The 115,343-nt window shown below is 58.2% G+C and carries 86 protein-coding genes, 3 tRNA genes, 2 rRNA genes, 1 other RNA gene and 3 pseudogenes (2 of these 95 running past the window's edge); 62 read left to right on the forward strand and 33 right to left on the reverse strand.

Features of this window, described 5'->3' with window-relative positions; genetic code table 11:
* The 8 genes from ACA063_RS03260 to yfiB all read left to right on the forward strand — a co-directional run.
* Positions 1–2,888, forward strand: a 23S ribosomal RNA gene (locus tag ACA063_RS03260); it begins 4 nt to the left of the window's first position.
* A 172-nt stretch (positions 2,889–3,060) separates the two neighbouring features.
* Positions 3,061–3,176 (forward strand): 5S ribosomal RNA (gene rrf, locus ACA063_RS03265).
* 157 nt (positions 3,177–3,333) lie between these two features.
* On the forward strand, positions 3,334–6,786 hold the full coding sequence (gene recC / locus ACA063_RS03270; protein ID WP_497664771.1) for an exodeoxyribonuclease V subunit gamma: 3,453 nt from the start codon (positions 3,334–3,336) through the stop codon (positions 6,784–6,786).
* Positions 6,783–10,472 (forward strand): exodeoxyribonuclease V subunit beta, encoded by a 3,690-nt coding sequence (gene recB / locus ACA063_RS03275; protein ID WP_497664772.1) that lies wholly within the window; start codon positions 6,783–6,785, stop codon positions 10,470–10,472. The genes recC and recB overlap by 4 nt, the downstream gene beginning before the upstream one ends.
* Positions 10,469–12,583 (forward strand): exodeoxyribonuclease V subunit alpha, encoded by a 2,115-nt coding sequence (gene recD / locus ACA063_RS03280; protein ID WP_497664773.1) that lies wholly within the window; start codon positions 10,469–10,471, stop codon positions 12,581–12,583. The genes recB and recD overlap by 4 nt, the downstream gene beginning before the upstream one ends.
* 101 nt (positions 12,584–12,684) lie before the next feature.
* The gene (gene yfiR, locus ACA063_RS03285) at positions 12,685–13,260 is read left to right on the forward strand and encodes a regulatory sequestration protein YfiR (RefSeq protein WP_497664774.1); all 576 of its coding nucleotides are present in this window, start codon (positions 12,685–12,687) and stop codon (positions 13,258–13,260) included.
* Positions 13,257–14,525 carry a diguanylate cyclase DgcN/YfiN gene (dgcN, locus tag ACA063_RS03290; protein ID WP_497664775.1) on the forward strand — a complete coding sequence of 423 codons (1,269 nt, stop codon included), beginning with the start codon at positions 13,257–13,259 and terminating at the stop codon, positions 14,523–14,525. Before yfiR ends, dgcN begins: the two co-directional genes overlap by 4 nt.
* A gap of 14 nt (positions 14,526–14,539) precedes the next feature.
* The gene (gene yfiB, locus ACA063_RS03295) at positions 14,540–15,034 is read left to right on the forward strand and encodes an outer membrane lipoprotein YfiB (RefSeq protein WP_497664776.1); all 495 of its coding nucleotides are present in this window, start codon (positions 14,540–14,542) and stop codon (positions 15,032–15,034) included.
* On the opposite strand, the gene ACA063_RS03300 is transcribed toward yfiB, so the two are convergent.
* On the reverse strand, positions 15,031–15,978 hold the full coding sequence (locus ACA063_RS03300) for a LysR family transcriptional regulator (RefSeq protein ID WP_497666466.1): 948 nt from the start codon (positions 15,976–15,978) through the stop codon (positions 15,031–15,033). The genes yfiB and ACA063_RS03300 overlap by 4 nt on opposite strands.
* Before the next feature lie 149 nt (positions 15,979–16,127).
* Between ACA063_RS03300 and ACA063_RS03305 the strand changes: the two genes are divergently transcribed.
* A complete protein-coding gene (locus ACA063_RS03305) occupies positions 16,128–17,654 on the forward strand; it encodes a CoA-acylating methylmalonate-semialdehyde dehydrogenase (protein WP_497664777.1) in 1,527 nt (508 codons plus the stop codon).
* A 10-nt stretch (positions 17,655–17,664) separates the two neighbouring features.
* Complete coding sequence (gene mmsB / locus ACA063_RS03310; RefSeq protein ID WP_162437852.1) at positions 17,665–18,552, forward strand: 3-hydroxyisobutyrate dehydrogenase; 888 nt, start codon at positions 17,665–17,667, stop codon at positions 18,550–18,552.
* 221 nt (positions 18,553–18,773) lie between these two features.
* Here mmsB and ACA063_RS03315 read toward each other — a convergent pair whose 3' ends face one another.
* The 4 genes from ACA063_RS03315 to ACA063_RS03330 form a co-directional block, all read right to left on the reverse strand.
* Positions 18,774–19,118 (reverse strand): cupin domain-containing protein, encoded by a 345-nt coding sequence (locus ACA063_RS03315; protein ID WP_007988984.1) that lies wholly within the window; start codon positions 19,116–19,118, stop codon positions 18,774–18,776.
* A 106-nt stretch (positions 19,119–19,224) separates the two neighbouring features.
* Complete coding sequence (locus ACA063_RS03320; RefSeq protein WP_497664778.1) at positions 19,225–19,596, reverse strand: MerR family transcriptional regulator; 372 nt, start codon at positions 19,594–19,596, stop codon at positions 19,225–19,227.
* A 41-nt stretch (positions 19,597–19,637) separates the two neighbouring features.
* Positions 19,638–20,213 (reverse strand): NAD(P)H-dependent oxidoreductase, encoded by a 576-nt coding sequence (locus ACA063_RS03325; protein WP_497664779.1) that lies wholly within the window; start codon positions 20,211–20,213, stop codon positions 19,638–19,640.
* A 45-nt stretch (positions 20,214–20,258) separates the two neighbouring features.
* Positions 20,259–21,143, reverse strand: coding sequence for a LysR family transcriptional regulator (locus ACA063_RS03330; protein ID WP_497664780.1), 885 nt, complete (start codon positions 21,141–21,143; stop codon positions 20,259–20,261).
* A gap of 204 nt (positions 21,144–21,347) precedes the next feature.
* On the opposite strand from ACA063_RS03330, the gene ACA063_RS03335 reads away from it, so the two are divergent.
* The gene (locus ACA063_RS03335) at positions 21,348–22,112 is read left to right on the forward strand and encodes a sulfite exporter TauE/SafE family protein (protein ID WP_497664781.1); all 765 of its coding nucleotides are present in this window, start codon (positions 21,348–21,350) and stop codon (positions 22,110–22,112) included.
* Here the strand turns inward: ACA063_RS03335 and ACA063_RS03340 are convergent.
* Positions 22,102–22,416, reverse strand: coding sequence for a putative quinol monooxygenase (locus tag ACA063_RS03340; protein ID WP_497664782.1), 315 nt, complete (start codon positions 22,414–22,416; stop codon positions 22,102–22,104). The genes ACA063_RS03335 and ACA063_RS03340 overlap by 11 nt on opposite strands.
* Positions 22,417–22,575: 159 nt before the next feature.
* On the opposite strand from ACA063_RS03340, the gene mdaB reads away from it, so the two are divergent.
* The 7 genes from mdaB (at position 22,576) to ACA063_RS03375 (ending at position 30,926) form a co-directional block, all read left to right on the forward strand.
* Complete coding sequence (gene mdaB, locus ACA063_RS03345) at positions 22,576–23,166, forward strand: NADPH:quinone oxidoreductase MdaB (protein ID WP_497664783.1); 591 nt, start codon at positions 22,576–22,578, stop codon at positions 23,164–23,166.
* Positions 23,167–23,364: 198 nt separating this feature from the next.
* On the forward strand, positions 23,365–24,276 hold the full coding sequence (locus ACA063_RS03350; protein WP_497664784.1) for a LysR substrate-binding domain-containing protein: 912 nt from the start codon (positions 23,365–23,367) through the stop codon (positions 24,274–24,276).
* Positions 24,277–24,379: 103 nt separating this feature from the next.
* Entirely contained in the window at positions 24,380–25,273 is an 894-nt protein-coding gene (locus ACA063_RS03355) for an NAD-dependent epimerase/dehydratase family protein (RefSeq protein ID WP_497664785.1), read from the forward strand.
* 334 nt (positions 25,274–25,607) lie between these two features.
* Positions 25,608–27,053, forward strand: coding sequence for a SulP family inorganic anion transporter (locus ACA063_RS03360; protein WP_497664786.1), 1,446 nt, complete (start codon positions 25,608–25,610; stop codon positions 27,051–27,053).
* Positions 27,054–27,241: 188 nt separating this feature from the next.
* A complete protein-coding gene (locus tag ACA063_RS03365; protein ID WP_497664787.1) occupies positions 27,242–28,591 on the forward strand; it encodes a GntP family permease in 1,350 nt (449 codons plus the stop codon).
* A gap of 15 nt (positions 28,592–28,606) precedes the next feature.
* Positions 28,607–29,467 carry a MurR/RpiR family transcriptional regulator gene (locus tag ACA063_RS03370; RefSeq protein ID WP_497664788.1) on the forward strand — a complete coding sequence of 287 codons (861 nt, stop codon included), beginning with the start codon at positions 28,607–28,609 and terminating at the stop codon, positions 29,465–29,467.
* 1 nt (position 29,468) lies between these two features.
* Entirely contained in the window at positions 29,469–30,926 is a 1,458-nt protein-coding gene (locus tag ACA063_RS03375) for an N-acyl-D-amino-acid deacylase family protein (RefSeq protein ID WP_497664789.1), read from the forward strand.
* A 138-nt stretch (positions 30,927–31,064) separates the two neighbouring features.
* Here the strand turns inward: ACA063_RS03375 and ACA063_RS03380 are convergent, their stop codons facing one another.
* The 6 genes from ACA063_RS03380 to gliR all read right to left on the reverse strand — a co-directional run bounded on the left by ACA063_RS03380 (position 31,065) and on the right by gliR (position 46,830).
* Positions 31,065–31,409: a DUF6124 family protein gene (locus ACA063_RS03380; protein ID WP_497664790.1), complete on the reverse strand. Its 345-nt coding sequence runs from the start codon at positions 31,407–31,409 to the stop codon at positions 31,065–31,067.
* A gap of 419 nt (positions 31,410–31,828) precedes the next feature.
* Entirely contained in the window at positions 31,829–34,690 is a 2,862-nt protein-coding gene (locus tag ACA063_RS03385; RefSeq protein ID WP_497664791.1) for an RHS repeat-associated core domain-containing protein, read from the reverse strand.
* Positions 34,687–39,168, reverse strand: coding sequence for a SpvB/TcaC N-terminal domain-containing protein (locus tag ACA063_RS03390; RefSeq protein ID WP_497664792.1), 4,482 nt, complete (start codon positions 39,166–39,168; stop codon positions 34,687–34,689). The genes ACA063_RS03385 and ACA063_RS03390 overlap by 4 nt, the downstream gene beginning before the upstream one ends.
* A complete protein-coding gene (locus tag ACA063_RS03395) occupies positions 39,165–43,034 on the reverse strand; it encodes a Tc toxin subunit A-related protein (RefSeq protein ID WP_497664793.1) in 3,870 nt (1,289 codons plus the stop codon). Before ACA063_RS03395 ends, ACA063_RS03390 begins: the two co-directional genes overlap by 4 nt.
* Before the next feature lie 33 nt (positions 43,035–43,067).
* The gene (locus ACA063_RS03400; RefSeq protein ID WP_497664794.1) at positions 43,068–45,611 is read right to left on the reverse strand and encodes a Tc toxin subunit A; all 2,544 of its coding nucleotides are present in this window, start codon (positions 45,609–45,611) and stop codon (positions 43,068–43,070) included.
* Positions 45,612–45,801: 190 nt separating this feature from the next.
* Positions 45,802–46,830, reverse strand: coding sequence for an AraC family transcriptional regulator GliR (gene gliR, locus ACA063_RS03405; RefSeq protein WP_497664795.1), 1,029 nt, complete (start codon positions 46,828–46,830; stop codon positions 45,802–45,804).
* Between the two features lie 209 nt (positions 46,831–47,039).
* Here gliR and ACA063_RS03410 point away from each other — a divergent pair, with 209 nt between their 5' ends.
* The 8 genes from ACA063_RS03410 (at position 47,040) to ACA063_RS03445 (ending at position 57,718) form a co-directional block, all read left to right on the forward strand.
* Positions 47,040–48,635 (forward strand): FAD-binding oxidoreductase, encoded by a 1,596-nt coding sequence (locus ACA063_RS03410; protein WP_497664796.1) that lies wholly within the window; start codon positions 47,040–47,042, stop codon positions 48,633–48,635.
* 4 nt (positions 48,636–48,639) lie between these two features.
* Positions 48,640–50,244, forward strand: coding sequence for a glycerol-3-phosphate dehydrogenase/oxidase (locus ACA063_RS03415; protein WP_497664797.1), 1,605 nt, complete (start codon positions 48,640–48,642; stop codon positions 50,242–50,244).
* A gap of 248 nt (positions 50,245–50,492) precedes the next feature.
* Entirely contained in the window at positions 50,493–52,061 is a 1,569-nt protein-coding gene (locus ACA063_RS03420) for an FGGY-family carbohydrate kinase (RefSeq protein ID WP_497664798.1), read from the forward strand.
* 186 nt (positions 52,062–52,247) lie between these two features.
* Positions 52,248–53,537, forward strand: coding sequence for a phospholipase (locus tag ACA063_RS03425; RefSeq protein WP_497664799.1), 1,290 nt, complete (start codon positions 52,248–52,250; stop codon positions 53,535–53,537).
* Between the two features lie 55 nt (positions 53,538–53,592).
* Complete coding sequence (locus ACA063_RS03430) at positions 53,593–55,551, forward strand: DUF1302 domain-containing protein (protein WP_497664800.1); 1,959 nt, start codon at positions 53,593–53,595, stop codon at positions 55,549–55,551.
* A gap of 39 nt (positions 55,552–55,590) precedes the next feature.
* On the forward strand, positions 55,591–56,964 hold the full coding sequence (locus ACA063_RS03435; RefSeq protein ID WP_497664801.1) for a DUF1329 domain-containing protein: 1,374 nt from the start codon (positions 55,591–55,593) through the stop codon (positions 56,962–56,964).
* A 92-nt stretch (positions 56,965–57,056) separates the two neighbouring features.
* Positions 57,057–57,302 carry a FitA-like ribbon-helix-helix domain-containing protein gene (locus ACA063_RS03440; RefSeq protein WP_497664802.1) on the forward strand — a complete coding sequence of 82 codons (246 nt, stop codon included), beginning with the start codon at positions 57,057–57,059 and terminating at the stop codon, positions 57,300–57,302.
* Positions 57,299–57,718 (forward strand): type II toxin-antitoxin system VapC family toxin, encoded by a 420-nt coding sequence (locus ACA063_RS03445; RefSeq protein ID WP_497664803.1) that lies wholly within the window; start codon positions 57,299–57,301, stop codon positions 57,716–57,718. Before ACA063_RS03440 ends, ACA063_RS03445 begins: the two co-directional genes overlap by 4 nt.
* A 248-nt stretch (positions 57,719–57,966) precedes the next feature.
* Here ACA063_RS03445 and ACA063_RS03450 read toward each other — a convergent pair whose 3' ends face one another.
* A complete protein-coding gene (locus ACA063_RS03450) occupies positions 57,967–58,830 on the reverse strand; it encodes a methyl-accepting chemotaxis protein (protein WP_497666467.1) in 864 nt (287 codons plus the stop codon).
* Positions 58,825–59,886: pseudogene (locus ACA063_RS03455) on the reverse strand (methyl-accepting chemotaxis protein); the annotation flags it as partial. The gene ACA063_RS03450 and the pseudogene ACA063_RS03455, both read right to left, overlap by 6 nt.
* Before the next feature lie 353 nt (positions 59,887–60,239).
* On the opposite strand from ACA063_RS03455, the gene pmrG reads away from it, so the two are divergent.
* Together pmrG and ACA063_RS03465 are read left to right on the forward strand one after the other, a co-directional pair.
* A complete protein-coding gene (gene pmrG, locus ACA063_RS03460; RefSeq protein ID WP_497664804.1) occupies positions 60,240–60,911 on the forward strand; it encodes a lipopolysaccharide core heptose(II)-phosphate phosphatase PmrG in 672 nt (223 codons plus the stop codon).
* Positions 60,908–61,744, forward strand: coding sequence for a phosphatase PAP2 family protein (locus tag ACA063_RS03465; protein WP_497664805.1), 837 nt, complete (start codon positions 60,908–60,910; stop codon positions 61,742–61,744). Before pmrG ends, ACA063_RS03465 begins: the two co-directional genes overlap by 4 nt.
* On the opposite strand, the gene rimJ is transcribed toward ACA063_RS03465, so the two are convergent.
* The 12 genes and pseudogenes from rimJ to ACA063_RS03525 all read right to left on the reverse strand — a co-directional run bounded on the left by rimJ (position 61,736) and on the right by ACA063_RS03525 (position 73,015).
* On the reverse strand, positions 61,736–62,347 hold the full coding sequence (rimJ, locus tag ACA063_RS03470; RefSeq protein WP_497664806.1) for a ribosomal protein S5-alanine N-acetyltransferase: 612 nt from the start codon (positions 62,345–62,347) through the stop codon (positions 61,736–61,738). The two genes, ACA063_RS03465 and rimJ, sit on opposite strands and share 9 nt — an antisense overlap.
* Before the next feature lie 233 nt (positions 62,348–62,580).
* Positions 62,581–63,318: pseudogene (locus ACA063_RS03475) on the reverse strand (TonB-dependent siderophore receptor); the annotation flags it as partial.
* Positions 63,318–63,620, reverse strand: a pseudogene (locus tag ACA063_RS03480) (sigma factor); the annotation flags it as partial. The pseudogenes ACA063_RS03480 and ACA063_RS03475, both read right to left, overlap by 1 nt.
* Positions 63,621–63,768: 148 nt before the next feature.
* Positions 63,769–63,972: a hypothetical protein gene (locus ACA063_RS03485; RefSeq protein ID WP_497664807.1), complete on the reverse strand. Its 204-nt coding sequence runs from the start codon at positions 63,970–63,972 to the stop codon at positions 63,769–63,771.
* Positions 63,973–64,103: 131 nt separating this feature from the next.
* Positions 64,104–64,500, reverse strand: a transfer-messenger RNA (tmRNA) gene (ssrA, locus tag ACA063_RS03490).
* Positions 64,501–64,614: 114 nt separating this feature from the next.
* A complete protein-coding gene (locus tag ACA063_RS03495; protein WP_497664808.1) occupies positions 64,615–64,869 on the reverse strand; it encodes a PA2433 domain-containing protein in 255 nt (84 codons plus the stop codon).
* A gap of 140 nt (positions 64,870–65,009) precedes the next feature.
* Positions 65,010–65,288, reverse strand: a complete 279-nt coding sequence (locus ACA063_RS03500) for a PA2433 domain-containing protein (protein WP_497664809.1) — start codon at positions 65,286–65,288, stop codon at positions 65,010–65,012.
* A gap of 118 nt (positions 65,289–65,406) precedes the next feature.
* On the reverse strand, positions 65,407–68,226 hold the full coding sequence (locus tag ACA063_RS03505; protein WP_497664810.1) for an FAD-binding and (Fe-S)-binding domain-containing protein: 2,820 nt from the start codon (positions 68,224–68,226) through the stop codon (positions 65,407–65,409).
* On the reverse strand, positions 68,223–68,894 hold the full coding sequence (locus ACA063_RS03510; protein WP_497664811.1) for a LutC/YkgG family protein: 672 nt from the start codon (positions 68,892–68,894) through the stop codon (positions 68,223–68,225). Before ACA063_RS03510 ends, ACA063_RS03505 begins: the two co-directional genes overlap by 4 nt.
* Positions 68,894–70,348: a LutB/LldF family L-lactate oxidation iron-sulfur protein gene (locus ACA063_RS03515; protein ID WP_497664812.1), complete on the reverse strand. Its 1,455-nt coding sequence runs from the start codon at positions 70,346–70,348 to the stop codon at positions 68,894–68,896. The genes ACA063_RS03510 and ACA063_RS03515 overlap by 1 nt, the downstream gene beginning before the upstream one ends.
* Positions 70,345–71,169, reverse strand: a complete 825-nt coding sequence (locus tag ACA063_RS03520; protein ID WP_194691442.1) for a (Fe-S)-binding protein — start codon at positions 71,167–71,169, stop codon at positions 70,345–70,347. The genes ACA063_RS03515 and ACA063_RS03520 overlap by 4 nt, the downstream gene beginning before the upstream one ends.
* A 151-nt stretch (positions 71,170–71,320) precedes the next feature.
* Positions 71,321–73,015 carry a lactate permease LctP family transporter gene (locus ACA063_RS03525; protein ID WP_162437888.1) on the reverse strand — a complete coding sequence of 565 codons (1,695 nt, stop codon included), beginning with the start codon at positions 73,013–73,015 and terminating at the stop codon, positions 71,321–71,323.
* Between the two features lie 262 nt (positions 73,016–73,277).
* Between ACA063_RS03525 and ACA063_RS03530 the strand changes: the two genes are divergently transcribed.
* Positions 73,278–74,045, forward strand: coding sequence for a GntR family transcriptional regulator (locus tag ACA063_RS03530; RefSeq protein WP_162437889.1), 768 nt, complete (start codon positions 73,278–73,280; stop codon positions 74,043–74,045).
* 119 nt (positions 74,046–74,164) lie between these two features.
* Here ACA063_RS03530 and smpB read toward each other — a convergent pair whose 3' ends face one another.
* On the reverse strand, positions 74,165–74,647 hold the full coding sequence (smpB, locus tag ACA063_RS03535; RefSeq protein ID WP_497664813.1) for an SsrA-binding protein SmpB: 483 nt from the start codon (positions 74,645–74,647) through the stop codon (positions 74,165–74,167).
* Positions 74,648–74,765: 118 nt separating this feature from the next.
* On the opposite strand from smpB, the gene ACA063_RS03540 reads away from it, so the two are divergent.
* From ACA063_RS03540 to ACA063_RS03550, 3 genes are read left to right on the forward strand one after another with little or no spacing between them, the layout of a single operon-like run.
* Positions 74,766–76,169 carry a sodium-dependent transporter gene (locus ACA063_RS03540; protein ID WP_162437890.1) on the forward strand — a complete coding sequence of 468 codons (1,404 nt, stop codon included), beginning with the start codon at positions 74,766–74,768 and terminating at the stop codon, positions 76,167–76,169.
* 7 nt (positions 76,170–76,176) lie between these two features.
* Complete coding sequence (locus ACA063_RS03545) at positions 76,177–76,611, forward strand: type II toxin-antitoxin system RatA family toxin (RefSeq protein WP_497664814.1); 435 nt, start codon at positions 76,177–76,179, stop codon at positions 76,609–76,611.
* Positions 76,604–76,918: an RnfH family protein gene (locus ACA063_RS03550; RefSeq protein WP_497664815.1), complete on the forward strand. Its 315-nt coding sequence runs from the start codon at positions 76,604–76,606 to the stop codon at positions 76,916–76,918. Before ACA063_RS03545 ends, ACA063_RS03550 begins: the two co-directional genes overlap by 8 nt.
* Before the next feature lie 60 nt (positions 76,919–76,978).
* On the opposite strand, the gene ACA063_RS03555 is transcribed toward ACA063_RS03550, so the two are convergent.
* Positions 76,979–77,506, reverse strand: coding sequence for an outer membrane protein assembly factor BamE (locus tag ACA063_RS03555; RefSeq protein WP_162437893.1), 528 nt, complete (start codon positions 77,504–77,506; stop codon positions 76,979–76,981).
* A gap of 97 nt (positions 77,507–77,603) precedes the next feature.
* Here ACA063_RS03555 and fur point away from each other — a divergent pair, with 97 nt between their 5' ends.
* On the forward strand, positions 77,604–78,008 hold the full coding sequence (gene fur / locus ACA063_RS03560; RefSeq protein ID WP_003197684.1) for a ferric iron uptake transcriptional regulator: 405 nt from the start codon (positions 77,604–77,606) through the stop codon (positions 78,006–78,008).
* Between the two features lie 75 nt (positions 78,009–78,083).
* Here fur and recN read toward each other — a convergent pair whose 3' ends face one another.
* Positions 78,084–79,757: a DNA repair protein RecN gene (recN, locus tag ACA063_RS03565; protein ID WP_194691439.1), complete on the reverse strand. Its 1,674-nt coding sequence runs from the start codon at positions 79,755–79,757 to the stop codon at positions 78,084–78,086.
* Positions 79,758–79,997: 240 nt separating this feature from the next.
* Between recN and grpE the strand changes: the two genes are divergently transcribed.
* The 8 genes from grpE to ACA063_RS03605 all read left to right on the forward strand — a co-directional run bounded on the left by grpE (position 79,998) and on the right by ACA063_RS03605 (position 90,459).
* A complete protein-coding gene (gene grpE, locus ACA063_RS03570) occupies positions 79,998–80,564 on the forward strand; it encodes a nucleotide exchange factor GrpE (protein WP_162437895.1) in 567 nt (188 codons plus the stop codon).
* Positions 80,565–80,666: 102 nt separating this feature from the next.
* Entirely contained in the window at positions 80,667–82,583 is a 1,917-nt protein-coding gene (dnaK, locus tag ACA063_RS03575) for a molecular chaperone DnaK (RefSeq protein ID WP_162437896.1), read from the forward strand.
* Between the two features lie 297 nt (positions 82,584–82,880).
* Complete coding sequence (gene dnaJ, locus ACA063_RS03580; RefSeq protein ID WP_194691438.1) at positions 82,881–84,005, forward strand: molecular chaperone DnaJ; 1,125 nt, start codon at positions 82,881–82,883, stop codon at positions 84,003–84,005.
* A gap of 10 nt (positions 84,006–84,015) precedes the next feature.
* A complete protein-coding gene (dapB, locus tag ACA063_RS03585; RefSeq protein WP_162437898.1) occupies positions 84,016–84,819 on the forward strand; it encodes a 4-hydroxy-tetrahydrodipicolinate reductase in 804 nt (267 codons plus the stop codon).
* A 258-nt stretch (positions 84,820–85,077) separates the two neighbouring features.
* Positions 85,078–86,214: a glutamine-hydrolyzing carbamoyl-phosphate synthase small subunit gene (gene carA, locus ACA063_RS03590; protein WP_497664816.1), complete on the forward strand. Its 1,137-nt coding sequence runs from the start codon at positions 85,078–85,080 to the stop codon at positions 86,212–86,214.
* A gap of 117 nt (positions 86,215–86,331) precedes the next feature.
* Complete coding sequence (gene carB / locus ACA063_RS03595; protein WP_162437900.1) at positions 86,332–89,553, forward strand: carbamoyl-phosphate synthase large subunit; 3,222 nt, start codon at positions 86,332–86,334, stop codon at positions 89,551–89,553.
* Entirely contained in the window at positions 89,550–90,026 is a 477-nt protein-coding gene (greA, locus tag ACA063_RS03600; RefSeq protein ID WP_010463507.1) for a transcription elongation factor GreA, read from the forward strand. Before carB ends, greA begins: the two co-directional genes overlap by 4 nt.
* A 49-nt stretch (positions 90,027–90,075) precedes the next feature.
* Positions 90,076–90,459 (forward strand): MFS transporter, encoded by a 384-nt coding sequence (locus tag ACA063_RS03605; protein ID WP_497666468.1) that lies wholly within the window; start codon positions 90,076–90,078, stop codon positions 90,457–90,459.
* Positions 90,460–90,468: 9 nt separating this feature from the next.
* On the opposite strand, the gene ACA063_RS03610 is transcribed toward ACA063_RS03605, so the two are convergent.
* Positions 90,469–90,777 (reverse strand): YhbY family RNA-binding protein, encoded by a 309-nt coding sequence (locus tag ACA063_RS03610; protein WP_162437901.1) that lies wholly within the window; start codon positions 90,775–90,777, stop codon positions 90,469–90,471.
* 105 nt (positions 90,778–90,882) lie between these two features.
* Between ACA063_RS03610 and rlmE the strand changes: the two genes are divergently transcribed.
* The 17 genes from rlmE (at position 90,883) to ACA063_RS03695 (ending at position 106,899) form a co-directional block, all read left to right on the forward strand.
* The gene (gene rlmE / locus ACA063_RS03615; protein ID WP_497664817.1) at positions 90,883–91,512 is read left to right on the forward strand and encodes a 23S rRNA (uridine(2552)-2'-O)-methyltransferase RlmE; all 630 of its coding nucleotides are present in this window, start codon (positions 90,883–90,885) and stop codon (positions 91,510–91,512) included.
* A gap of 202 nt (positions 91,513–91,714) precedes the next feature.
* The gene (gene ftsH / locus ACA063_RS03620; protein WP_162437902.1) at positions 91,715–93,625 is read left to right on the forward strand and encodes an ATP-dependent zinc metalloprotease FtsH; all 1,911 of its coding nucleotides are present in this window, start codon (positions 91,715–91,717) and stop codon (positions 93,623–93,625) included.
* 8 nt (positions 93,626–93,633) lie between these two features.
* Positions 93,634–94,485, forward strand: coding sequence for a dihydropteroate synthase (gene folP, locus ACA063_RS03625; RefSeq protein ID WP_497664818.1), 852 nt, complete (start codon positions 93,634–93,636; stop codon positions 94,483–94,485).
* A gap of 16 nt (positions 94,486–94,501) precedes the next feature.
* The gene (gene glmM, locus ACA063_RS03630) at positions 94,502–95,839 is read left to right on the forward strand and encodes a phosphoglucosamine mutase (RefSeq protein ID WP_497664819.1); all 1,338 of its coding nucleotides are present in this window, start codon (positions 94,502–94,504) and stop codon (positions 95,837–95,839) included.
* Between the two features lie 66 nt (positions 95,840–95,905).
* Positions 95,906–96,661, forward strand: a complete 756-nt coding sequence (gene tpiA / locus ACA063_RS03635; protein ID WP_497664820.1) for a triose-phosphate isomerase — start codon at positions 95,906–95,908, stop codon at positions 96,659–96,661.
* Positions 96,662–96,665: 4 nt separating this feature from the next.
* Positions 96,666–97,049, forward strand: a complete 384-nt coding sequence (gene secG, locus ACA063_RS03640; protein WP_017336473.1) for a preprotein translocase subunit SecG — start codon at positions 96,666–96,668, stop codon at positions 97,047–97,049.
* Positions 97,050–97,071: 22 nt separating this feature from the next.
* A tRNA-Leu gene (locus tag ACA063_RS03645) sits at positions 97,072–97,157 on the forward strand.
* A gap of 96 nt (positions 97,158–97,253) precedes the next feature.
* Positions 97,254–97,330, forward strand: a tRNA-Met gene (locus tag ACA063_RS03650).
* A gap of 139 nt (positions 97,331–97,469) precedes the next feature.
* Positions 97,470–97,928: a ribosome maturation factor RimP gene (rimP, locus tag ACA063_RS03655; protein WP_010463487.1), complete on the forward strand. Its 459-nt coding sequence runs from the start codon at positions 97,470–97,472 to the stop codon at positions 97,926–97,928.
* A 47-nt stretch (positions 97,929–97,975) separates the two neighbouring features.
* On the forward strand, positions 97,976–99,457 hold the full coding sequence (gene nusA / locus ACA063_RS03660; RefSeq protein ID WP_008024459.1) for a transcription termination factor NusA: 1,482 nt from the start codon (positions 97,976–97,978) through the stop codon (positions 99,455–99,457).
* Positions 99,458–99,484: 27 nt separating this feature from the next.
* Positions 99,485–102,013, forward strand: coding sequence for a translation initiation factor IF-2 (gene infB / locus ACA063_RS03665; RefSeq protein ID WP_497664821.1), 2,529 nt, complete (start codon positions 99,485–99,487; stop codon positions 102,011–102,013).
* Positions 102,014–102,172: 159 nt separating this feature from the next.
* Positions 102,173–102,574, forward strand: a complete 402-nt coding sequence (gene rbfA, locus ACA063_RS03670) for a 30S ribosome-binding factor RbfA (RefSeq protein ID WP_162437908.1) — start codon at positions 102,173–102,175, stop codon at positions 102,572–102,574.
* Positions 102,575–102,577: 3 nt separating this feature from the next.
* The gene (gene truB / locus ACA063_RS03675) at positions 102,578–103,495 is read left to right on the forward strand and encodes a tRNA pseudouridine(55) synthase TruB (protein WP_497664822.1); all 918 of its coding nucleotides are present in this window, start codon (positions 102,578–102,580) and stop codon (positions 103,493–103,495) included.
* Positions 103,496–103,612: 117 nt separating this feature from the next.
* On the forward strand, positions 103,613–103,882 hold the full coding sequence (gene rpsO, locus ACA063_RS03680) for a 30S ribosomal protein S15 (RefSeq protein ID WP_003176135.1): 270 nt from the start codon (positions 103,613–103,615) through the stop codon (positions 103,880–103,882).
* A 195-nt stretch (positions 103,883–104,077) separates the two neighbouring features.
* Positions 104,078–106,183 (forward strand): polyribonucleotide nucleotidyltransferase, encoded by a 2,106-nt coding sequence (gene pnp, locus ACA063_RS03685; protein ID WP_059403190.1) that lies wholly within the window; start codon positions 104,078–104,080, stop codon positions 106,181–106,183.
* A gap of 202 nt (positions 106,184–106,385) precedes the next feature.
* Positions 106,386–106,461, forward strand: a tRNA-Thr gene (locus ACA063_RS03690).
* A gap of 132 nt (positions 106,462–106,593) precedes the next feature.
* Positions 106,594–106,899 (forward strand): DUF6388 family protein, encoded by a 306-nt coding sequence (locus tag ACA063_RS03695; protein ID WP_497664823.1) that lies wholly within the window; start codon positions 106,594–106,596, stop codon positions 106,897–106,899.
* Between the two features lie 123 nt (positions 106,900–107,022).
* Here the strand turns inward: ACA063_RS03695 and nadC are convergent, their stop codons facing one another.
* Entirely contained in the window at positions 107,023–107,871 is an 849-nt protein-coding gene (gene nadC, locus ACA063_RS03700; protein ID WP_497664824.1) for a carboxylating nicotinate-nucleotide diphosphorylase, read from the reverse strand.
* 196 nt (positions 107,872–108,067) lie between these two features.
* Here nadC and ampD point away from each other — a divergent pair, with 196 nt between their 5' ends.
* From ampD to ACA063_RS03715, 3 genes are all read left to right on the forward strand, one after another.
* Positions 108,068–108,628 carry a 1,6-anhydro-N-acetylmuramyl-L-alanine amidase AmpD gene (ampD, locus tag ACA063_RS03705; protein WP_497666469.1) on the forward strand — a complete coding sequence of 187 codons (561 nt, stop codon included), beginning with the start codon at positions 108,068–108,070 and terminating at the stop codon, positions 108,626–108,628.
* Complete coding sequence (gene ampE / locus ACA063_RS03710) at positions 108,625–109,461, forward strand: regulatory signaling modulator protein AmpE (protein ID WP_194691433.1); 837 nt, start codon at positions 108,625–108,627, stop codon at positions 109,459–109,461. The genes ampD and ampE overlap by 4 nt, the downstream gene beginning before the upstream one ends.
* A 178-nt stretch (positions 109,462–109,639) precedes the next feature.
* On the forward strand, positions 109,640–111,670 hold the full coding sequence (locus ACA063_RS03715) for a methyl-accepting chemotaxis protein (protein WP_497664825.1): 2,031 nt from the start codon (positions 109,640–109,642) through the stop codon (positions 111,668–111,670).
* 34 nt (positions 111,671–111,704) lie between these two features.
* On the opposite strand, the gene ACA063_RS03720 is transcribed toward ACA063_RS03715, so the two are convergent.
* Together ACA063_RS03720 and cra are read right to left on the reverse strand one after the other, a co-directional pair.
* Positions 111,705–112,481: a TatD family hydrolase gene (locus ACA063_RS03720; protein ID WP_497664826.1), complete on the reverse strand. Its 777-nt coding sequence runs from the start codon at positions 112,479–112,481 to the stop codon at positions 111,705–111,707.
* 3 nt (positions 112,482–112,484) lie between these two features.
* Positions 112,485–113,480 carry a catabolite repressor/activator gene (cra, locus tag ACA063_RS03725; RefSeq protein ID WP_490146614.1) on the reverse strand — a complete coding sequence of 332 codons (996 nt, stop codon included), beginning with the start codon at positions 113,478–113,480 and terminating at the stop codon, positions 112,485–112,487.
* Positions 113,481–113,771: 291 nt separating this feature from the next.
* On the opposite strand from cra, the gene ptsP reads away from it, so the two are divergent.
* A protein-coding gene (ptsP, locus tag ACA063_RS03730; protein ID WP_497664827.1) for a phosphoenolpyruvate--protein phosphotransferase crosses the window boundary here: on the forward strand, positions 113,772–115,343 show its 5' portion. 1,290 nt of this gene lie beyond the right edge of the window; only the first 1,572 of its 2,862 coding nucleotides appear in the window; its start codon is at positions 113,772–113,774; its stop codon lies beyond the right edge, outside the window.

Below are 115,343 nucleotides of genomic sequence, written 5' to 3' on the forward strand. Positions count from 1 at the left end.
AAGTGAAGAAGCGCATACGGTGGATGCCTTGGCAGTCAGAGGCGATGAAAGACGTGGTAGCCTGCGAAAAGCTTCGGGGAGTCGGCAAACAGACTTTGATCCGGAGATGTCTGAATGGGGGAACCCACCTAACATAAGTTAGGTATCTTAAGCTGAATACATAGGCTTAAGAAGCGAACCAGGGGAACTGAAACATCTAAGTACCCTGAGGAAAAGAAATCAACCGAGATTCCCTTAGTAGTGGCGAGCGAACGGGGACTAGCCCTTAAGTGGCTTTGAGATTAGCGGAACGTTCTGGAAAGTACGGCCATAGTGGGTGATAGCCCTGTACGCGAAAATCTCTTAGTCATGAAATCGAGTAGGACGGAGCACGAGAAACTTTGTCTGAATATGGGGGGACCATCCTCCAAGGCTAAATACTACTGACTGACCGATAGTGAACTAGTACCGTGAGGGAAAGGCGAAAAGAACCCCGGAGAGGGGAGTGAAATAGATCCTGAAACCGTATGCGTACAAGCAGTGGGAGCCCACTTTGTTGGGTGACTGCGTACCTTTTGTATAATGGGTCAGCGACTTATTTTCAGTGGCGAGCTTAACCGAATAGGGGAGGCGTAGCGAAAGCGAGTCTTAATAGGGCGTCTAGTCGCTGGGAATAGACCCGAAACCGGGCGATCTATCCATGGGCAGGTTGAAGGTTGGGTAACACTAACTGGAGGACCGAACCGACTACCGTTGAAAAGTTAGCGGATGACCTGTGGATCGGAGTGAAAGGCTAATCAAGCTCGGAGATAGCTGGTTCTCCTCGAAAGCTATTTAGGTAGCGCCTCATGTATCACTGTAGGGGGTAGAGCACTGTTTCGGCTAGGGGGTCATCCCGACTTACCAAACCGATGCAAACTCCGAATACCTACAAGTGCCGAGCATGGGAGACACACGGCGGGTGCTAACGTCCGTCGTGAAAAGGGAAACAACCCAGACCGTCAGCTAAGGTCCCAAAGTTATGGTTAAGTGGGAAACGATGTGGGAAGGCTTAGACAGCTAGGAGGTTGGCTTAGAAGCAGCCACCCTTTAAAGAAAGCGTAATAGCTCACTAGTCGAGTCGGCCTGCGCGGAAGATGTAACGGGGCTCAAACCATACACCGAAGCTACGGGTATCACTTAGGTGATGCGGTAGAGGAGCGTTCTGTAAGCCTGTGAAGGTGAGTTGAGAAGCTTGCTGGAGGTATCAGAAGTGCGAATGCTGACATGAGTAACGACAATGGGTGTGAAAAACACCCACGCCGAAAGACCAAGGTTTCCTGCGCAACGTTAATCGACGCAGGGTTAGTCGGTCCCTAAGGCGAGGCTGAAAAGCGTAGTCGATGGAAAACAGGTTAATATTCCTGTACTTCTGGTTATTGCGATGGAGGGACGGAGAAGGCTAGGCCAGCTTGGCGTTGGTTGTCCAAGTTTAAGGTGGTAGGCTGGAATCTTAGGTAAATCCGGGATTCTAAGGCCGAGAGCTGATGACGAGTGTTCTTTTAGAACACGAAGTGGTTGATGCCATGCTTCCAAGAAAAGCTTCTAAGCTTCAGGTAACCAGGAACCGTACCCCAAACCGACACAGGTGGTTGGGTAGAGAATACCAAGGCGCTTGAGAGAACTCGGGTGAAGGAACTAGGCAAAATGGCACCGTAACTTCGGGAGAAGGTGCGCCGGTGAGGGTGAAGGACTTGCTCCGTAAGCTCATGCCGGTCGAAGATACCAGGCCGCTGCGACTGTTTATTAAAAACACAGCACTCTGCAAACACGAAAGTGGACGTATAGGGTGTGACGCCTGCCCGGTGCCGGAAGGTTAATTGATGGGGTTAGCTAACGCGAAGCTCTTGATCGAAGCCCCGGTAAACGGCGGCCGTAACTATAACGGTCCTAAGGTAGCGAAATTCCTTGTCGGGTAAGTTCCGACCTGCACGAATGGCGTAACGATGGCGGCGCTGTCTCCACCCGAGACTCAGTGAAATTGAAATCGCTGTGAAGATGCAGTGTATCCGCGGCTAGACGGAAAGACCCCGTGAACCTTTACTATAGCTTTGCACTGGACTTTGAATTTGCTTGTGTAGGATAGGTGGGAGGCTTTGAAGCGTGGACGCTAGTTCGCGTGGAGCCAACCTTGAAATACCACCCTGGCAACTTTGAGGTTCTAACTCAGGTCCGTTATCCGGATCGAGGACAGTGTATGGTGGGTAGTTTGACTGGGGCGGTCTCCTCCTAAAGAGTAACGGAGGAGTACGAAGGTGCGCTCAGACCGGTCGGAAATCGGTCGTAGAGTATAAAGGCAAAAGCGCGCTTGACTGCGAGACAGACACGTCGAGCAGGTACGAAAGTAGGTCTTAGTGATCCGGTGGTTCTGTATGGAAGGGCCATCGCTCAACGGATAAAAGGTACTCCGGGGATAACAGGCTGATACCGCCCAAGAGTTCATATCGACGGCGGTGTTTGGCACCTCGATGTCGGCTCATCACATCCTGGGGCTGAAGCCGGTCCCAAGGGTATGGCTGTTCGCCATTTAAAGTGGTACGCGAGCTGGGTTTAGAACGTCGTGAGACAGTTCGGTCCCTATCTGCCGTGGACGTTTGAGATTTGAGAGGGGCTGCTCCTAGTACGAGAGGACCGGAGTGGACGAACCTCTGGTGTTCCGGTTGTCACGCCAGTGGCATTGCCGGGTAGCTATGTTCGGAATAGATAACCGCTGAAAGCATCTAAGCGGGAAACTAGCCTCAAGATGAGATCTCACTGGGACCTTGAGTCCCCTGAAGGGCCGTCGAAGACTACGACGTTGATAGGTTGGGTGTGTAAGCGCTGTGAGGCGTTGAGCTAACCAATACTAATTGCCCGTGAGGCTTGACCATATAACACCCAAGCAATTTGACTACTCCTGACTTGGAAACAAGTAGAAGCATCAGATTGCGGTGTGTGAAGACGAAACGAACCGAAAGTTCGAGATCTTGCAAACACCGAAAGCTGTCACATACCCGATTTGCTGAAGCGCGGCCACCCGGCCACGACTCGGTACCCGAATTTCTTGACGACCATAGAGCGTTGGAACCACCTGATCCCATCCCGAACTCAGCAGTGAAACGATGCATCGCCGATGGTAGTGTGGGGTTTCCCCATGTGAGAGTAGGTCATCGTCAAGATTAAATTCCGAAACCCCTGTTTGCTAACGCGAACAGGGGTTTTGTTTTGCCCGCAGGAAAGTGGCTGCAGCATCACCTTATAGCCTCCAAGCTGTCACCGCCTCCCGACAATGCTAAGGTCTGCCCCTAGCATTTGTATTTTTCCAAGGAAGCCTTTATGCCGGACGCGACGTCCCTCAATGCTGGTTTTATGGTGGTTCATGGGAACCGCCTGGACGAGTTGCGCAGCTTGGTTGTGAGCTGGATGCGCCGTTACCCGTTGGCTCCCTTGGAAAACGAAATAGCCCTGGTACAAAGCAACGGCATCGCCCAATGGCTGAAGCTGGCACTTGCTGAAGACCCTGAAGAAGATGACATGGGTGGTTGCGGGATTGCCGCTGCCATTGACGTGCAGCTCCCCGGCAGCTTTATGTGGCAGCTCTACCGCATGGTCCTTGGGCGCGATGAAATTCCCGCCAAGTCCTTGCTTGATAAAGCCCCGCTGACCTGGCGGTTGATGCGTCTGCTTCCACAGGTGATCAATCAGCCACATTTCGAGCCCCTTCAACGCTTCCTGACCTATGACACCGACTTGCGCAAACGCTATCAACTGGCCGAGCGTTTGGCGGACCTGTTCGACCAATACCAGGTCTACCGGGCCGATTGGCTTGAAGATTGGGCAGAGGGCCGTCACCAGCTGCGAAATGTCAGGGGCGAAGCCAAACCGCTGGTCCCTGCCAACTGTTGGCAAGCAGAGTTGTGGCGCGCACTGTTGCTCGATGTGGGTGAGCAAGGCATGGCGCAGAGCCGGGCAGGCGTCCACCAACGGTTTATTGAGCGCATCAACAGCCTCGAAGCAGCGCCCCTCGGATTACCTTCACGGGTGATCGTTTTCGGGATTTCCTCGCTTCCGGCCCAAGCCCTGGAAGCACTCGCCGGACTGGCTCGCTTCAGCCAGGTTCTGCTGTGCGTCCATAATCCATGTCGTCATCATTGGGCAGACATCGTCGCCGATAAAGACCTCTTGCGGCACCAATACAAACGTCAGGCTCGTAAAAGTGGCATGCCGGTTGTGCTCGATCCCCAGACACTCCATCAACACGCTCATCCGCTGCTGGCTGCGTGGGGCAAGCAGGGTCGTGACTACATCAACCTCCTCGACAGCTACGACGATCCCGGCAGTTATCGATCTGCATTCCGTGAAGGCCGGATTGACCTGTTTAGTGACATTCAACCCCTGAACATGCTCAATCAGTTGCAGGACGATATTCTCGAATTACGCCCTCTAAACGAAACGCGCGAGCGCTGGCCAGCTGTCGATCTTGATGATGACAAGTCGATCCGTTTTCACATTGCTCATAGCGCCCAGCGTGAAGTGGAAATCCTCCACGACCAATTGCTCGCACGCTTCAGTGCTGATCCCGATTTGAGACCGCGGGACGTCATCGTGATGGTGCCGGACATCGACAGCTACGCGCCGCATATCCGCGCCGTGTTTGCTCAACTTGATCATAAAGACCAGCGCTTCATCCCGTTCACGCTCGCAGACCAGGGACAGCGCGGCCGTGATCCGCTGCTGATCGCTGTCGAGCATCTGCTCAAACTCCCCGACAGCCGTTTCCCCGTCAGCGAAATTCTTGATCTGCTCGACGTTCCCGCGCTACGCGCGCGATTCGGCGTTGAAGAGCGCGACTTGCCGACCCTGCATCGCTGGATCGAAGGCGCCGGTATCCGCTGGGGCATGAATGCCGAACAGAGAGCAGGCCTCGGTCTGCCCTCGGAACTGGAACAGAACAGCTGGCGTTTCGGCCTGCGACGTATGTTGCTCGGTTATGCCGTGGGAAGCGCCAGTGCCTATGAAACCATCGAGCCCTATGACGAAATTGGCGGACTGGACGCCGCGCTCATCGGTCCCTTGGTCGCACTGCTGGATGCGCTTGAAATCGCTCATCATGAACTCACCCAACCCGTCGCACCTCAGCAATGGGCTGTTCGTTTGCAAGCGCTGCTGCAACTGTTTTTCCAGGCCAGCAACGAGCATGACGACTACCTGCTGGGCCAGCTTGAAGAGTTGCGTGAAACCTGGCTGGAGACGTGTGAGTCCGTCGACCTGCATGACGAATTGCCGTTGACCGTCGTTCGTGAAGCCTGGCTGGCCGGTCTTGATCAAGGCCGTTTATCCCAGCGATTTTTGGCGGGTGCGGTCAATTTCTGCACGCTGATGCCCATGCGTGCGATCCCGTTCAAACTGGTCTGTCTGCTTGGAATGAATGACGGGGATTACCCGCGCGCCCAACCGCCCCTGGACTTCGACCTCATGGGCAGTGATTACCGCCCTGGCGATCGGTCCCGGCGCGAAGACGATCGCTATCTTCTTCTCGAGGCGCTGTTGTCGGCGCGTGATCAGCTCTATATCAGCTGGGTCGGCCGCAGCATTCGCGATAACAGCGAACGCCCCGCTTCGGTGCTGATTGGCCAACTGCGTGATCATCTTGCCAGTGGATGGCGACTGAAAGATGACCAGGAAAACCTGCTCGAGGCCTTGACCCAGGAACACCCGCTGCAACCCTTCAGCGCCCGTTACTTCCTGGAAGGCGATGAGCTATACAGCTACGCCAACGAATGGCAGGCGCTCCATCAAGTCCGTGAACAAGCGCCTGATGTCGAAGTGCTTGAAGCGTATTCATTGGAAGAACCGCTTAGCCTTGGCCAGCTGCAGGATTTCCTGCGAAATCCCGTGCGACATTTCTTCAGTCAGCGCCTGAAAGTATTCTTCGAAAGCGCCGAAGTGCCCTTGGCGGATGAAGAGCCGTTCGTGCTCGACGCTTTGCAGCGCTACAGCCTAAGCAGCAGTTTGCTCGATGCCGCGCTCAGCCAGCCCGATCAGTCTGATCAGACACTGGTGTCGCACGCTATTCGCCTGCAAAACAGTGGGCTGCTGCCGATGGCTGGCTTTGGCGAATACTTGCAACGAGAGCTGATCGAACCGCTGCCGGATCTGCTGCTGCGCTATCAGCAACTTCTGACGTTATGGCCAACCCCGCTCACCAGTGCGCTACCGGTCAATCTGGAGTTGCAAGGTCTGCGGCTGGAAGGTTGGCTCGGTGGTCTTCATCAGCGCGCAGACGGTGGGCTGCTTTCAGTCACCACCATTCCCAACAGCATCGGCGCGATCAAGTCGCGAAAATGGCATCGCCTGATACGGCCTTGGGTTAATCATCTGGTCGCCTGCGCCAGTGGCCTGCCGATGACCACCGCTCTGGTAGCCAGTGATGACAGCCTGCTACTCGCCCCCTTGGAGGCGACGCAAGCCGTGCGAATGCTGGAAGACCTGCTGCTCGCCTGGAAAAACGGTATGCGCCAACCTCTGCCGATTGCCGTAAAAACCGCCTTCGCCTGGCTCGGGCAAACCGATCCCGCAAAGGCTGACGCTGCCGCTCGAAAAGCCTATGAAGGTGACGGCCTGACGACAGATGGCGAGCGCCGTGAGAGCCCGGCGTTGGCTCGTCAGTTTGCCGACTACGACGCCTTGATCGGCGACGAGTCATTCCCCGGATGGTGCGAAGCGCTATATCGGCCGCTGCTGCAAGCTCCATGGCGATCATTGACCAGCGAGGAGGCTCGCTCATGAGCACAAAACCACCCCTCGCCCTGGCGTTCCCGTTGCGCGGCAGTCAACTGATCGAGGCCAGCGCCGGGACCGGAAAGACCTTCACTATTTCTGCCCTTTACCTGCGCCTGGTCCTTGGTCACGGTGGCGAGGCCAGCGGTTTCGGCCGCGAATTGCTGCCGCCGCAACTACTCGTGGTGACCTTTACCGACGCTGCCACCAAGGAGCTGCGCGAACGTATCCGTACGCGTCTGGCGGAAGCGGCAAGGTTTTTCCGTGACGAAATAACCGCTCCCGATGCGCTCATTGCCGAGCTTCGTGATGAGTACCCGGAACAACAGTGGGCTGGTTGTGCAAATCGTCTGGACATCGCCGCACAGTGGATGGACGAAGCGGCTGTCTCGACCATCCACAGCTGGTGCCAGCGGATGTTGCGCGAGCATGCCTTTGATAGTGGCAGCCTGTTTACCCAGACCCTGGAAACGGATCACAGCGATTTGCTCGGCGAAGTCCTGCGCGATTACTGGCGGCTGTTCTGCTATCCGATGCAGGGCGATGCATTGAGTTGGGTGCGCGGCAATTGGGGAGGACCAGCCGCCCTTCTGCCTCGATTAAGAGGTTTGTTCGCCAGCGAGCGAGAAAGCGCTGAAGGCAAGGAGCCTGCCGAGCTGATCATCGAGTGTTTGCAGGAACGTCGTGCTGCACTGCTCGAACTCAAGATGCCATGGCAACAATGGGCGGACGAGTTGCTCGCGATCTGTCACCAAGGCGTTGCAAGCAAGAGCGTCGACGGTCGCAAGATGCAGGCTCGTTACTTCGAGCCCTGGTTTGAAAAAATCAAAACGTGGGCCGAAGACGAACTGGCTGAACAGCTGGACATTGGCACCGGCTTCACGCGGCTGACGCCCGACGGTATGGCCGAAGCGTGGAAGGGCGAAGTGCCCCGTCACCCGGGGCTGGACGCCATGCCCGGTTTGAAGGCCAGCCTCGATGGATTGCCAACACCTGACGCTGCTGTGCTGCAACACGCCGCCCGTTGGGTCGGTGCACGGTTCGAGGAAGAAAAGCGTCGCCGGGCAGAGATGGGTTTCGACGACATGCTGCTGCGTCTGGATGCAGCCTTGCAAGCCGAAGGCGGCGAGCGTCTTGCCACGTTGATCCGCGAACAGTTTCCGGTGGCCTTGATCGACGAGTTTCAGGACACCGATCCGGTGCAGTATCGAATCTTCGAAACCATTTATCGCATCGAAGACAACAACCCTGAGTGCGGCCTGTTCCTGATCGGCGACCCGAAGCAGGCGATTTATGCTTTCCGGGGCGCCGACATTCATACCTATCTGCGCGCCCGCCAGGCCACGACTGGCCGCCTGCATACCCTGGGTACCAACTTCCGTTCCAGCCATGGCATGGTCGGCGCAGTGAATCACGTGTTCGAGCGTGCGGAGTCGCGCGCGACCGGGCGCGGCGCGTTCCTGTTCCGTGAAAAAGATGGCACGAATCCGGTGCCATTCCTGCCGGTTGAATCCCAGGGACGTAAAGAGACCCTGTTCGTCGATGGCCAGGTCGTCCCGGCCTTGAACATTTGGCACCTTCCTGCCGAACAACCATTGTCCGGTGCAGTTTACCGGCAGCATCTGGCCTCGGCTTGCGCGAGTCAGATCACTGCGTTGCTCAACGGCGGGCAGCAGGGACAGGCGGGTTTTGTCCAGGAAAGTAAAAACTTCAGAGGTCTGCTGCCCGCCGACATCGCAATCCTGGTGCGCGACGGCAAAGAAGCCCAGGCCGTGCGTGCTGAACTCTCGGCTCGTGGCGTGCGCAGCGTTTACCTGTCAGACAAGGACTCGGTGTTCGCCGCCCAGGAAGCGCACGACGTGTTGGCCTGGCTAAAGGCCTGTGCCGAACCGGACGTCGAGCGGCCACTGCGGGCCGCGCTGGCTTGCATCACCCTGAACCTGTCTCTGGCAGAACTCGAACGATTGAATCAGGATGAGTTGGCCTGGGAAGCGCGGGTCATGCAGTTTCGCGGTTATCGCGAGCTGTGGCGCAAACAAGGTGTGCTGCCGATGCTGCGTCGATTGCTGCACGACTTCGAATTGCCTCAGGCGTTGATCGCCCGCAGTGACGGCGAGCGGGTTTTGACCAATCTGCTGCACCTGTCGGAACTGTTGCAACAAGCCGCCGCCGAACTCGATGGCGAGCAGGCGCTTATCCGTCATTTATCCGAGCATCTGGCATTGTCCGGCCAAGCGGGGGAGGAACAGATCCTGCGCCTGGAAAGCGATGAACAGTTGGTCAAGGTTGTGACCATCCACAAATCCAAGGGCCTTGAATATCCCCTGGTGTTCCTGCCGTTCATTTGCTCGGCCAAACCGGTGGACGGCAGTCGTCTGCCGTTGCACTACCACGACGCCAACGGCAAGGCTCAGGTGACGTTGAAGCCTACCGCCGAATTGATTGCGCTGGCGGATGATGAGCGTCTGGCCGAAGACTTGCGGTTGCTCTACGTGGCGCTCACCCGGGCGCAACATGCTTGCTGGCTTGGCGTGACCGATCTCAAACGCGGCAATAACAACAGCTCGGTGCTGCACTTGTCGGCACTGGGTTATCTGCTGGGTGGCGGCGCTGTACTGGCCGAGTCCGCCGGCTTGAAACGCTGGCTGGAAGACCTTCAGCAAGATTGCCCGGCACTTCGTTACGCAGAAGTGCCCGAAGCCACTGCCGAGCATTATCATCCGCCGCGCAATGATGCACGCTTGCTCGCTCCGCTGATTCCCAAGCGTAAGGCCAGTGAAAACTGGTGGATTGCCTCCTACAGCGCCTTGCGCATCGGCGACAGCCTGAGCATCGGCACTGACGAAGCGCCCGAAAACCCGCAAGCGCAAAAACTCTTCGACGATGAACGCCTGGATCCGAACGCACCACGAGAAGTGGCGGCCGGTGGCGCGGACATCCATCGATTCCCCCGTGGTCCAGGCCCCGGCACCTTTCTCCATGGTTTGCTGGAATGGGCCGGTGACGAAGGTTTTTCTGTCAGCCCGCAAGCGGTCGAGGATGCGATTGGGCGCCGCTGCAATCGACGAGGCTGGGAAGGCTGGATCACCACGTTGAGCGACTGGCTGCAACACCTGCTCAAATCGCCGCTGCACCTTGGCGCCGGGCAAGCGCCGGTGGTGTTCGAGCGGTTGACGCAGTATCGCGTCGAGATGGAGTTCTGGTTTGCCAGTCATAAAGTCGACGTGCTTAAACTCGATGAACTGGTGCGCCAATACACCCACAACGGTGTTGCGCGGGTGGCGGCTGAACCGGTGATGCTCAACGGGATGTTCAAAGGGTTCATCGACCTGACGTTCGAACACGACGGTCGCTATTACGTGGCCGATTACAAGTCCAACTGGCTCGGCGTCGATGACACGGCCTACACCGATGCGGCCATGGAGCAGTCAATTCTCGACAACCGATATGACCTGCAATACGTGCTGTATCTGCTGGCCCTGCATCGCCAACTCAAGGCGCGGCTTGCCGATTACGACTACGACCGGCATGTCGGTGGTGCGTTGTACCTTTTCCTGCGCGGCACGCGTGCGTCCAGCCAAGGTGTATTTTTCGCACGACCGCCCCGTGAGCTGATTGAACGACTGGATCGTCTGTTCCAGGGCAAACCAGAGCCCAAGGCCGAGCCCGCTTGGGAACAGGGAGTATTGCTATGAGCCGCACCTTCGCCGATCTGCTGCCCACTTCACTGGCAGCAGACAGCCTCGCGGAACTTGATCCGCTTCGTCGTGCCGATGACTTGCTCCTGTTGCTCACGCGCTGGGTCGAACGTGGCTGGTTGCGCGCACTCGACAAAGCGTTTGTGGCCTTTCTGCATGAGCTGGCGCCCGCCGACGATCCCTTGGTGCTACTGGCTGCCGCGTTGACCAGCCACCAGTTGGGCCACGGTCATGTGTGCCTTGATTTGTTCGAAACCTTGAAAGAGCCGGATTTTGCCCTGTCGCTGCCGCCGGAAGGTGATCTGCAGGGCGGTGCGATGGTCTTGCCCTCGCAGTTGCTCGAGGCGCTGGACGGTGCGCATTGGTGCAAGGTGCTGGCTGCCAGTCAACTGGTCGCACTGGCGGCCGATGGTAGTAAAACGGCGCAGCAAAGACCTCTGGTGCTGTCGGGCAAACGCTTGTACCTGCGCCGTTACTGGGCTTATGAAAGACGCATCGACCAGTCGCTGCGCCAGCGTCTGGCCGAGCACGAAACAACGCCGAGCGATTTGTCCGAGCGTCTCACGGGGCTGTTCGGTCCCGCCAGGCCCAGTGACGTCATTGACTGGCAGAAGCTCGCCTGTGCGCTGGCCACTCGCAGCGCGTTCAGCATCGTCACCGGCGGTCCCGGAACCGGCAAGACCACCACGGTCGTGCGGTTGCTGGCATTGTTGCAGGCACCTGCGGTCGAGGCGGGAAAACCGCTGCGCATCCGTCTCGCCGCACCCACGGGCAAAGCCGCTGCACGGTTGACCGAGTCCATCAGCCAGCAGGTTCGTACCCTCAAAGTCAGCGAAGCCGTCAGGGAAAAAATCCCCTCGGACGTCACCACCGTGCACCGACTCCTGGGGAGCCGTCCCGGTACCCGGCACTTCCGTCACCACGCTGGCAACCGCTTGCCCCTGGATGTGTTGGTGGTGGATGAAGCGTCGATGATCGACCTGGAAATGATGGCCAATCTGCTCGATGCCATGCCAGACCATGCACGCCTGGTGCTGCTCGGCGACAAGGATCAACTGGCGTCGGTAGAGGCCGGTGCCGTGCTCGGCGATTTGTGCCGCGATGCAGAGGCCGGCTGGTACAGCCCGCAGACTCGTCAATGGCTGGAAGCGGTCAGTGGTGAAAGCCTGGAGGGCAGCGGCTTGCACGAAGACGCCCACGGTACTCACCCACTGGCCCAGCAGGTGGTGATGCTGCGCCACTCCCGACGGTTCGGCGAGGGCAGCGGCATCGGTCAATTGGCGCGCTGGGTCAATCAGCAACAGCCTGAAGAGGCGCGCAAGCTGTTGACGGCGCATAGCCATGACGACGTGTTCTCCCTGTCGCTCAAAGGTGAGCAGGACCGTGCACTGGAACGCCTGCTGCTCGAAGGCCATGGCGATGGTCCATTAGGTTATCGCCATTACCTGAGTCTTCTGCGCAACCAACGCCCGGCAGTTGGCCGGCCACTTGATGATCCGTGCTGGACCGAATGGGCTCGCCAGGTCCTGGAAGCCTTCGACGCATTCCAGTTGCTGTGTGCTGTGCGTAAAGGCCCTTGGGGCGTGGAGGGTTTGAATCAGCGAGTGACGTCAGCGCTGCTCAAGGCTCGACTGATCGACAGTGATCACCAATGGTACGAAGGCCGCCCCGTGCTGATGACGCGCAACGACTACGGTTTGGGGTTGATGAACGGCGACATCGGCATCGCCCTCAAGCTGCCGGAGCGTGACGGACCCGAAGCCGGAACACAGGTGTTGCGCGTGGCGTTCCCGCGCAATGACGGTCAGGGCGGTGTGCGATTCGTACTGCCGAGCCGGCTCAATGATGTCGAAACCGTTTACGCCATGACCGTGCACAAATCCCAAGGCTCGGAGTTCGCTCACACCGCGTTGATCTTGCCGGACGCCCTCAATCCCGTGCTCACCAAAGAGCTCATCTACACCGGGATCACCCGGGCCAAAAACTGGTTCACGTTGATCGAGCCCCGTACCGGCGTGTTCGAAGAAGCGGTTCGGCGCAAGGTCAAGCGCTTGAGCGGTTTGATGCTGGAGCTGGAAGAGGGGCCAACCCAAGCGCTTGACCTGTAACGGAATCTGTCCGATGTGGAGCAGCGCTTGGCCTCGCTGGCAACGGGGCACTGTGCTATCGTTGCGGCATCATTTCGCTACATCACGAGAATCCCCGCATCATGAAGCTGGCTGTCTGGACGACAGGACGCGTCGCTGTCTGCAAGCATCTGTTGCTCGCCGGGGTTCTCTGTTTCTTGGCCAATCTCGCTTTCGCACAGCCGCAAGCACCGGTAAGCATGGCAGATCAACGGGCCAGCGCCGTTACTCAAGTCGTGCTGGGCATCCTCAGCTACGCCCGCTGGCCGGTTGAACCTGCGCAACTGCGCCTGTGCATCGTAGGCCCCACCGAGTACACCGACGACCTGGTCAAGGGCACCACTCAAGCCACTGGCCGTCCCGTTGCCGTGCGCCGGTTACTGGCCGCCAACCCTTCCATCGCCACTGAATGCGATGCCGTCTACATCGGCAAACTGACCAACGACGAACGCAGTCGGCTGTTTGCTTCGCTGGCCGGGCTTGCGGTGTTGAGCATCAGCGAAGCCGACGATCCATGCACCGTTGGCAGTCTGTTCTGTCTGCGGGTTAGCGATGATCAGGTGTCTTTCGAGATCAACCTCGACTCCGTCGCGCGAAGCGGTGTACGCATTCACCCGAGCGTGCTGCAACTGTCGCGCCGCAAATCGGCGGCGTCATGAGCCTGTTTAAATCTGACACCCGTCCCACGTTGCGCTCGGTCATTGGCCGCGGTCATTTGGTTGTCGCGCTGGTGGCCCTGGCCATGGCCAGCGTCTCCCTGACCCTGCTCGGCGTATTGGCCTTGCGGGTCTATGCCGACCACAACCTGCACCTGATTGCACGCTCCATCAATTACACCGTGGAAGCTGCCGTCGTGTTCAACGACAAGGCCGCGGCCACCGAAGCCCTGGCGTTGATCGCGTCCACCGAAGAAGTCGCCGATGCTCAGGTAATTAACAATAAGGGCCAATTGCTGGCTCGCTGGCAGCGGCCGGAGAAGGGGCTCTTTTCCGAGCTGGAAGTACAGATCGCGAAGACCTTCCTGGAAAAACCGATCAGCATGCCGATCCTCCATCAAGGTCGGGAAGTCGGCAGCATCGAACTCACCGGTCATGGCGGCAGCTTGTTGCGGTTCCTGCTCAGCGGTCTGATGGGCATTATGTTGTGCACCGCAGTCAGTGCGTGGGTGGCGCTCTATCTCGCCCGCCGGCAACTGCGCGGGATCACCGGTCCATTGCGCAGCCTGGCGTCCGTGGCGCACGCCGCTCGCAGCGAACGTGCCTTCGGCCAGCGCGTCCCCCCGGCCGACATTGCCGAACTCGACGACCTGGGCAACGACTTCAATGCCTTGCTCGATGAACTCGAATCCTGGCAAACCCATTTGCAAAGCGAGAACGAAACCCTCGCCCATCAGGCCAGTCATGACAGCCTCACCGGATTACCCAACCGGGCCTTTTTCGAAGGTCGCTTGATGCGTGCACTGCGTAATGCCAGCAAGCTCAATGAGCGCGTCGCCGTACTGTTCCTCGACAGTGACCGGTTCAAGGAAATCAACGACAACTTCGGCCACGCCGCGGGCGATGCGGTGCTGGTGGCCGTCGCCAACCGGGTGCGTGCACAGCTACGCGAAGACGATCTGGTCGCGCGCCTGGGCGGTGACGAGTTTGCCGTTCTGCTGACGCCGTTGCACAAAACCGCAGACGCCGAAAGGATCGCCGACAATATCCTCGCCAGCATGGAAGAGCCGATCCTGATTTCGGGCGATTTCCACGTGTTGACGTCCCTCAGTATTGGCGTCGCCGTTTTCCCCGATCATGGCGTCTCGCCGGGTGCGCTACTGAATGCCGCCGATGCCGCCATGTATCAAGCCAAGCGCCTTTCCCGAGGCGCGCAACACACCGCAGAGTCGGAGCACTCTGCCGTCGATGTTCAAACCAGGAGCTGACCCCCGTGTTCTCAATGACCCAACGATCCCTTCGTTTTTTCACCTTTACGCTGTTCATGGCGGTATTGGCGTTGACCGGTTGCCAGACGGCACCCCAGAAAGGCCTGACACCTGCGCAGCTTGCGGTACTGAAACAACAAGGGTTCGAATTGACCGACGAAGGTTGGGCTTTTGGTCTGTCCGGCAAAGTACTGTTTGGCAGTGACGACGACAGCCTGAATCGCGCCAGCACCGACATCGTCGAGCGCATCGGCAAGGCGCTTCTAGGTGTCGGCATCAACCGGGTGCGAGTTGATGGCCACACCGACGCGTCGGGCAAAGAGGCCTATAACGAACAGCTTTCCGTGCGTCGCGCGAACAGCGTCGCCAAGGTCCTGAACACCGTCGGCATGAAAGAAGAAAACATTCAATTGCGCGGCTTGGGCAGCAGCATCCCGGTCGCCACCAACACCACCACCGCTGGCCGAACCGAGAACCGCCGCGTAGCGATCGTCGTGTCGGCGGACTAATCGGCGAACAACGTCTCCCGACTCTCACCCATCAACAAGCCCTGATTCTGCTCGGTCACCGCGCGGATGTAATCCCACAGCAGGGTGATCCGCTTGAGCTTGCGCAGGTCCTCCCGGCAGTACATCCAGAACTGCCGGGTGATGTTGATCTCTTCCGGCAACACCGGCAGTAATCGCGGGTCCTGGGCTGCGAGGAAGCACGGCAGGATCGCCAGCGACCGTCCTTGCTGCGCTGCCACGAACTGCGCGATCACGCTGGTGCTGCGCAGGTTGGCGCTGGCGCCAGGCAGCACGTTCGCCAGATACAACAGCTCCGAACTGAATGCCAGATCGTCCACATAACTGATGAACGCATGCTTGCTCAGGTCCGCCGGGCGGCGGATCGGTGGGTGTTTGTCGAGATAGTCCTGGGTCGCGTAAAGCTGCAATCGATAGTCGCAGAGTTTGCAGCACACATAAGGACCGTGCTCCGGTCGCTCCAGGGCGATGACGATGTCTGCTTCGCGCTTGGACAAGCTGATGAAGTGCGGCAGCGGCAGGATGTCCACCGAGATCGCCGGGTAGGCATCGACGAAGTGGCTGAGCTGCGGGGTAATGAAAAAGCTGCCGAACCCTTCGGTGCAACCCATGCGCACGTGACCGGACAACGCCACGCCCGACCCCGACACCTGCTCGCACGCCATGTGCAGGGTGCTTTCAATCGATTCGGCGTAACCCAGCAGGCGTTGGCCTTCCGCCGTCAGGACGAAACCGCTGGTCCGGGATTTTTCGAACAGCAACGTACCCAATGCCGATTCCAGCGAACTGATGCGCCGCGAGACAGTGGTGTAGTCCACCGCCAGGCGCTTGGCAGCGGTGCTGGCCTTGCGGGTGCGGGCGACCTCTAGGAAAAACTTGAGGTCATCCCAGTTCAGCGAACCTAAAGACGTGATGTTTTTTTGCATGATGGACCGGCTTTTATGTGCGTTCTTATTAGAAGTTTGCACATCTATACTCCAAAAACCGTCCGATCACCAATTCGCGACACACGCCTCATCGCAAGGCGACTTTCTCGCCTTGGCTCCCTGATAAAAACAAGTCCAGGAGACCCAACATGAACGCATCGCTCACGCCAAACGAAACCACCGTGCAGAAGGTCAAGCTGTTGATCAACGGCGAGTGGGTCGAATCCCAGACCACCGAATGGCACGACATCGTCAACCCGGCGACCCAGCAAGTGCTGGCCAAGGTTCCGTTTGCCACCGCCTCCGAAGTCGACGCCGCCATCGCTGCCGCTCATCGCGCCTTCCAGACCTGGAAGCTGACGCCGATCGGCGCACGCATGCGCATCATGCTCAAGCTCCAGGCTTTGATCCGCGAACACTCCAAGCGCATCGCCGTGGTGCTGAGCAGTGAACAGGGCAAAACCATCGCCGACGCTGAAGGCGATATCTTCCGCGGCCTGGAAGTGGTCGAACATGCCTGCTCCATTGGCACCCTGCAAATGGGCGAGTTCGCCGAAAACGTTGCCAGCGGCGTCGATACCTACACCTTGCGCCAGCCAATCGGCGTGTGCGCCGGCATCACCCCGTTCAACTTCCCTGCGATGATTCCGCTGTGGATGTTCCCGATGGCCATTGCCTGCGGCAACACCTTTGTCCTGAAACCTTCCGAGCAAGATCCACTGTCGACCATGCTCCTGGTAGAGCTGGCCCTCGAGGCCGGCGTTCCGGCGGGCGTCCTCAACGTCGTGCATGGCGGCAAGGACGTGGTGGATGCGCTGTGCACCCATCAGGATATCAAGGCTGTTTCCTTCGTCGGCTCGACGGCGGTGGGCACTCACGTCTACGACCTTGCCGGCAAACACGGCAAGCGCGTGCAATCGATGATGGGCGCGAAGAACCACGCGGTGGTACTGCCGGACGCCAATCGCGAGCAGACCCTCAACGCCCTGGTCGGTGCCGGTTTCGGCGCGGCCGGTCAACGTTGCATGGCGACCTCTGTGGTGGTGTTGGTCGGCGCGGCCAAGCAATGGCTGCCGGACCTCAAAGCACTGGCTCAGAAACTCACGGTGAATGCCGGCAGCGAGCCAGGCACTGATGTGGGGCCTGTGATTTCCAAGCGTGCCAAGGCGCGCATTCTTGATCTGATCGAAAGCGGGATCAAGGAAGGCGCCAAACTGGAACTGGACGGTCGTGACATCAGCGTCAAGGGATACGAGCAAGGCAACTTTGTCGGCCCGACCCTGTTCTCCGGTGTGACCACCGACATGCAGATCTACACCCAGGAAATCTTCGGCCCGGTGCTGGTGGTGCTGGAAGTCGACACCCTCGACCAGGCCATTGCGATGGTCAACGCCAACCCGTTCGGTAACGGCACGGGCCTGTTCACCCAAAGCGGTGCGGCGGCGCGTAAATTCCAGAACGAAATCGACGTTGGCCAGGTGGGTATCAACATCCCGATTCCAGTGCCGGTCCCGTTCTTCAGCTTCACCGGTTCGCGCGGTTCCAAACTCGGCGACCTCGGTCCGTATGGCAAGCAAGTGGTGCAGTTCTACACTCAGACCAAGACTGTCACCAGCCGCTGGTTCGATGACAACAGCGTCAACGACGGTGTGAACACCACCATCAACTTGCGTTAAGGAGCCGGACATGAAAATTGCTTTTATCGGTCTCGGCAACATGGGCGCGCCGATGGCGCGCAACCTGATCAAGGCCGGCCACTCGCTGAACCTGGTCGACCTGAACAAAACCGTGCTGGCTGAGCTGGAGCAACTGGGCGGCAGCATCAGCGCTTCGGCCCGTGAGGCCGCGCAAGGTGCAGAACTGGTGATCACCATGCTGCCGGCCGCTGTGCATGTGCGCAGCGTGTGGCTGGGTGAGGACGGCGTGTTGGCGGGGATCGCCAAAGGCGTGCCAGCGGTGGATTGCAGCACCATCGATCCGCAGACCGCGCGTGAAGTTGCCACCGCCGCAGCCAAGCAAGGCGTGGCGATGGCCGATGCGCCGGTGTCCGGCGGAACGGGTGGTGCGGCTGCCGGAACGTTGACCTTCATGGTCGGTGCCACACCTGAGCTGTTCGCCACCTTGCAACCGGTGCTGGCGCAAATGGGCCGCAACATCGTCCATTGCGGTGAAGTCGGCACCGGTCAGATCGCCAAGATCTGCAATAACCTGCTGCTCGGCATTTCCATGGTCGGCGTCAGCGAAGCCATGGCCCTGGGGGATGCGCTGGGTATCGACACGGGCGTCCTGGCCGGCATCATCAACAGCTCCACTGGGCGTTGCTGGAGTTCGGAGATGTACAACCCGTGGCCAGGCGTGGTCGAAACCGCACCCGCCTCACGCGGGTATACCGGCGGATTCGGTGCCGAATTGATGCTCAAGGATCTTGGGCTGGCCACTGAAGCGGCACGTCAGGCGCACCAACCGGTGGTACTCGGCGCGGTGGCCCAGCAGTTGTATCAGGCGATGAGCCTGCGCGGGGAAGGTGGCCAGGACTTCTCGGCGATCATCAACAGCTATCGCAAGCCGCAATAAGGCAGCCGCTGTTTTAATCAGGGCTGTTGTGGCAAGGGAGCTTTTGTGGCGAGGGAGTTTGCTCCCGCTCGAGTGCGCAGCACTCGCAAATGCCAGGTCCGCTTCGCGCCCCAGCGGGACGGTGCGGCGATCCGACAAGCTCCCTCGCCACAGGGTTATTCATCGATCCTGAAAAACATTTACCGGGACATCACGTCGGGTGATCTCCCGGTTTTTTTGCATCAAGCAAACACGAAATATTTGCGCACAGTCTCAACCACTTCCCACGTGCCTTTCATGCCCGGCTCAATCACGAAAATATCACCCGCGCGCAGATGGATCGGTGCCATGCCTTCCGGGGTGATCACGCAGTAGCCTTCCTGGAAATGGCAATACTCCCACTTCACGTATTCCACATACCATTTGCCCGGCGTGCAGATCCAGGTGCCCATGATCTTGCTGCCGTCTTCGCTGGTGTAGGCGTTGAGGTTGACGGTGTGCGGATCGCCTTCGAGTTTTTCCCATTTGCAGGCGTCGAGTACCGGCAATGGGTGAGTGTCGCGAAGAACGGTGATAGGTGCGGTCATGTGGACTCCAGGCAATAGATGCAAGAACGAAGTCGCACCCTATAGCGCCCTTCGCACGATCAGTTGTCTGTGCTCGACATCGGGGTGTCCAGAAACGCGCATCAGCCTAAAGGTTCTCCAGCGGGCAATCGGCTCTGGCCTGTTCGATGCTGTGTTCGAACGCGACCAATTGAGCATGTTGTCGCGCTAACACCTCGATCCGTTCGCTGATTTCGAGCTTCTTGCTCGCGATGGCCTGGTGCGCCAATGCCCAAGGCACTTCCTGCCCTTGATGGCCGCTGAAGACCGCTTGCAACTCCTTTAACTTGAAGCCCAGTTGCTGAGCGCATTTGATAAAGATCAGAAGGTCGACACTTTGCTGGTCATACACTCGGTACTTCCCCTGACGCTGGGGAGCAGGCAGCAGGCCGATTGCTTCGTAGTGACGGATGCTTTTGATCGTGGTGCCGGAACGTTGCGCCGCTTGGCCGATGTACATGAAAAATCCCTTTTATCGAGTCGCCTGCATTATCGGCAGACTCAGCCGCAGGCGATAGCCTCGGCTTGCTTGAGCCATCGCTCGCGCTGCGTCGGCTTGGAACCGAGGATCGGGCCGAAGGTGAGGGTTTTGGTGGGTTTGATGCCACAGAGTTCCAGGGTGGTCTTGCGCATTTGATGCAGGCCGGGCATGCGATAGAACCAGCGGTAATACCAGGGTGGTGTGTCCATGGTCACCAGCAAGTGCGCGCTACGGCCGCGCAGAAGCTTGTCGGGAAATGCTTTGCCTTCGCGGTACTTGAACGCGAAACCTGGCAGGAACACCCGATCGAGAAAACCCTTGAGCAGAGCCGGAATCCCGCCCCACCAGATGGGATAAACCAGCGTCAGTTGTTCAGCCCACAGGATATCCGCCTGGGCCTGGCGCAAACCGGCTTCCAGCGGTTGGACCTGTTGATAGCCTTCACGCAGTACCGGATCGAAATCCAGTTGACCCAGAAACAGCTGGCGCACTTCATGTCCGGCGCGCAACGCCGATTGGGTGTAGCGCTCGACCAGTCCCGCGCAGAAGCTGTTGCTGGAAGGATGGCCGAGAATCACCAGAATACGCTTGCCCATTGTCACCGTCCTTGAAGAGGAAAGCGCAAGGGTAAAGTCTGCCCCTCAGGGGAGAGTCAAGGCGTTCAGCAGCGCCTTCGCGTATCCGGGCAGCAGCGCAAAATCCCGGGCGCACAGCAGCAGTTTGCGCTGGGCCCAGGGTTCTTGCAGCGGGACGCTTTTGAAGGGGCGTTCACCTGTCCAGCGGGTGACAGCAGCACGAGGCACGACCGCCAACCCCACGCCGCGAGCCACCATGCGCAGCACACCGTCGAAGCCATCGGCGCGGATGCGGATCTGCAGGCGTGAACCGCTATGCAGCGCTTGTTCTTCCAGGTAAATCGCCAAGGCGCTGCCGGCATTCAGGCCGACATAGTCGTGCTGCAAGGTGTCGCTGAAGCTCAATGTTTCGAGGTCGGCCAAGGGGTGGGCGAGGGGCATGATGAGTACCAGCGGATCGTCACGAAACGCGCGGGTCTGCAAGTCGTGAGTGTCGACGGCATCGGAGATGATTCCGAGCTCCGCCGCGCCCTGGCGCAAGGCGTGGGTAATGCGGGCGCTGGGCAGCTCTTGCAGGTCAATGTCGAGATTGGGGTGAGTGCACAGAAAATCCGCGAGCAATTCCGGCAGGTACTCGGTGATGGCCGTGGTGTTGCACAACAGTCGTACCTGGCCTTTGACGCCCTTGGCGTACTCCGCCAGATCTTGCTGCAGGCGCTCGGCCTGTTGCAGCAGGAGCCGGGAGTGATGCGCCAGTGCTTTACCGGCGGCGGTCGGCGTGACACCCCGGCGACCGCGTTGCAGGAAATCAATCCCCAGTGACGCCTCCATGGCGCGAATCCGTGCACTCGCCGCCGCCAGGGACAAATGACTGCGCGCGGCCCCGGCGGTGATGTTGCCGGTGTCGAGGACGTTCAGGTAGAGGCGCAGGTCGGTGAGGTCGAAGTGCATGGTTTTTCCATGAATTTATTTTGCCTGGGCTGCCGCCATCGCGAGCAGGCTCGCTCCCACAGTGGAATGCGATCGAATGTGGGAGCGAGCCTGCTCGCGATGGCGTCATCAGCCATACAGAAAATCCAAGCCTCAATCTCAGCAAGAGGCAACCTCAGTATAAGCCAGCTTTTCAACTCCCCCATCCAGCCCCACGATAACCCCATGAATACTCTCGTCGCGTTCTACCAGAATCTCGGCCTGGCCTTGTCAGTGATGGTCATCGCCACCTTCCTTCTGGCCGGCATGATCAAAGGCGTGATCGGCCTCGGCCTCCCGACCATCGCCATGGGTTTGCTCGGTCTGGCTATGGCTCCCTCGCAGGCTGCTGCACTGCTGATCATTCCTGCGACACTGACCAACGTCTGGCAACTGGCCTTCGGTGGTCACTTGCATCCACTGATCAAACGGTTGTGGCCGATGTTGTTGGCGATTTTCATCGGCACGGGCGCCGGCACGTTGTGGATCGGCATGGCCGGCGGGCATTGGGTCGTTCGAGGATTGGGCGCGGCGTTGCTGCTGTATGCGTTGAGCGGCTTGTTCTTGCCGACCTTGCATGTCGAGCCGCGCACCGAGCGCTGGCTGGGTCCGCTCTGTGGCGTACTGACGGGCGTCATCACCTCGGCCACCGGCGTGTTCGTGATCCCCGCGGTGCCGTATCTGCAAGCGCTGGGGTTGAACAAGGATGAGTTGGTGCAAGCGCTGGGGCTGTCATTCACCGTCTCGACCCTTGCGCTGGCCGCCGGGCTGCTATGGCGCGACGCCCTCGGTGGTGGCGAGTTGAGCGCGTCGCTGCTGGCGTTGATCCCGGCAGTCGCCGGCATGCTGCTGGGTCAATGGTTACGCCAGCGCATCAGCGCCGTATTGTTCAAGCGCGTGTTCTTCATTGGCCTCGGTCTGCTCGGCGGCCATTTGCTGATCAACGGTTAGCGGATGAAGGGCTGAGCATTTCAATCGCGCGGATGTCGAAATCCAGCTCCAGATACTCCATGCGATTCTCGCTAAACTGCGCCATGTGCGGCAGGTTCGAGTGCACGTCGAGGTGAGCCTGGGACTGCCAGATCTCATAGAAGATAAACAGTGTCGGGTCCTGTTTGTCGCGCAGCATGTGGTACTCGATGCAACCCGGTTCGGCGCGGCTCGCTTGCACATAGCCGCTGAAGAGCGCCTCGAACGCGTCCGACTTTTCCGGACGGGTCTTGGCCTGCAGGATGAAGCCTTGAATCTCACTCATAAGAAATCCTCGATTAAGAATGAGCGTCAGTCTAAGGCAACAATACGTGGTCGATTCGTGCGTGTGGGTCAAATGAGTTTTGTGAATTCAGCGGTTACTCCGCGCGAGGCCGGTCGATATTCTGCCGCCATCGAATTCCAAACCTTATGAGAACTCCCCATGAAAAAAGTCCTGTTGCTCAATGGCGGTAAAAAGTTTGCTCACTCCGATGGCCTCTACAACACCACCCTGCATGAAGCCGCACTGAGCGTGCTGGACCGTGGCGGCATCGATGTCAAAGCCACTTACATCGATGAGGGGTACGACGTCGCCGAGGAGGTCGCCAAATTCCTTTGGGCCGACGTGATCATTTACCAGATGCCAGGCTGGTGGATGGGCGCTCCGTGGACCGTCAAGAAATACATCGATGAAGTCTTCACCGAAGGCCATGGCAGCCTTTATGCCAGCGACGGTCGCACCCGTTCCGATGCCTCGCAGAAATACGGCAGCGGCGGCCTGGTGCACGGCAAGCAATACATGTTGTCGCTGACCTGGAACGCGCCGCAGCAAGCGTTCGACGACCCGAGCGACTTCTTTGAAGCCAAGGGCGTGGACGCGGTGTATTTCCCGTTCCATAAAGCCAACGAGTTCCTCGGCATGACCCGCCTGCCGACGTTCCTCTGCGTTGACGTGATGAAACGCCCGAACATCGAGGCGGATGTGGCGCGTTATGAACAGCATCTGGCCGAGGTGTTTGGCCTGAAGGCGTAAAGGTCGGCTACTATCGATACCCGAAGCGGGCACGGATCTGTGGCGAGGGAGTTTACCGAATCGTCGCACCGTCCCGCTCGGCGGCGAAGCCGTCGTAAAGCCAGAAAATACAATGCACCTGAATGACCGCGTCCACCGGTGCGGGACGGTGCGGCGGTCCGACAAGCGCCCTCGCCACACTATCGACAAGGGACACACGTGAAAGCCAGATCCGATGAATTGCAGATTTTCGTCTGCGTGATTGAATGCGGATCGATTTCCGCTGCCGCCGAGCAGGTCGGGCAGACGCCCTCTGCCGTCAGCCGCACACTGTCGCGGCTGGAGGCCAAGCTCGACACCACCTTGATCAACCGCACCACGCGGCGTATGGACCTGACGGAGGAGGGTAAGTACTTCTTCGAGCATGCCAAGCGGATTCTCGATCAGATGGACGAACTTGAAGAGCGCCTGACCTCCCGCCAACAAACGCCGTCCGGGCGTCTGCGCATCAACGCCGCGTCGCCATTCATGCTGCACGCGATCGTGCCGTACATCGACGAATTCCGCCGCCTCTATCCGGACATCCAGCTCGAGCTCAACAGCAACGACCTGATCATCGACCTGCTCGAACAAAGCACCGATATCGCCATTCGCATCGGCACCCTGGCCGACTCGACGCTGCACGCCCGCTCCCTGGGGTGCAGCCCGCTGCACATCGTCGCCAGCCCGGCTTATCTGAAACAGCACGGCGCGCCCTTGGCGGTTGCGGACCTGGCCGAACATAGCCTGCTGGGCTTCACCCAGAACGAAGGTTTGAACCAATGGCCGTTGCGCTACGTGCATGGCGACCGCTGGCCGATCCAGGCCTCGATCAGCGCCTCCAGCGGTGAAACGATCCGGCAGCTGGCGCTGGAAGGTCAGGGCATCGCGTGCCTGTCGCACTTCATGACCACCGAGGATATTCGCGCCGGTCGCCTGCACGTGCTGCTGGCGGATTTCAACAGCGGCTATCGCCAGCCGATCAACGCCGTGTACTACCGCAACTCGCAACTGGCCCTGCGGATTCAGTGCTTCCTCGACTTCATCCAGGGGAAACTGGCCGCGTACGCACTTGCAGATTTCAACGGCTGATTCGTGATCCCTGCGCAAGAGTGATTTGGGCTGCACCGTCTGTTTCCAGAGGACATGTTCTTCAATACTGGACACATCACTTATTCACGCAGGGAGTTTCTCCATGAACGTATTCGTTACCGGCGCTGCAGGTTTTATCGGCGGCTCCATCGCTACAGGTCTGGTCCGGGCTGGTCATACCGTCACGGGGCTGGTTCGCGGCACTGAACAAGCCAATGAGTTAAAGGCACTGGGGATTACTCCGGTCGTCGGGACGCTTGATGACAGCGCACTGCTGACCGAGCAGGCCCAGGCTGCCGATGCCGTCATCAATGCCGCCAGCAGCGACCATCGCGGCGCGGTGCAAGCCTTGCTGGACGCGCTGCGCGGTTCCAACAAAGTGTTCCTGCACACCAGCGGTTCGAGCATCGTCGGCGATGCGTCCGGCGGCAAATCCAGCGACGTTATCTACGTTGAAGACAACCTGCCGGAGCCGACCGTCGACAAGGCGGCCCGCGTGGCCATCGACAACCTGATTCTCGCGTCAGCGAAAGACGGCGTGAACTCGGCCGTGATCTGCAACACCCTGATCTACGGCCACAGCCTGGGCGTCAATCGCGACAGCGTGCAATTGCCGCGCTTGCTGAAACAGGCGCGTAAAAGTGGTGTGGTGCGGCACGTCGGCAGCGGCCAGAACATCTGGTCCAACGTACACATCGAAGACGTGGTGGCCCTCTATTTGCTGGCGCTGACCAAAAACGTTCCGGGTACGTTCTACTTCGTCGAAAGTGGTGAAGCGTCGTTCATCGACATGACCACTGCCATGGCCGAAGCGTTGAAACTGGGCGCGCCGCAAGACTGGCCGCTCAAGGACGCCGAAGCCGAATGGGGCTATGAAATGGCCAACTATGGCCTGGGCTCCAACAGCCGTGTGCGCGGCAAAAATGCGCGGGAACTGCTGGGCTGGGTACCGAAACGCACGTCGGTGGTTGAATGGATTCGTGACGAAATGGTGTGAGTTAGCGTTACACCGCGTCATCGTTCATCGCTAGCAGGCTAGCTCCCACAGTGGTCTTTGTTGAACACTAAATCTGTGTCCGCCAAAGATCCAATGTGGGAGCTAGCCTGCTAGCGATTGCATTTTCAGCTCCGGCAACTGGCCAAACCGCCCCCTAATCCGGTACTTCAGCCGGCCACAAAATCCATGTCCGCCAAAGATCCAATGTGGGAGCTAGCCTGCTAGCGATTGCATTTTCAGCTCCCCCCGCAGCTGGCCGGACTGCCCCCAATTCCGTAACATCCCCACCCTCGTTCCCGGTCGCTTCCTGCGGCTCGTATAGTCTGGGTAACCCATGAAACCACAACGTCTGCGCGCCGATGTCCTGGCCGGACTCACGACCTCGTTCGCCTTGCTGCCCGAATGCATCGCCTTCGCGCTGGTAGCCCATCTCAACCCATTGATGGGCCTGTATGGCGCTTTCATCATCTGCACCCTGACCGCACTGTTCGGCGGCCGCCCGGGCATGGTCTCCGGGGCTGCCGGATCCATGGCGGTGGTCATCGTCGCACTGGTGGTGCAACACGGCGTGCAGTACTTGCTGGCGACCGTGCTGCTGGGTGGGCTGATCATGCTGGCATTCGGTCTGCTCAAGCTGGGCAAGCTGGTGCGCATGGTCCCGCACCCGGTGATGCTCGGCTTCGTCAACGGCCTGGCGATCATCATTGCCCTGGCGCAACTGGAGCATTTCAAAAACGGTGAAGCCTGGCTGAGTGGCGCGCCGCTGTACCTGATGACCGGCCTGGTCGCTGCGACAATGGCGATCGTCTACCTGCTGCCGCGTCTGACCCGCAGCGTGCCGCCAGCGCTGGTGGCGATTCTCGGGGTGGGGATTGCGGTTTATCTGCTGGGCCTGCCAACCCGCACCCTCGGCGACATGGCCCACATTGCCGGTGGCCTGCCGACCTTCGCGCTGCCGGACATTCCGTGGAATCTCGAGACCCTGCGCATCATCGCCCCTTACGCCCTGTTGATGGCCATGGTGGGGCTGCTGGAAACCCTGCTGACCCTGAACCTCACCGATGAAATCACCGAGAGCCGTGGCTACCCGGATCGCGAATGCGTGGCGCTGGGTGCGGCCAATATGGTCTCCGGGCTGTTCGGCGGCATGGGCGGTTGCGCGATGATCGGGCAGACCGTGATCAACCTCAGTTCCGGCGGACGGGGGCGGTTGTCCGGGGTCGTGGCCGGTGTACTGATTCTGTTGTTCATCCTGTTTTTGTCGCCGCTGATCGAGCGCATTCCGCTGGCCGCGCTGGTGGGCGTGATGTTTGTGGTGTCGCAGCAAACATTCGCCTGGGCGTCGTTGCGGGTGCTGAACAAAGTGCCGCTGAACGACGTACTGGTTATCGTCGCCGTGACGGTCATTACGGTGTTCACCGACCTCGCCACCGCCGTGCTCTGCGGCATCGTCATCGCGGCACTCAACTTCGCCTGGCAACAGGCCCGCGAACTGTACGCCGACGCGCACATCGAGGCCGACGGCAGCAAGCTTTACCACCTGCACGGCACACTGTTCTTCGCCTCGACCACGCCCTTTCTCAATCAGTTCGATCCCGCCAATGACCCGGCCGTGGTGACGATCGATTGCCGTCACCTGAGATTCGTCGACTACTCGGCCATCGCCGCACTGAAAACCCTGCGGGAACGCTACGCCAAGGCCGGAAAACACCTGCGCGTGTTTCACCTCTCAGAACGCTGCAAGCAAATGCTCAAGCGCGAAGGTGCCGAACTCATCTGACAAAAAGCACGCCCGGGAGACGATGAAAATACGCGCCGCGTATTTTCATTACCTGCGACGCCACATGCCTCTAAACGACAAACCATATCCCTGAACGAAAATAACTTTCATGCGGTTTGAAAATCACGTCTCGAAATGATTTAAGAGTTTCACAACCCATTCGACGTGACCCTTTCGAGGAGTACCGCATGACACCGTCCTTCGGCTATTGGCTGCTGGTTTATGCCGCCATCGCCATCATCGCGCTGATCGTTCTGATCGCCCGTTACCGGCTTAATCCCTTCATCGTGATCACCTTGGTGTCGATCGGCCTGGCCTTGCTGGCCGGAATGCCACCTTCCGGTGTGGTCGGCGCTTACGAGGCCGGCGTCGGTAAAACCCTGGGGCACATTGCGCTGGTGGTCGCGCTGGGCACCATGCTCGGCAAAATGATGGCCGAGTCCGGCGGCGCCGAGCAGATGGCGCGCACGCTGATTGATCGATTTGGCGAGAAAAACGCGCACTGGGCGATGGTCTGCATCGCGTTCCTGGTCGGACTGCCGCTGTTTTTCGAGGTCGGTTTTGTCTTGCTGGTGCCGATCGCCTTTACCGTAGCGCGGCGTGTGGGCGTGTCGATCCTGATGGTCGGCTTGCCGATGGTTGCCGGCTTGTCCGTGGTGCACGCCCTGGTGCCGCCGCACCCGGCCGCCATGTTGGCGGTACAGGCTTATCAGGCGTCCGTAGGGCAGACCTTGCTCTACGCGATACTCATCGGTATTCCAACAGCGATCATCGCCGGTCCCCTGTACGCCAAATTCATCGTGCCGCGCATTCAGTTGCCGGCCGATAATCCGCTGGAGCGCCAGTTCCTCGACCGCGAACCGCGGGACCGCTTGCCGGGCTTCGGCATCACCATCGCGACCATTCTGTTGCCGGTGGTACTGATGCTGATCGGCGGCTGGGCGAACCTGATCTCCACGCCGGGCAGCGGCTTCAACCAGTTTCTGCTGTTCATCGGCAACTCGGTGATCGCGCTGCTGCTGGCAACCGTATTGAGTTTCTGGACCCTGGGCATTGCACAGGGCTTCAGCCGCGAATCGATCCTCAAGTTCACCAACGAATGCCTGGCACCCACCGCCAGCATCACCTTGCTGGTGGGCGCCGGCGGTGGCTTGAACCGGATTCTGGTGGACGCTGGCGTCACCGACCAGATCGTCGGTCTGGCCCAGGAGTTTCACCTGTCGCCACTGATCATGGGTTGGCTGTTCGCCGCGCTGATGCGTATTGCCACGGGGTCGGCGACGGTGGCCATGACCACCGCTTCGGGCATCGTTGCCCCGGTGGCCATTGGTCTGGGATATCCCCATCCGGAGTTGTTGGTGCTGGCGACGGGCGCCGGGTCGGTTATCTTTTCTCACGTCAACGACGGCGGCTTCTGGTTGATCAAGGAATACTTCAACATGACCGTCGCCCAGACCTTCAAGACCTGGACCGTGCTAGAGACCATCATCTCGGTGGTTGCTTTCGGTCTGACCGTGGGTCTTTCCTACCTGCTTTAACCGGAGCCGCCCGCCATGGACATCCTCTACCACATCCGAGCCCGTCAGGATTCCTTCAGCGCTGGCGAAGGACGCATCGCCAGGCTGATGCTCGATGACGTAGGGTTTGCCGCGTCCGCCAGCCTCGATGAACTGGCGCAGCGAGCCGAAGTGAGCACCGCGACGCTGTCGCGTTTTGCCCGCACGGTGGGCTGTCGCGACCTGCGTGATTTGCGCCTGCAACTGGCTCAGGCCAGCGGCGTCGGCAGCCGTTTTCTCGACCCGGCGGGCACACCTGAGCAGTCGGCGTTCTACGGGCAAATCGTCGGCGATATCGAGTCGACGCTGCGCCAACATCTGTCGGCGTTCGACGAGTCGCGCTTCGCTGATGCGGTCAAGCTGCTAGGCCAGGCGCGGATGATTCACGCCTTTGGCATGGGCGGTTGTTCGACCTTGTGCTGTGACGAGTTGCAGGTTCGACTGGTGCGTTTCGGTTACCCGATTGCGGCGTGCCACGACCCGGTCATGATGCGCGTCACCGCCGCCAACCTGGGGGCGCAACACACGGTTATCGCCTGCTCCCTGACTGGCCTCACCCCCGAATTGCTCGAGGCCATTGAACTGGCGCGCAACTATGGCGCACGGATTCTTGCTATCACTCGCGCCGACTCGCCGCTGGCGCAATTGGCCGATGTGGTGATACCGCTGCAAGGCGTCGAAACCTCATTCATCTACAAACCCACCGCAGCGCGCTACGGCATGTTGCTCGCCATCGACGTGCTCGCCACCGAGGTGGCACTGGCCAATCCTGAAGACAATCAAGAGCGTTTGCGGCGGATCAAACTCGCCCTGGACGATTACCGCGGCGGCGATGACCATTTGCCGCTGGGAGACTGACATGAAGTACGACACGCTGATTCGTAACGCCCTGATCATCGACGGCAGCAACAGCCCTGGCTACAGCGCCGACGTGGCGATTCTGAACGGGCGCATCGAGCGCATCGGTGATTTGCACGACGACTCGGCCAGCGAAGAAATCGACGCGGCGGGTCGGGTGTTGGCGCCCGGATTCATCGACGTGCACACCCACGATGACACCGTGGTCATCCGCCAGCCGCAGATGCTGCCAAAGCTCAGCCAAGGCGTGACCACGGTGATCGTCGGCAACTGTGGGATCAGCGCCTCGCCAGTGAGTTTGCGCGGCGATCCGCCGGATCCGATGAACCTGCTCGGCACCGCGTCAGCGTTTGTTTACCCAACATTTCGCGATTACCGCGCGGCCGTCGAAGCGGCGCACACCACGCTGAACGTCGCCGCGCTGGTCGGCCACACCGCATTGCGCAGCAACCACCTAGACGACCTGTTCCGCACCGCAACGCCGGATGAAATCAGCGCCATGCGCGAACAGCTGTGTGAAAGTCTGCAAGCCGGTGCCCTGGGTTTGTCCACCGGTCTCGCCTACGCCAGCGCCTTCTCGGCCTCCACCGATGAAGTGATGCAACTGACTGAAGAGCTGACCGCGTTCGGTGCCGTCTACACCACCCATTTGCGCAGCGAATTCGAACCGGTACTGGACGCCATGGACGAAGCTTTTCAGATCGGCCGTCATGCGAAATCACCCGTGATCATCTCCCACCTCAAATGCGCTGGCGCCGGTAACTGGGGGCGCAGTCCGCAACTGTTGGCAGCGCTTGAAGAAGCGGCGAAGACTCACCCGGTGGGCTGCGATTGTTATCCCTACGCGGCGAGCTCCTCGACGATGGACCTCAAGCAAGTCACCGACGCCCATCGCATCACCATTACATGGTCGACGCCGCATCCGGAGCTGGGTGGTCGCGACCTGATGGACATCGCCGCCGACTGGGGTGTGCCACTGCTGGACGCCGCCCGCAAGTTGCAACCGGCGGGTGCGGTGTACTACGGAATGGACGAGGCCGATGTGCGCAGAATCCTCGCGCATCCGCTGTCGATGGTGGGCTCTGACGGGCTGCCGGAAGACCCGTTTCCGCATCCGCGTTTGTGGGGCGCTTTTCCACGGGTGCTCGGGCACTTCAGTCGCGACGTCGGGCTGTTCCCACTGCACACCGCCGTGCACAAAATGACCGGGCTCTCCGCCGCGCGATTCGGCTTGAAGGAACGGGGTGAAATCCGTGAAGGGTACTGGGCTGATCTGGTGTTGTTTGATCCCCTGACCGTTCGCGATGTCGCGGATTTCACTGACCCGCAACGCGCTGCGCAAGGGATCGACGGGGTATGGGTCAACGGTGTGTTGAGCTATCGCGACGGTCAGGCCAATGGCCGGCGGGAAGGACGGTTTCTGGCGCGGGAAGGAGACTTGCGGGTGGGTTTTAATTAAGCGCAGTGGAGTCAAAAGATCGCAGCGTGCCGCAGCTCCTACATTGACCGGGTCTAACCACACATTTCGCGGTTACCCACAATCCCCTGTAGGAGCTGTCGAGTAAAACGAGGCTGCGATCTTTTGATCTTTTGATCGTTACTCAGTCGCCTCGAGGCGATCCAGCACCCGATTCACCGCCAGCTCGCCCAACATGATGACCTGCGCAATCCCCAGCAGCGCATTACGCGACGTCCCTTCCAAATGATCCACCAAGTCATTGGCCATGACATTGGCCGACGCCAGCGACTCGCAGGCATAGGCCAGCAGGGTTTCGTTATCGGCCTCGGGATTGACGGTGAAGAGGGAGCAGAGTTTGCGCGGGGAGGCTTTTATGTCGGCGAACGAGGGGGGACGTTCGGCTGTGTTTGGACTATCTGAATCAGAATCGTCGGATGGTGATGCCGGATCGGTATCTGGCGGATTGGGTGTGACCTTGAACATGTGACTTTCTCCAGTAAGGCTGCGACCAGCTCGCTACTAAACGAAAGGGTGGCAGCTGTGCGCAAGTTAGTAGACCGGCAAAGTCACCCAAACCCGGCGCGCCCGAAGGCGCCATGCGCACAGCTACCATTTAGAGCAGGTGGAAACCTGACTGAATGACACTCGTGCAACCGTAGATGACTAGCCGGGCTACTAAACCCGATCACTGAGGTTCAGTGACCCGAGCCAAGTTACCGACCCACCCCAAGGCGCACAAGCCGGCGGATTCTGGCGTACCTGTAGGCATCCACGCAAGGCGCTGTAGCTTTCAAGAAGTGAAGCTGACATCAATTAAACAGCGCCTGAAACTCGGATTATTCTGACAGACCCTTAGCTGCATGCAGGTAGGAGGACGGCTCTAATCAATCTGTAGTTTTCAGTCATCTCCCACGCCTCCTGAATGCCGTTCTTCCCGGGTCCGACCGCCGAAAGGGTCCTGGTGATGGAGGGGCCTGCTCGAGATTGTTTTCTTGCGCAACAGTATGGAGATGCAGCACAGCTTGATTGTATTCGCCGTAGTCGGAGCCATTGCGCCCGGTCGGAATATTGACCGCTTCTGGAATAATGCGGCTGCAATGAATGCAGGCAGGGAATGGCTTCGGCTCGGTTCCCCGAAACAAGGTTTCTGTGAAAATCGTGGTATCAGCCAGCAGTCTTTCCGCTCTATCCGGATAGAGGGCAACAACCGAATTGGTCAGCCTGACTTCTGCATGGCTACCGGGACCGCCAGCGCGCCTTGGCATGATCCCTCCCATTTTATCAATATGAGCTGCGATCCAGCCCCTGACCGGTTGCTGTAATTCATGCGCGTGACCCGCCAGCCTGCTCAGCGTCGGTGAATCCCTCAGCAGGTCTTCGTCAATGGCTAACGCATCGAAACTGTTATTGCGTGCAGCGGCATAACGGTTGGACAAATCGGTCATGTACTCGGCGGTGTTAGTGATCGTGAAGGTTCCGTTAGTCAAGTAATGCGCGTCGGGCCCTTGATCAACCGTGTAATTTCTGGCGACTCCTTTGTACCCCCTCATGCTGCGATTGGGCTTGGGGAGGTTGAAGAAGTCGCTGAGCCCGACGCCGCTGGATTTGATGCAGCCATAAGCGTGAGCCAGAAACCGCGTGTTCAATATATTCGTACCGTTTAAAGAGGTGTCGGAACTTCTATCGAAGGTATCCGGCGCCTGGCGAGTAAAGTTACCGCGCGCTGCATTCATGATTTCCTGCGAGCGGGCGCTGCCCCAAACCTTGACCACGTTGATGTCTTCATCGCTCATCATCAGGCCTTGGTGGTCGACGAACCTCACCGGGTTGTTCCCAACCATGCAGTACAGGTTCAACCCGTCAACCGCCCCCGCCGGATCAGGACTGATCCACCGTTGCAACCACGGCGCGTAGTACCGGTGCCCGTAGTAATAAAGTCCGCTGGCGTCGCGCTCCTTGCCGGAATACCGAAGGGTTCGGTAATCCGCCTCCACCGCCGAACGCGATGCCACCCAGGCCGTTCCGCCATAGGGCAGGTAACTTTCCTGGCTGATCAACAAGGCCTGGTCGTCCAGTTCCATTGAGCTGGACCCTAAATGATCACCAAGGCTATAGCGCAGCTGGTTCTCGGCGATACCCGTCGGGCGGCCGGTGGTCCAGTGCAGATAACGTACGCTGCAACGACCGGCTTGCAAGGTGATGACCTCCAGTCGCTCATTGTTGCGGGTGCGAATTTCAAGGCCTGGCAGATAACGGACTTCGTGCTTGTGAATCACCGATGCCCCATGGGTCGTTTGTACTTTGCGTACGCGTTGACCCGCGCTGTCGTAGTCGTAGCGCTCCGTATCGTGACGTCCGTCTTCACGCTGGACGAGCACCACGCTGGCGAGTTGATTTTGCAGGTTCCATTCCAGTACCTGGCCTGGATTCAACGCTTGCTGATTTCCGGCCGTGTCGAAGCCGGACGTGACGTCCGGCGTCGAATCGCCCTTGTTCCATGAGTGGAGCCGATTGTTTACAGCGGCGATATTGAAGGTCCGGGTGTAGTTGTTTCGGTCGCGAACATGGCGCAGCCGGGTCAGGTTTCCACCGGTGTCATACGCGTAGTGCTCGGCATAGTTAAACAGCAACCGGGCGTCAACCGGCGTCCTGCTGGAGGCAGGAAGGTCGAGCGAGGCGTTCTGCCCCGACGCTTCACGACCTGTGGCAGTGACCAGTTGATAGAGGCTGTCGTAGGTGAACGTGCTGACGGCTTCGACCCGTTGATTGCTGCCGTACTGCACAGGCTGCGCCCTGTCTTCGATGCGCAGCACATTACCTGTCGGGTCATAGGTGTAGTGCAGATCCTGCAGGACGCTGGACGACAACGCGGCGCGGAGTGAGGTGAGGCGGCCACTGGCTGAATCGAACACGGCGCGACTGATAACGCCGTTTCCCGACGTCTGGGATTCAACCTGACCGAATGCGTTGTAGCGCAGATCCTTCAGGACAGTCTCTTCAGTCTGCGCACCCTTGATCAGCAGGTTGATGGCGTTGAGTTGACCGGCAACATCGAACGAAAAGCGCTGTCGGTGGTGACCCGCGTCTACCTGCTGGATGGGTTCTCCCAGTGCGTCGTATTCCCAGGCGGTTTCATGGCCGTCTCCTGCCTCCAGCAGTGCGTCGCGAGCGTTCTCGTCCCCAGGCCAATCGGGTTGTCGGGGATCAACGAGCAAACGTCGCGTCTGGCCCAGGGGATTGCCGGTCAGATCGTACTGGTTGATGAGCAGCGTACCGGCACTGTCATCGTGACGGGTCAATGCACCGCACAGATTGTGCACTGCGGATTCAGGCGAGTTGTCCCCGTAGCTCAAGCGCTGGACGACACGTAGCGCCTGACCTGCTGCTTGCTCTACGACGCAGACAGGTCTGAGCTGGTCATCGTAGGTCGTTTGCCAATGACTGCCTCGCTGGTCCCAGCTGCGCAGGACCTGCCCGGCGTCGGCAGGCAGATTCAAGCGCCACCCGGCGTCGACACTGTCCGTCATGAGCGACTGGCCGCTCAGGCTAAACGTATGCGTCAGGTTGGCTTTTGGGGACTGGCCATGCAGTCGAGGGTCCCACTGAGCAATCTGCCGTCCAGCCACGTCATGCTCCTGACGGGTAATGCGCGACTGCGCGGGTTTTGCCGCATCGCTACGCCAATAAGCAATGTGCCGAACCGGCAGGCCTCGGCTGTCGACCACGGTGAGGGTCGGGGTTTTTCGATGCAATTGCGCGCTCATGCGTCACCTCCGTGCAGGGCCGGTGCGATGGGCGTTATCTCGTCGAGCGTATCGTTCTCGTCTTCATCCACGGTGTACCAGGGATGCCGGGTTTGCCGCCGCATGTAGGAGAGATCCCCTTGTTCGGCGAGTCGGGTGTACGTGGGCCGTCCGAGGGCATCGTAAAACTGCAAATCACAGTGGCCGAACTGGCGAATGGACTCATCGCTGATGTAGCGATGCAGATCGGCAAAGTAGGGGCGGTAAGTCCGGATCGCCAATCCCTTGTTGTTGTATTCAACCCGTGCGCTGATGCGCCAGCGCTTCGCCGTTGTTTGCTCTAGCGGCTTTCCATCCTTGAGGGTCAGTGCTCCGTTGGCGTTGACGGTGTAGGCGGTTCCCGGTTCGACCTTTTGCTTGCTTTGCAGTATTCGGCCGAAGCCATCACTGCAAGTGACGGTGGTACGGATCTGCGTATTGTTGTCGTCGGGGTAACGGTCGGCAACAAGGACGGCGACGTGTACGGGTTCTCGGGAAGCAATGTCTATTTCGAGCGTCAATTTGTCTTCATCAGCAGAGCGTTTTTCGAGTGACATCAATCGCTGTCGAGCGTGGGCACAAATGAATCCGCCGGGCAGCAAAGCTCCCTTTGCAATGCAACGTGTCAACCACGGAACATCGGCCAATGCCTTGTCCGAGATGCAACCCATCCAGCTGAACGGTGCATAAAACGTTGCGCTGGCAGCGCTCTGTAGCGCGTTTACACCGTCGTCGATTGCATCGCCGGGGCGGTCGAACGCTGGGCGTTTGTATTCGCTGACCGGTCTGAAACCGGTGTGCTTGTTGTTTTGCTGGCCATAAAAACTGCTGGCCAGCACCTGGCCGAAACCGCCGTAGAGCGCTTCTTGAATGTTTCCGTTCGGGTCAGTGATACGACAGGGCTGCAGGGTTCGGTAATCGTGAGTGGCTTGGGTTACGCGGCCATCCGGCAATTTGAGCTCTGTGATGAACAGGCAATATGGGTCGTAGCCGATCTCACTCACACCCAGGCTTTTACTGGGTTGCTGGGTCCGTGGTTTGTAGAAGCCGTCCAGCGGGGCGTAGGTCGCGAAACCGCTCTTGACCGACCAGAGTTGCCTGGCGGGCGTCGTCACAGGCAGACAATCGATCATGCGGTGATAGCCACTGCCTTCGAGCATTTTTTGCCGGGTGTCAGCCGTTATCGCCAACACGTCGAAAGCCTTCAACGCGGTCTCGTCCAGCTCCGCGTTTTCCAAGTGATCGACCAAGCCTTCGAAGTGGGCGATGCCGTCTTCCAGCGGTTCCTCGGTTGAGGCATTTTTGTAGCGGTGCACAGACAGGCTGGTCAGAACGCTTGCGGTTTTCCAGTCAGTTGTGGTGACCAGCCTGATGAGCTTTTCGCAAGTCATGTCCACCGCGCTCAGCCCGCCTTTCTCTGGCGACGCGGGACGTTTCAATGCGTTCGTGCGCTGACGATATTGCAAGCCCAACCGCCATTTTTGGGGGGCCGGCAGGTGGATGAATTCGGCGCGGGTTTCATTCAGGTAGTAGAACTGTTGCGCTGGATCATGAGCATCACGCCACCATTGCTGTTGATCGGCATCGGTGAACGGTGGGGTGTCGTTGCGGGTCTTGCGTCGTGCGTAATGGACGCTGATGCCATGCGTTAACGCGCCGTACTGGTCATGCAGCAGATTGAAGGTGTGCTGGCATTGCGGATCATCCTCGATGCCTTCGTATTGGTAGCTGATGGATTCCAGCATCAGAGGCAGCATCCGGGCGTAGCGTCGACTTCCCTGCGGAGCCTGGAGCAAACGTATTCGATAACGGTTTTCCTGAACTGAATAAAGTGTTTCCGTGCCCAGGCGTTCATCGATGCCGAAGGTCTCGGTGCGCAGCAGATGACCACTCAGGGCGCGGGTCATTTCCAGCGTCGTTGACACGTCCGGCGACGCGATGACCGTGTCACTCTCACTGTCGGAGTTGTATTGGCTGAGCAATGCTTTGCCGGGGTTGACGGCTTCTTTATCAGCGCAGTAATACCCGGTACGAGAGGGATCCACGGCTTGCCCCGTATGAAACCAGCTTTTTTTCCGGCAAGGCGTCGTGAAACCTTGCATTTGGCTGTCGCCGGGGCTGGTTTCACTGTCGGTTTGAAGTAACAGGCCGAAGCCGCGGAATTCGCGCTCGATGCCATCGTAATAGCCTTGACGATAGGAAAAGCTCTGAACCCGTTGATTGCCGGTTATTTCGTCAAGCTGACTCTGTGTCGAGACCACATGCATGGCAAATGGCACGTGACAGATGGGCGTCTTGCCGGCTGTGATGTTCTCCGCTTTCTCATCCAGCCATTCTTGCGCCGAACTGCGGTAGCTGATGCTGCTCGCGCAGCCCATGTTGTTATTGGTGCCGATGAGCAGGTAGGGTTTTGCTCCGACGAAGTCGTATCGCCAATGGTGTGGCGTCATGTTCGGTGTGCTCAGTATCAGGCTGGAGCAGCCGAGCCCTTCAAGGTTGTCGAAGCTCACCTGACATAAACTGTTGAAGCGAACACCCTCGGGCCAAGTCAGTTTGACCGGTGGCGCGAAGCTGTTGCCGCCGCAGTTCATGAAAATGAGCGCGTGCCTCGGCTCCAGGTAGATCAGGTCTGTAGCGCCAGAGCCGTCCAGATCCGCAAGACGAATACGCGAAGCGTCGAACAGTTCGTACGCAATACCCGGCGACCCAAGCACGCGACCTTTGCCGAAACGCCCGCGACCCAGGTTAGGCCAGCACTTCACTTCGTCGTGACGAATGCGCACCAGATGTTGTTGACCGCTGCCTAGCACGTCGCTGAAGGCCAGAAGCTCGCCGGGCGAAGACGTCAGCACGGGAAGGTCGTCCTCGTCCTTTCTCCGAGGCACTTCGACAGCGGGGGCGAAGCCTTTCTCGCGCTGGTTGGCGTACAACCGGACGCTTCGGGGGCCAATCATGGCGAGGTCGCCGAGCCCGGCCCCCATCAGATCGGCCAATTGGCTTTTTTGCTGGAAAAACTCAATCGGGAAGGCATCGAACGTGGCAAATCTTGACCACTTTCGCTCGGCATCGAGCGAGAAAAAACCGCTTAACTTCGGATGGGCAATGATCAAATCCAATCGGCCATCGCCCGTCAGATCGGTCAGTGACCGAAACGTCGTCCTGGACGACGCAGCGGTCGGGACTGTGGGAACGACACGCAATGAATCGTACGTCACCTCATTGCTGTTGGCGTTACCGCGGATGGGTTCACGGTAGTACCAGCCAGCGCTTGTGCGATACAGAACACCCGCCAGACCTTCGCCGTACAGGTCCACCCATTGATAGCGTTGCCCATCGTTGAGACGAGGCATGCTTTCAAAGGGCTGCCATGTGCTGGAGGCGGCTGATAGTTCGAAGGCGCTGTAGGTGAACTCCATGGGGGGAAGGTTTTCGGCGGTGGTCAGTTCTCCGTAGGCTTGTACGTGCGCGGCGCTCAGATGCTGATACCCAAGAGGTGTCTGCCTGTATTCCAGTAGCAGGCGTTTTACCAGAACCGGTTCGTTACCCAACGCTTCAGGGAAACGATGGAACATCAGCACCTGGTGGCACAGGCGTTGTGTGCGTATTTCAAAGCCATAGGTGAAACTGGAAAAAGCATCGCTACGTGCTTGCCATTGCTGTGCGGCGTACTCCGGTTTGTCTTGATAATCCTGGCTGCGTTCACCGTAATCGAACACCAGTTCGAAGTGCCATTGCAGCGTTTTCAGCTGATCCGGTTTCCATAAATACAGGTGCGCATCGGCCTTGAAATTGCCATAGCTTGCGCTGCTCAGGTAGTGCTGTGCCCTGTCAGACTTGTACTGGTAGAGGATGTGCTCGCCGTGCGGGTTCACGCTTTCCTCCAGCAACCATTCGGCCACACGCTGCGCATCCTCGGGGTCGGCGCGACGCGATGCCGGTTGTCTGCCGAACACGTGAAGGGTGCCATCAGCGCCGTGCACCAGCCAGAAACCCGGTTTGTCGTCTTTGGAAGACCAGTGCTCGATTCGGTCAAAGCTTTTTTCGAGCCGCGGGAAGTGGCGCACCACGGTATAGGTGGTATCCAGTTCCAGATCGTTGTAGTGAGTGATGTGGGTTGTGAGTGCGCCCTGAGCGCCTTGCTCTGGCATCCATACCACCCCGTCCGGGCCGACGATCTCGTCATCATCGGCATAGGCCGGCACACCCTTGCTGGTGCGTCGAGCCACGACGGGCAAAGACATTCCCCAGCCGATGCCAAATGCACTGTTGCCGACTGAACTGCCGTAGCTCAGCGACAAGTCTGGTGCGAAGCCGCGTCCTGGAGAAATGGGAAGGGCAATTTCATAGGAGGCCGCACCCGAGGTGCCGATATCACCGAAACCCTTGCCGATGCTTTGAATGGCGCCTCCGCCTTTTGGCAGTACAGGCGCGGCGACGGACATTGAGCGTTGTTCACTCATCGCGAAACTCCAGGCTTTTTGGCCGTGTATTTCACCTGCACGATGATGTCGGTCAGCGAATCAAGCAGGGTGTTCTGTGCGGCAGGGTTGGGGAAGGTCAGGCGCCACGTCGAGACCGCCCCGGTGTATTCGAAAGGCAGGTAGCGATCATCGAGGACGTTAAGCGTGAACAGGCCGCTATCGTCGTCGCCGCTGGAAAGTGCGACGTGTTGCTTGACGCGCACATCCTTGATGCTCGGTTCTTTTGTATCGGTAGACAGGTACATCGAACTGGACGTTTGAGTCAGCGTTGCCCTGACGTTTTCGTAGGGGCTGACGATGCCCGGTATTGTCACGCTGAGGGTCTTGATGCGTCGCAGGTAATGCCCTTGTCCTTTCCAGTCGTCTTCAAACATTTTATGGGTCAGTTCGAAGTCGCAACTCCCTTCGCTCATGAGCGAGGCGTGTATCTGCGGCCAGGTACGATTGATCTTGCTGGCACTGTCTTTGCCCTTCAGGGCTCTGAGTGAAACGGTTTTAGTGATCTCCAGGTCGCGACTGTTAGCCTTCAGGAAAGCGACCTGCATGCTCATCAGGCGACTCTTGAGGCTCTCGCCGGCGGAAAGACCACGGTAGGTGCTGTTCCACTGCGCGGGTTGAATGAACCGTCTGGAGTAGTCGGCACACTCGTATTGCCAGCAGGCTTCGGCGGCCAGGCACAAGTCCAGCGCCGCTTCATAAGCCTGTTCGTACAACACGGTAAATTGATTGTTGAGCCATTGATAAAGCTGCTGGTTGGTAAAGCGTTTGCTGAGAAAGTCGTAATGGTCTCTGGCATGGTTCAACGCTGTTTCTGCCTGCTTCAGCTGCAGGCGAGTAACCTTTTCCTGCTCGAGACTTTGCGCTACTTGTGCCGTGATCTGTGCAAGTTCAAGTTGGGCCTGATTCCGGTTCAACGTCCAGTCTTCCCGGCGGCGTGCGAACTGTGCGTTGCGCTCGAGATGGTTGGCTTCGGCACGATGCTGTGTAGCGCGCAGTTGTGCGAGAGCGCTGGCAGCATACGCTGTACCTTCCCAGCGCGAACCACCGTTGGCGATGCCAAAGATGTTTGGGATCAGCATCAGTCCGCCTGCGATGACCTGGGCAGCATTGGCTTCCATCTCAAAGGCGGCGCTGCTCAAATAGAGTCGACCCGCTTCGGCTTCGTCCGGGCTTACATCGTTCTCCAGTAATTGCACGTAGTGCTGAAGCCGTCCCTGGATGACGTGTTTGCTGGCATCCAGAAACTCACGGTTTTTACGATCAACGCTCAGCGCCTGGTTTTGTAACTCCACGGATATTTTTGCCAGGTCCCAGGTTTGTTGTTGCTGTCTTTCTTGCAGATGGGCCTGTTCCTGGCGTTCGATCAGCGACAGCAACGTCGTTCCGAACTGGATCACGCTCTCTACTGCATTCAACGCATGACTGTGCATGGCCTGGAAGCGGTAGTGGGAGAGCACGGGTTTTTGTAGCTGAGAATCGCCGCCATAGGAGCTGCCGGATACACGGAGGCCGGCCAACACTTTCGGGTCCATGGGCGCCGCGAACAAGGGCAAATGCAACAGCTTGCCGGCGATGTCGATGTTATGACGCAGGTTGTACAGGCGACTCTCGACAATGTCCCAGCGCTTGAGTAACTGCGGGTTGAGCGGCACGCGCAGGGTCGATGTATGACGTGCTGACAGGGCAACTTGTTGACCCTCATCGTGGGGACTCAACGTGCCATTGGCGCTCAACTGTTTCAGTGTCTTCTCAAGTGCACGACGGTTCTGGGCCGGGTTCGCGCTCAGTGCCTTCAAACTGATGGGAGACCATTGATCCATCTTTGGAATAACCGGACGCGAGCCAAGAAGACGCGAAGCGCGCGCGTACCAAAATTTTGCCTCGTTGAGACTGTCCGGCATCAACTCCCTGTACGCGGCATCGCCCCGATTGATCAAAATGTCGAGGTAAAGCAAGTACAGCGCCTTTCGTGCGTGTACCGGGTAGCTTTGGGAAATCATGTGCGGATCATGCGGGGCGCGTGCGGCATAGGAGGGGACATCAGCGCCGGTCAATGGCACCGTTTTCCAGCATTCGGATTGTCCCAGGCCCGGATCGAAGAGGTAGTTGATCCAGCGTTCTGCTTCCACGTATTGCCGTTCTGCGTTCAAGCGATGTGCGATCAACCAGGGCAAATTCAGGAACAGCTCTGCGTAATAGCGGCCGTTGGGGCCGTGAAAGTCCATGGGTTGATCGCCGTCGGTGCTGGATATTTTCGGTTCCAGCAGTTGTTGCGTCTCGCGGCTGAACAGCTCATCCAGACTGTTCTCGGCACGACCGGTGAGTTCTGTGGCAAGTAAGGTATTGAGCCTGATGGGTTGACGACCTACCCCGCTGTTATCGCTGTGCATAATCAATGAGTCAGAAAAATCAAGATATTGCACAGAATTGTTAGTAGCGAGTTTTGGCGTGCCGGAACCATTATTCATTATGGTTTTTTCATCATGTTTCTCCTGCTTTGATTGCAAATAAAAAACAGGGTTGGACAGCTCATTTATTGGGTGTCTGTGAATGTCGTAGGCAAGCTTGTAATGCGCAAGTGCGAACGCCTCTTGCCGGCTATAACTTTTGGAGGCGGGGCCTGGGGTGGTCGTGAAATTTTTACTGATGCTGGCGGAGCTTAAAAAGAGAGGGGTGTTGTTTCGGTCGTGATTCGTGCTATTGAGATCATCGTAAAGGCCGTTATACATCCTGCTTGGCAGCATTAACTCTGTTTGCTCGCCATACATGACGATGGCAACGAACAGGACGTCTTTCGAATGCTCTCTGTTTTGTACGGCGACCGTATTGATACGTGATTTTATGATGTCTGGATGTAGATCGGACAACGGGGTTTCATTACGACTGCCGTCTATATGTATCTTGCGTGCTGTTTGTTTTCCAAACAGGTCATTATTAACAAAGTTGTTCAAGACCGTTTGTGGCGCACTCCAGGTGTCATCAGTCTTTTTGTAGCAGTAACTCATCAGGAGTTGGGGGTCTCTCCTATCCCCGGTTACACCCGCCGGGTCTTGATGAATGCACTGGGCCCAGGTAACGAACAGCCTGTTATTGAACCAGACAGGGCGAATGGTGTGCTCGATGGCATCCAGTGGAATGGGGATGTCTGCTTTTTTCCAGTCCAACCACGCGTAGGGTTCGGGGTGATCCTGTTTTACCCGCTGGCCCTTTACGGTTTCAGTGCCGTCATAGGACCGTTCAGCCATGTCCAGTGAGCGCCAGAAATACGTATGCCCGGAACGCGATTTGGCAATGAAATAGTATTTGCTGTTGGCGAAATCCGTGCCGTCGATATACCCGTTGAGAATGTTTAAATTAGAGATTTCCTCGAAACGCGTCAGGTATGATTTTACGGCCGACTCAATGGTTTCAGGCCGAATGCGGCTTTGGCTTATGTCTTTTTTCAGTTGTCTGAAATTATCGCTGTCGGTGTTTCTGAGGCTTGGGTCGAGGTAGATTTCAGGGTAATACAACAATGTTTGGTGGGCTGACCAGATTGAATAGCGACGCATTTCGTCGGTCCAGATCTTTATTCGCTCGGGCGTTCGTGTTGCTGGGCCATAACCGGGCTCCATGTCATGCAAAATGCTGTGAATATAGTGCTGAAGGCTGGAAATGGCACACGCAACCGGTGAAGTGGAAACGTGTGGGCTTGTTTGCATATCGAGCAACCAGAACTTGCTGAGATCCTCGACGGTCTCCCGCTTGAGTGCTTTTTCGTCGTCGAAGGGCACAATTTCGTTCAAGTAATAGGCCAGTTGAACATCGCGCAGGGTTTCATCAATTTTTTTTTGGAGAGGGTTCATATTCAATCCTTGAATATTGGGGGAAGAGGCGTGTCAGACATTAGCCGCGATCAGCGCTTCCCCAAGTGTTTTCCAGTCTGCGACAGGTGTTTCGGTACTTAACCGGCCTGCCAGTTTCAGGTGGTTCATCGACAGTCCTGTCTCTTTGCCGCAGTTTTTGCAGCGTATGACCCAATCCACCTCTTCCATCGATCGAGCGCACTGATGCGGCAGTTCCGCGGTCAAGGCGCTCACCTCTTCAGTCGTCCAGTCAAGAAGCTCAGCCAAAGAGGTATTGAGATTATTGATTGCCATAGCGTCCGACCGTCCATTGGCCCGCTCCAGATATTTCAGAAGACGGGTTTCTGCTTGCACATGGTGGCGGGTGCACGTACTGAACCGATCGAGTAAATACAGCGTATGGGGCGTCAGTGTTCCGCTGTTGCCGTGGGCAAGCCACGCAGGGTTATTCAGTAACTTCAGTAATGAGTCATTGCTTATCAGCAGTGCCTGAATTGCTTCGGTCGCGCGCAGTGCTCTTGCGAGCGACGGAGGCTTTTTCCCGGAGACAAATGCAGGGGCAGTCATTTCATCGAAAATCGTGACTTCGCAAGTCTCGGCCAGTTTCATCGCGCACGGGACTTGTTCTTTTGAAAGAGAGGCCACGTCGAGCAGAAATTTTTGTACCAGCTGGACTTTCTTCTCGTCCGTGTCATGCGGACTTTTCTGAACAACTTTAATCTGCTTTTCCAGTGCCGGGTTCAACGCCAGTTCGTCTTGGGTTTTGTCGAGCAGACGACACCATTGCTTTACCGAATAGTTGTTTTTTTTCAGCCAGTCGACAGCCCAATCCAATGCCATCAACACGTCGAAAATGTCGCTTCCAGAATCGCTCTCGGCTTTGATTGCCCCTGTCACCAGCGACTTGCAGAAGGCTTCTCCCCCCATCAATCGAGCCAGTCCTGTGCATTCGGAAGGTGACAAGCCAAACATCTGGGCGATTTGTGCCTGACGGTAAACGGCCGAGGCGCTCGCAAGATCATGTTTGAATGAAGTGAGGTGTTTTTTGCCAAGGCGCACGATAAGTAAAAAATCATCCTGCGTGATACTCGAATCCAGGCCGGCTTTTAGAAAATCCAAAGTCGCTTTGGATTCAGGGGCGTCAATATCAATGTCTCTTCCATTATTTTCGATCAGAGGGTTCGAGGACGGTTTGGTTTTGCTGAATACCTGATCGAACAATGATTCGCGATCGCCGCAGGCGTAAGTTGGCATGTTGTAGTAGAACGAAGCGAACTCCTCGGGCTGGATGCTGTAGCGCCTGTTCAGGTACCGATGCACGCCCAATGCGCGCAGCGTGTTATTTTCCATTCCCGAGGGGAATGCTGGTAGCGACCTATCGACGTTAGTAATTAACGTGTCAAGCTCGGCGAATGAGAACCCTGTCCAGCGGTGCAGTCGGATCATTCGTAGCGCGCGATCCAGACGAGCGGTGGAGAAGTTGAAAAAACGCTGGTCACTCACAGTCACCTCACGCTCCGATAATCCATTGATGTACAAGCGACCATAGGGGTGGCGATCGGACCATAAGTTGTTGATTGAAGCGTTTGGGAAGTGTTTGCCGTCAGCGAATAGCTGTTCAATTTGATCGTCGGTCAGTCCGGTCAAGTCCTTGAAGTAACTGACGTGGTGCAAATGCCTGCTGCGTGTTGAGCCGTAAGCATTCCATACCACGTCATCATCATAGGGAGCGGTGAGCAGCTTTTGTTGTTCCGGGCTCAAACATGACAGTAGTTTTTGAGATTCGATTCGTGCTTTAGCACTTCCTCCGTAGGGTGCATCTGTTCCTGAAAACGGGAGTTTAATGCTGGCGAGATAACTAAATTCACCCAGCCCCGGCTTATCTTCGCCCAGCGCGAGCCGGCATTGGTGATGATGTAAGTCGTAGGGAAGCTCGAGCGGATAGTGCGCGCTGGTCAATACTTCCTGAACGGTCTTTTTTTGCTTTTTTTTATCCAGGTGTTGTTGGATATAAAGCGTCAAGGTGTCATTGACGATGCTCAGCATCGGGCGCTCCCCGAAGGTGCTCTGTTCGTCCAGCATTAACTCCGCAAGATCAGGGCGGCGTTGCGCCAAGGTGATTTTGTCTGAGTGTGTAGATGATTTTTCCAGTTCAAGAGCAAACCGATACAGTTCACGCAGATAGGCGGCGGGCGAATGGTTGGCAGCGATATCGCCCTCAAGGCAAAACTGTTTCCAGTTTTCATTGAACAGCGATTGAAAAGTGATAGGGCCAACCTGTTCGGTATTAGCATCCCGTCGGTTACGTTGACCAGCGCCATCCGACGAAACCTGTTGCTCAGCGTACAAGCGGCTGATCATGTGGGCGCGGGCTACCGCGTTATCATAAATCCGCTGTGCATTGGCGACGTTGTAGGGAGCCAGCGCATTGGAGAACTCATCCTGCGACAAGCTGACGATGTCAAACACCGAGTCAATCTGCAGATGCTGCATAGCCGTTTTGAGATCGGCGTGGGTTCCAGTTTCGCTGAAAATAGAGTCAATGAGTGGGTATAGACGAGGGTCGTTATTGTCCATGTATTGCACATCTCCTGATCGAATGGTTTTTTCGGTCAGAAGAAACGTACAGGAGTTGATAATAATTCGAGGTCGGCCAGCCGGGATTTACGCGTACGAAAAAGCGATGCGTTGTTCGGATAAACAGTCGAACAGGTGTAGGTGTTTTGTAGGAACTGCCGAAGGCTGCGATCTTTCGATCTTGAAGTGTTCAGTCGTTAGCCAACACCCGATGAATCTGCCGAAACTCCCCCGGCGGTATCCCGCGACGGCTTTTGAACGTGCGATGAAACGAGCGCGGTTCGGTAAACCCCAAATACTGGGCAATGTCCTGGATCGGCAAGGTGCTGTTGAGCAGGTAGTGCTCGGCCAGCTCCTGGCGCAAGTCGTCGAGGATCTGCTGGTACGACGTGCCCGCCTGATGCAGCTGGCGTTGCAGCGTACGCACTGACACGGCGAATTGTTCGGCCACCTGTTCTTTGCGTGGCAATCCCTCCTTGAGCAACTGACGCAGGATGCCTTTGACGCGTTGCTCCAGCGATGCATCTTCCAGCGTGGCCATCAAACCCTGCGCATGTTCTTCCAGCGTGCGCAGCAATTGCGCATCGGCCTGGCGCAATGGCAACTGCAAATAGGGCAGCGGCACAATCAACGCCGAGTAGGGCTGCCCGAACAGCACCGGGCAGTCGAAGAATTGCTCGTACTGCGCCAGCGTCGTGTCGTTCGGTTGTGAGTGTTCAAGCCAGACGGCGGCCGGTGACAACTGGGTATCGGCAATCCAGCGCGCATATTGCAGCCAGGAACCGAGGACATTTTCCACCAGGTGCCGACGAATCCGCGGGCGTTGATGGCGGCAGGTCCAGATCAGGTGCACCTGTGCGTCCTGCACCTCGGCGCGACTGACGCCCATGTCCCCCACCAGTTTCTCGAACGGCATGATGCGGCTCATGGCATCGCCCAAGGTCGCGCAGTTCATGGTGATGTAGCCCAGCACGCTCCATGAGTTAGGCAATACAAAACGCGCTGCATTGAGGCCGAACAGCGGGTCATTGGAGTGTTCGCAGAAATAATCGAGCAACCGTTCATGGACCTCGCCCGGCAATCGCAGGCTGTTGTCGCTCAACTGGTGCGACTGCAACCCGGCGGCCGTCAGCGCAGGCTCGATGGCGACGCCCAGTTGCTCGGCGTAGCGCAGGTACTTGAGCAACGGGGGAACTGAAGTGAAGCCGAGGGATTGCATGATCGTGTTCCTTTGATCAAGGCACGCTTGCGCGGATGAATGCCCTGAAAGGTAGTTTGAAACCACAGCTAAAGTAAATGACTTAAACCGGCGCAGGTTTGACTCAATTGGCTACTCGAACTGGCCGGATACGACCGTGACACTTTCGGGCAGCTGACTAGTATGGGGGCCTGAAAGATCACTGATAAGAACGATAAAAGGACACACGCATGCGACGCTGGAACGGCTGGGGAGATGCAACCACGGTGGTCGAACTGCCGGCCCAGGGCGCGGGTTTTCTCGCCGAGCGAGTCGGTGCCGGTCGTGCATTGCCCGATGCAACGCTCGAGGCGGCACTGGCCAGGGTGCCGGTTTCGCGATTGGCGGCGCACGGGCTGTACAGCGTCGAGCCACATGACCGTCTGCTGCATGCCCGAGGCCAGAGCCTGCCGGACTGGCTGGCGTTGCGCGAAGGTGCGCCGGGGGTTTATCCCGACGCCGTGGCGTTCCCTGAAAGCGCCGAACAGGTCCGCCAGTTGCTGACACTCGCCGAGACCCATGACCTGTGCCTGATTCCCTATGGTGGCGGCACATCGGTGGCCGGGCACATCAATCCTCCAAGCTCCACACGGCCGGTGGTAACGGTGTCCCTGGCCCGCATGAATCGCCTGACCGACCTTGATGAACAGAGCTTGCTTGCCACCTTCGGTCCAGGCGCCAGTGGCCCGCAAGTGGAAAGCCAGCTACGCGCCCGTGGTTATACCCTTGGGCATTTCCCACAGTCGTGGGAGTTGTCGACATTAGGCGGTTGGGTCGCCAGCCGTTCCAGTGGCCAGCAGTCGCTGCGCTATGGGCGAATCGAGCAACTGTTTGCCGGTGGCACCCTGGAAACGTTTTCCGGCCCCCTGGAAATCGCCACGTTTCCGGCCTCGGCTGCGGGTCCCGACATGCGCGAAGTGGTGTTGGGCAGTGAAGGTCGCTTCGGGATCATTTCCGAGGTCAAGGTGCGGGTCAGTGCGCTGCCCGCCGATGAGCGTTTCTACGGGGTGTTTTTGCCCGACTGGCCGCAGGCGCTGCGAGCGATCCGGCAGTTGGCCCAGGCACGCGTTCCGCTGTCGATGCTGCGCCTGTCCAATGCCGTGGAGACCGAAACCCAGCTGGCCCTGGCCGGTCACCCTCAGCAAATTGCCTGGCTGGAAAAGTACCTGGCCCTGCGCGGTGCCGCTGCAGGTAAATGCCTGCTGACGTTCGGCGTGACCGGCAACCGGCGGCAAAATGCGCTTTCCCTCACTCAGGCCCGGCAGCATTTGAAAGCCTTCGGCGGGGTGTTCACGGGCACTTTGCTGGGCAAGAAGTGGGCGCAGAACCGTTTTCGTTTCCCGTACCTGCGCGAGAACCTGTGGAACGCAGGCTATGTGGTGGACACACTGGAAACCGCTACCGACTGGAGCAATGTCGACAACCTGCTGAACCGTATCGAAACCAGCCTGCGCGACGCCCTGGCCGCTGAAGGCGAGCGTGTGCATGTGTTCACTCACCTGTCCCATGTCTACGGCGAAGGTTCGAGCATCTACACCACCTACGTGTTTCGCCCTGCGGCGGATTACCCGGCCACGCTGGCACGCTGGCAGGCACTCAAGCAGGCGGCCAGCCAGACGATCGTCGACAACCACGGCACCATCAGTCACCAGCATGGCGTGGGCAAGGACCACGCGCCGTACTTGCTGCGGGAGAAGGGTTTTTTGGCGATGGACACGTTGCAGGCCCTGAGCCGGCACTTCGATCCGGCCGGGCGGTTGAACCCTGGCACGCTGTTGCAGGAGTGACGGCATGAGCCATGACTGGAATGCCGCGTGGCGACAGCGCGTGCTGCCGACACTGGGGGATGAAACCTGGGACCTGATCGTCATCGGCGGTGGCATCAGCGGCGCCGGCATCCTGCGCGAGGCCGCACGCCGTGGCTGGCGTTGCCTGCTGCTGGAACAGCGCGATTTCGCCTGGGGCACTTCCAGTCGTTCTTCAAAAATGGTCCACGGCGGCTTGCGTTATATCGCCAAAGGGCAGTGGCGCCTGACCCGTGACTCGGTCCACGAACGCCAGCGCCTGCTCGACGAAGCGCCAGGGCTGGTGGAGCCCATGAGCTTCATGATGACGCATTACCGTGGCGGCTTTCCGGGGCCACGGGTGATGGGCGGTTTGTTGACCGTCTATGACGCGCTGGCCGGGCGACGTGACCATCGCTTCCACAATGCGCAACAGCTGCGTTATCTGGCGCCGGGTGTGAGGGAAGATGGCCTGTTGGGCGGCACCTGTTTCATCGATGCCCTGACCGATGACGCGCGTTTGGTAATGCGTGTTTTGAGCGAAGCCCGGGCCGATGGCGCCACGGTGCTTAACGGCCTGCGGGTGCAGCAGCTGGTGCGAGAAGCGGGGCGGGTGTGCGGGGTTCAGGTCGAGGATTGCGAAGGCGGCGGATCACTGCAGCTGCGTTGTCGCGCCTTGGCTGTGGCCTCGGGCGCCTGGGCCGAACGTCTGCGCCCCTGCGACGTCCCTCGGCAGTTACGCCCGTTGCGCGGCAGCCATTTGTTGCTGCCGGGCTGGCGCCTGCCGGTGGCTCAGGCGTTTACCTTTTTGCACGACCGTGACCGTCGCCCCGTGTTCGTTTTTCCTTGGGAGGGTGCCACGGTGGTGGGCACCACGGACCTGGACCATCACGAAGACCTGGACCAGAGCGCGAGCATCAGCGCTGAGGAACTCGACTACCTGCTGGCCGCCTGCACACAGCAGTTCCCCCAGGCCGAAGTGGTCGCCACCGATGTGCTGTCGACCTGGTCGGGTGTGCGCCCGGTGGTGGGCAGCGCGGCGGGTGAGCGCCAAGGCAAGCCCTCCAATGAAACCCGCGAGCATGTGCTGTGGCACGAACCCGGTTGTGTGACGCTGGCCGGCGGCAAGTTGACGACCTTTCGCCCGCAGGCCATTGAAGTGCTCAAGGCGTGCGCGTTGATGCTCGAACGTCCTTTCGATGATGACGGCGCACCGGTGTTCGCCGCCGTGCCTGAGCTGATGATTCCGGGGCTCAGTGGCAGCCAGTGGCGTCGCCTGGCGGGGCGTCATGGCCGTGATTTGTCGAGGCTGGCGCAACTCATCGAAGTGCTGGGTCATGACACCGTTGGCGCCACGGACACCTTGTGGGCTGAGCTGGCCTTTGCCTGTGACACAGAAATGATTTTGCACCTGGATGATCTGTTGTTGCGTCGCACCCGCCTCGGTCTTTTGCTGGCCCGAGGTGGCGAAGATTTTATGCCCACCATTCGCCACCTTTGCCAGCCCCGGTTGGGCTGGGACGATGAGCGATGGCATCAGGAAGAGCAGCGCTACCGGGCTTTGTGGCAACGCCATCACGGCTTGCCCGGCAGCCCGTGGTTGGACCAATAGGACCATTGCGCCGGTTGAATCTGTGTCACCTGTAGCAGCTGAGGAGCGAAGCGAGGCTGCGTTCGAGGACATCGTCCTCGCCATCCATAATTTGGCGACTGCTTCGCAGCCGAACGCAGCCTCGCTTCGCGCCTCAGCTGCTACAGGTGCCAGGTGTGTCAGACGAGTCAGGCAAGTGAGTTGCAACAGCACCTGCGCATCAAGCATTTCAGGAATGTGCGTCACCCATGCCCATTGAAGAGAGCTCCATGGATAACCACTCGAACAAGCGTTACCTGCTGGCCATCGACAATGGAACCCAAAGCGTGCGCGCATTGCTGTTCGATCTTCAGGGCAATCTGTTGGGCAAGGGCAAGGTCGAGCTGCAAGCCTATTACTCCACTCAACCCGGCTGGGCTGAACAGGACCCGGATTATTACTGGGCGAAATTGGGGGAGGCGTGCCAGCAGGTGTGGGCGCAAACCGGGATCGATCGCACACAGATTGCCGGCGTATCCCTGACCACCCAGCGCGGCACGCTGATCAACGTCGACGCCGAGGGCAAAGCGTTGCGCCCGGCCATCCTGTGGCTCGACCAGCGTCAGACCGAGGTCGAAGGCGGCATCAAAGGCCCTTGGGGTTGGTTGTTCAAATTGGTCGGCGCCCAAGCCACTGTGGATTATTTCCGCGCCCAGGCCGAGGCTAACTGGATCGCTCGCCACCAGCCTGATGTGTGGGCGGCGACCGACAAATTCCTGCTGCTCTCGGGGTTTCTCACCCATCGATTGTGCGGACGCTTTGTCGATTCGGTGGGCTGCTGCGTGGGCTATCTGCCTTTCGACTTCAAGCGCTTGCGCTGGGCCGCACCCTCCGACTGGAAATGGCAGGCGCTGGCCGTGCGCCCCGAGCAACTGCCCACGCTGCTCAAGCCCGGTGAAACCCTGGGCTACATCAGTGCCGAAGCGAGCCGTCACACCGGTATTCCCGAAGGACTGCCCTTGATTGCTGCCGGTGCCGACAAGGCGTGTGAGGTGTTGGGGGCCGGCGTGGTCGACACCAGCACCGTGTGCCTGTCCTACGGCACCACGGCCACAATCACCAGCACCCGGTCGCGCTATCTGGAAATCGTCCCGCTGATTCCTCCCTACCCGGCGGCGGTGCCCGATCAATACAACTGCGAGGTGATGATCTATCGCGGTTACTGGATGGTCAGCTGGTTCAAGAACGAGTTTGGCCTGCGGGAAATGCAGCAGGCCAAAGAGCAGGGCGTGGAGCCGGAGCAACTGTTCGACGCCCTGGTCAACGCCGTGCCGCCGGGTTCCATGGGCCTGATGCTGCAACCCTATTGGTCGCCGGGCATCCGCGAGCCGGGTGTGGAAGCCAAAGGCGCGATGATCGGCTTCGGCGACGTACATACCCGCGCGCACATTTATCGGGCGATCCTCGAAGGCCTGGCGTATGCCTTGCGTCAGGGCATGGAGAACATCGAGAAGCGCTCGAAAATCCCCGTCAAGTGTTTGCGGATTGCCGGTGGCGGCTCGCAAAGCGATGCGGCCATGCAGCTCACGGCAGACATTTTCGGCCTGCCGGCGGAACGTCCGCATGTCTACGAAGCGTCCGGTCTTGGAGCCGCGATTTGCTGCGCCGTCGGGCTTGGCCTCCACACCGATTTCCCTTCGGCGATAGCCGCAATGACCCGGGTCGGCGCGGTCTTCATGCCTCAGCCCGAAGCGCATCAGACCTACGACCGCCTGTACAAGGACGTGTACTTGCGCATGTACCGCCAGCTCAAACCCTTGTACCAAAGCATCCGTCAGATCACCGGCTATCCCGCCTGAAGCACCTGCCTACCCACATCACCTAAGACTGTGGGCTCAGTCCACAGTTGATCCGTTTACGCACGCGCATTTTTGCGCCTTGAGCGTGGCGCTATTGGAGAGTTTTTTTGGCGAGATTGGACAGTGTCAGGGGTGGGGACGGTTGTTAGGCTCAACCCACTGCACATCCAATAAGAACCAAAAGCGATGAAGCTGACATTTTTCCTGCTACTGCTGTGTGGAACGGCTCCGGCAGCTTGGGGTTGGTCCAATCACACGGTGGGCAGCTACCTGGCCTTGCAAGACCTGCCCGCCTTACGCGAGGCACCCCAGGTGGACGTCGAAACCCTGGAACAGTTTCTCGCTCAGCAATATGGCGCGGTAGCCGAGTTGCTGGAAGAACAGGAGCGCTTCGCCCGTCAGCACTTCGCTCAATACCCGCCACGCCCCGACAGCCTCAAGCTGCCCGCCGTGCCAGGGGACAATCTGCAACAGGCATTCCTCAACGCCATGCGCATCAACCCGCAGATTCATCTGGCCATGGTCATCCAACCGATGCCGGGCAAGGATCTGCCAGAACGCGAACACCTGAAAGCCGAGCAGGTGATGGTCAAGCAGACTCTCTCGCCGTGGAACCTTCAGCGCTTTATTCGCGTGGCGAACGGCGAAAAAGTATCGGCACTGGCGGTGCTGGCCAGCGCCGCCGACGAGCCGGATTACGGTCACGACATCAACCTGTTCAGCGACAACCCCGGTGAGGTCGCCGGGCGGTATGGCTTCGGCCCACAGCCTTTCGGTGATCCGCGTTTTCAATACAGTTCTCAGGCGCCCTTCCACATGGGCTTTTTCCATGAGAGCCCGGTGGTGTACGCCGCCGCCGATTTCCTGCAGCGCAGTTGGCCGGACTGGCGTGCCTATCAGTACATGGGCCTGGCGCGCCTGGCGTTCGCCACGGGTCATCCGTATTGGGGTTATCGCTTTCTCGGGTGGGGCCTGCACCACATTCAGGACCTGACCCAGCCGTATCACGCCAAACCGCTGCCAGGCGTAGAGCTCGCCAGCATGTTGTTGATGGAAGGCAAGGCGCTGGCGGGTTTTGACAGCGACAAACACGCGGCCATCGAGCGCGTCGCCACCCGGCATATGGAAGTGGAAAAGTATCAGTCCGCCTGGCTCCGTCGTTTGCTGCGGGCCGGACAGGCACACCCGATGCTGGAGGCCTACGTCAATCTCACAGAGGACGCCAGTTACCCGCCGTACTCGGTGGATTACCTGCGCGAGGTGGTCAGCGTCCAGTCCGCGGAACAGTCCGCTGCGTTCGATGAGGCCATTGGGCAGTGGCTGGAAACAGCGCCGGTCACCACCGATTTCAGCGCCGGCAACCAGGTTCAGCGCGAAGACTATAACCATCCGGCTCTCAATCAGCAGCTGTTCAAGTTACTCGGGCATTTCGGTGCGCACAGCCGGATTTACGTCAGCGCGGGACTGGTGCCGTAGACGTTGCGGCGTCGCTGTCCAGACAAACAAAAACAAGATCAGGGAAGGGAGAAAGATGATGAGGACTCGACTGCGCCTGTCCGGCGCAGCAATACCCGGCGTGGGCCTGGCAGGACTGCTGCAACTGTGCGCGGTCGAAGGGGTGCAGGCGGTGGAGTTCAGCGTGCTGGACCAGCAGGTCACCGGCTCGTTCGACAGTACCTTGTCTTACGGGCGCTTGTGGCGGGTTCAGGGGCGGGACAAGACCAATGATGACGTCAACACCAACGACGGCAATCGCAACTTCGATACCGGGCTGGTTTCCGAGGTTTACAAGGTCACGTCGGAGCTTGAGGCCAACTATCAGAACTACGGGTTGTTCATGCGCGGCACGGCGTTCTACGACACTCAGTTGATGGACAAGCGCAACGTTTATTACCGCAACAACAACCCTTCGCAGCCGAGCCAGAGTTATCCGCAGGACGACCACTTCACCGACCAGACCCGCGACATCGCCGGTAGCCGGATTGAGATGCTCGACGCCTACCTCTATGGCAACTGGGACGTAGCGTCGATGCCAGTCACGGCGCGGGTCGGGCGCCAGGTGTTCAACTGGGGCGAGGGCATTTTCTACCGCGGCGGAATCAACACCACGAACCCGGTGGACGCCGCCAAGTACCGCTTGCCGGGCGCCGAGGTCAAGGAAGTGCTGATACCGGTGGAGGCGCTCAGCTTCAACATCGGGTTGACCGATTCCCTGACGGTGGAAAGTTTCTATCAGACCAACTGGAAGGAGACCCGTATCGATCCGGTCGGCACGTTCTACTCCCAGACCGACTTGTTCGCCGATGGCGGCAACACCGCTTACAACAACTTCACCGGCACCGCGCTGGACACACCGGTGCCGGGCTTCGGCAATGTGATCGATCTGTACAGCGCGCTGGGCAATAACCCGTTGCTCAATCAGGCCCTGAGCACGACAGGCCTGTACGCCAACGGCGTGACCCCGTCCTTCGGCAATACCCTCAAGGTCGCCTCGGTGGGCAAGGACTACAACGCCCGCAATGACGGCCAGTTCGGCTTTGCCTTCCGCTATATCGCGGAAGCACTCAACAGCACCGAGTTCGGTCTGTACATGGTCAATTACCACGCCAAGGAACCGACCATCTCCGCCGATCTGGGCGGTTATCAGGGGATCGACATGGCCGCCCTGACCAACCTGTTGTCCGGTGTCGCCGGCAGTCAGGCCGGGCAACTCGCCAACGGTCTGGCGACGGCGGATGTGCTGGGCAATATTCAGGCGCATCGTCGCTATGCCGAAGACATTCGCATGTATGGCTTCAGCTTCAACACCACTGTGGGTCAGGCGTCGGTGTTCGGCGAAGTGGCCTATCGGCCGAACCTGCCCATCGGTGTGGCGGCGACCAATGACCTGATCGGCGACCTGGCCAATGGCGCTGCTGCAGCGGCTGGTGGGCAGACCATCAACATTGGCGGGCAGATGGTCACGCTCGACAGCCAGATCAATAACGCGGAGCGGGTCGAGGCGTTCAACACCTCCCTGGGCACCATCTACAACTTCGGCCCAGGCCTGTCGTTCGACTCGATGTTCGGTGTGTTCGAACTGGCGTCCGAGCACCTGCGCGGCAGCAGTCTGCACTACACCGCGTATGACGGCAGCACCCGTTACTACGCGGGCACCGGTAACTATTCCTACGTGTCCGGCGGTGATCGTGGCGATCAGGTCAACCGCGATTCCTACAGCTACACCGCGATGGTCAACGGCACCTGGAACGATGTGTACGCCGGGGTCAACGTCTCGCCCTATGTCGTCTACAAGGACGACTTCAAGGGCAACAGTTATCAGGCGGGCAACACCATCGAGGGGCGCAAGGCTTACACCCTCGGGATCAAGGCCAACTACCAGAACAAGCTGGAAGCCGAGCTGCAGTACACCGAGTTCTACGGCGGTGGCCAGAACAACGGTATTCGTGACCGAGACAACGTCGGCTTCAACCTCAAGTACTTCCTGTAAGTGCTGCGCTCCCACAGGTTTCCATTTCGGAGAACGTTCATGTTTCCTACGTCACGACTGATTAAAACCACACTGTCACTGGTCCTGAGTCTGGCGGCCGGCAGCGCGCTGGCGGCGATTACGCCCCAGGAAGCGCAGCAACTGAAAACCACGCTGACCCCACTGGGCGCCGAACGCGTGGGCAACGCGGCCGGCACCATTCCGGCGTGGGAGGGCGGCATAACCCAGGCACCCAAGGGATATACACCTGGCAAGCACCACCTTGATCCGTATGCGACAGACAAGCCATTGTTCACCATCACCAAGGCCAACCTGGAGCAATACAAAGCCCATCTCAGCGCTGGCCAGATTGCGCTCTTCAACAGTTACCCCGACACGTTCCAGATGCCTGTGTACACGAGCCGCCGCTCTGGCTCGGCGCCACAGTGGCTGTACGACAACACGTTCAAGAATGCTACGTCGGCGAAGCTGCTCGACGGCGGCACCGGTTTTGCCGATGCCTATGGTGGCGTGCCGTTTCCGGTGCCCAAGGATGGGGTTGAAGCACTGTGGAACCACATCACCCGCTATCGCGGCATCTACGTGGTCCGTCGTGCGTCCGAAGCACCGGTGCAGCGCAATGGCAGCTTCGCGTTGGTGACCTCGCAGCAGGAAGCGCTGTTCAACTACTACCGTCCGGGCGGGCAATTTGCGGACCTGAAAAACATCCTCTTTTACTACCTGGCCTTTGTTAAGAGCCCGGCCCGTCTTGCCGGTGGTGCGGCGCTGATCCACGAGACCCTGGATCAGCTCAAGGACCCGCGTCAGGCCTGGATCTACGATGCCGGCCAACGCCGCGTGCGACGTGCGCCGAACCTCGCTTATGACACACCGATCGCCTCGTCCGACGGCCTGCGTACCGCAGACGATACTGACCTGTTTAACGGCTCGCCGGATCGCTACGACTGGAAGCTCAAGGGCAAGCAAGAGATTTACATTCCCTACAACAGTTACAAGGTCGGCAGCCCTGAAGTGAAATACGCGGAACTGCTGACACCCGGCCATCTCAACCCGAAACACACCCGTTACGAGCTGCATCGTGTCTGGGTGGTTGAGGGCACGCTCAAGCCCGGCTCGCGGCACATTTATTCCAAGCGTGTGCTGTTTCTGGACGAAGACAGTTGGGGTGCCGCATTGGTGGATCAGTATGACGGGCGAGGGGAGTTGTGGCGGGTGTCGATGGCTTACCTGAAAAACTTCTACGACCTGCCGACCACCTGGAGTGCGCTGGACGTGTTCCACGACTTGCAGGCGCGCCGCTACTACGTGCAGAACCTCGATAACGAAGAACCCGCCACCGTGGATTTCGCCCAGCCGATTCCGGAGGACGCGTATTTCATGCCGTCGGCGTTGCGCCAGCGCGGGACTCGATAAAAGAAGACTGGCCGTTCGGGAGATTGCCCGTTATTGGCAAGAGAGGGTGTGCTAGCCTGCAATCAATGATTTCATTGATTGCAGGAGGCATTATGGCCAGCATCACAATTCGCAACCTTGATGAGACGATCAAGGAGCAATTGCGTATCACGGCGGCGCATAACGGACATTCGATGGAAGAAGAGGCTCGCCTGATTCTTGGCCGGGCCTTGGCAACTGCTGATCGTTCCTGTGGACTTGGAAGCCGGATACGCAACAGATTCAGCGCTGTCGGTGGATTGGAGCTCGAGCTGCCAGAGCGGTCAGAGAAAGCTGCTGCGGTGGACTTCTCTGAATGATAGTGCTCGATACCAATGTTCTTTCTGAGTTCATGCGCGTTGAACCTGATGCAAAAGTTCTGGATTGGGTCGATACGCAACCGACGCTGGAACTGGCGATCAGCTCCATCACAGTGGCTGAGATTCTTCACGGCATTGCGCGCCTGCCGTCCGGCAAGCGCAAACTGAAGCTTGAGTCTCATGCGATGGCAATGTTTGAAGAGGACTTTGCTGGAAGGATATTGCCGTTTGATGCTCATGCTGCCGTCGAATACGCGACGCTGGCAGCAGGCGCCGAAGCAAAGGGTCGAACGGCGGCCATGGCTGATGCGCAAATCGCCGCCATTTGCCTGAGTCATGGCGCTTCGATTGCCACGCGTAATGTGCGGGACTTCGAGTTTTCCGGAGTCGAAGTGATCAATCCGTGGGATGCATGAAAAGTATTGCAACCAGATAAAACGCAATCGCGGGCAGCCCGCTTCCACATGTGATTGGTGATCGGACACCATCCCTGTAGGAGCTGCCGCAGGCTGCGATCTTTTGACCTGGCTTTTGTTTGTCCAAAACGAGAATCAAAAGATCGCAGCCTGCGGCAGCTCCTACATGACGTGTTAATCAGCTGGTTTCCGAGACACGATTGACGAACAGTCCCGCCAGCAGAGAATAAAAAATTCCGCGACGAACATCAGACGCGGAAGTGGCTCACCATCTGCTGCAACTGACCACCCAAACGCGCCAGTTCAACGCTCGACTTTGCCGTTTCATCGCTGGCGGCGGCAGTCTGTTCGGAGACGTCGCGCACGTTGACGATGCTGCGGCTGATCTCTTCGGCGACGGCGCTTTGCTGTTCGGCAGCCGCGGCGATCTGCTGGTTCATCGACTGGATGTTCGACACCGTACGGGTGATGTTCTCCAGTGACAGGCCGGCCTTGCGCGTCAGTGCGACGCTGCTGTCGGTCAGGGTGCGGCTGTTGTGCATCACAGTCGACACTTGCTGGGTACCGTTCTGCAAACCGGCAACCAGGCCTTCGATTTCCTCGGTGGATTTCTGTGTGCGCTGGGCCAGGCCCCGAACTTCGTCGGCCACCACGGCAAAACCACGACCGGCTTCACCGGCGCGCGCGGCTTCGATGGCGGCGTTAAGGGCAAGCAGGTTGGTCTGTTCGGCGACGGCCTTGATCACGTCCATGACACTGCCGATCTTGTCGCTCTCTTGCTGCAGCACACTCATCGCTTCGGTGGAGCGCGCCACTTCGGTGGCCAGGCGTTCGATCTGCGCGACGGCTTCGCTGACCACCTTGTCGCCTTCACGCGCTTCGCCGTCAGCAGCCGCTGCCGCCTGGGAGGCCTGTTCGGCATTGCGCGCAACTTCCTGCACCGTTGCGGTCATCTCGTGCATGGCCGTGGCCACCTGATCGGTCTCGATTTTCTGGCTGTTTACACCGGCGCTGGTTTGTTCGGTCACGGCGGACAACTCTTCAGCGGCGCTGGCGATCTGCGTGACGCCATCGCGGATACCGCTGATCAAGTCGCGCAGGGTCACGCCCATCCGTGCGATGCCTTGCTGCAATACACCGAGTTCGTCCCGGCGCGTGACCTTGACGTCCTGGGAGAGGTCGCCGCTGGCGATGCGTTCTACCACGGCCAGGGTGTCCCGCAGCGGACCGGTGATCTGACGGGTGATGAGCACTGCAGCAATGACGCCCACCAGCAACGCCAGCAAGGTGCTGATCAGTTGCAGGGTGCGGGCTTGTGCGCTTTCGATGTCGCGGCGGTCAAGCTGGATCTGATACAGCTGATCGCTCAGGGATACGATGGCGGCGCCCTGGTCGGTCATTTCCTTGCGCGCCTGCACGGCATCGTTGCTGGCATTTTTATACGCCAGCAAAGAGCTGCGGTAGTTACCCAGCGCGGTCTCCAGCTGACGCAAGGCGTCGAGTTGCGTGTCGGCAAAATGCACATTTAGCGATTTCAGGCTGGCAATCGCCGCATCCAGTTGGGTGACGGCTTTTTGTTCGGTCTCGGCATTGGTGGTTGCGGTGTAGCCGCGCACTTCGTAACGAGCCAGCAGGAAAGCTTCCTTGGCGGCAGTGATGGCCAGGAATTGTTCGAAGCGCTGATCGCTGAGCGGCATTTGCTGCACGTGGGTGTAAAGGGTGTTTATCAGCGTGTTGGCGGTTTCAGCGTTCGCGCCCATGGCGTCGCGGGCGCTGTTGCCGGTGCGGTAGGCGCTGCGCATTTTGTTCAGAGACGTCTTATAGGCATCGATCTCGGCGCCTTGCTCCCTGAGCAGCTTGAGGTTCTCCGGGCTCTTGAATTTCGCCAGCAGCGCTTGTTGCTGGGCGGAAAACGCATCGAGTGTGGTTTGTACATTCTGCGCTGCGGTTTCGTCGCCGTTGGTCAGCATGTACTGAAGGCGAACTACACGCAGTTTGGTCAGGCCGGCGTTGAGCTGGGTGATATCGCTCATCCAGTTGCTGCGGTCAATCAGCCCGCCAAGGCTGGTCCAGCCGGTCAGAGCGAGGACGCAGGTCAGCGCCAGGACCAGGCCGAAACCCAGGCCCAGTTTCAGGTTAACGCTGATGTTGCCGAACCAGCTATTCATCAAATTCCTCCAGGAACGTTGTCTGTCTTGATCGTCGGTTGGCTGGAAGATTGTTGTTTTTGAGAGCCAGCAAAAATGGGTTGCGGGTGTGTATCGGCCGCTTGGTTGGTAACTGAAGATCAAAAGATCGCAGCCTCGTTTCACTCGACAGCTCCTACAGGATCAAAAGATCGCAGCCTCGTTTCACTCGACAGCTCCTACATTGGAACGGGGGCTCTTGTAGGAGCTGTCGAGTGCAACGAGGCTGCGATCTTCAAGCTTTTTTTCACAATCGTTTCACTCCTTGCCGACGCTGCCCTCTCTACCCTCGCGGCATCGAATGAAAGTGGTGCATGCCGGCGGGGCGGCTTGATGTGGAATTAAGACTGAGTCTGTTCGGAATAAAACGCTCGATTGATATGGGCTGTCTGAGCCGTTATCGAAACACCGCCGTAGTGCTGGCCTCGGCGCTGCTGGTCATCCCGTTGACGATATGGCTGTTGGCGCCAGCCGCCGTGCCGGACTTGTCCCACGGCAACGTCGCGGGCGCCCGGACATTGGTCGACGGGTGGGCCAAAGGCGACATGATCGTGCTGGTGCGCCACGTCGAACGCTGCGATCACTCCAGTGCCGCGTGCCTGAATGGTGACGACGGCATTACTGATCGCTCCCGCAGCGTCGCGGTGAACGTTGGGGCGCAGTTCGAGCAGTTGGGGCTGGAAAAAGCCGATGTCTACAACAGCCCGTTGCTGCGCACGGCGCAAACGGCCGGGTACATGTTCAATAAAGTGGGCGTGGGCGAAGACTGGCTGATCAATTGCCGGGGCACCATGTTGCGCGATGCGTTGAAGCACAAAGTGCCGGGTCGAAATCTCGTTCTGGTCACCCACAGCGAATGCATGTCGCAACTGGAAAAAGACCTCAGGCTACCGACTTCGACACTCGGTTATGGCGCGTCTTTGTTCATCACTGCTGAAGCTTTCAAAGCTCCGCGCATGCTCGGTTTTGTTGAAGCGTCGGATTGGCAATCGGTGACCACCCAATGAGCAAACCCATGCGCTTTTATGCCTTTAATTTCGGTATCCCGCTGGCGCTCGCCGTCGTGGTGTTCCTGCTGTTCGACCTGACCAGAATCGACATCGCCTTCAACGATCTTTTTTATGATCCGGCCACGCAGACGTTCCCGCTGGATCATGTCCATTGGTTTGAAAAAATCACTCATAAATGGGCGCGCATCATTCCGAACTGGACCGGCGAAATCGCCGTCGTCGGTGCCTTGCTGTCGTTTTTATGGCCGCGTCTGAAAGCTGAGAAGCATTCGAAAATCATCGCGTTCCTGGAGAAGATCAAAGTTGGCCCGGTGCTGCGGTTTGCCACCAGACACCGTCGGGACTTTCTGTACGTGGTGTTCGCGTTCTCCATCAGTACCGGCGTGATCCACTACCTCAAGGGCCACACCAGCGTGTACTGCCCGGTTGAAACGACGCAGTACGGTGGGAAGATCGAGCACAAGGAGTGGTATCAGAATTTCGACTTGCTGAAAGTCGCGGGTGACGGGCGCTGCTGGCCGGGCGGACATGCCTCGGGTGGCTTTACCATGCTGGCGCTGTACTTCGTCGCGCGTCGCTATCGCTGGCGCTATTCCAAAGCGCTGATGTACGGCTCGCTGGCGCTGGGTTTCGTCTACGGCACCACACGTGTCCTGCAAGGCTGGCACTACATGTCCCACACATTCTGGGCCGGAATCTTTGTGTGGCTGGCGTGTTTGCTGACGGCGCTGGCGTTTTACGGGAGAGCGCGGCTGGAGCTGCCGGTGGAGCATGCTTCATCACCCGCGAATGGCCAGGTGCTTTCGCGTGCAGGTTCGCTCTCATCGTAGTGGCGCAGGCGTTCCTTGGGAGAGTTGCCGCGACCAGCGTCGAGCCGGATCTTCGTAGACCTTGCTGATGAGCGCCGTCAGCACATGGTCCTGCCAGCGCCCGGCGATGTTCAGATAGGCCTTGGCGTAACCCTCCCGCTCGAACCCCAGATGTTCCAGCAACCGTGCACTGCGTTCGTTGCCGGGAATGTAGTTGGCCATGATCCGGTGCAGGTTCTGTTCCTCGAACATGTATCGAACGCCTGCCTGCAGCGCTTCACGCATCAGCCCCTGACCCTGAAGGGACGCGTCGATGTGGTAACCGAGATAACACGCTTGAAATGCCCCGCGAATGATCCCGCTGAAATTACAGGCGCCGATCATGTGTCCGCTGTTCGGGTCCAGTAGCGCGAAATGCACGGCATGTCCGGCGTCGAGCGCGATGGCTTGTTGTTCCAGGCGTGGCCGGATGTGATCGACGCTGTAGTAATCGGCGGGACGAATGGGTGACCAGGGGGCGAGGTGCTGCTGGTTGCGCTGATAGAAGTCGCTTTCCAGGTCGGCCTGGTCGGGGCTGAGCACCGCCAGCGTCAGGCGTTCGCCTGGGAGAGTCAGCAGCGTCATGAAGCGCTCCATTCGGTAAGAGGGGGGCCAGAATTGCTCAGGTGCAGGGAAAACTCAAATGGGGGTCTGTATTTCTCCAGGCAAAAAAAAGCCCGCGGGAGGGCGGGCAAACCGTAGTTTCTTGAATGAGCGAGGGCAATGTACCGTTTGCCGAGGCGCGATGGGGTGAAGAAAAATTCATCTGCGCAGCGCACCGTTTGCACAATGCGCTCGCTCATTCCCGTTGGCCGCTATCAGAAGTCGTACTTGAAACTGGTCATGATATTGCGCGGTGCGCCGTAGTTGGCCGACAGGGCAGGGGAGCTGTAGTACTCGCGGTCAAACACGTTGTTCACGTTCACCGACGCCGTCAGGTTACGGGTGATGTCATAGCGCGCCAGCAAGTTAGCAATCGCGTAGCTGCCTTGGGTAAAGGTGTGCAAGTCGTTGCCGGTTTTGCTCTGCCAGTTGACGCCACCGCCGAGGGTCAGCTTGTCCAGCGGGCCGTGCAGGCGATAGCTGGTGAACGTCTTGACGCTGTTGCGCGGCATCATGGTGCTGATGCGGGCGTCGTCCGCGTCGGTGGTCACCGAGTAGGCATAGCCTGCGGACGCTTGCCAGCCTTCAGCCAGTTCACCGTTGAGCTCCAGCTCGATGCCTTTGGACGTGGTGTCTTGCTCGGCGCTGTATACGTTGTCGTGTTGCCAGATCGCCAGGTTGTCCTGCTCCAGTTTGAACAGCGCAACACTGGAGTTCAGCTTGCCGTCCAGGTGCGTACCTTTCAGGCCGATCTCGTAGCCCTTGCCTTCCATCGGGTCGAGGGGCTTGTTGTCTTCGTTTGTGACCCACGAGGCTTGCGGGCTGAAAATACTGGTGTAGCTGGCGTACACCGACCAGGTGTCATTGAGGTCGTAAACCACACCGGCGTAAGGGATGAACACGCCGTTTTCTTCACGGTTGACCTCGGTTTCGGGTGCGCCATACGGGCGGTTTCAAGACTGGGTGCGGTGAGCTCTGGCATGGCCGCCAGTGCTTCAAGGTAAGCGCGTTCGAGTTTTTGCCGGCGGTAATGGTTAGATAAAACGCTTTGCGCCACTTTCGCCAGAAAAGTCCGCGGCGCATGCAACTCCGGCACCGGCTCCTTGGCCAGCAGTCGCATGAAGGTGTCCTGCGCCAGGTCCGCTGCACTTTGCGAGCAGTTGAGCCGGCGCCGTAACCAGTTCTGCAACCAGCTGTGCTGTTGTCGATACAGCACGGCCACGTCACAAAAGCCGTTTTGAGAGGATGAGGACATGGTCTGATAGCGCCGGATGAGTAAATATCACAAATGATAATACTTATCATATAGATCGGCTGGGTGTTGCTGCAAGGGCGGTGTTGGTTGCTCGGGTAAATGGTCGGTCGCGAGCGAGTCTGGGTGTGTGGTTTAACGGCGCTCAGATTTACCTGGAAGTCCCAAGCCCGAATTTCAGCCCGCCCCAATTCCACTCCTTCGATTGCTTCACATAGCATCCAGGCTGATTGGCTGGCGTAGCATCACAAGCGATACGACCACCCTTGCTGGTGTCGGCCGTGCGGTCGTTGTAGTGCGCACAGCCGGAGGCCATCGAAAAAATCAGCGCGACGATGAGTGTTTTTAGTGTCATGACAGCATCCTTCCAGGTGGGACCCTCAGCATAGGTTCCGATGTGTCAGGCCTTCCAGGGACTCCTCAGGATTACAAACCTTCAGATGCAACAAAGCCCGCACTGGGCGGGCTTTGTTGATGCTTCGTATTTGGTGGAGCCGGGGGGATTTGAACCCCCGTCCGCCAGTACTCCGCTGTCGGTACTACATGCGTAGCCGTTTCTATTAAGTTAACCCTCAGCGACCCGAAGGGCAGGGTGCTTTGGGCGAGTTGTGTAAGTTTTAGCCGCTTCGTCCACAACGTACTGCACGGCGATTCTGTTCTATATGACAATCACTTCGGGTTTACAGACATCCCCTAGTGATTGCTGGACCCGAAGGTACCAGAAGCTCAGGGCTAAGGCTGCTTACGCAGCGAGAGCGAATTCCTGGCCGTAGTTTTCGTCATTGGCAACTATAAGTAGTTGCAACAGTGGATTTACGAGTTCTGTTACCAACTCGGCATGCACCTAAAGTTTCGCAACCGGCGTCGAATCCTAAACGGCCCCGAGTCTGTCGCTCGGTGAATCAAGTGAGCAACAGACCTGCACAGTGTACGACAACGCGACTCAGAAGGCCAACCCGAAGGTGGGCACCGAATGATCATGGGTTGGATATTGTGCTCATTTTGCCAACGACAAAGCCTGGGTGGCCTCGGTGGCGCATTTCTTGTCGTCCCCGGAGGCTTTCGACGTTTCGGCGCTGGCCAGTAGTCTTTTGATTTCCATCGTGGTGCTGTCGGAGGTCGCTGGCATTGAGGTGACTTTGGCTTTGAGTTCCTGCAGCTTGCTCGTGCATAGGTCGTTGTCAGCAGCAAATACGGGAGAGGCCAACATTACAGCAGACATGAACAGACCAGCCAGTGCGGTACGTTTCATGGATGTCTCCTAAGGAGCGATGGCATTTAAACGGAAATTTCAACGGCAACAGGCTTATTGCTCATTTAACGTGATGAGCAATAAGCCGGTGTGGCGTGCGCCCATAAGGCCAGTCCTGAGATTGGCCTTTCAGGTAGTGATCATTTGTTAGTGCCTTCGGTTGACTTCCTGATATCCAGGATGGTCTCGTTGGTTTCAGCAATGCAATCCTCAGTCCCCTTCTGGGTACCTTTCGCCTGATCGGCTTTGGCTTGCTTAACGCTAGCCTCGACGCGTTCCTGTATTTCGGGTGCCTGTATCTGTGCCTTGGCATTGTCGATGGTTTTCAGATTGACGGCACAGAGGTCTTCGGCTGCAAACGAAGTGGACGCCATCATGGAAGCAGTAACGAACAGACCTAACAGTACAGAACGTTTCATGTGTATCTCCTTGAACTGAGGGTCCAGGCATTTTCTGGCCATCAGGACGGGCTACCGAGTGGGGGAAGCCCGGCGAGGTCCGGGCTTATTGTGTGGACTACGACGGCGCGTCAGGGTTCTATTTTTCTTCAGGAACCCTCGCCCGCGTCACCCGATCCACCAGATAGACTAGTCCGTGGTAGTCAATCCCTCCATGCTGCGTCAGACCAATCTCACAGGTGCGGCTGGTCGAAATCCCTTCGCTACAGTGCTGCACCGCATCCTTGAGCGTCCTAAGCGAATGAGCATTCAGCTCCGGCGTGGAAAAGCCTTTGTCGCCAGCAAACCCACAACAGTGAATGCCCTCGGGAATGACCACGTTTTTGCTGCACTTGCGCGCCAGATCGATCAGCGCCTGGCTCTCGCCCAGGTGCTGGGTGCTGCACGTGACGTGCACGGCGATCGGCGCTTCCTGAGGCGTGAAGTCGAGGCGATCCATCAGGTGGGTGCGGATGAAACGTACCGGGTCGTATAGGTCCAGACGCACATCGCCCACATCCTGGACCAGACGCAAGGTGCAGGGGCTGGTGTCGCAGTAGATGGGATCGAGCCCGCCGCGACTGGCGTGCAATAGCGCGCCGATCAGTTCCTGGCGTTTGTGCTCGGCTTGCTCTGCGTAGCCTTTGGACGCGAATGGCTGGCCACAGCAGAGGTTGTCCTGATTGTCCGGAAAGACAACCTGGTAACCGGCTTTTTCCAGCAGCCCACGGGTTTTGTCGTACAGCGACATCTGTTCGTTATCGCTGGCTGCCGGCCCCATGACGCGCGAGACGCAAGCCGCCAGGTACACCACGCGGGGACGCTTGTCCGAGACGGTCGGGCTGAAGCGAATGGCTTTTTCCGGTTGCGGCATGGCGCTGGTCCATTGCGGGACCTGGCCTTTGGATAATCGGGTCAGTGTCGCCGATAGCTTCGCCAGACGCGGCGCCCCCAGCAGCATCCGTGCGCCATTGGCGACGTGCAGGGTGAAACGTGCCCCTTGCAGGGCGGTGGCGAAATTGCCTTCAAGCCAGTTGGCGGTTTTCGTATGTGTCGCCTTACGACTGCGGAGCTTTTTCACCAGCTCGCCGGTATTGATTCCTACAGGACAACGCTGCGCACACAGCCCGGTGGCGGCACAAGTTTCGATGCCTTGGTATTCGTAGGCCGCTTCCAGCTCGGTAGTGTCCACGCCGGCACGCTTCTTCGCCTGAATATCGCGCCAGATCACGATGCGCTGGCGCGGGCTCAAGGTCAGGCCCTTCGACGGGCAAACGGGTTCGCAGAAGCCGCACTCGATGCACTTATCCACAATCTCATCGGCGGCCGGCAGCGGCTTCAAGTGCTTGAGATGAATTTGCGGATCGTTGCTGAGCACAACGTCGGGGTTGAGAATCCCATGGGGATCGAGCAGGCGTTTGAGCTGCCACATCAACTGGTAGGCGTCGCTGCCCCATTCCAGTTCGACGAAGGGGGCCATGTTGCGACCGGTACCGTGTTCGGCTTTTAAAGAGCCGCCGAACTCCACTGCAACCAGCTGTGCGACGTCGTCCATGAACGCCTGATAGCGTGCGACTTCTTCCGGGCTGTTGAAGCCTTGGGTGAAGACGAAGTGCAGATTACCTTCCAGTGCGTGTCCGAAAAGGATGGCTTCGTCGTAGTGATGCTTGTCGAACAGCTCGATCAAGCGATTCACGCCGATCGCGAGTTGTTCCACCGGGAACGTCACGTCTTCGATGATCACCGTCGTGCCGGTTTGGCGTACGGCGCCGACGGCGGGAAAGGTGTCTTTGCGGATCGCCCAGAGGCGCGCGTTTTCGACCGGATCTTCAGTGAAATCGACTTGCTTCTCTACGGGAAAACCGGCCAGCGACGCCATGACTTGCCCGAGCTGTTCCTGCAACAGCGAGGACGATGCGGCGCGGGATTCGATCAGCAGGGCGCAGGCATTATTCGACAGTTGTTGTACGAAAGCGGGCATGCCGGGTTTTTCCTGCACCGAACGCAGGCTGCGACGGTCCAGCAGTTCCACGGCGGACACCGGTTGGGTTTTCAACACGGTGACTGCGTTGCAACAGGTTTCCACGTCCGGGAACACGATCAGCGCCGACGCCTTGTTCGGGTGGTCGATGACGGTGTCGTAGGTCACCGCGCTGATGAAGCCAAGGGTGCCTTCGGAGCCGACGAGCAAATGGCTCAAGATATCCACAGGCTCATCGAAGTCCACCAAGGCATTGAGTGACAGGCCAGTGGTATTTTTCAGACGGTATTTGTGGCGAATTCGTGCGGCGAGTTCGGTATTGGCGCGTGTCTCACGGCCCAGGATTGCCAGACGCTCCAGCAGTTGCCCATGGCTTGTGCGAAAAGCTGCAACGCTGGTTGCATCCTCTGTGTCGAGACGGCTTCCGTCTGCCAGCACCAAACGAATGCCAGCCAGCGTGTGGTAGGTATTTTGCGCAGTGCCGCAGCACATCCCGCTGGCGTTGTTGGCAACGATGCCGCCGATTTTGCAGGCGTTGATCGACGCCGGGTCCGGCCCGATCTTGCGTCCGAAGGGGGCCAGCCAGGCGTTCGCCTGCGCGCCGATAACACCCGGTTGCAGACGGATTTGCAGACCCTCGCCGCGGATCTCGCGCGCGTTCCAGTTATCCCCGAGGACGATCAATACCGAGTCGCTGATAGCCTGGCCGGAGAGGCTGGTGCCTGCGGCGCGAAACGTCACCGGGACCTGATCCCGTTGCGCCAGTTTGAGCAGCGCCACCACTTCATCTTCGGATTCGACGCGGATCACCAGTTTCGGAATCAACCGGTAGAAACTGGCGTCGGTGCCGAAGGCCAGGGTCGACAGCGGATCATCGAAGAGCCGATCCTGGGGAATCAGTTGCTGCGTATCTCGCAGGAAAGCCGTCGGTAAACTCATTGGTCCTCCAGAATCAGCACCACGAGGTCTTTCGGCCCGTGCGCGCCGTACGCCAGCACTTGTTCGATATCGGCAGTTTTCGAGGGACCGGATACCAGCAGCGCGTTGGTCGGCATGCCCTTGGCCCATTCGAACTCTTGCTGCACCTGATAGAAGTTGTCGCGGATTTCGCTGGCCTTGAGCAAGGCGAAATGCACCGGCGGTACCAGGCTCATCAAGCGCGGTTCTTCTCGCGTCGGCCAGATAATCAGGCTGCCCGTGGCAGCGATTGCTCCGAGTGTAGTGGTCAGGCTGGCCGGAGTGTCGTTGAACAATTCGGCTTTCCACTCCTCAACCGGGCGGTCGTAGGCTTTGAGTGTTGGAAGCGTGGGATTGTTCGCCCAGTGCTGAGTGACACGTTCGCCGTGGGGCGTTGTGGGTGCGATCAACAGGCTGGGCAATTGACGATCCAGCAACAATTGCGCAAGCAGTGCCGGCCACTCTGCACTTGAAGTCAGGTGGATTTCCGTGTGCACCGCTTCCATCTGTTTGCGCAGTTGCGCGATGCGTTGTTCGGGGGCGTAGGTGTAAGGCGCTGTCACCAGTTCGACGTCGAAGTTGTCAGCCACTGGTGTGGTGCCGGTCAGACTGTTACGCAATTTGGCGAGGATGTTTTGCTTGGCGCTCATCAACGGTCTCCCTGTTTGGCCAGGTGCGCGCGGGCCATGTCATGCAATGAGCGGGCGGCGGGTTTGGGTGCGCTGTGGTTTTGCGTCCAGGGTCCGACGTTGCTCGGTGCCAGCGCGCGCAGGCGTGTGGCGAAGAAACCGAACAGCCGATAGAGCGTCGGCGAACTGTTGAGCCTTGCCCAGGCGTTCCAGATAAACCGTTCCTTGCGTGAATATTTGCTGCCTTGGCCGCGCATCACTTTATGGGGCGTATCCGGGGCTTTCACGTTCTCTTCCCGTAGGCGCCGAAGCAAGGCAGGGATAGGAATTTTGACCGGGCAGACTTCGCCGCAGGCGCCGCACAGTGACGAGGCACTGGGGTGGTCCGGAACTTTTGCCAGCCCGACCATGTGAGGGGTGATGATTTTTCCGATCGGACCCGGGTAGACCTCGCCATAGGCATGACCGCCGATTCGGGTGTAGACCGGGCAATGATTCATGCAGGCGCCGCAGCGGATGCAGTTCAAGGTCTGGCGCAACTCACTGTCGGCAAAGGCCTGGCTGCGACCGTTGTCGAGCAAGACCAGATGCACTTCCTGCGGGCCGTCGAGTTCATGATCCTTGCGTGGGCCGGAAATCATGTTGACGTAGGTGGTGATCGGCTGGCCGAGGGCGGAGCGGGTCAACAGGGACAACAGCGGGACAACGTCGCGCAGGTTTTCGACGACTTTTTCTATGCCGGTGACCGCGATGTGAACCGGCGGCACGGTGGTCGACATGCGCCCGTTGCCTTCATTTTCCACCAGCAGCAAGGTGCCGGTTTCGGCCACGGCAAAGTTGACGCCGGAGACGCCGATGTCCGCTTCGAAGAATTTCTGCCGCAGGACTCTGCGACCGATCTGAATGAGTTGGTCAACGTCCTTGGTGTACTCCACGCCAAGTTTGTCGTGGAACAAGGACGCGACCTGACCGGCATTCTTGTGGATCGCCGGCATAATAATGTGTGAAGGCTTCTCGTGGTCGAGCTGGACGATGTACTCGCCCATGTCCGATTCCAGGCATTCAATGCCACGATCAGCGAGGAAATGATTCATTTCCATTTCTTCGCTGACCATCGATTTGCCCTTGATCACTTGCCGCGCCTCGTGAGCCCGGATGATCGAGAAGACGATGCCATTGGCTTCGTCCACCGTTTCCGCCCAATGCACTGTCACACCGTTGCGGGTCAGGTTTTGTTCAAGCTGCTCGAGCAGGTCGGGCAGCTTGGATAGCGCACGAGCGCGGACAGCGTTGCCCAGCGCTCGCAAATGTTCCCTTTCGTGGGCATCGCTGAAGGACGCTGCCCGCTTTGTCATCAGTGAATCCATCGCCGAGCGAAAGTTGTTTCGCAACTGCGTGTCACCCAGGGCCTCGTGAGCCCGAGTGCGGAAATCTACTTCTACGGCAACCGTAGGAATAATCGCGGAAGCGTTCATAGAACACCTCCAGTTCGTTGCCAGAGGAAGCTGGCCAAGTGTTGGCCGCGTAACGCTTCCTGCTGTTTTTCCAGCGAGCCGTTGATGTTCATCAGGCAACCGCAGTCGGCACTGAGTACCTTGTGCGCGCCGGATTCCTTCAACGACCGGGTCTTGTCAGCCACCATCGCGCCGGAAATGTCTGGCATACGGACGCTGAACGTCCCACCGAAGCCACAACATTCGCTTTCGTGACCGTGCTCGACCCGCTCCACGTTGCTCAGTTGCGACAACAGCTCGCGACCGTGCAGGTGGGTGTTCATCTCACGACGCGCCGAACACGATGTGTGCAGCGCCACTTTGATCGGAGCACCGCTGTCCTTGAGCTGCACCTTGCAGACGAACAGCAGAAACTCGGCCAACTCATAGGTCCGTGCCGCCAGGGCCTGGACCTGTTTCAACGTGTGCGGCTCATCCTTGAACAAGTCGGCGTAATGCTCGCGCAACATACCCGCGCAGGAACCTGATGGCACCACCACCGGGTAGTCTTCGGCGAACAGCGCCAGCTGCGAGCGCGCTACGGTCCGGGCCTGTTCGGTGTAACCCGAGGTGTAGGCCGGTTGCCCGCAGCAGCTTTGCCCTTGCGGATACTCGACACGAATGCCTTCGCGCTCCAGCAGGTGGATCGCATCCATCCCGGCTTCGGGATAGAACAAATCCACCACGCACGTCCCGAACAGGTAGACCCGCTGCGGTTTTTCGCTGGGGTATTGCCGTGGCTCGGGCAGTGGCGGGGCGACTCGGGTCGCGTTCGGCACAGCGTTGTAAAAAAGCTCGCTCATCAGGCGTGTCTCCGGGTTGTCCCGGTTATCCGTCCGCTGAGGCTGCTGAATATAGTGAGGGAAGCTTTCAGCAGCCTTACAGACCGGGTTGTGAATAGCTGACGCCGCAGTCGTGATACGGCGTCGGTTTAATGCGTGCAGCGTGTAGTCCTTAGTGCACCAACATGCCGGTGAACCAGTAGGCCTGGGCCAGGGTGATCAAGCCGACAATCGTCGCGAAGAACAGGCTGTGCTTGAGGGTGAACCGGAACAGGTCGGATTCCTTACCCACCAGGCCGGTCGCGGCGCAGGCCACGGCGATCGACTGAGGCGAAATCATCTTGCCGGTGACACCACCGCTGGTGTTCGCGGCGACCAGCAACACATCGCTCACGCCGATCTGGTGTGCCGTGGTGGCTTGCAGCGAGCTGAACAGTGCGTTGGAAGACGTATCGGAACCGGTCAGGAATACGCCCAGCCAACCGAGGAAAGGCGAGAAGAACGGGAATGCTGCGCCAGTACCGGCCAATACCAGCGCCATGGTCGAAGACATGCCCGAGTAGTTGGTGACAAAGGCGAAGGCCAGCACCATGCCGATGGACAGAATCGGCCAGCGCAACTCGTAAAAGGTCTCGCGCAAAGTGGTCAGACCAGTTTTGAAGTTGATCTTCAGTACCAGCATCGAGATCAGTGCGGAGAAGAAAATCGCCGTGCCGGTGGCGGAAATCGGGTCGAGTTTGAACACGGCAGGAAGAGCGGTCGGAGCGGTCACGATCGGTGCGACCTTGATCACCATCTGGTCCAGGTGCGGAATGGCGAAGTTAAACACCCAGCTGTACATCGAGCCGCCCGCAGCGAACATCGCCTTGAACGGTTTCAGGGTCCAGATAGTCACCAGCACGGTGAGGATCAGGAAGGGAGACCAGGCTTTGAAAATCTCACCCAGGCTGTAGGGAGAGGCCACAGTGCTGCGCGGCAGGCCGAAACCGCCGGCGCTGGCGGTTACGACAGATGCGGAGACTGCGCCGGCGATGTGTTGGCCGGCGGTGCGTTTCGGCTGCCAGACTTTCAGGAACAGCGTCAGGGAAATCAGGCTGGCGAGCGCCGAAGTGATGTCCGGCAGCTCAGGCCCGATGAAGTTCGACGTGAAATACTGGGTGACCGCGAAGCTCAAGCCCGCCACCAGTGCCGCTGGCCAGGTTTCTCGGACGCCACGCATGCCGTCCATCATGAACACCAGCCAGAACGGCACGAAGAGCGACAGCAGCGGCAGTTGGCGACCGGTCATTGCGCCGATCTTGAAGGCGTCAATGCCGGTAACTTGCCCGGCGACAATAATCGGAATGCCCAAGGCGCCGAAGGCCACCGGCGCCGTGTTCGCAATCAGGCATAGCCCGGCGGCGTACAGCGGGTTGAACCCCAGTCCTACCAACAGTGCGGCGGTAATCGCCACAGGTGCGCCGAATCCGGCGGCCCCTTCCAGGAAGGCGCCGAAGCAGAAACCGATCAACAGCACCTGCAGTCGTTGGTCGTCGGTGATCGACAGCACGGAGCTGCGAATCACTTCGAACTGGCCACTCTTGACCGTCAGTTTGTAGAGGAACACCGCTGCCACGATGATCCACGCGATGGGCCAAAGGCCGTAGGCGAAACCATATCCGGCTGCGGCGAACGCCATGTCGACCGGCATCTGGAAGGCGAAGATCGCTACCGCAATCGACAGGGCCAGCGTAATGCTGCCTGCCACATGGCCTTTGAGGCGAAACACTGCCAAAGCGAGGAAGAAAAACACGATGGGAATGACGGCGGCGAGTGCGGACAGGCCGAGGCTGCCGAGCGGACTGTAGAGCTGTTGCCAGGTTTGCATATGGGGTGGCCCCTAATTGTTGTTGGTCAGGCACTGATGAGCGTTCTTGGTTAATTGGTAATACCAATTTACAATCGCTGTTGGCTAGGGTAAAAGCCTTGTAGGCGGTGTGTCAATTTGTCGCCCTGAAACTTTTGTCGCAGGCAGGGTGCAGAGGCTGATTTGTTTACGCTGTCGAGCGTCGTCTGGTAGGTGCTGCTGCTGCGCCGATAGGCCAGAATAGAGACCCCGGCGAGCTGCCGGGATCGTGGAGAATTGAGTTATGGGGTTTGATCAGATTCGTCAGCGCCGTTTGTCTGACGATATTGTCGAGCAACTCGAGGAGATGATTCTCGAGGGGACGCTGAAGTCCGGCGAGCGTTTGCCGGCCGAACGTGCACTCGCCGAACAGTTCGGGGTGTCACGCCCTTCGTTGCGCGAGGCGATTCAGAAGCTGGCGGCCAAGGGCTTGCTGGTCAGTCGCCAAGGCGGTGGCAACTATGTGGTGGAGTCGCTTGGGTCGACATTCAGCGATCCACTGTTGCATCTGTTGGAGAGCAATCCCGAAGCCCAGCGCGATCTACTTGAATTTCGCCACACGCTGGAAGCGTCCTGCGCCTACTACGCAGCGTTGCGCGCCACTGATGTGGATCGTGAGCGGCTGACCGCTGCGTTCAATGAACTGCAGGATTGCTATACCCGTCACGACGAAGTCAGCCGGGCGGAGGAGGGGGCCGCTGATGCGAAATTCCACCTCGCGATTGCCGAGGCCAGTCACAACGCGGTTTTGTTGCACACGATTCGTGGGCTGTTCGATCTGCTCAAGCGCAACGTGGTGACAAACATTGGCGGGATGTACAAGCAGCGTACGGAAACTCGCGACATGTTGATTACTCAGCATCGTGAGTTGTACCTGGCGATTGTCGAGGGGCGGGCGGAGCAGGCGCGGGAAGTGTCCAGTCGGCACATTTTGTATGTGCAGGAAGTGCTGGAGGAGGTGCGGCAGGAAGTTCAGCGCATGGCTCGGGCGGAGCGGCGCAAGGGGACCTGATTGTTTAATGCAAAAGATCGCAGCCTGCGGCAGCTCCTACAGGAAAATGCATTCCACTCTGTAGGAGCTGCCGAAGGCTGCGATCTTTTCGCTAGCGCTACAAAACTCAGGCCGAAAGATTAATCTTCCTTGCCCTTGTTCCGCACTGCGCGCTGCAGCTCTCGACCGGCATCGCGTTCGCGCTCGATATCACGCTTGTCGTATTCCTTCTTGCCCTTGCCCAGAGCGATCTCGCACTTGACCATGTGCTTGCTCCAGTACCAGGACAGGCATACGCAGGCGTAACCCTTTTGCTGCACGGCAGAGGCCAGCTTTTCCAGCTCGCGCCGGTTGAGCAGCAACTTTCGGGTGCGCGTCGGGTCGGCGATGACGTGGGTGCTTGCGGTCATCAGCGGCGTGATATGACTGCCGAGCAGCCAGGCTTCGCCATCCTTGAGCAGTACATAACTGTCAACCAGTTGCAGCTTGCTCGCCCGCAAACTCTTTACTTCCCAGCCGGCCAGGACCAGACCAGCCTCGAACCGATGTTCGATGAAGTAATCGTGTCGCGCCTTTTTATTTTGCGCGATGGTCCCTGTGGGGTGTTTCTTCTGTTTAGCCATAGGGGCGGCATTATAGGGAGTTGCGCGCGAGTCGGCTACGGTATCGCTACGTGCTTGAGCAGGTTGATTGAATCCCGGACAATGCGCCCTCTTTTTTGAACGCTTGGGCGTGATAACGATGTCGACAGACAAGGTTTCTGTCCACGGCAGTTGGGCTAGCCGCTGGGTCTTCATACTCGCCGCGACCGGTTCGGCCGTGGGCCTGGGTAGTATCTGGAAATTCCCTTACATGGTCGGCGTCTATGGCGGCGGCGCCTTCGTGCTGATGTTCCTGGCCTGTATCGCGCTGATCGGTGTGCCGGTCATGCTGGCTGAAACCCTGATCGGCCGTCGCGCCCGGCAAAGTCCGGCCAATGCCTTGAAGGTGCTGGCAATAGAAGCGGGTCATTCGGGCAAGTGGTCCTGGGGGGCATTCGCCGGGATGATCACGGCGTTGCTGATCCTGTCTTTCTATAGTGTGGTGGGCGGCTGGTCGCTCGATTACATCATTGACATGGGGCGTGGGGACTTTCAGGGCGTCACGCCAGACCAGGTCGGCGCGTACTTTGGCAATGTAATCGCCGACCCTTGGCGCCTGACACTTTGGCACACTGTTTTCATGCTCCTGTCAGCCGTTGTGATCGCCAAAGGCGTGGTTGCCGGGCTTGAGCGCAGCTTGCGGATCATGATGCCGTTGCTCTTTGTGATGATCCTGGTGCTGTTGGGTTACAGCATGACCACCGGGCATTTCATGGAAGGCGTGCATTTCATGTTCGACTTCCATCCGGAAAAAGTACTCGATGGCTTGCTGCCAGCGATGGGGCACGCCTTCTTCTCTCTGAGTGTCGGTGTGGGCTCGATCATGATCTACGGTGCCTACATGCCGAAGAATTCGTCGATTTCCGGTACGGTTGTGGGTGTGGCGCTGCTGGATACGTTCGTATCCCTCGTCGCTGGCCTGGCATTGTTTCCAATTGTGTTCGCTGCGGGCTTGAACCCAAGCGAAGGCCCGGGCCTGATGTTTGTCAGCCTTCCTTTTGCTTTTGGCAACGTCGCTTTCGGTCAGTTGATGGGCGTCGTGTTCTTCGTGCTGGTCGCGGTTGCAGCCTGGAGTTCGGCGATTTCGCTGCTGGAGCCGATGGTTGCTTATCTGGTTGAACGAACAAAAGTCCGCCGCGCCTGGGTGACTTTCTGGTTGGCGTTCACTTGCTGGTTCGTGGGTTTGGGCACTGTGTTTTCCTTCAATATCTGGAAGGAAGCCAAGTTTTTCGTGAACGAAGGCGGAATGTTCCACCTCTATCAATGGGGGGCTGCGGGCGGTCTGGACTTCTTCGGCGTGATCGATTTCTTCACCTCGCGGATCATGCTGCCTCTCGGTGGTTTATGTTTCGTGGTGTTTGCAGGCTGGGTGATGGGCCGTGAGGCCGTGCGTGATGAGTTGTCGATCCGCAGTCCGGTACTGTTTAACCTGTCCTTGTTTTTGATGCGCTATGTGGCGCCCATCGGCATTCTTGTAGTGTTTGCCGCCCAGCTGTGGAAGTGACGCTGACATGACGACACATATTCAACGTTCGGCCCTGCTGCCTTACCCGGCACAAGCGCTGTACGACCTGGTAAACGACGTGGCGCGTTACCCGGAATTCTTGCCGTGGTGCTCTTCAGCGAAGGTGCTGGAAAGCTCGCCCGAGCATATGCGCGCGAGTGTCGGTGTAGCCAAAGGTGGCCTCAGCCAGCACTTCGTAACGCGCAATACGTTGGTGCCCGGTCATTCCATTGAGATGAATCTCGAGGAAGGGCCATTCAATCAGCTGCATGGTGTCTGGGTCTTCAAGCCTTTGAGTGATAAAGCCTGCAAGATCAGCCTGGACTTGTCGTTCGACTACGCTGGGCCGATTGTCCGCGCGACTTTGGGGCCGTTGTTCAATCAGGCGGCTAACACGTTGGTGGATGCGTTCTGTCAACGTGCCAAGCAAATGCATGGTTGAGGACATGATCGAGGTCGAGGTTGTTTACGCCGACATTGATCGTCAGGTGCTTCTCAGTGTGAAGGTGCCGGCGGTCGCGACAGTGCGAGAGGTTTTGCAGCAGTCAGGTGTTGGAAAGGAATTTCCAGAGCTGAATCTCGCCGATTGTCCTGTCGGGATTTTCGGCAAAGTGATCAGCCATCCGGAAAGCCGTTTGGTGAAAACGGGTGACCGCATTGAAATTTACCGACCATTGCTCGCCGATCCGAAAGAAGTTCGTCGGCTACGTGCAGCCAAGGCTGCCGAGGCCAAGGCTCAAAACCAGTGATTTGCTAAACGCCAGACAATAAAAAACCCGGACACGCCGGGTTTTTTAATGCGTCGCAAATTATTGCGGCGTGGTGTCCAGTGGTTCTGGGGTCGGGACTGGTACGGTTTCTACGCCGTCCACGTCCTTCTGGATCTGATCCAGCAACGAACCCGGCTTGACCGGTTTTTCCGGTTTCGGCTTCTCGACGTTTTCTGCAGGTGCGGTCACATTTGTGTCGCTATCCTTACCGAGAATGGCTTCGTCACGGCTCACGCCCGGCATGAAATCGCCGGAAAGGCTGACAAGTTGATCATTTGGGTTGAAGATAACGCTAATGCGTTCCTGTTGGCGTTCACCGCCACCCGGTTGCAGGCTGTACAGATAATCCCAGCGATCGGCATGGAACGTGTCGGTCAGCAGAGGGTTACCCATGATAAACCGTACTTGCCGACGGGTCATTCCCGGGCGTAACTGGTCTATCATGTCCTGCGTGACGACATTGCCCTGCTGGATGTCGATTTTGTAAACCCCGGGGAATGAACAACCGGCGAGTGCGAGCAGTCCCACAAAGGTGAAACTGGTTAGCAAGAGCTTGGTGTTTTGCATCGGTGGGCGACTTCCACTATCTTGGCTGGGACAACGTAAACGCCGATCATACCCGCATTAAGAGAAGCTGCGAAGCAGCATCGCGAGAAAGCTGACCATGGTTGAAAATAGCGAACTACGCAAAGCCGGCCTCAAAGTGACCCTTCCACGGGTCAAAATTCTGCAAATGCTCGATTCCGCCGAGCAACGCCACATGAGTGCCGAGGACGTTTACAAGGCGCTGATGGAGGCTGGTGAGGACGTCGGTCTGGCCACGGTTTACCGTGTACTGACTCAGTTCGAGGCAGCTGGCCTTGTGGTGCGGCACAACTTCGACGGAGGCCATGCGGTCTTCGAGCTGGACGACGGCAAGCATCACGACCATATGGTCAACGTCGAAACCAGCGAAGTGATCGAATTCTTCGACGAAGAAATCGAGCGTCTGCAGAAAGCCATTGTCGACAAGTATGGCTTTGAGATGGTTGATCACAATCTTGTGCTGTACGTACGCAAGAAAAAGTAAGCATGTCGCGCGAACTTAAGGTTCGCGAAACGAGCGAAGGCGACCCCAGGGTCGCCTTCGTGCTGTCTGCCGTTATTAAATCTTTGCGGTAACCACCATCTTTTTTGCGTGTGCCAGGGATTCCTTGGTGAGGTCGATACCACCCAGCATCCTCGCCACCTCTTCGACGCGGTCATTTTTGCTTAGCTTGGAGACGGCCGTACGGGTTGCATCTTCGCCACGCACCTTATGCACGAATAAATGCTGGTGTCCTTGAGCAGCGACTTGCGGCAAGTGAGTTACTGTCAGTACCTGGCCGCGTTCTCCGAGACGTCGCAGCAACTGGCCGACAATCTCGGCTGTTGGTCCACCGATCCCCACGTCCACTTCGTCGAACACCAGCGTAGGCACGCGTGAGGTCTGGGCAGTGATGACCTGAATGGCCAGGCTGATTCGTGACAACTCGCCGCCCGATGCTACTTTCGCCAGCGCTTTAAGCGGCTGCCCGGGGTTGGCGCTGACCAGCAGCTCTACTTGTTCGAGCCCATTGGGCAACAATTCGTCGCTGGTGTTAGGGCGCAGTTCAATGGTGAAGCGACCGCCGGGCATGCCCAGTCGCTGGATCTCCTGCTCCACGGCAGCAGCGAGACTGCTCGAAGCTTGATGGCGAAGGTCGCTGAGCTCCCGGGCTTTCTCCTGGTAATGACGGGCGTAGGAGGCGAGTTCGTCGCTCAGTCGCTCGATGGATTCATCGTTGGCATTCAGTGTTTCAATTTCATCCAGCAGGCGCTGCTGCATCTCGGCCACTTCGGTCGGCTGGATGCGATGTTTACGAGCCATGGTGTAGATCGCATCAAGACGCTCTTCCAGGTACTGAAGGCGCGCCGGGTCGGCATCAAAGTTATCGAGGAAGCGGTTCAGTTCGCCCACGGCTTCTTCAACCTGAATCTGCGCGCTGGTCAATAAACTGCTGGCCTCGCCGAGCGCACCGATCGAATTGTTCACGCTGGACAATCGGTTGAGGCTGGCGGTGAGGGCGTTCAGGACATTGCCGGAATCACTTTCGCTGCACTGCTCGACCACTTGCCGGCAGATGCCCAGCAAGGTTTCGGCGTTTGTGAGGTTCTTGTGCTCGTGCTCCAGCTGCTCCAGTTCGTTCTCGCCAAGACCCAGGTTTTCGAGCTCTTCGAGTTGGTAGCTGAGCAGTTGGTGGCGGGCGCGCTGCTCGTCACCGGAGTTGGAGAGACGCTCCAGCTCCTGCCGTGTCTGGCGCCAGCGCTGGGCAGCCAGTTGAACGTGGCGGGCAAGATCGGTAGCGCCCGCGTACTCGTCAAGCAGGCGGCGGTGTGTATCGGTCTTCAGTAGAGACTGGTGCTCGTGCTGGCTATGAATATCGATCAGCAGCTCGCCCAGGGACTTGAGGTCGCCAAGCGGGCACGGAGTGCCATTGATGTAACCGCGCGAGCGTCCTTCAGCTGTGATCACCCGGCGCAGGATGCACGGACCGTCACTGTCGAGGTCGCGCTCAGCCAGCCAGGCGCTTGCTTCTGGAATGTCGACCAGGTCAAAGGTCGCAAGGATATCGGCCTTGTCTGCTCCGGGGCGGACTACGCCACTGTCGGCACGATCACCGAGGGTCAGGCCCAGCGCGTCGAGCATGATCGACTTGCCGGCGCCGGTTTCCCCTGTGATCACACTCATCCCGCGATCGAGTTCAAGATCGAGATGTTCAACGATGGCGTAGTTGTGTACAGACAGGTGCACCAGCATAGAGGCCGCTCCCAGGTGTTAGGTCTGGTTATTTATACAGTGTTTTAAAGCGAGCTGACAATGCCCCCGCTTAGCTCTATTCGTTTGAACAGGGGCAATCCTTAGGCCGCTACGAAATCACAATGCAGCTCTTTTTGTAGGGTTAATACGACTCGACCCCTTGAAGCTTAATTTTGCGGCCCCATATAGCTGGGCAGAAGCGCGAGTTGAGCTCGCGGACGATATTGAAAGGAGAAATCTATGGCTGACGAACAGACAGTGGATACGCAAAATCTAGACGCCAATAAGGGCCCTGAGGCTTCGGGTGAAGACCTGGCGGCACGTGTACAAGTGCTCGAAGAGCAGCTGGCAGGCGCGCAGGATCAGGCTTTGCGTGTTGCCGCCGATCTGCAGAACGTCCGCCGTCGCGCCGAGCAGGACGTAGAGAAAGCTCACAAATTTGCGCTGGAAAAATTCGCCGCTGACCTGCTGCCGATTATCGACAGCCTGGAGCGCGGCCTGGAGTTGTCCAGCCCGGATGACGAAAGCATTCGTCCAATGCGCGAAGGCATCGAGCTGACCCTGAAGATGTTCCAGGACACCCTCAAGCGTTATCAGCTGGAAGCGATCGATCCGCATGGCGAGCCGTTCAACGCCGTTCATCACCAGGCGATGGCCATGCAGGAAAGCGCTGATGTCGAGCCGAACAGCGTCCTCAAGGTATTCCAGAAGGGCTACCAGCTTAATGGCCGCCTGTTGCGCCCGGCCATGGTCGTGGTCAGCAAGGCTCCATCGCCAGTTGCGCCTTCGATTGATGAGCAGGCTTGAAATTAGCCGCAAGGCCCCCATTTAGAAGTCAAGCGTTTAAGTACTACCGCAGTTAGCCATCACTGCTGCGGCAACCAAATCCAAAGTTTCGGGAGAGTGAACATGGGCAAAATTATCGGTATCGACCTGGGGACTACCAACTCCTGCGTCTCCGTGCTTGAAAACGGCGTAGCCAAAGTTATTGAAAATGCTGAAGGCGCGCGTACCACGCCGTCGATCATCGCTTACGCCAACGATGGCGAGATCCTGGTTGGCCAGTCCGCCAAGCGTCAGGCAGTGACCAATCCGCACAACACCCTGTATGCGGTGAAGCGTCTGATCGGTCGCAAGTTCGACGAAGAAGTCGTACAGAAAGACATCAAGATGGTCCCTTACAAAATCGCCAAGGCTGACAATGGCGACGCTTGGGTTGAAGTGAACGGCCAGAAAATGTCGCCGCCACAGATCTCGGCTGAAATTCTGAAGAAAATGAAGAAGACCGCCGAAGACTATCTCGGCGAGCCAGTGACTGAAGCGGTGATCACCGTTCCAGCCTACTTCAACGACAGCCAGCGTCAGGCGACCAAAGACGCCGGCCGCATCGCGGGTCTGGACGTTAAACGCATCATCAACGAACCAACCGCAGCCGCTTTGGCTTACGGTATGGACAAGGCGAAAGGCGATCACACCGTGATCGTTTACGACCTGGGCGGCGGTACGTTCGACGTTTCCGTGATCGAAATCGCTGAAGTGGATGGCGAGCATCAGTTCGAAGTATTGGCCACCAACGGTGACACGTTCCTGGGCGGTGAAGACTTTGACATTCGTCTGATCGACTACCTCGTCGACGAATTCAAGAAAGAAAGCGGCATGAACCTTAAAGGTGATCCGCTGGCCATGCAGCGCCTGAAAGAAGCCGCTGAAAAAGCCAAGATCGAGCTGTCTTCTGCTCTGTCGACCGACGTGAACCTGCCGTACATCACTGCAGACGCTACCGGTCCTAAGCACTTGAACGTGAAAATCTCCCGCGCCAAGCTGGAAGCGCTGGTAGAAGACCTGGTTCAACGCACTATCGAGCCTTGCCGCATTGCTCTGAAAGACTCCGGCATCGACGTTGGCGCTATCAACGACGTGATCCTGGTAGGCGGTCAGACCCGTATGCCGCTGGTTCAGAAGCTGGTAACCGAGTTCTTCGGTAAAGAAGCTCGTAAAGATGTGAACCCGGACGAAGCCGTTGCCATGGGTGCTGCAATCCAGGGCGCAGTATTGGCCGGTGATGTTAAAGACGTTCTGTTGCTCGACGTCAGCCCGCTGACTCTGGGTATCGAAACCATGGGTGGCGTGATGACTGCGCTGATCGAGAAAAACACCACGATTCCTACCAAGAAATCGCAAGTGTTCTCGACTGCCGACGACAACCAGGGCGCTGTGACCATTCACGTGCTGCAAGGTGAGCGTAAGCAAGCGGCTCAGAACAAGTCCTTGGGCAAGTTCGACCTGGCCGAGATTCCACCAGCACCACGTGGCGTGCCACAAATCGAAGTGACCTTCGACATCGACGCCAACGGCATTCTGCACGTAGGCGCCAAAGACAAGGCTACTGGCAAGACTCAGTCGATCGTCATCAAGGCTAACTCGGGTCTGTCCGAGGAAGAAATTCAGCAGATGATTCGTGATGCTGAAACCAACGCTGACGAAGACCGCAAGTTCGAAGAACTCGCAGCTGCCCGTAACCAGGGCGACGCACTGGTTCACTCGACTCGCAAAATGGTCGCAGACGCTGGCGATAAAGTGAGCGCTGAAGAGAAGACTGCAATCGAAGCGGCAGTAGTTGCCCTGGAAGCCGCCGTTAAAGGCGACGACAAGGCTGCCATCGAAGCCAAGGTTGAAGAGCTGTCCAAAGTATCCGCTCCAGTGGCGCAGAAGATGTACGCCGAACAGGCTCAGCCTGCTGAAGGCGCTGCACCGCAAGGCGAGTCGGCTGAGAAGGCTGATGACGTTGTCGATGCCGAGTTCGAAGAAGTCAAAGACCAGAAGTAAGTTGTTGGTCGCCCGGTTGACTGCCTTAAGGCGGTGACTGGTAGGATGTCGCCGCGCGGGAGCCTGCTCCCGCGTTGGCGTGTCTGGAGTACACGAATTTTTACAGCATGCGACAACGCTCGCGCGCTGGTGGTATGGCCGAAGATGCTCCTGCTTTTCGAGCTGAAAGTACCGCAATGAATCAAAGACCAGGATCGTTGAATTGACGTGAGTTGGGTCCGGGCCTGTATTGGGGCTCAACGAGTTTGGCGAGGTTCAGGAGAGCTTTGTCGAACGTCCTTAAGAGTGCAAAGACTTATGGCAAAGCGTGACTATTACGAAGTATTGGGTGTTGAGCGTGGCTCAAGCGAAGCAGACCTGAAGAAGGCCTACCGCCGCCTGGCAATGAAGCACCATCCAGACCGTAATCCCGATGACAAAGCATCGGAAGAGCTGTTCAAAGAGGCTAACGAAGCCTACGAAGTATTGTCCGATTCCGGTAAGCGTGCGGCCTACGATCAGTACGGTCATGCCGGTGTCGACCCGAGTATGGGTGGCGGCGGTGCCGGGTTTGGCGGTCAGAATTTCTCCGACATCTTTGGTGATGTCTTCAGTGATTTCTTCGGTGGCGGTCGCGGCGGTTCCCGTGGCGGCGCTCAGCGTGGCAGCGACCTGCGTTACACGCTGGAGCTGAACCTGGAAGAGGCAGTGCGCGGTACGACGGTGAATATCCGCGTTCCGACATTGGTTAATTGCAAACCGTGCGACGGTTCGGGTGCCAAGAAAGGCTCCTCGCCAGTCACGTGCCCGACGTGTGGCGGTATCGGTCAGGTTCGTATGCAACAGGGCTTCTTCTCTGTGCAGCAGACCTGCCCGCGCTGTCATGGTCAGGGCAAGATCATTTCCGATCCGTGCGATTCCTGCCACGGCGAAGGTCGTGTCGAAGAGTACAAAACCCTCTCCGTCAAAGTCCCGGCCGGCGTTGATACCGGCGATCGCATTCGTCTCTCCGGCGAAGGCGAGGCGGGTGCTCAGGGCGGCCCGACGGGCGATCTGTATGTAGTGATCAACGTACGCGAGCACGCGATCTTCCAGCGTGACGGCAAGCATCTGTTTTGCGAAGTGCCAATCAGCTTCGTTGATGCAGCGCTGGGAGGCGAGCTGGAAATTCCGACCCTCGATGGTCGAGTCAAGCTGAAAATCCCGGAGGGAACCCAGACCGGCAAGCAGTTCCGTGTTCGCGGCAAAGGTGTCGCGCCGGTGCGTGGCGGTGGTGCTGGTGATCTGATGTGCCGTGTTGCGGTGGAGACCCCGGTCAACCTGGGTCGTCGTCAGCGTGAATTGCTGGAAGAGTTCCGCAGCTCGCTGGAAGACGACAATAGTCACTCGCCGAAAACCACCGGTTGGTTCGAAGGCGTGAAGCGCTTCTTCGGCGATTTGTAAGGAGGCAGGCATGCGACGTATTGCAGTGATGGGCGCCGCGGGGCGCATGGGTAAAACCTTGATCGAAGCTGTTCAGCAGACGCCGGGAGCAGGTTTGACGGCGGCTGTTGATCGTCCTGACAGCACATTGGTCGGTGCGGATGCCGGTGAGCTGGCTGCGCTGGGTCGCATTGGGGTGCCGCTGTCCGGTGATCTGGCTCGAGTCGTCGACGAGTTCGACGTGCTGATCGATTTCACACACCCGACGGTGACCCTGAAAAACCTCGCGTTCTGCCGCAAGCACGGTAAAGCGATGATTATCGGTACCACCGGTTTCAGCGTTGAAGAGAAGCAGTTGCTGGCTGAGGCGGGCAAGGACATCCCGATCGTCTTCGCGGCCAACTTCAGTGTCGGCGTCAATCTGTGCCTGAAGTTGCTCGATACCGCTGCTCGTGTGTTGGGTGATGATGTCGACATCGAAATCACCGAAGCTCACCATCGCCATAAAGTCGATGCGCCTTCAGGTACCGCTGTACGCATGGGTGAAGTAATCGCCGATGCGCTGGGGCGTGATCTGAAGAAGGTGGCGGTCTACGGCCGGGAAGGCCAGACCGGTGCCCGTGAGCGCGAAACGATCGGTTTCGCCACTGTGCGCGCAGGCGACATCGTTGGTGATCACACCGTGCTGTTCGCCGCCGATGGCGAGCGTGTCGAGATCACTCACAAGGCTTCCAGCCGAATGACCTTCGCCAAGGGCGCGGTTCGTGCCGCATTGTGGCTGGATGGTCGCGAGCCAGGCCTCTACGACATGCAAGACGTGCTCGACCTGCGTTAATACGCTTCCGAAATCGGGTTCAAACATCGTGTTTGAGCCCGGTTTTACTCCGCCAAGCGACGACCTGTCGCATTCTCCAGCCTTTCGGGCTCATTGGCGGTAGACCAAAATTGCCTTTTTCTGTAAGCTACAGCTTTAGTGTGTTCACTAAAAGCGCGCAGAATAATTCAGTGAATGAGCGGAGTGACGTGTCCATACGTCACTCCGCTTTTTTACACCTGCGATCGCCCTTTCAGGCTTTATTTACGGGAGGTCTTCTTGACTAAGCCAGCCATACTCGCCCTTGCTGATGGCAGCATTTTTCGCGGCGAAGCCATTGGAGCCGACGGTCAAACCGTTGGTGAGGTGGTGTTTAACACCGCAATGACCGGCTATCAGGAAATCCTTACCGATCCTTCCTACGCCCAACAGATCGTTACCCTGACTTACCCGCATATCGGCAACACCGGCACCACGCCGGAAGACGCCGAGTCCGATCGCGTATGGTCCGCCGGCCTGGTTATCCGTGACCTGCCACTGGTTGCGAGCAACTGGCGTAACACGATGTCCCTGTCCGACTACCTGAAAGCCAACAATGTTGTGGCTATCGCCGGTATCGACACTCGCCGCCTGACCCGCATCCTGCGTGAGAAAGGCGCACAGAACGGCTGCATCATGGCCGGCGACAACATCTGCGAAGAAGCCGCCATTGCCGCTGCCCAGGGTTTCCCTGGCCTGAAAGGCATGGACCTGGCGAAAGTCGTCAGCACCAAAGAGAAGTACGAGTGGCGTTCGACTGTCTGGGACCTGAAAACCGACAGCCACGCGACCATCGACGCCTCCGAGCTGCCGTACCACGTGGTTGCCTACGACTACGGCGTCAAGCTGAACATCCTGCGCATGCTGGTCGAGCGCGGTTGCCGCGTCACCGTAGTGCCGGCGCAGACGCCTGCTGCTGACGTACTGGCGATGAAGCCGGACGGCGTGTTCCTGTCCAACGGCCCTGGTGACCCGGAGCCTTGCGACTACGCGATCCAGGCGATCAAGGACGTGCTGGAAACCGAGATTCCGGTGTTCGGCATCTGCCTCGGTCACCAGCTGCTGGCCCTGGCCTCCGGCGCCAAGACCCTGAAAATGGGTCATGGTCACCACGGTGCCAACCACCCGGTCCAGGATCTGGAAACCGGCGTTGTGATGATTACCAGCCAGAACCACGGTTTTGCGGTAGACGAAGCAACCCTGCCCGCCAACGTACGTGCGATTCACAAGTCGCTGTTCGACGGCACCCTGCAAGGGATCGAGCGCACCGACAAGAGCGCCTTCAGCTTCCAGGGTCACCCTGAAGCCAGCCCTGGCCCGAACGACGTAGCGCCTCTGTTCGATCGCTTCATCAACGAAATGGCCAAGCGACGCTAATCGCCAGCCCTGATGCAGCAAAGCTTGAGGGTGGTCCCGAGATCGGCGGCCCCCTCAAGTTTCACAGATTGAACAAGACGGCTTGCCGACTGACCTGCGGATTTGAGTGACAAACCCATGCCAAAACGTACAGACATAAAAAGCATCCTGATTCTCGGCGCTGGCCCGATCGTTATCGGCCAGGCCTGTGAATTCGACTACTCCGGCGCCCAGGCCTGCAAAGCCCTGCGCGAAGAGGGTTACCGCGTCATCCTGGTGAACTCCAACCCGGCAACCATCATGACCGACCCGGACATGGCCGACGCCACGTACATCGAGCCGATCAAGTGGCAGACCGTTGCCAAGATCATCGAGAAAGAGCGCCCGGACGCGCTGCTGCCGACCATGGGTGGCCAGACCGCTCTGAACTGCGCACTGGATCTGGAGCGCGAAGGCGTTCTGGAGAAGTTCGGCGTAGAGATGATCGGTGCCAATGCTGACACCATCGACAAGGCAGAAGACCGTTCGCGCTTCGACAAGGCAATGAAATCCATCGGTCTGGATTGCCCGCGTTCCGGTATCGCCCACAGCATGGAAGAGGCCAATGCGGTTCTCGAGAAGCTTGGCTTTCCGTGCATCATTCGTCCGTCCTTCACCATGGGCGGCACCGGTGGCGGCATCGCTTACAACCGTGAAGAGTTCGAAGAAATCTGCGCCCGTGGTCTGGATCTGTCGCCGACCAAAGAGCTGCTGATCGACGAATCCCTGATCGGCTGGAAAGAGTACGAGATGGAGGTTGTCCGCGATAAGAAAGACAATTGCATCATCGTCTGCTCCATCGAAAACTTTGACCCGATGGGCGTTCACACCGGTGACTCGATCACCGTTGCACCAGCACAGACGCTGACGGACAAGGAGTACCAGATCATGCGTAACGCCTCGTTGGCGGTACTGCGTGAGATCGGCGTGGAAACCGGCGGCTCCAACGTCCAGTTCGGCATTTGCCCGGACACTGGCCGTATGGTTGTCATCGAGATGAACCCGCGTGTATCCCGTTCCTCGGCTCTGGCGTCGAAAGCCACCGGTTTCCCGATTGCGCGTATCGCTGCCAAGCTGGCGATCGGCTACACCCTGGACGAGTTGCAGAACGAAATCACCGGCGGCGCTACTCCGGCGTCCTTCGAGCCGTCCATCGACTACGTCGTGACCAAACTGCCACGCTTCGCCTTCGAGAAATTCCCGAAAGCCGACGCACGCCTGACTACTCAAATGAAGTCGGTAGGTGAAGTCATGGCCATCGGCCGGACTTTCCAGGAATCCCTGCAGAAAGCCCTGCGCGGTCTGGAAGTGGGTGTCTGCGGTCTGGACGAGAAGCTCGACCTGAGCAATCCGGAAAGCATGAGCATCCTCAAGCGCGAACTAACCGTGCCGGGTGCCGAGCGTATCTGGTACGTGGCTGACGCCTTCCGCGCGGGCCTGTCGGTCGAAGATATCTTCGGCATGAACATGATCGATCCGTGGTTCCTGGTGCAGATCGAAGATCTGATCAAGGAAGAAGAGAAGGTCAAGACCCTGGGTCTGGCCAGCATCGACCGCGACTTGATGTTCCGCCTCAAGCGCAAAGGCTTCTCGGACATGCGTCTGGCCAAGCTGCTGGGTGTAACCGAGAAAAACCTGCGTCGCCACCGTCACAAGCTGGAAATTTTCCCGGTCTACAAGCGCGTTGACACCTGCGCGGCCGAGTTCGCCACTGACACTGCTTACATGTACTCGACTTACGAGGAAGAGTGCGAAGCTGCACCAACGGGCCGTGACAAGATCATGATCCTGGGCGGCGGTCCTAACCGCATCGGCCAAGGCATCGAGTTCGACTACTGCTGCGTACACGCGGCGCTGGCCCTGCGCGCCGACGGTTACGAGACCATCATGGTCAACTGCAACCCGGAAACCGTATCTACCGACTACGACACCTCTGATCGCCTGTATTTCGAACCGGTGACCCTGGAGGACGTGCTGGAAATCGTCCGCGTCGAGAAGCCGAAAGGCGTGATCGTCCAGTACGGCGGCCAAACCCCGCTAAAACTGGCGCGTGCCCTGGAAGAAGCCGGTGTGCCGATCATCGGTACCAGCCCTGACGCTATCGACCGTGCAGAAGACCGCGAGCGCTTCCAGCAGATGGTTGAACGCCTGAACCTGCGTCAGCCTCCGAACGCTACCGTGCGCAGCGAAGACGAAGCGATTCGTGCAGCCAGCAAGATCGGGTATCCGTTGGTTGTTCGTCCGTCCTATGTACTGGGCGGCCGCGCGATGGAAATCGTGTACGAAGAAGAAGAGCTCAAGCGCTACCTGCGTGACGCGGTGAAAGTGTCCAACGACAGCCCGGTGCTGCTGGACCACTTCCTCAATTGCGCCATCGAAATGGACGTGGATGCAGTTTGCGACGGCACCGACGTGGTGATCGGCGCGATCATGCAGCATATCGAGCAGGCTGGTGTGCACTCCGGTGACTCGGCATGCTCCCTGCCGCCGTACTCGCTGCCTGGCCACATCCAGGACGAGATGCGCGAACAGGTCAAGAAAATGGCTCTGGAGCTGGGCGTTGTCGGCCTGATGAACGTTCAGTTGGCGCTGCAGGGCGAAGACATTTACGTCATCGAAGTCAATCCGCGCGCTTCCCGTACCGTACCGTTCGTATCCAAGTGCATCGGTGTTTCCCTGGCCATGATCGCAGCCCGTGTGATGGCCGGTAAGACCCTGAAGGAAATCGGCTTTACCAAGGAAATCATTCCGAACTTCTACAGCGTGAAAGAGGCAGTGTTCCCGTTTGCCAAGTTCCCTGGTGTGGACCCGATCCTCGGCCCAGAGATGAAGTCCACTGGTGAAGTGATGGGTGTCGGCGACACCTTCGGCGAAGCGTTCGCGAAGGCCCAGATGGGTGCGAGCGAAGTCCTGCCGACCGGCGGTACCGCGTTCATCAGTGTGCGTGACGACGATAAGCCACTGGTTGCAGGCGTGGCCCGCGATCTGATCAACTTGGGCTTCGAAGTGGTCGCCACTGCCGGTACTGCCAAGCTGATTGAAGCTGCAGGCCTGAAAGTGCGTCGTGTGAACAAGGTGACCGAAGGTCGTCCGCACGTGGTCGACATGATCAAAAATGACGAAGTCACGCTGATCATCAACACCACCGAAGGCCGTCAGTCGATCGCTGATTCGTACTCCATTCGTCGTAATGCCTTGCAGCACAAGATCTACTGCACGACCACCATTGCTGCTGGCGAAGCCATCTGCGAAGCGCTCAAGTTCGGTCCAGAAAAGACCGTGCGTCGCTTGCAGGATCTACACGCAGGATTGAAGGCATGATCAAATACCCAATGACTGTCCAGGGCGCCAAAGCCCTGGAAGAAGAGCACGCTCACCTCACCAAGGTTGTCCGTCCGAAGCTCAGCCAGGACATCGGTACGGCCCGCGAGCTGGGTGACTTGAAGGAAAACGCCGAATACCACGCTGCTCGCGAGCAGCAGGGGATGGTCGAGGCGCGGATCCGGGACATTGAAGGCCGGATTCAGAATCAGGTCATCATCGATGTCACGACTATTCCTCACACCGGCAAAGTAATTTTCGGCACCACCGTTGAGATTGCCAACGTCGAGACTGATGAAAGCGTCACTTACCACATCGTTGGTGAAGACGAGGCTGACTTCAAGCTGGGCAAGATTTCGGTGGGTTCGCCACTGGCCCGAGCCTTGATCGCCAAGGAAGAGGGTGATGTGGTTGCGGTAAAAACGCCTGGTGGCGTTATCGAGTACGAGATTGTCGAAGTACGCCACATCTAAAAGAAGGCGCCCGCTACGTGCGGGCGCTGTTCTTTGGCAACTGACCCAGATGTTGTGGGTTGGCGGCCTGTGGCTGTTACATATCGGTCTGCTGCCGGTGCTGGGTCAAATTGGCTTGGCGCCACTGCTGATTGATGAAATTGCAGGCGTGTTGAATGGGCTGTTGGTAGCTTTCGCCACAGCTTGTGTGATTTTTCAGGCTTTGGTGCTGGTTCAGGCCGAGGGCCTTGCCAGTCTATGGCGCGATATTCGCGGGCAACTGCTGCTGATGGCGTTCTACGCGTGCGGGATGTTTTTCGCGGTACGCTTCGGATGGCCGGATGCCGTGCGTTGGCAGGTTTTCAGCTATCTGGTGCTAGGGTTTTCCGGGCTTGTGCTGGTTTTACAACCGGTTCCGGGATGGAGCGGCAGGGTGCGCGAAGCACACCCTTGACCCTTGTCATCACTTGAAGCGATGAACGTTCGACAGCTGCTTGTTGACGCTGAAGTTCTTGCGGTAAATCAGTGCCATCTTGCCGATGACCTGAACCAAATCCGCTTTGCCGACCTTGCAGAGTTCTGCAATGGTCGCCAGGCGTGATTCGCGATCGAGGATGTTGAGCTTGATTTTGATCAGCTCGTGATCCGCCAAAGCGCGTTCAAGTTCGGCTAACACACCTTCAGTCAAACCGTTGTCAGCCACGATCAAAACTGGTTTCAGATGGTGGCCAATGGATTTGTACTGTTTCTTCTGCTCTTGAGTGAGCGGCATAATCTGACCCCTGCGTCTGATCTTGTAAAAAGCGGCGGCCAGTTTACCCGAGCGAGTCCGGGACCGCCCAGTTAATCACGACCCGTTTTATTTTCGAGGTGGCCCGTGGCCCGTTCCAAGACAAGCCTTAAGTGGCTGCAAAGACATGTCAATGATCCCTATGTGAAGCAGGCGCAGAAGGATGGTTACCGTTCGCGTGCGAGTTACAAGCTTCTGGAGGTCCAGGAGAAATACAATCTGATCCGTAACGGCATGAGCGTTGTCGACCTGGGTGCAGCGCCCGGGGGATGGTCGCAGGTGACTAGCCGTCTGATCGGTGGTCAGGGGCGCCTGATTGCCTCGGACATTCTGGAAATGGACAGCATTCCGGACGTGACTTTCATCCAGGGTGACTTTACCGAGGACGAAGTGCTCGCCCGGATCCTTGAAGCCGTGGGTAATTCGCAGGTGGACCTTGTGATTTCCGATATGGCCCCCAATATGAGTGGTACGCCTGAAGTAGATATGCCAAAAGCGATGTTTCTTTGCGAGTTGGCGCTTGATTTGGCGGAACGGATACTCAAGCCGGGTGGTAATTTCGTGATCAAGATTTTTCAGGGCGAAGGATTTGATGTTTACCTGAAGGATGCGCGTCGGAAATTCGACAAGATCCAGATGATCAAGCCAGACTCTTCTCGTGGCAGTTCCCGCGAGCAATACATGCTGGCCTGGGGTTATCGCGGGCGCAGTGAGTAAAACGAGGTTTTTTGGCGGGGCGATAGGTTTTTCGTATTTCGCCCCTTGAGCATTAGCGAATATTGTGTAGAAAGTGTTTCACAAAGGGTTACAGACGGCGCCTGCCAGAGCCGTAGGTAATGTAGTAAGTTAGGCCGGTGAATATCATGCGAAGCGCGCGCCATTAGCGGAGCTTGCTTCAGAGGGTAGTTAATTGAACGATATGGCAAAGAATCTGATCCTGTGGTTGATCATCGCGGCTGTCCTGGTGACAGTGATGAACAACTTCTCCAGCCCTAACGAGCCGCAGACCCTCAACTATTCCGACTTCATCCAGCAGGTCAAGGATGGCAAGGTCGAGCGCGTAGCGGTTGACGGCTACGTCATTACCGGTAAACGCAGTGATGGCGACAGCTTCAAGACCATTCGTCCTGCAATCCAGGACAACGGTCTGATTGGCGATCTCGTGGACAACCACGTGGTTGTTGAGGGCAAGCAGCCCGAGCAGCAAAGCATCTGGACTCAGCTCCTGGTGGCGAGCTTCCCGATCCTCGTGATCATCGCCGTGTTCATGTTCTTCATGCGCCAGATGCAAGGTGGTGCGGGAGGCAAGGGCGGGCCGATGAGCTTCGGCAAGAGCAAGGCGCGCCTGCTCTCCGAAGATCAGGTGAAAACCACTTTGGCTGACGTTGCCGGTTGCGATGAAGCCAAGGAAGAAGTCGGCGAGTTGGTCGAGTTCCTCCGTGATCCGGGCAAGTTCCAGCGATTAGGCGGCCGCATTCCTCGCGGCGTGCTGATGGTGGGTCCTCCTGGTACTGGTAAAACCTTGCTGGCCAAAGCGATTGCCGGTGAGGCCAAAGTGCCGTTCTTCACCATTTCCGGCTCCGATTTCGTCGAAATGTTCGTCGGTGTTGGCGCAAGCCGTGTCCGTGACATGTTCGAACAAGCCAAGAAGCACGCCCCTTGCATCATCTTCATCGATGAAATCGACGCCGTTGGTCGCCATCGTGGCGCTGGCATGGGCGGCGGTCATGATGAGCGTGAGCAGACTCTCAACCAGTTGCTGGTAGAGATGGACGGCTTTGAAATGAATGACGGTATTATCGTCATTGCCGCAACCAACCGTCCTGACGTTCTGGACCCTGCGTTGCTTCGTCCGGGCCGTTTCGACCGTCAGGTCGTGGTCGGTCTGCCGGATATTCGCGGTCGTGAGCAGATTCTCAAAGTCCACATGCGTAAAGTGCCAATGGGTGATGACGTCGCTCCTGCGGTTATCGCTCGTGGGACCCCTGGTTTCTCCGGGGCCGATCTGGCCAACCTGGTGAACGAAGCGTCGTTGTTTGCTGCTCGTACTGGCAAGCGCGTCGTCGAGATGAAAGAGTTCGAGCTGGCGAAAGACAAGATCATGATGGGCGCCGAGCGCAAATCCATGGTGATGTCCGAAAAAGAGAAGCAGAACACCGCTTATCACGAAGCTGGCCACGCCATCGTTGGTCGCGTCGTGCCTGAGCACGACCCGGTTTACAAGGTGTCGATCATTCCACGCGGTCGTGCGCTGGGTGTAACCATGTTCCTGCCGGAAGAGGATCGTTACAGCCTGTCCAAGCGGGCATTGATCAGCCAGATCTGTTCGTTGTACGGCGGCCGTATTGCAGAAGAGATGACCCTGGGGTTCGACGGCGTTACTACCGGTGCATCCAACGACATCATGCGTGCCAGCCAGATTGCACGAAACATGGTGACCAAGTGGGGGCTGTCCGAAAAGCTGGGTCCGTTGATGTATGCCGAAGACGAGGGTGAAGTATTCCTCGGTCGTGGCGGTGGCGGTCAGAGTGCAAGTTTCTCCGGCGAGACTGCCAAACTGATCGACTCCGAAGTGCGTAGCATCATTGATCAGTGCTACGGCACTGCCAAGCAGATCCTCACGGATAACCGTGACAAGCTTGATGCGATGGCTGATGCGCTGATGAAGTACGAGACGATCGATGCTGAACAGATCGATGACATCATGGCGGGTCGTACGCCTCGCGAGCCTCGCGACTGGTCAGGTGGCACCGGTACTTCCGGAACACCTCCGGTAGTGCAGGGCGAGCGTCCTGAAACACCGATCGGCGGTCCTGCTGCTGACGTTTAAGGTTTGAAATGACTTTTGTTCAGTCCTCAACCCGGTTGCCTTGCGGCAACCGGGTTCTTGATTTGGCCCAGACGCATGTCATGGGCATTCTCAACGTTACTCCTGACTCCTTCTCTGACGGCGGCCAATACAGCCAGCTGGATGCAGCCTTGCGCCACGCTGAAGCGATGGTGGTAGCGGGTGCAACACTGATCGATGTGGGTGGCGAGTCCACGCGCCCAGGCGCCAGAGCGGTGTCGCCGCTCGAAGAGCTCGAGCGTGTGGCATCTGTCGTCGAGCGAATTCATCGCGAACTGGATGTGATCATCTCGGTAGATACTTCCACGCCTGCGGTCATGCGCGAAACAGCGCGACTTGGGGCGGGGTTGATCAACGATGTGCGTTCATTGCGACGGGATGGCGCTCTTGATGCGGCTGTGGCCACCGGTCTTCCGGTCTGTCTGATGCATATGCTCGGAGAGCCAGGCGACATGCAGGATGATCCGCAGTATCAGGATGTAACCCAGGAAGTGGGAGCGTTTCTGGCTGAGCGAATGGTTCAATGTGCGCAGGCCGGAATTCCGTCCGAACGGATCATTCTCGACCCGGGATTCGGCTTCGCCAAAACCTTGCAGCACAATCTAAGCTTGTTTAAGCACATGGAAGCTCTGCATGCCTTGGGGCGGCCCCTGTTGGTCGGGGTTTCGCGCAAAAGCATGATTGGTCAGGCCCTGAATCGTCCGGTCGGGGAGCGCCTGTTTGGCGGTCTTGCGCTCGCGGCGCTGGCTTCGACCAAGGGGGCGCGTATATTGCGCGTCCATGACGTAGCTGAAACAGTTGATGTAGTGCGGATGATCGCCGCAGTGGAATCAGCCGAATAAGAATGATGGAGCACTTATGACTAAGAAATATTTTGGCACCGACGGCATTCGCGGTCGGGTCGGTGAATACCCGATCACTCCTGACTTCATGCTCAAGCTCGGTTGGGCTGCGGGCATGGCGTTTCGCAAAATGGGCGCCTGTAAGGTGCTCGTAGGCAAGGACACGCGGATCTCTGGTTACATGTTCGAGTCTGCACTCGAGGCCGGCCTCACGTCCGCAGGCGCTGACGTGATGCTGCTTGGCCCGATGCCAACTCCGGCCATCGCTTACCTGACACGTACATTTCATGCTGAAGCGGGTATCGTGATCAGTGCTTCGCACAATCCCCACGATGACAACGGCATCAAGTTTTTCTCGGGGAAAGGCACCAAGCTGCCGGACGAAGTCGAGCTGATGATCGAAGAGCTGCTCGACACACCGATGACGGTGGTTGAGTCGAGCAAGATTGGCAAGGTGTCGCGAATCAACGATGCGTCGGGTCGCTACATCGAGTTCTGCAAGAGCAGCGTTCCGACTGGCACCAGCTTCGCTGGCTTGAAGATCGTGATTGATTGCGCTCACGGTGCCACCTACAAGGTAGCTCCAAGCGTTTTCCGTGAGCTTGGGGCTGAAGTTGTTGTCCTTTCTGCTCAGCCGAACGGCCTGAACATCAATGACAATTGCGGTTCGACCCATATGGGCCAGCTTCAGGCTGCCGTATTGGCCGAGCATGCCGACCTGGGTATTGCCTTTGATGGTGATGGTGATCGAGTCCTGATGGTCGATCACACGGGTGCAATTGTCGACGGTGATGAATTGTTGTACATCATCGCTCGCGATTTGCATGAGCGCGGCAAGTTGCAGGGCGGCGTGGTTGGAACATTGATGAGTAACCTGGGGCTGGAGTTGGCCTTGGCTGATCTGTCCATTCCTTTTGTTCGCGCCAATGTCGGCGATCGCTACGTCATCGCAGATCTGTTGGAGCGTAATTGGCTGGTGGGTGGTGAGAATTCGGGGCATATCGTCTGCTTCAGCCACACCACTACCGGTGACGCGATTATTGCCGCATTGCAGGTCCTGATGGCGCTGAAGAGACGCTCGGAAGGTCTGGCTCAAGCTCGTCAAGCATTGCGCAAGTGCCCTCAGGTGCTGATCAACGTGCGTTTTGGCGGCGGTGCAAACCCACTTGAGCATTCCTCGGTTAAAGAGGCCAGTGAGGCTGTCACCCAGGCAATGGCAGGTCGTGGGCGGGTGTTGTTGCGCAAGTCCGGTACTGAGCCTTTGGTTCGCGTCATGGTCGAAGGCGAGGACGAAACACAGGTTCGAGGCTACGCCGAAGAACTGGCAAAACTGGTAACTGAAGTTTCTGCCTGATTTCGGCTTGCCAGCCATGATTGTCTTGGGTAACATCTGCGCCCACTTTGACCGACGAGGTACAGCATGCGTCGCCCTTTGGTAGCTGGTAACTGGAAGATGCACGGTACCCGCGCCAGCGTCGCTGAGCTGATCAACGGCCTACGTAATCTGGCCTTGCCGAGCGATGTTGATGTTGCGGTTTTCCCGCCTTGCTTGCATATCAGCCAAGTGGTTGATGGCTTGAAAGGCCAGCCGGTTATGATCGGCGCGCAGAACTCTGCGTTGGAATCCGAGCAAGGTGCTTTGACCGGAGAGGTTGCGCCGAGTCAGTTGGTGGATGCAGGTTGTTCCCTGGTACTTGTCGGGCATTCCGAGCGCCGCCAGATAATGGGCGAGCAGGATGCAATGCTTATCCGCAAGTTCGCAGCGGCACAGGCTTCTGGCTTGATTCCGGTGTTGTGCGTAGGGGAAACTCTCGAGCAGCGCGAAGCTGGTAAGACTCTTGATGTTGTCGGGCGTCAGCTGGACAGCATCATTGAAGAGCTGGGTGTCGAAGTATTTGCAAAAGCGGTAATTGCTTACGAGCCGGTCTGGGCCATTGGCACCGGGCTGACTGCTTCACCGCAACAAGCGCAGGATGTGCATGCAGCCATCCGCGCTCAGTTGGCGGCAAAGAATTCTGAGGTCGCACAAGGTGTGCGGCTTCTATACGGCGGCAGCGTGAAGGCGGCCAATGCGGTCGAACTGTTCGGCATGCCGGATATCGATGGGGGGCTCATTGGTGGGGCTTCCCTGAATGCAGATGAGTTCGGTGCGATTTGTCGCGCCGCGGGAAACTGAAAAAATGCTGGAAACAGTCGTAGTCGTTTTTCATCTGCTGGGTGCATTGGGCGTAGTTGCTCTGGTTTTGCTGCAGCAGGGTAAAGGTGCGGATGCTGGTGCGTCTTTCGGAGCAGGTGCTTCAAATACTGTGTTCGGAAGCCAAGGTTCCTCTACCTTTCTTAGTAAGTTTACTGCTATACTTGCCGCAGGTTTCTTCATAACCAGCTTAGGGTTAGGTTACTTTGCTAAAGAGAAAGCTCATCAGCTGACTCAAGTAGGTTTGCCAAATCCAGCGGTCTTGGAAGTTCCAAAGCAACAGCCGGCTTCTGATGATGTACCGGTGCTTCAAGAGCAAAAGTCGGCTACTCCAGCGACTGACGTGCCTCCAGCTCAAGAGCAGAAGTAAGAAGGGTTTCAAACGTAGTATTGCCGAGGTGGTGGAATTGGTAGACACGCAACCTTGAGGTGGTTGTGCCCATAGGGTGTAGGGGTTCGAGTCCCCTTCTCGGTACCAATTATCAGGAAAGCCCGCTGTTGCGGGCTTTCTTGTAGGTGGAAGGTTACATTGACCCTGTTAGGGATCGGTCGTATACTTCCGCCCCAGCTTTGTCGCGGGGTGGAGCAGTCTGGTAGCTCGTCGGGCTCATAACCCGAAGGTCGTCGGTTCAAATCCGGCCCCCGCAACCAGTTTAAGGAGCCCCTTTTCAGGGGCTTTTTGTTAGCTGGACACTTTATAACGCCGCTGTTCGACGGCGTTTCAAGGATGGGCGTTTCGCCCATTTTTTTATTTTGCATAGCATGCACATACATGCACGAGGGGGTTCAGGTGTCGAGCAAGCTAGAAGAGTTGCAGGCCTTGCTGGCCCCGGTGGTCGTGGCCCTAGGCTATGAATGCTGGGGTATTGAGTTTTCGGCTCAAGGTCGCCACTCAATGTTGCGCGTTTATATCGATAAAGAGGGCGGCGTGCTGGTGGACGATTGTGCCATTGTCAGCCGTCAGATCAGCGGTGTCCTGGATGTTGAAGATCCAATCGCCGTTGAATACACCCTAGAAGTTTCCTCGCCTGGCATGGAACGCCCGCTGTTCACTATTGAGCAGTTTGCAAAATTTGCCGGTGAACAAGTGAAGATCAAGCTGCGCTCGCCTTTTGAAGGTCGACGCAACTTTCAGGGCCTTCTGCGCGGTGTAGAAGAGCAGGACGTCGTGGTGCAGGTTGAAGACCATGAGTTCCTGTTGCCGATCGATATGATCGACAAGGCCAACATTATTCCCAGTTTTGACTGAGACGCGGATCCCGCGGATCCAATGGCTTGCGAAAGGCGAGGCGTACGATGAGCAAAGAAGTACTGCTGGTTGTTGAGTCGGTATCCAATGAAAAGGGCGTGCCGGCAAACGTAATTTTTGAAGCGCTGGAGCTGGCTCTGGCCACTGCTACCAAAAAGCGTTTTGAGGACGAAGTCGATCTGCGTGTGGAAATCAATCGCCACACGGGCGCTTACGAGACATTCCGTCGCTGGACGGTCGTCGAAGAAGCCGATCTGGACGATCCGGCCATCGAAACCTGGCCGAGCAAGGTTGCAGAAACGCATCCTGGTGCTCAGGTCGGTGACGTAGTCGAAGAAAAGATTGAATCCATCGAGTTCGGCCGCATTGCTGCACAGACTGCAAAGCAAGTCATTGTGCAGAAAGTTCGCGAAGCCGAGCGCGCTCAAGTCGTTGACGCCTACCGCGAGCGCCTGGGAGAAATCATCTCCGGCACCGTGAAGAAAGTCACCCGCGACAACGTGATCGTCGACCTGGGCAACAACGCTGAAGCGTTGCTGGCTCGTGAAGACATCATCTCCCGCGAGACTTTCCGGGTGGGTGTGCGCCTGCGTGCACTGCTGAAGGAAATCCGCACTGAGAACCGCGGCCCGCAGCTGATCCTGTCGCGTACTGCGCCGGAAATGCTGATCGAGTTGTTCCGCATCGAAGTGCCGGAAATCGCAGAAGGCCTGATCGAGGTAATGGCTGCGTCCCGTGACCCGGGTTCGCGCGCCAAGATCGCAGTCCGCTCCAAGGACAAGCGCATTGACCCGCAGGGCGCTTGCATCGGTATGCGCGGTTCGCGCGTCCAGGCAGTGTCGGGCGAGTTGGGTGGTGAGCGTGTGGATATCGTCCTGTGGGATGACAACCCGGCTCAGTTCGTAATCAATGCAATGTCGCCGGCTGAAGTGGCGGCAATTATCGTTGACGAGGATGCCCATGCAATGGACATCGCCGTTGGCGCAGACAATCTGGCTCAGGCCATCGGTCGTGGTGGTCAGAACGTGCGTCTGGCCAGCCAGTTGACTGGCTGGACCCTGAACGTGATGACCGAATCGGACATCCAGGCTAAGCAGCAAGCAGAAACCGGCGACATCCTGCGCAATTTCATCGACGAGCTGGAAGTCGACGAAGACCTGGCGCAGGTGCTGGTAGATGAAGGCTTCACCAGCCTGGAAGAGATTGCCTACGTACCGTTGGAAGAAATGCTCAACATCGACGGCTTTGACGAAGAAACCGTCAACGAGCTTCGCGCTCGTGCCAAGGATCGTTTGTTGACCAAAGCCATCGCTACTGAGGAAAAGCTGGCAGACGCCCATCCGGCCGAAGACCTGCTCTCGCTTGAGGGTATGGACAAGGATTTGGCGATGGAACTGGCGGTGCGCGGCGTAATTACCCGCGAAGACCTGGCCGAGCAGTCTATTGACGACCTGCTCGACATCGACGGCATTGACGATGATCGTGCCGGCAAGTTGATCATGGCCGCCCGAGCCCATTGGTTCGAGTAATTAGGCGCGGCCTGAGGAGAGAAGTGCATGACGCAAGTCACGGTGAAACAACTGGCCTTTGAGGTCAAAACACCGGTAGAGCGCCTGTTGCAGCAGATGCGTGAGGCAGGTCTGCCGCACACCGCCGCCGAAGAACATGTGACTGACAGTGAGAAGCAATCTTTGCTGACTCATTTGAAAAGCAGTCACAAGGCGAAAGTGGAAGAACCACGCAAGATCACGCTGCAGCGTAAAACCACCAGCACCCTGCGTGTTGCTGGCAGCAAAAGCATCAGCGTTGAAGTGCGCAAGAAGAAAGTCTTCGTACAGCGCAGCCCGGAAGAAATCGAAGCCGAGCGCAAACGCGAACTGGATGAACGTCGCGCAGTAGAAAATGCTGCCCGTCAGAAGGCTGAAGAAGAAGCCAAGCGTCGCGCCGAAGAAGAAGCGCCTCGCCAGCCTGCTGCTGCGCAATCCGCTACCAATGAGGCAGTCGCGGCTCCTGCTGTGGCCGCCGAGCCAGTGCGTGAAAGCGCTCCGGTTGTAGCTGCTGCTCCAGCACCGTCTGCTGACGTTCGCAACAAGCAGAACGAACAGCGCCGTCCGGACAAACCACGCGCCGACGATAACAATCGTCGTGGCAGTGGCGATGGCGAGCGCAAAAACGCTCCACATCGTGCTTCGGTCAAAGAAAAAGCGCCTGCTCCACGTGTTGCGCCACGTACTACCGACGAAGAAAGCGATAGCTTCCGTCGTGGTGGTCGCGGCAAGGCCAAGCTGAAGAAACGCAATGCTCACGGTTTCCAGAGCCCAACCGGCCCTGTCGTGCGTGATGTGCAGATCGGCGAGACCATCACTGTTGGCGATCTCGCTCAGCAGATGTCGGTCAAGGCTGCTGAAATCATCAAGTTCATGTTCAAACTGGGTACTCCAGCGACCATCAACCAGGTGCTTGATCAGGAAACTGCTCAGCTTGTGGCTGAGGAGTTGGGCCACAAAGTGACCTTGGTCAGCGACACCGCCCTGGAAGATTCCCTGGCCGAATCCCTGAAGTTTGAAGGTGAGACGTTCTCCCGTGCGCCAGTCGTGACCGTAATGGGCCACGTTGACCATGGTAAGACGTCGCTGCTCGACTACATCCGTCGTGCCAAGGTAGCTGCTGGCGAAGCCGGTGGTATCACTCAGCACATCGGTGCGTACCACGTTGAAACCGAACGCGGCATGGTCACCTTCCTTGATACTCCTGGTCACGCCGCGTTTACCGCAATGCGTGCCCGTGGTGCCAAGGCGACTGACATCGTGATTCTGGTAGTTGCAGCGGACGACGGCGTGATGCCGCAGACCATTGAAGCTGTCCAGCACGCCAAGGCCGCTGGTGTTCCACTGGTTGTTGCAGTGAACAAGATCGACAAGCCGGGCGCCGATCTCGATCGCATCCGCAGCGAACTGTCGGTTCACGGCGTGACTTCGGAAGAGTGGGGCGGCGACACCCCGTTCGTATCGGTTTCGGCGAAAGTCGGTACCGGCGTGGACGAGTTGCTCGAAGCTGTCCTGCTGCAAGCTGAAGTACTTGAACTGAAAGCAACCCCATCGGCCCCAGGTCGCGGTGTTGTGGTTGAATCGCGTCTCGACAAAGGTCGCGGCCCGGTTGCAACCGTTCTGGTTCAAGACGGTACCCTGCGCCAAGGCGATATGGTGCTGGTCGGTTCGAACTATGGCCGTGTACGTGCCATGCTCGACGAGAACGGCAAGCCAATCAAGGAAGCCGGTCCTTCCATCCCTGTCGAGATCCTCGGCCTGGACGGTACGCCGGACGCTGGCGACGAGATGAGCGTGTTGTCCGACGAGAAGAAAGCCCGTGAAGTGGCTCTGTTCCGTCAAGGCAAGTTCCGCGAAGTCAAGTTGGCTCGCGCTCACGCCGGCAAGCTGGAAAATATCTTCGAAAACATGGGTCAGGCAGAGAAGAAGACGCTCAACATCGTCCTCAAATCCGACGTCCGTGGTTCGCTGGAAGCGTTGAACGGTGCCTTGAACGGCCTGGGTAACGACGAAGTGCAAGTGCGTGTTGTCGGTGGCGGTGTCGGTGGTATCACCGAGTCCGACGCCAACCTGGCACTGGCCTCCAACGCTGTACTGTTTGGCTTCAACGTGCGTGCCGATGCTGGCGCTCGCAAGATCGTCGAGCAGGAAGGTCTGGATATGCGTTACTACAACGTGATCTACGACATCATCGAAGACGTCAAGAAAGCCCTCACCGGTATGCTGGGCAGTGATGTTCGCGAGAACATCCTGGGTATCGCTGAAGTCCGTGACGTGTTCCGTTCGCCGAAGTTTGGCGCGATCGCTGGTTGCATGGTTCTCGAAGGTGTTGTTCACCGTAACCGTCCAATCCGTGTACTGCGTGAAGACATCGTTATCTTCGAAGGCGAGCTGGAATCTCTGCGCCGCTTCAAGGATGACGCTTCCGAAGTACGTGCCGGCATGGAATGCGGTATCGGCGTGAAGAGCTACAACGACGTCAAAGTCGGTGACAAGATCGAAGTCTTCGAGAAGGTTCAGGTTGCTCGCAGCCTCTAACTCGCGCACTTCAAGGGCCACGCCGAACCGCCGCATGCAGATGCGCGGTCAGGCGTCAGGACTCTAAACGCAACGCCCGGTCTGGCTTCTGTCAGGCCGGGCGTTTGCCGCTTTCAGACCACACGGGTTTCACCGTGGGGCAGTAACAGGTAACAAGACATGGCAAAAGAATACAGCCGTACCCAACGTATCGGCGATCAGATGCAGCGTGAGCTGGCACAGCTGATCCGTCGTGAAGTCAAAGACCCACGCGTAGGCCTGGTGACCATTACCGCTGTTGAAGTCAGCCGTGACGTCGGTCACGCCAAGATCTTCATCACCGTGATGGGCCAGGACAACGCCGAAGACATTGCACAGAGCATCAAGGTGCTCAACTCCGCCGCCGGCTTCCTGCGTATGCAGTTAGCGCGTGAAATGAAGCTGCGCAGTGTTCCGCAGTTGCACTTCCACTACGACGAAAGCGTCGTGCGTGGGGCGCACCTGTCGGCCTTGATCGAGCGTGCGGTGGCTGAAGACAGTCAGCGCCCGGAAGCGGCTGAACCCGAAGACGCCAAGGAGTAATCGGTGGCTCAGGTCAAACGTATCCGTCGTAACGTCAGCGGCATCATCCTGCTCGACAAACCGCTGGGCTTTACTTCCAACGCGGCGTTGCAGAAGGTTCGCTGGTTGCTGAACGCCGAGAAGGCCGGTCACACCGGCAGTCTCGATCCGCTGGCCACTGGCGTATTGCCGTTGTGCTTCGGTGAGGCGACCAAGTTTTCGCAGTACCTGCTTGATTCCGACAAGGCCTATGAAACCCTGGCGCAGTTGGGCAAAACCACCACGACGGCGGATGCCGAAGGTGAGGTTTTGCAGGAGCGACCGGTGACCGTTGGTCGCGCCGATGTCGAAGCGGCACTGCCGAAATTTCGTGGGCAAATCAGTCAGATACCGCCGATGTACTCGGCACTCAAGCGTGATGGACAGCCGCTGTACAAGCTGGCCCGTGCAGGCGAAGTAGTGGAGCGCGAACCGCGTTCTGTTACTATTGCGCGCTTGGAATTGCTGGCCTTCGAAGGTGATACTGCGCGGCTGGCAGTGGATTGCAGCAAAGGCACCTATATCCGCACTTTGGTGGAGGATATCGGCGAGCAACTCGGTTGTGGCGCTTACGTTGCTGAATTGCGACGTACCCAGGCCGGGCCGTTCACGCTGGCGCAGACGGTTACGCTTGAAGAGCTGGAAGCCGTACATGCCGAAGGCGGCAACGAAGCGGTAGATCGCTTCCTCATGCCATCGGACAGCGGTCTGCTGGATTGGCCGCTGTTGCAGTTCTCGGAGCACAGCTCGTTCTACTGGCTTAACGGCCAGCCGGTACGCGCCCCGGATGCACCGAAGTTTGGCATGGTACGGGTACAGGATCACAACGGTCGCTTCATCGGAATCGGTGAAGTGAGCGAAGACGGGCGCATCGCGCCGCGTCGACTGATTCGGTCAGAATGACCGGACGAGGGTGGCTGTTAACAGGCACGGTCACTACTCATTTTTAGATACAGGGATTTGTCCCTGGCCTGTTGAAGCTGTTTCTTTGAAACAGTTTCCTGATAAAAGGATTGCCTCATGGCTCTCGACGTTCAAGAAAAAGCTCAAATCGTAGCTGACTACCAGCAAGCTGTTGGTGACACTGGTTCGCCAGAAGTGCAAGTTGCACTGCTGACCCACAACATCAACAAGCTGCAAGGTCACTTCAAGGCCAACGGTAAAGATCACCACTCCCGTCGTGGTCTGATCCGCATGGTAAACCAGCGTCGTAAGCTGCTGGACTACCTGAAAGGCAAGGATCTGGGTCGTTATCAGGCTCTGATCGGTCGCCTGGGTCTGCGTCGCTAATAAGCGATTGCGCTAGAGGTTGGTTGTCTGTCGTACGTCAGTGGGATTCCCGCTGGCGCATGGCAGGCTCCCAGCCTCAAGTTTTATCTGGATACACGTTTTACCCTGGACAGGCGTTGGGCCGATTCCCGACATTGCCCAAGAATTTCGCAAGAAGACAAGTTCCCCAAGAGCCACAAAAGAAGGTAGGACACCGTGAACCCGGTAATCAAAAAATTCCAGTTCGGTCAGTCGACCGTTACTCTCGAGACTGGCCGTATCGCCCGTCAGGCCTCCGGCGCAGTATTGGTCACCGTTGACGACGACGTCAGCGTGTTGGTAACTGTAGTCGGCGCCAAGCAAGCCGATCCAGGCAAGGGCTTCTTCCCTCTGTCCGTTCACTACCAGGAAAAAACTTACGCTGCCGGTAAGATCCCTGGCGGTTTCTTCAAGCGTGAAGGCCGTCCTTCCGAGAAAGAAACTCTGACTTCCCGACTGATCGACCGTCCGATCCGTCCGCTGTTCCCAGAAGGCTTCATGAACGAAGTGCAGGTTGTCTGCACCGTCGTTTCCACCAGCAAGAAAACCGATCCGGACATCGCTGCGATGATCGGTACCTCGGCTGCTCTGGCCATCTCCGGTATTCCTTTCGATGGCCCGATCGGCGCTGCCCGCGTTGCTTTCCACGAAAGCACCGGCTACCTGCTGAACCCGACTTACGAACAACAGAAAGCTTCGAGCCTGGACATGGTCGTTGCCGGTACGTCGGAAGCCGTGTTGATGGTTGAATCGGAAGCCAAAGAGCTGACCGAAGACCAGATGCTGGGTGCGGTACTGTTTGCTCACGACGAGTTCCAGGTTGTGATCAACGCTGTTAAAGAACTGGCTGCCGAAGCTGCCAAGCCAACCTGGACCTGGGCTCCTGCGCCTGAAGCCACTGCTCTGCTGGGCGCTATCCGTGCCGAGTTCGGCGACGCGATCTCCCAGGCTTACACCATCACCATCAAGGCCGACCGTTACGCTCGCCTGGGTGAGCTGAAAGACCAGGTTGTTGCCAAGCTGTCCGGTGAAGAAGGCCAGCCTTCTTCCAGCGAAGTCAAAGCTGCCTTCGGCGAAATCGAATACCGCACCGTTCGCGAAAACATCGTAAACGGCAAGCCACGTATCGATGGTCGCGACACCAAGACCGTACGCCCTTTGAACATCGAAGTCGGCGTTCTGCCAAAGACCCACGGTTCGGCTCTGTTCACCCGTGGCGAAACCCAGGCTCTGGTCGTTGCAACGCTGGGTACTGCCCGTGACGCGCAACTGCTGGACACCCTGGAAGGCGAGAAAAAAGACCCGTTCATGCTGCACTACAACTTCCCTCCGTTCTCGGTAGGTGAGTGTGGTCGTATGGGTGGCGCTGGTCGTCGCGAAATCGGTCACGGCCGTCTGGCCCGTCGTTCGATTGCCGCCATGCTGCCTGCTGCCGACGTGTTCCCGTACACCATCCGTGTTGTGTCGGAAATCACCGAGTCCAACGGTTCGAGCTCCATGGCTTCGGTCTGCGGCGCTTCGCTGGCCCTGATGGATGCCGGCGTTCCGATGAAGGCACCGGTTGCCGGTATCGCCATGGGTCTGGTTAAAGAAGGCGAAAAGTTCGCCATCCTGACCGACATCCTGGGTGACGAAGACCACCTCGGCGACATGGACTTCAAAGTAGCCGGTACCGCCAAAGGTGTTACCGCGCTGCAGATGGACATCAAGATCAAGGGCATCACCGAAGAAATCATGGAAATCGCTCTGGGCCAAGCCCTGGAAGCGCGCCTGAATATCCTCGGTCAGATGAACCAGATCATTGGTCAGTCCCGTACCGAACTGTCGGAAAATGCTCCGACCATGATCGCGATGAAAATCGACACCGACAAAATCCGTGATGTTATCGGTAAAGGCGGCGCGACCATTCGTGCGATCTGTGAAGAGACCAAGGCTTCGATCGACATCGAAGACGACGGCTCGATCAAGATCTTCGGCGAAACCAAGGAAGCTGCTGAAGCTGCACGTCAGCGCGTTCTGGGCATCACCGCAGAAGCTGAAATCGGCAAGATCTACGTGGGTAAGGTTGAGCGCATCGTCGACTTCGGCGCATTCGTCAACATCCTGCCTGGCAAGGACGGTCTGGTTCACATCTCGATGCTGAGCGACGCTCGCGTAGAAAAAGTGACCGACATCCTGAAAGAAGGCCAGGAAGTGGAAGTACTGGTACTGGACGTGGACAACCGCGGCCGTATCAAGCTGTCCATCAAAGACGTAGCAGCAGCCAAGGCATCGGGCGTTTAACGACCCCCCCGCTTAACCGCTGAACAACAAAACGCCCCGACTGGTTCGGGGCGTTTTGCTGTGTGCAGAAAGATCAAAAGATCGCAGCCTGCGGCAGCTCCTACAGTAGATCTGTGTAGGAGCTGCCGCAGACTGCGATCTTTTGATTTAGGCGATTTGGCAAGTTGCCTGACTCGGTAGTCAGTGCTAGGTTTAGCCCACTGCCCGTGTAGCTCAGCCGGTAGAGCAGCGCACTCGTAACGCGAAGGTCGCAGGTTCGATTCCTGTCTCGGGCACCAGCGACACGTTGTTTTCAGATGATCCCGAATGGTTCTGAAGGCCAGGCAAGCCGGGTTTCAAACGGCTTTTTGCGTCAGAGAGATCCTTGATGATCCAGATCCATCTTCCATTCCCAGATCAAAGAGAACGCCATGACCGTTAAAGAATTGACCCAAGAAGCCAGACACGAAGAAGCGCTGAAGAAGTACTTGCTGGATTCCCCCCAGTTGGCCGAAGAGATCAAGGACCTGCCGGCCGATGATCAGAAAGACCAGATCCAGTGGGCATTCGAGGACGAGGCTGAATCCCAGGGATTGCAGCCTTGGGAGCTGACGCTCAAGTACACCTCAACACCTGAAGAGTTTGAGGAGGCGCGCCTGGTTTTGCACAAGGAGGCGGCCGAAGTGCTGGGTGTCGAGTGGGAAGAGTACTGCGAGATGAATAATCTGGTGGTCTGATAAAGCGTGTAGGAGCGAGCTTGCTCGCGATGGACTCAAGAGCGGCGCGTTTAGTCTGTAAACTCGCGTTATCGTTAACGACCATCGCGAGCAAGCTCGCTCCTACAGTTTTTCATTTCGCAGTCAGAGGCTGAGCCGCATCGACAGATCAACGGCCTTTACATCCTTGGTCATCGCACCGATCGAAATGTAATCCACGCCCGTTTCAGCGATCGGCAGTAGCGTACTTTCGTTGATGCCACCGCTGGCTTCCAGTTTCGCCTTGCCGCCGTTAAGGCGCACCGCTTCGCGCATGTCATCCAGGCTCAGCTCATCAAGCATGATGATGTCCGCACCTGCTGCCAGGGCTTGCTTCAACTCCTCAAGACTTTCCACCTCGATCTCCACCGGTTTGCCCGGGGCAATCTTGTGCGCGGCGTTGATGGCTTCAGGGATGCCACCACAGGCTGCTATGTGGTTCTCTTTGATCAGGAACGCGTCATACAGGCCGATGCGGTGATTGTGGCAACCGCCACAGGTCACGGCATATTTTTGCGCCAGACGCAGCCCCGGAAGGGTTTTGCGGGTGTCGAGCAGTTTCACCTGGGTCTCGGCAACGTAATCCGCCAGGTACTGCGCGCGAGTGGCCACCCCTGAAAGCAGCTGCAGGAAGTTCAGTGCGCAGCGCTCTCCGGTGAGAAGCGAGCGTGCCGGCCCCTCGAGGTGGAACAGCGCTTGATTGGGTTTCACCCGTTCGCCATCGCGCACCTGCCAATGAACGGCCACTCGAGGGTCCAATTGCCGGAATACAGCATCGACCCATGCGGTGCCCGCGATAACGGCAGCATCGCGGGTGATGATGGTCGCTTTGGCCAGGCGTTCAGCCGGGATCAATTGTGCGGTGATGTCGCCGCTGCCGATGTCTTCGAGCAACGCACGGCGCACGTTGGCTTCGATTTCGGCGGTCAAGTCGGCGAGACGTAGATTCGGCATAACGGACTCCACAAACAAAGTGATCCGATTATAGGGGCATGGCGCGCGGCAACCCAAGGCATCAGAGGCCTTTCCTGGGTGATGAAAGGTGCATTTGGTCGATTCTCCAGCCACATCAATTGTGGCAAGTGATCGCGTCGCGAGGGTCTATCGCGGCATACTGGGCGCCAACACAGTCGATGCTCAAGGAACCGGTATGCACTTGGATCCCGCAAGTGGTTGGTGTCAGGGCGTGCAGGTCTGCCCTTCGCCTAACTTCAATGCGCGCCCCACGGGCGAAATTTCCCTGCTGGTGATCCACAACATCAGCCTGCCGCCCGCGCAGTTCGCCACCGGCAAGGTGCAGGCGTTTTTCCAGAATCGCCTGGACGTCACAGAGCACCCCTACTTTGAAGGGATAGCTGATCTTCGTGTGTCCGCGCATTTCCTGATCGAACGTGACGGCAAGGTCACCCAGTTTGTCTCTTGTCTGGAGCGCGCCTGGCATGCGGGTGTCTCGGTTTTCGAAGGTCGGGAAACCTGTAACGATTTTTCCGTGGGCATTGAGCTGGAAGGTACGGATGATCTGCCGTTCACCGATGCTCAATACAACGCATTGACGGCCCTGACCCGACAGCTGCAAAGCGCCTTCACGGCCATCACAGCACAGCGTATCTGCGGTCATAGTGACATCGCACCCGGACGTAAAACCGATCCGGGTCCAGCGTTCGACTGGGCTCGCTATCGCGCGGCCTTGGCAAAAGAGGAACAACAATGAGTTTTCTGGTGTTGCTGTTGGCGGTCTGGATCGAGAAGTTCTCGGCCCTTCGTCATCGTGTTCAGCGCGACAGTGGTTGGGTAAGCGAGCTGAACAAGCTTGAAGCAAGCCCACGTTTTGCCAGCCACCCATGGCTGATATTGATCGTGCTCGTGTTACTGCCGGTCGCGGTGCTGGGGTTGCTGTTGATCGTGCTTGAGCCGGTGGCCTACGGTCTTTTGGCGTTGCCCGTGCATTTGCTGGTAGTGATCTACAGCCTGGGCCGTGGCGATTTGCTGGCCGGTCTTGGCCCGTTTCGCGATGCCTGGCGCCGGGAAGATCTGCAGGCGGCAGCGCACGTCGCGAATCGCGATCTGGGTATTTGTGCAGACAACGGCGAACAACTGCTGGAGCGCGTCGAAGGTCACTTGCTGTGGGAGGCTTACCAAAGCTTTTTCGCTGTGATTTTCTGGTATTTCCTGCTGGGTCCGGTCGCGGCGCTCAGCTATCGCCTGTTAGCGTTGGCCGAAGAACACGGAAAAAACCCGGCGGTCACCGAACGTGCTGCGCAATTGCGGCATGCGTTCGACTGGATACCGGTGCGCCTGCTGGCGGCGAGTTTTGCGCTGGTGGGCAACTTTGTCGCGGTCAGTCGGGTAATGTTGCATGAACTGCTCAACTGGAACATCAGTGCTGCCCAATTGATCGAGAAGGTCGGGCTGGTGGCCGGTGAAATACCGGCGCCGGTGGTCGGGCCCGACGGCATCAACAGCCTGGACCGAATCTGGGAACTGCTGCTGCGCGCAGCATTGCTCTGGTATGCCGGATTCGCGTTGTGGACGGTTCTTCCCTAAACACAACTGCCGTGTAGCAGCAGGTTTCACTCGCTGCTACACAAATCCCTCCTCCGTTAACCTTAAGTTACAAAACCTCCTGCCGATTTAAGCTATACAGAGATAGCGCCCAATAGTGGCTATCTGCTTTCTCTGTGCGCCTGCCAATAAAAATAAGAAATCAAAGGGAGACTTCACAGTGAAGAGCTTGCTCTATCCCGCCGTCGCGCTAATGAATCGCCTGAGCTTCGGCATGAAGTTCAGCCTGATCAGCGTGCTGTTCCTCATACCGATGCTGGTGACCAACTTCTATCTGGTACGCGATTCCTATCGCGAATTTCAGGGCACCCGCATCGAACTGCAAAGCATCGATTTACTCGGCAGCAGCCTGGCACTTCGTCGCGATCTCGAGACCCTGAACAACCTGGTGCAGATCAACGTCACCCTGGGGCAGTCGGGTAAAGCCGGCAATGTCGAATCGAAGATCAGCGCGCTGGAGCAAAGCGTACTGGCTCGTCTGCAAGGCTTGGCCGCGATGTCCACGGACCCCGAGCAGATCGCGGTATTCGATGCCAAGCGCGATGAAATGATTGCGGCGTTCAAAGCCCAGCAAGCGGAAAGCTCCCTGCAAAGCAAAAGCGGGATGATTGGCAAGTTACTGGGCAGCGCACAAATTTTCAGTCAGATCATCGCCAGTCAGGCGGGCCTGAGTCGTGACACTCAAAGCGACATGCGTCAGCTGACCGAACTCATCACTACCGTCACCCCATCCGTCACCCAACTGTTGGGTGAAGGCCGGGCGATGGGCTCTTTTTCCCTGGGACAGGGTTTTCTCAACTCGGCATCGAGCACCCGATTTGATGAATTGCTGGTGCAGATCGAAAAGCTCCAGGCTGAGTACGGCCTGAAATTGCAAGACACACTGGGTTCGAGCAAAGCGGCCAAGGACTCGCTGACGGCTCTGGCCGATACCAGCAAAGCCTCGCTTAAAAAAGCCAGTGAACTGTTCGAAGAACAGGTGGTGATGGCCGATACGCTTGATGCGCCGTGGCAAGGTTTTTACGACACCGTCACTGGCCTGATGGACCAAACCTACCAACTCAACGAAGCCACCCTGAAATTTCTCGGCACCCAGTTACAGCAACGACTGGAGCAGAATCGCACGCATATGATCCTGCAGGCCGTGGCGCTGTCGGTGGTGTTCGTGTTGATCTTTTACCTATACGGCGGTTTCTACGCCTCGACCCGCACCACCCTCAAGCGTCTTGGCGCGGTGATGGACAAAGTCGCAGCGGGCGACATGACAGTGACGTTCAGTGCCAACAGTCGCGACGAACTCGGCGAGTTGGGCGAAGTGTTCAACGGGACCGTGAAGAAAATCCATGACCTGATCGAGCGCGTCGGACAAACCGTCAGCGAGGTCGAGCGCCAGGCCGGTCAGGTCGAAAACGTTTCTGCCCAAAGCAACCAGGCAGTGGCGGGGCAGCGCTCGCAGATCGAGCAGGTCGCCACGGCCATGAACCAGATGTCCGCCACCTCTCTGGAGGTCGCGCGCAGTGCCGCCGCCGCGGTCAGCAGCGCGCACAGCGTCAACGATGAAACCCTCAACGGACGCGGACTTGTGCAGTCACAGCAGGGCAGCATCGCAGCCCTTGCCGGCGAAATTGATCAATCTGTCCTGGTGATCAATCAACTGGCGAGCGACAGCCAATCCATCAGTCGTGTGCTGGAAGTGATCAAAAGCATTGCTGAGCAAACCAACCTGCTGGCACTCAACGCGGCAATTGAAGCTGCGCGGGCGGGTGAGCAGGGCCGTGGATTCGCGGTGGTCGCCGATGAAGTCAGGACACTGGCCAAGCGCACGCAGCAATCGACCGAAGAAATCGAGCAGATGATCATCAGACTGCACAGCGGCGTGGGCGCAGCGGTGAAAGCCATGGGCACCAGTCATCAGATGGCCAGCGGCACTGTCGGGCAATCGGAGAAGGTCCAGCAAGCATTGGAAAACATTCTTGGCGCCGTCGGCATGATCGTCGATCAGAACCAGCAGATCGCCGCCGCCGTGGAGCAGCAAACCGCCGTGGCCCATGACATCGACCAGAACATCGTCGAGATCAATCGGGCAGGCGAGCGTACGGCCGAAGGGGCCCACCAGACCGAAGATGCCAGCCGTGCATTGTCGGCTCAGGTAGTGGAGTTGAAACAGCTGATCAGTGCGTTCCGGGTCTGAAAACATCCGTAGCGCCGACAAGGCGCTACGTTGGTCACCAGCGGAACACTTCACGCGCATTGGCAGTGCTGACCGCTGCCAACTGCTCAGGGCTGATCCCCATAATTTCCGCCAATGCGGCGCAAATGTCCGGCAAATGCGCCGGACTGTTGCGTTGACCGGCGAACATTGCGGGCGCCATGTCCGGTGAGTCGGTTTCCAGTACCACGGCGTCCAGTGGCAGTTCAGCAAGTACGCGGTGCATGCGCAGCGCCTGCGGCCAGGTTGCAGCGCCACCCAGACCGAGTTTGAAACCCAGCTTGATGTACTCGCGAGCCTCTTCCTTGCTTCCCGCAAACGCATGGATGATTCCCGCGCGTTTCAAGCGAAACCGTTTGAGCGTGGCAATCACTGCCGCATGGCTGCGACGCACGTGGATCAGCGCCGGTAAGTCAAAGTCCACCGCCAGTTGCAGTTGCGCGTCGAACAACGTTTGCTGGCGTTCGCGGTCCAGGGTTTCGATGAAATAATCCAGACCGATCTCACCCACCGCGCATAGCTGCCGATGACCGGCCAATCGTGTCAGCCAGTCACCGAGTTCGGGCAAATCCCCTGGCTGATGTTGATCCAGGTACACCGGGTGCAAGCCGAACGCTGCGTGCAAGTCAGGATCGCTTTGCACCAGGTCCCAGACCCGTTGCCAGTTCCCCTGATAAACCCCCAACACCACCATCCGCTGAACACCGAGCGCACGACTCTCGGCCAGCAACGCCATGCGATCGGCGTCGAAGTCGGGAAAATCCAGGTGCGTGTGGGTGTCGATCAGCTCCACGGTTCAGTCCTGGCGAATACGCTGCTTGAATGTCCGCGCGATAGCTTGCACGCCGGGCTGGTAGTCCGACTGTTCAATCGCGGCCAAGGCCAGCTCTAGCGCCTTGTCGGCGATCAATTGATGCTGCTGGGCCATGGCGTTGACCGGTAACGGCAAGAAGTCCAGCAACTGCGTGTCACCAAAGGTGCCAAGGCGCAGCGGGCGGGATTTCAGCGGGAAGTCGTGCAAGGCATCGAATACGCCCTGCAACAACACGTAGGACGTCGTGACCAGAGCGTCCGGCAAATGCCCCAGGCGCTGAAGCATTTCGTCCATCAACTGCTTGCCACATTCGCGGCTGAAGGATTCGCCGTGTTCAATCAGCACTTCGCCTTTGAACCCGGCCAATGCCTCTTTGAACCCGGCGGCACGCTCCTGGCTGATGCTCAGTTCGGGGCGAGCGCCAATCAGGGCGATCTGTTTGGGCACGGGGTCCAGTAGACTGCGGGTCAGTTGCAGGCTGGCTTCCCGGTCGTCACTGATTACCGAACAGAAATGCTCGGGTTCCATGACCCGGTCGATCGCGATGATCGGAATGCCTTTGGCCTGTAATTGGCGGTAGCTGTCGTCGCTGGTTGGCAGGCAACTGGCGACGATCAGGGCGTCGCAACGCCTGGCTCGAAACAGTTGCAGCAGTTGCCGTTCGCTGTCTGGCGCGTCGTCCGAACTGGCGATCAGCAGCTGGTAGCCGCGAGCACGAGCGCCTTGTTCCAGCAACTTTGCAATCCGCGCGTAACTGGGGTTTTCCAGGTCCGGCAGAATGAAACCCAGCGTGCGGGTGTGCCGGCTTCGCAGTCCGGCAGCCTGTGGGTTGGGCGTAAAGCCATGCAGTTCGACGACCGCGCGGACGCGCTCGACCGTGGCGCTGCTGATCCGCTGCTGTTCAGCCTTGCCATTGATGACATAACTGGCGGTGGTCACGGAGACACCAGCCAACTGTGCGATATCACTGAGTTTCAACTCGGGATTTCCTTGTTTGTTCGAGCGTGCCCCGACATTTTCGTCAATCCTACCCGATTCCGGCAGACGACCATTGTCGCAACGTAACCGACAAGTTGCGCTTCAAGGATGAGACATTATCGAGTAACGTGCCGATCGTTATAGATTAAACGTTTCAGCAGGCGTATTTTCTACGTTTTAGGTGCCTTTGCCAGTTCTGCCGCAAAACTGCCAAATACGATGAACAAGCGCCTGAGCTGAATCCTCAAAAACAATACCTGGCCTCCCATAGGGTGCCAAAAAGGAGAAAGCATGCTCGAGCTCACCATTGAGCAGATTTCCATGGGCCAATCAGCCGTGGACAAGCCTGCAGCGTTGGACTTGCTGGCCCGGCACCTGGTCGCCGATGGCCTGGTCGCCGAGGGTTACCTCGCCGGTTTGCAAGCGCGTGAAGCCCAGGGCTCGACCTTTCTCGGTCAAGGTATTGCCATCCCCCACGGCACGCCGCAAACCCGCGATCAGGTGTTTTCCACCGGCGTACGGCTGATGCAATTCCCTGAGGGAGTGGACTGGGGCGACGGTCAAATTGTCTACCTGGCGATTGGCATTGCCGCCAAGTCCGATGAACACCTGCGTCTGCTGCAACTGCTGACCCGAGCCCTCGGCGAAACCGATCTGGGCCAGGCCCTGCGTCGTGCCAGCTCCGCCGAAGCCTTGTTGAAACTGCTACAAGGCGCACCGCAGGAGCTGGCGCTGGACGCGCAGATGATCGGCCTTGGCGTGTCCGCCGATGATTTCGAAGAGCTGGTTTGGCGTGGCGCACGTTTGCTGCGCCAGGCTGATTGCGTGAGCAACGGCTTTGCCGCGGTGTTGCAGCAGGTTGAAGCGCTGCCCCTCGGTGATGGCTTGTGGTGGTTGCACAGCGAACAAACGGTGAAGCGCCCAGGTCTGGCCTTCGTCACGCCAGACAAGCCGATACGCTACCTCGGGCAACCGCTAAGCGGACTGTTCTGCCTGGCCAGCCTCGGAGAAGCGCACCAAGCTCTGCTCGAACGACTTTGCGCGCTGTTGATTGAAGGTCGCGGCCATGAATTGGGTCGCGCTACCAGCAGTCGCGCGGTGCTTGAAGTCCTTGGCGGCGAACTGCCGGCCGATTGGCCAAGCGCGCGTATCGCCTTGGCCAACGCCCATGGATTGCATGCCCGTCCAGCGAAAATTCTGGCTCAGTTGGCGAAAAGCTTCGAAGGCGAGATCCGCGTACGCGTTGTCGATGGCCACGACAGCGCCGTCTCTGTGAAGAGCCTGAGCAAGTTGCTCAGCCTCGGTGCGCGTCGTGGCCAGGTGCTGGAATTCATCGCCGAGCCGATCATTGCGGCAGACGCCTTGCCGGCCTTGCTGGCCGCCATCGAAGAAGGCCTGGGTGAAGAGGTCGAACCGTTGCCAGCCGTGAGCCAACAGAGTGCCGTGTTGACCGACATCGCCGAAGTGCTGCTCGCACCCATCTCCGGCAGTGTCATCCAGGCTATCGCCGCCGCACCGGGGATTGCCATCGGCCCGGCGCATATCCAGGTGCTGCAAACCATCGATTACCCGTTGCGCGGAGAGTCCGCCGCCATCGAGCGCGAACGTCTCCAGCAAGCGCTGCAACAAGTGCGTCGCGACATCGAAGGCCTGATCGAACGCAGTCAGTCCAAGGCCATCCGCGAGATCTTCATCACCCACCAGGAAATGCTCGACGACCCGGAATTGACCGACGAAGTCGACACGCGCCTCAAGCAAGGCGAAAGCGCCGAAGCGGCGTGGATGGGCGTGATCGAAGCTGCGGCCAAACAGCAGGAATCGCTGCAGGACGCCTTGCTCGCCGAACGCGCTGCCGACTTGCGT

This window comes from Pseudomonas sp. LBUM1643 (genome assembly GCF_059716215.1).

What these genes read in the sequence shown, in the direction of transcription:
- recC (WP_497664771.1), top strand. Translation starts at nt 3,334, where the DNA reads ATGCCGGACGCGACGTCCCTCAATGCTGGTTTTATGGTGGTTCATGGG.
- recB (WP_497664772.1), top strand. Translation starts at nt 6,783, where the DNA reads ATGAGCACAAAACCACCCCTCGCCCTGGCGTTCCCGTTGCGCGGCAGT.
- recD (WP_497664773.1), top strand. Translation starts at nt 10,469, where the DNA reads ATGAGCCGCACCTTCGCCGATCTGCTGCCCACTTCACTGGCAGCAGAC.
- yfiR (WP_497664774.1), top strand. Translation starts at nt 12,685, where the DNA reads ATGAAGCTGGCTGTCTGGACGACAGGACGCGTCGCTGTCTGCAAGCAT.
- dgcN (WP_497664775.1), top strand. Translation starts at nt 13,257, where the DNA reads ATGAGCCTGTTTAAATCTGACACCCGTCCCACGTTGCGCTCGGTCATT.
- yfiB (WP_497664776.1), top strand. Translation starts at nt 14,540, where the DNA reads ATGACCCAACGATCCCTTCGTTTTTTCACCTTTACGCTGTTCATGGCG.
- ACA063_RS03300 (WP_497666466.1), bottom strand. Translation starts at nt 15,978, where the DNA reads ATGCAAAAAAACATCACGTCTTTAGGTTCGCTGAACTGGGATGACCTC.
- ACA063_RS03305 (WP_497664777.1), top strand. Translation starts at nt 16,128, where the DNA reads ATGAACGCATCGCTCACGCCAAACGAAACCACCGTGCAGAAGGTCAAG.
- mmsB (WP_162437852.1), top strand. Translation starts at nt 17,665, where the DNA reads ATGAAAATTGCTTTTATCGGTCTCGGCAACATGGGCGCGCCGATGGCG.
- ACA063_RS03315 (WP_007988984.1), bottom strand. Translation starts at nt 19,118, where the DNA reads ATGACCGCACCTATCACCGTTCTTCGCGACACTCACCCATTGCCGGTA.
- ACA063_RS03320 (WP_497664778.1), bottom strand. Translation starts at nt 19,596, where the DNA reads ATGTACATCGGCCAAGCGGCGCAACGTTCCGGCACCACGATCAAAAGC.
- ACA063_RS03325 (WP_497664779.1), bottom strand. Translation starts at nt 20,213, where the DNA reads ATGGGCAAGCGTATTCTGGTGATTCTCGGCCATCCTTCCAGCAACAGC.
- ACA063_RS03330 (WP_497664780.1), bottom strand. Translation starts at nt 21,143, where the DNA reads ATGCACTTCGACCTCACCGACCTGCGCCTCTACCTGAACGTCCTCGAC.
- ACA063_RS03335 (WP_497664781.1), top strand. Translation starts at nt 21,348, where the DNA reads ATGAATACTCTCGTCGCGTTCTACCAGAATCTCGGCCTGGCCTTGTCA.
- ACA063_RS03340 (WP_497664782.1), bottom strand. Translation starts at nt 22,416, where the DNA reads ATGAGTGAGATTCAAGGCTTCATCCTGCAGGCCAAGACCCGTCCGGAA.
- mdaB (WP_497664783.1), top strand. Translation starts at nt 22,576, where the DNA reads ATGAAAAAAGTCCTGTTGCTCAATGGCGGTAAAAAGTTTGCTCACTCC.
- ACA063_RS03355 (WP_497664785.1), top strand. Translation starts at nt 24,380, where the DNA reads ATGAACGTATTCGTTACCGGCGCTGCAGGTTTTATCGGCGGCTCCATC.
- ACA063_RS03360 (WP_497664786.1), top strand. Translation starts at nt 25,608, where the DNA reads ATGAAACCACAACGTCTGCGCGCCGATGTCCTGGCCGGACTCACGACC.
- ACA063_RS03365 (WP_497664787.1), top strand. Translation starts at nt 27,242, where the DNA reads ATGACACCGTCCTTCGGCTATTGGCTGCTGGTTTATGCCGCCATCGCC.
- ACA063_RS03370 (WP_497664788.1), top strand. Translation starts at nt 28,607, where the DNA reads ATGGACATCCTCTACCACATCCGAGCCCGTCAGGATTCCTTCAGCGCT.
- ACA063_RS03375 (WP_497664789.1), top strand. Translation starts at nt 29,469, where the DNA reads ATGAAGTACGACACGCTGATTCGTAACGCCCTGATCATCGACGGCAGC.
- ACA063_RS03380 (WP_497664790.1), bottom strand. Translation starts at nt 31,409, where the DNA reads ATGTTCAAGGTCACACCCAATCCGCCAGATACCGATCCGGCATCACCA.
- ACA063_RS03385 (WP_497664791.1), bottom strand. Translation starts at nt 34,690, where the DNA reads ATGAGCGCGCAATTGCATCGAAAAACCCCGACCCTCACCGTGGTCGAC.
- ACA063_RS03390 (WP_497664792.1), bottom strand. Translation starts at nt 39,168, where the DNA reads ATGAGTGAACAACGCTCAATGTCCGTCGCCGCGCCTGTACTGCCAAAA.
- ACA063_RS03395 (WP_497664793.1), bottom strand. Translation starts at nt 43,034, where the DNA reads ATGAACCCTCTCCAAAAAAAAATTGATGAAACCCTGCGCGATGTTCAA.
- ACA063_RS03400 (WP_497664794.1), bottom strand. Translation starts at nt 45,611, where the DNA reads ATGGACAATAACGACCCTCGTCTATACCCACTCATTGACTCTATTTTC.
- gliR (WP_497664795.1), bottom strand. Translation starts at nt 46,830, where the DNA reads ATGCAATCCCTCGGCTTCACTTCAGTTCCCCCGTTGCTCAAGTACCTG.
- ACA063_RS03410 (WP_497664796.1), top strand. Translation starts at nt 47,040, where the DNA reads ATGCGACGCTGGAACGGCTGGGGAGATGCAACCACGGTGGTCGAACTG.
- ACA063_RS03415 (WP_497664797.1), top strand. Translation starts at nt 48,640, where the DNA reads ATGAGCCATGACTGGAATGCCGCGTGGCGACAGCGCGTGCTGCCGACA.
- ACA063_RS03420 (WP_497664798.1), top strand. Translation starts at nt 50,493, where the DNA reads ATGGATAACCACTCGAACAAGCGTTACCTGCTGGCCATCGACAATGGA.
- ACA063_RS03425 (WP_497664799.1), top strand. Translation starts at nt 52,248, where the DNA reads ATGAAGCTGACATTTTTCCTGCTACTGCTGTGTGGAACGGCTCCGGCA.
- ACA063_RS03430 (WP_497664800.1), top strand. Translation starts at nt 53,593, where the DNA reads ATGATGAGGACTCGACTGCGCCTGTCCGGCGCAGCAATACCCGGCGTG.
- ACA063_RS03435 (WP_497664801.1), top strand. Translation starts at nt 55,591, where the DNA reads ATGTTTCCTACGTCACGACTGATTAAAACCACACTGTCACTGGTCCTG.
- ACA063_RS03440 (WP_497664802.1), top strand. Translation starts at nt 57,057, where the DNA reads ATGGCCAGCATCACAATTCGCAACCTTGATGAGACGATCAAGGAGCAA.
- ACA063_RS03445 (WP_497664803.1), top strand. Translation starts at nt 57,299, where the DNA reads ATGATAGTGCTCGATACCAATGTTCTTTCTGAGTTCATGCGCGTTGAA.
- ACA063_RS03450 (WP_497666467.1), bottom strand. Translation starts at nt 58,830, where the DNA reads ATGGGCGTGACCCTGCGCGACTTGATCAGCGGTATCCGCGATGGCGTC.
- ACA063_RS03465 (WP_497664805.1), top strand. Translation starts at nt 60,908, where the DNA reads ATGAGCAAACCCATGCGCTTTTATGCCTTTAATTTCGGTATCCCGCTG.
- rimJ (WP_497664806.1), bottom strand. Translation starts at nt 62,347, where the DNA reads ATGACGCTGCTGACTCTCCCAGGCGAACGCCTGACGCTGGCGGTGCTC.
- ACA063_RS03485 (WP_497664807.1), bottom strand. Translation starts at nt 63,972, where the DNA reads ATGACACTAAAAACACTCATCGTCGCGCTGATTTTTTCGATGGCCTCC.
- ACA063_RS03495 (WP_497664808.1), bottom strand. Translation starts at nt 64,869, where the DNA reads ATGAAACGTACCGCACTGGCTGGTCTGTTCATGTCTGCTGTAATGTTG.
- ACA063_RS03500 (WP_497664809.1), bottom strand. Translation starts at nt 65,288, where the DNA reads ATGAAACGTTCTGTACTGTTAGGTCTGTTCGTTACTGCTTCCATGATG.
- ACA063_RS03505 (WP_497664810.1), bottom strand. Translation starts at nt 68,226, where the DNA reads ATGAGTTTACCGACGGCTTTCCTGCGAGATACGCAGCAACTGATTCCC.
- ACA063_RS03510 (WP_497664811.1), bottom strand. Translation starts at nt 68,894, where the DNA reads ATGAGCGCCAAGCAAAACATCCTCGCCAAATTGCGTAACAGTCTGACC.
- ACA063_RS03515 (WP_497664812.1), bottom strand. Translation starts at nt 70,348, where the DNA reads ATGAACGCTTCCGCGATTATTCCTACGGTTGCCGTAGAAGTAGATTTC.
- ACA063_RS03520 (WP_194691442.1), bottom strand. Translation starts at nt 71,169, where the DNA reads ATGAGCGAGCTTTTTTACAACGCTGTGCCGAACGCGACCCGAGTCGCC.
- ACA063_RS03525 (WP_162437888.1), bottom strand. Translation starts at nt 73,015, where the DNA reads ATGCAAACCTGGCAACAGCTCTACAGTCCGCTCGGCAGCCTCGGCCTG.
- ACA063_RS03530 (WP_162437889.1), top strand. Translation starts at nt 73,278, where the DNA reads ATGGGGTTTGATCAGATTCGTCAGCGCCGTTTGTCTGACGATATTGTC.
- smpB (WP_497664813.1), bottom strand. Translation starts at nt 74,647, where the DNA reads ATGGCTAAACAGAAGAAACACCCCACAGGGACCATCGCGCAAAATAAA.
- ACA063_RS03540 (WP_162437890.1), top strand. Translation starts at nt 74,766, where the DNA reads ATGTCGACAGACAAGGTTTCTGTCCACGGCAGTTGGGCTAGCCGCTGG.
- ACA063_RS03545 (WP_497664814.1), top strand. Translation starts at nt 76,177, where the DNA reads ATGACGACACATATTCAACGTTCGGCCCTGCTGCCTTACCCGGCACAA.
- ACA063_RS03550 (WP_497664815.1), top strand. Translation starts at nt 76,604, where the DNA reads ATGGTTGAGGACATGATCGAGGTCGAGGTTGTTTACGCCGACATTGAT.
- ACA063_RS03555 (WP_162437893.1), bottom strand. Translation starts at nt 77,506, where the DNA reads ATGCAAAACACCAAGCTCTTGCTAACCAGTTTCACCTTTGTGGGACTG.
- fur (WP_003197684.1), top strand. Translation starts at nt 77,604, where the DNA reads ATGGTTGAAAATAGCGAACTACGCAAAGCCGGCCTCAAAGTGACCCTT.
- recN (WP_194691439.1), bottom strand. Translation starts at nt 79,757, where the DNA reads ATGCTGGTGCACCTGTCTGTACACAACTACGCCATCGTTGAACATCTC.
- grpE (WP_162437895.1), top strand. Translation starts at nt 79,998, where the DNA reads ATGGCTGACGAACAGACAGTGGATACGCAAAATCTAGACGCCAATAAG.
- dnaK (WP_162437896.1), top strand. Translation starts at nt 80,667, where the DNA reads ATGGGCAAAATTATCGGTATCGACCTGGGGACTACCAACTCCTGCGTC.
- dnaJ (WP_194691438.1), top strand. Translation starts at nt 82,881, where the DNA reads ATGGCAAAGCGTGACTATTACGAAGTATTGGGTGTTGAGCGTGGCTCA.
- dapB (WP_162437898.1), top strand. Translation starts at nt 84,016, where the DNA reads ATGCGACGTATTGCAGTGATGGGCGCCGCGGGGCGCATGGGTAAAACC.
- carB (WP_162437900.1), top strand. Translation starts at nt 86,332, where the DNA reads ATGCCAAAACGTACAGACATAAAAAGCATCCTGATTCTCGGCGCTGGC.
- greA (WP_010463507.1), top strand. Translation starts at nt 89,550, where the DNA reads ATGATCAAATACCCAATGACTGTCCAGGGCGCCAAAGCCCTGGAAGAA.
- ACA063_RS03605 (WP_497666468.1), top strand. Translation starts at nt 90,076, where the DNA reads ATGTTGTGGGTTGGCGGCCTGTGGCTGTTACATATCGGTCTGCTGCCG.
- ACA063_RS03610 (WP_162437901.1), bottom strand. Translation starts at nt 90,777, where the DNA reads ATGCCGCTCACTCAAGAGCAGAAGAAACAGTACAAATCCATTGGCCAC.
- ftsH (WP_162437902.1), top strand. Translation starts at nt 91,715, where the DNA reads ATGGCAAAGAATCTGATCCTGTGGTTGATCATCGCGGCTGTCCTGGTG.
- folP (WP_497664818.1), top strand. Translation starts at nt 93,634, where the DNA reads ATGACTTTTGTTCAGTCCTCAACCCGGTTGCCTTGCGGCAACCGGGTT.
- glmM (WP_497664819.1), top strand. Translation starts at nt 94,502, where the DNA reads ATGACTAAGAAATATTTTGGCACCGACGGCATTCGCGGTCGGGTCGGT.
- tpiA (WP_497664820.1), top strand. Translation starts at nt 95,906, where the DNA reads ATGCGTCGCCCTTTGGTAGCTGGTAACTGGAAGATGCACGGTACCCGC.
- secG (WP_017336473.1), top strand. Translation starts at nt 96,666, where the DNA reads ATGCTGGAAACAGTCGTAGTCGTTTTTCATCTGCTGGGTGCATTGGGC.
- nusA (WP_008024459.1), top strand. Translation starts at nt 97,976, where the DNA reads ATGAGCAAAGAAGTACTGCTGGTTGTTGAGTCGGTATCCAATGAAAAG.
- infB (WP_497664821.1), top strand. Translation starts at nt 99,485, where the DNA reads ATGACGCAAGTCACGGTGAAACAACTGGCCTTTGAGGTCAAAACACCG.
- rbfA (WP_162437908.1), top strand. Translation starts at nt 102,173, where the DNA reads ATGGCAAAAGAATACAGCCGTACCCAACGTATCGGCGATCAGATGCAG.
- rpsO (WP_003176135.1), top strand. Translation starts at nt 103,613, where the DNA reads ATGGCTCTCGACGTTCAAGAAAAAGCTCAAATCGTAGCTGACTACCAG.
- ACA063_RS03695 (WP_497664823.1), top strand. Translation starts at nt 106,594, where the DNA reads ATGACCGTTAAAGAATTGACCCAAGAAGCCAGACACGAAGAAGCGCTG.
- nadC (WP_497664824.1), bottom strand. Translation starts at nt 107,871, where the DNA reads ATGCCGAATCTACGTCTCGCCGACTTGACCGCCGAAATCGAAGCCAAC.
- ampD (WP_497666469.1), top strand. Translation starts at nt 108,068, where the DNA reads ATGCACTTGGATCCCGCAAGTGGTTGGTGTCAGGGCGTGCAGGTCTGC.
- ampE (WP_194691433.1), top strand. Translation starts at nt 108,625, where the DNA reads ATGAGTTTTCTGGTGTTGCTGTTGGCGGTCTGGATCGAGAAGTTCTCG.